Here is a 114,534-nt window from a genome sequence, read left to right as displayed (position 1 = left end):
CAGTTGCTTGATCCACGGAACAACCTCGTCCTTGTATACAAGGACATTATTGAACACCGGAGGGCTATCCTTGGACACGGCCGCAGAGCCTGCCGTCATTGCCAGTGCAACGCCAGCCTTGGCGCGTTCTTCGTGGTAGGCGCGATATCTCTCTTTTGGCATCCCATCTTCGGGATAAGCTGGTTCATGGCTTGTGGTCATGATCCGGTTTTTCAATGTCAGATGCTTAAGTTGATAGGGCTGCAGCAGCGGATCTTGAGACATTGCGCCATCCTTTGCACATTAGCGACCCCGAAAGGGGGTTGCGCATTTGCGAAGGCTGGTCGGAATTGAATCCGCTGTCAATTCCTCAAACTGACAGCGGATTCTGTGCGCTTACTCTGCTGCTTCAGTGTAGCTTTCCATTGGCGGGCAGGTGCAGGTCAGGTTACGGTCGCCCCAAACATTGTCGACGCGATTTACTGGAGGCCAGTATTTGTCGACCCGGAACGCGCCCGGAGGGAAGCAACCAGTCTCACGGGAATAGGGGCGATCCCAATCCTTAACGAGATCTTCCATTGTGTGCGGAGCGTTTTTGAGGGCGTTGTTCTCTGCGTCCATCTCGCCCTTCTCAATCGCGTCAATTTCTGCGCGAATAGCCAGCATGGCGTCGCAGAAACGATCAAGCTCGGCCTTCGTCTCGGATTCCGTCGGCTCGATCATCAGCGTGCCTGCTACAGGCCAGCTCATGGTCGGCGCGTGGAAGCCGCAATCGATCAGGCGCTTTGCGATATCATCGACGGTGACATGGGCGCTTTCGGCAAACGGACGCGTGTCGATGATGCACTCATGCGCGACGCGGCCTGTCGGGCCTTTATAAAGCACATCGAACGCCCCTTCGAGCCGCTTGGCGATATAGTTGGCATTCAGAATGGCAACACGGGTGGCTTGCGTCAGCCCCTCCCCGCCCATCATCAGGCAATAGGCCCAAGAGATCGGCAGAAGCGATGGCGACCCGAATGCAGCAGCTGACACTGCGCCTTCCTCGCCGCTTGATGGGTCGGATGGCAGGTGCTTGACGAGATGTTGTTTGACGCCGATCGGCCCCATGCCCGGGCCACCACCGCCGTGCGGGATGCAGAACGTCTTGTGCAGGTTCAAGTGACTGACATCCCCGCCCAAATCTCCCGGGCGTGACAACCCGACCATGGCATTCATGTTGGCGCCGTCGATGTAGACCTGCCCCCCATGGTCATGCGTGACTTTACAAATCTCGGTGACAGTTTCTTCAAACACGCCATGGGTCGACGGGTAGGTAATCATGCAACCCGCCAGATTGTCAGAATGCTGCTCCGCTTTGGCGCGGAAATCTTCCAGGTCGATATCGCCGTTTTGCGCCGACTTAATAGGCACAACTTTCCAACCAACCATCTGGGCCGAGGCCGGGTTCGTCCCGTGAGCGGACATCGGGATCAGGCAGATGTTGCGATGGCCCTGCCCGTTTTCGCGGTGGTAGGCGGCGATCGTCAAAAGCCCCGCCAACTCCCCCTGTGCGCCGGAATTCGGCTGCATGGACAGGCCGTCATAACCGGTGATCTCGCAAAGCTTTGCAGAAAGATCTGTGATCATTTCGCTGTATCCCGCGGCTTGATCGGCTGGCACGTAGGGGTGCAATAGCGAAAATTCATCCCACGTGACTGGCATCATCTCGGCGGCAGAGTTAAGTTTCATTGTGCACGACCCCAGCGGGATCATCGCGCGATCCAGCGCAAGGTCGCGGTCCGCCAAGCGGCGCATATAGCGCATCATTTCCGTCTCGGCGCGGTTCATGTGGAAGACGGGGTGGGTCAGGTAGTCGGAACTGCGCAGCAGTTCCTCAGGGATGCGATACTCTGCATCCAAGCCGGTATCACGATCTGTGATACCGAAAGCCCGCCAGACCGCGCGAATGGTGGCTGGACGCGTCCGTTCGTCCAAGGTGATACCCACGCGAGTTTCACCAACACGGCGCAGATTTATCCCTTCGTCCACGGCGGACTTCATCACCGCCTCCTGCAGCGGTCCGACCTCTACCGTGATCGTGTCGAAGAAGGCTTCAGGTTCGATTTTGAACCCCTGCTCCTCCAGCCCACGGGCCAGTCGCACAGTTTTGCGGTGGATGCGTTGAGCGATGGCTTTTAGCCCTTCCGGCCCGTGAAACACCGCATAAAACCCTGCCATAACCGCTAGCAAAGCTTGCGCGGTGCAGACATTGGATGTCGCCTTCTCGCGCCTGATGTGCTGCTCTCGGGTCTGCAGGGACAGCCTGTAGGCGCGGTTTCCGTGGCTGTCGATGGACACACCGATGATGCGCCCCGGCATGGCGCGGACGTGCTTTTGCAGCGTCGCCATATAGGCCGCATGTGGCCCGCCGTATCCAACAGGCACGCCAAACCTCTGGGTGCTGCCAACGGCGATGTCCGCCCCCATGGCACCGGGTTCTTTCAGCAATGTCAGAGCCAACGGATCGGCAGAGATAATAGCGATGGAATTCTGCTCGTGCAGCTTCGCGATCTCGGCGGTGAAGTCACGCAAATGACCGTGCGTGCCTGGGTACTGGAAAATCGCACCGAAGACAGCGGTCGGGTCCAGATCGTCTGGATTGCCCACGACAATCTCGATGCCCAGCGGCGCAGCGCGTGTTTTCATGACGGCGATGTTCTGCGGATGGCAGTTCTCGTCGACGAAGAACCCCGTCGCTTTGGACTTGGCGACGCGCTGCGCCATGGTCATGGCCTCGGCACACGCAGTTGCCTCGTCCAGCAATGACGCATTGGAAATCTCGAGCCCGGTGAGGTCTGTCACCATGGTTTGGAAATTGATCAAGGCCTCAAGCCGCCCTTGACTGATCTCAGGCTGATAGGGCGTGTAAGCTGTGTACCAAGCGGGATTTTCGAGAATGTTGCGCTGGATGGCTGGCGGGGTCACGGTGCCGTGGTAGCCTTGCCCGATGAGCGAGGTGAGCACCTTGTTCTTGGACGCCACCACTTTCATATGGTGCAGCAACTCGCGTTCGGACTTGGGTTTGCCGAAATCCAGCGGCGTTTTCTGCCGGATTTCCGCAGGAAGCGTGTCGTCGATTAGCGCTTCAAGATCTTTCGCACCCACAACCTGCAACATCTGCTCCATCTCAGCCGGTGAAGGGCCAATGTGGCGGCGGTTCGCAAAGTCGTAAGGCAGGTAGTCGGTGGGGGTGAAAGTCATGATAGCGCTCCGCTCAATCAATCATTGCTTTGTAGGCAGCTTCGTCCATGAAATCGTCCATCTGGGACGGATCCGATGGTTTGATCTTAAAGAACCAGCCGTCGCCGATGGCATCTTCGTTGGCCAAACTGGGATTGTCGGCCAAGGCATCGTTGACCTCTACGATTTCGCCGTCGATGGGCGCCAGAATATCCGAGGCGGCCTTGACCGACTCGATCACGACGACTTCGTCATCTTTGGTGACTGTAGTGCCGACGTCGGGCAGTTCGACGAATACAATGTCGCCGAGTTGTGTCGTGGCATGCTCGGTGATGCCGACGACCATCACATCGCCTTCGGCGCGAAGCCATTCGTGTTCTTCAGTGTATTTCATAAAGTCTCTCCGTTGGTTAGCGTTTGAAGTTGGCCGGGGTGAACGGCATTTTGGTTACTGTCAGAGGCAGGCGCTTGCCGCGCAACTCGCCATAAACTTTCGTGTCTGGTGCTGCGAAGTCGGCAGTCACATAGCCCATTGCCACTGGTGCCTCGACCGATGGACCAAACCCGCCAGAGGTGATCGTGCCGATCTGCGACCCGCCTTCGGCCCCAGCATAAAGCGGCACGCCTTCGCGCATTGGCGCGCGCCCTTCGGGCAGAAGCCCCACGCGCTTGCGCGGCGCACCTGCTTCCAGTTCTGCAAGGATGACATCCGCCCCCGGAAACCCGCCAGCGCGTGCGCCACCGGTTCGCCGCACTTTTTGTATTGCCCATGTCAGCGCAGCTTGCGCAGGGGTTGTTCCGGTGTCGATGTCATGGCCGTAAAGGCACAAGCCGCCTTCTAGCCGCAACGAGTCACGCGCCCCAAGCCCGATCGGCTCCACATCAACATGATCCAGCAGCGCATGCGCCAAGGCTTCTGCCGCATCATTGGGGACGGAGATTTCATAACCGTCTTCGCCGGTATAGCCGGAACGAGAAACCCAGCACTCCGCCCCGTTCAGGGTCAGCGTGGCTACATCCATGAAACTCATTTCAGCAGCCGCTGGGTTCAATGAAGACAGTACAGTTTCCGCAGCGGGACCCTGCAACGCAAGCAGCGCGCGGTCGGTGATCTGGGTTACCTTCACGTGTGGTTCAAGATGGGCCTTCATATGGGCAATGTCTGCATCTTTGCAGGCGGCATTGACCACTAGAAAGATATGATCGCTTCGGTTTGCGAGCATGAGATCGTCAGTGATGCCGCCCGCCTCATTGGTAAAGAAGCCATATCGCTGGCGGTTCTCGGCCAAGCCAGCGATGTCCACAGGGATCAGGCTTTCCAACGCTATTGCAGCACCCTCCCCTGCAACGATGACTTGCCCCATATGGCTGACGTCAAACAAACCAGCCTTCGCCCGTGTGTGGAGGTGTTCTTTCATGACGCCGAGGCCGTATTGAACTGGCATGGCGTATCCAGCGAAGGGGACCATTTTCGCGCCAAGGCGCACATGCAAGTCGTGAAGGGGGGTTTGCAGCAAATCTGACATCTTCCGGCCTTTCGTCTTTCACAGGCCGTTTTATCTGAGCGAACAGAATGCGGCACCAAAACACGCGCGGTTGCCCACACGCAAGATGCCCACTCTGTCCTTTTGCCTGAGATCGCTATCCCTTCGGCGGGTGATTTAACACCTCTCTCCAGATCCGTGTCAGCTTCGTCGGTCCATTGGCCTGAGAGTTTCCGGGGCGGTTGCTCCTTCGGCACCAGTTGAACTGGTTCTCCCGACGTGGCTGAACCTGTCATAGATCGAATGAACAGGTGGTGGCAAAAGATATTTGAATCGTCGCGCTGTCAAGAGATCGGTTGCTCAATTTCGAAAACTCGCCCCGCAGAGCTGGGGACAATTTCGCCCGCATCGCCCCGTTCAAGAAACAGAACATCGAGACCGTGGCGCTCGGCCAGCGCTTTTCCTGCGTCTACCCCCACCACCATGAGGGCCGTCGCCCAGGCGTCTGCTAGCAGACAGGTTCTGGCCACCACAGTGACCGATGCGGGCGGCGCAGCGAGCGGGCGACCGCCCTTCGGGTGCATCGTGTGGGAGAAACGCCGTCCTTGAATTTCAACCCAGTGGCGATAGTCGCCCGAGGTTGCAATCGCAGCGTCTTGTAAAGAAACCACCGAATGAGCCGCCCGAAGGTTTCTTGCAGGCGCCTCGACAGCGATCGCCCATGCTGTGCCATCGGGTTGCAGGCCAGTCGCGCGAAGCTCCCCATCAATCGCGACGAGCGAGGACGTGATGCCGATCGCGCTTAGCACGTCGCACATACAATCTACGCCGTAGCCCTTGGCGATTCCGTTCAAGTCCAGCGACACGGGGGCAAGTTTCCTTAGAGAGCGTCTAGAGACATCAATCTCCAGACAATCGAATGCAGCTGCACGCGGTCGTCTTGCCGCAGCCTTAATGCCCTGTGCATTTGCTTCGCTTGGACCGAACCCCCAAGCGCCAACTGCATCCCCCTGTCCAATGTCAAAGGCGCCCTCAGTTGAACGACCTATCTCAAGCCCCGATCTGATTACATCTAAGAGCCGCCGTGGAACTGGGATCCAATCGCCGACGGGTGCTGCGTTTACGCTCATCAGATCGCTGTCAGGCTTCCAAGTTGACATTTGATTGTCCACTTCATCGACAGCCGATTGCAAAGCCGCCTGTACCGGCGCGGTGTCAAACCCAGTTGCGGCGAAAAATGTGGCCGACCATCGCGTTCCCATTGTCGGCCCATTCAGGGCAATATGCTCTGGCTTAATAGACATCTTCAACATAGCGCCCCTCGGCCTTCAGCGTTTGAAGAGATAAACCAACGGGCGACAATATATCCGTCATCGCCGACGCTACTCCGCCGGCCATTTCGCGGCCGCCACACACCATGACTTTCGCGCCTTGCTGGATAAGACCTAGCATTTCGACCGCTTCTGCACGCAGCACGTCCTGGACATATCGGGGCCGCGCCCCTCTGGATTCTGCCTCAAGCAGGTGATGCAGTTTGCCATCTGCCTGCCAACCGCTGATTTCCTCCTGATAGAGAAAATCGCTGTGGAGATGGCGCATCCCGAACAGCAGATGGATCGGCCTAAGCCTCGTGTTGGCCCGCACAATACCAGCCAAAGGCGCAACGCCAGTGCCAGCCCCAACGAGGATGAGCGGCGTCTTCGCAGTTTGTGCATGGAAGTTGGGATTGCGCCGCAGGAAGGCCTGGATGGTATCGCCGGGTTCCAAGGTCACAAGTTGCCCAGAACACAGGCCGCCGCTTTGCTTTTTCACCACGATTTCCACGAACCCGTCGCCGCGTCCCGAGGCCAGCGAATACAACCGCGGCACGATGGACCCGCTTGGAAAGATGCCAATCAGATCACCCGCCTCGAACCGCGCAAACCCAGTGCGTGTCACCCGCTGCCAGATCGAAAGTTTCGGCAAGGCGAACCGAAGGATCGAAGTTGGCGCTTGAACGTCCGCGCCGTAGTCACGACGAGACGTCAATGTGAGCTTTACCACTTCAGGTACAACGGGTTGGTGGTCGAGCTCAAAGCTACTGCCCATGCTTGCGGCGAGATCGCGCCCCCAGCGTGCGAAGTCTTGCACAGACTGCCGGTCGATCGTGTCGAAGGGCAAAAGCATCTCATACCCCGCATTTTGCAAATCTTGGGCGACAGCCTGCCCGTATGCGCAGAATTTGGGGAAACTGCGATCGCCAAACCCCAGCACCGCGACGGGAGTCTTTCTTACGTATTCCCCCCGCCGAAGTCGTTTTAGGAAACCCGTGGCTGAGGCGGGCCCGACACCATCACCGTAAGTCGCTGTCAAAATAATCAGCCTTTCGGCATTGCTGTATTCGTGAGGATTAAAGGCCGACATCGGCGCGGTGTGAATGAGGTGGCCAGCCTGCACCAAGGCTTGGTGAAGGGTTGCAGCGAAGCCCCATGTACTGCCACCTTCGCTGCCGACAAGCACAATTGTGTCAGCGCTGCCAGCCCGTGCGTTATCGCGAATGCGTGGTTGTCCACGCCGCGCCGCGCACCAAACGAGCGCTCCTGTCACTGCAAGAATGGGCGTGGCAAGTGCGAGCAGACCCATTACCAAACCAAGGAGCGGCGCGCCCTGCCCCGTGTGCAGCGTGTAAATGGTCTCAGAGATGGACGCCAATGTGCCCGGCGTGTCCCACGCCAAAACTGCGCCCGTGCCTTGGTCGATGTAGCCCTTACCGCTGTCGGTTTTCAAAGTGAATACATCGCTAACGTCACCGGCATAGGGAAAGGTCAGTTCCCTCAGCTCTGAAACCTTGGTTTCAATTAGAAGCGGGATAGCAGTAAGCTCCACGCCCATCTGCGCACTAACAGCGGACGGAAACACGGGATTTGAACCTGTGTCCGGCAGTAGCTCGAAGGTTAAAGCACTCATCCACAAGGCTGTCAGGGACGACAGTCCTAACCCGACGACAGCAACGCGCGCGACCTTTACGTGCAAGCGACCTGCGAGTGGTCCGCGCACTGGCGAAGACCATGATCGCCAGCCTCCCGAGCGTCGAGCAACGAGCGCTGCGCCGCTGACTGTTAGCAGCAGCATTCCCAATGCCGCGCCCGCGATGACCATCCGACCGCTGTCATCGAGAAAAAGCGAACGATGCAGTTCCGTTAGCCAACGCTGTGTCTTGTTCGGGTCGGCAGATGCCGTAGCAGTGCCTGTCGCCGGATCGATAACCGCGCTGCCTGGAACACCATCGTGAAACCAATAGGCGGTAACGCGTCCCGACGGGGCACGGCGGATTTGCTCCACTCCTGGATAGTTGCCGTGAATCCTGTCGGCTAGCGTTGCAACGTCAAGAGAGGTCTGAGCCTGCGGTGCAGAAATCCGGTCAAGCGCTGGAAACACCGACAAGACCGCGCCACTTAGGCTCAAAACAACGAGGAAAACCGCCGCAACCAGCCCGGGCCAGCGGTGAAGAGCGCGGATCATGGTGAACTCCGATTATTTGTAGGTGAACGTGGAGACGTACCGTCGGCCCTGGACCGGCTTGCCCGCGGCATCCGAGGTCAACTCGACCGATATGTCCTTAGAACTGTCGCGATAGTCCTCCACCGCGGCGTCAATGTGCAGGCTATAACCCGCGTCAAAAAGCGCATCCTTGAGGTCAAGCGTGATCTCCAAGGTGCGGCCAGCGCCGACGCTTGCGCCCGTAACCCCGGCAATTTGCGAAGCGCCACCCGACCGATACCACTCGGACATATGTTGGTAGTATTTCGACTTGCCGCCTGCGACCCAAAGCGTGCCTGCAAAAGCCCCTTGGCTGTCGGTGACATAAAGCGCCAGATAAGCGCCAGGCCCTCCATACGCATTCAGAGTTGTGGTAAGCGTAATTGGCCGGGCGGACACCATAGCAGGTGCAGTTAGGGCGGTGCTTAACGTCAAAGCTGCGAGAAAGGTTTTCATTTTAGCATGACCTGTCTTTGAGGAGTTTTGAACGGGATCATTTGATGACGACTTGAGGGGTTTCACCTGTCCCGAGAAGGCCGTTCGTCGGAGCAGAGGGAGTTGGAGGAACAGGGGAAGCGCGACGGTCGTCGTCATCGTCGTCATCCTCGTCGTCATCTTCGTCATCTTCGTATTCAAATTCGATGACGCTCAGTGTGTCGGGATGCAATTTCACCTCAATCTCCCGACCATCAGCGTCGCGGCCTTTGATCTCGTAGCAGCCGTCATCGATCTTGATACGACGCACAGACCAGCCTTGCGCCGCAGCAAAACTCGCCGCCGCTTCGCGCGGCTGCCATTTCGCCATCGGGACAAAGCAGTCATCGTCAGCCAAAGCCGGACCTGCGGCTATGGCGGTTACAGTCAGCATCGTTGCCAGTGTCTTTTTCATGTGTCCTGCTCCGGTTTGGGCTTTTGATGTTCACAACGTCGCGTATCAAACTGACATCAACCTGAAGGGTGAAACTTTAGGTGTTCAGGTTGGCGTCAGGTTCACAATGCATCTAAGATCGCAAATGAAGAGTGGGGCCCCAGAGACATGCGTATTCTGCTGATTGAAGATGATGCAGTTCTGGGCGGTGCCGTTCAGGATCAGATCGTGGCTGGCGGGCACTCTGTTGATTGGGTCAAACGCCTTGATGACGCAGAGGTCGCCCTAGCCGGCACCGAGTACCAACTCATTTTGCTGGATCTCATGCTGCCGGACGGGCGCGGCTTGCCGTTCCTTACGGCATTGCGCGCTGCAGGTGGAACGCAACCGGTGATCATTATGACGGCGCTTGATCAGGTTTCCGACCGAATTGCTGGGTTGAATGCAGGCGCCGACGATTATCTTGTGAAGCCATTTGATTTAGCAGAGCTATCCGCACGCATTGGCTCCGTTGCGCGTCGCTACAATGGCAATCCAAGTCCAATTGTCTCCTATGGTCCGTTTCAGATTGACGTTGCAGAGCGAAACATCGCCAAAGACGGCAAAGCAATAGCACTGACCGCGCGTGAATGGGCCTTGCTTGAGGCACTGTTGGCGCGACCGGGCCGGTTGATGTCGAAAGCACAGCTGGAAGATCATCTGTATGCTTTCGGCGCGGAAATCGAAAGCAACACGATCGAGGTTCACATCAGCCGCCTCCGCAAAAAACTGGGCGCTGAGATGATCGTCACCGAACGTGGGCTTGGTTACCGGATGGTTGGGGCATGAAATGGCGCAACAGCCTTCAAGGCCGCTTAGGAATGTCTTTGGGGCTACTGCTCACCCTTGTTTGGATCGCGACGGCTACGATTACTGCCATTACTGCGCGACACGAGATGGACGAGGTGTTCGACTCGGCACTTCAAGAAACGGCGCAGCGCATTCTCCCGTTGGCGGTTGTCGACATTTTGGGGCGCGACGATGATGTTCCTGTTCAGCGTCTCGCCCGAATCCGCGAGCATGATGAGTATTTCACCTACATTGTCAGAAACAACGAAGGTCAGATATTGCTGCAATCCCATGCAGCGGATGCTGAAGTTTTCCCGCCGTATCAAGGGTCCGGCTTCGCTCAGAACTCATCCTATCGTTTCTATAACGAAGACGCGGTACGCGGGACTATTCGGATAACAATTGCCGAGCCGCTAGCGCATCGCCAGTCAGTCGCAAGCGGTATTCAGATGGCACTGGCCTTGCCACTGCTGCTGCTAATACCCGTCGCGTTATTGCTCGTTGGGATAGTCGTGCGGGCAAACCTCTTGCCGCTTCGCGCGTTCAGCGCAAGACTTGCAGGTCGGGCAGCCCGCGACTTGTCACCTGTCGAAATCGAGGACCTACCCACTGAAATCGAACCTCTGGTTGAAACCCTTAATGGCTTCCTTGAACGCCTTCACGCGGCATTCGAGGCCGAGCGCAGCTTTGCGGCCAACGCCGCCCACGAGTTGCGCACACCTTTGGCTGGAGCAATTGCACAGGCCCAACGCATTCGATCCGAAACAAAAGATGCAACGATCGCAAAGCGTGCAACTGAGATCGAAGAATCGCTCAGACGGCTTACGCGATTGTCGGAACGTCTGATGCAACTTGCTCGCGCCGAGGGTGGCCGCCTGAGGTTGGACGCACAGGCCGACATGCGCCCTATTGTCGAACTCATCGTTAGCGACCTGCGCAAAGCAGAGCGAGGAGACTTGATCACACTCAATTTGCCTAACGAAGCGGTCCTGTCCGACTTGGACCCCGACGCATTCGCCATCGTGTGCCGCAACCTTATTGAGAACGCATTGCTTCATGGAGACAATGGATCACCTGTGACCGTTCACCTTGCATCCGATGGTGAGTTGCGGGTCTTAAACACGAGCCCGATCATACCTGCGAGCGTCCTGAACGGATTGACCGCACGGTTCGAACGCGGTGCAGGAAGGGCCGATGGCAGTGGCCTAGGTCTTGCTGTGGTCAAAGCCATCGCTGACCGCAGCGGCGGGGCATTCTCGATATACTCACCTGCGCGAGACGGTCGCGCTGGCTTTGAGGCTTACTTTCAACCGGCTGCCCGCGATCAAACGAAACTACGAGACGCCGCAGACCTACATGAAGGTGGCACGGTGGCATCGACATAACAGCGCGTCGGCGTGTAGCCTTTCTGCTTCGCCCACGCATCACCCTGAGACGGATCCATGCGCATTGGAGCAAACCCTTGGACCGGATGGCAATCTTGCGCCAGATTGGCACGGGTGGTCATCGCCCAGAGCATGTCTTCCTCTGATGAAAGATCTACATCCTGATCGACGAACACGACCGTTTTGACGAATGGGCAAATATCTATCATCTGGCGCGCCAAAGGCTCCAGCGGTGTTGTGTGCCCGTCTTTCAGCGCAACAAAGAGCAACAACATGCCGCCGCCTGCGTAGGAGAACCGCAGGTCAAAAGCATTCTCCGCCAGTAGGCCTTCATCAAGGCCGAGCGCCAGAGACAATGCGCCACCCAACCCAAGTATAGCAGATTGCTCGCGTCCGGGACCGACCACGGCTTGCATCATGGCATTTGGCCGCTGCGAGATCGAGTTTAGCTTGATAAGCTGAAGCGGCGCGCCCGCGTGACCGTCATAGCCCAGGAACTCCGGCATGGTCACCCCAGGTGGTGCAGGTGCGATAGCTTCTGTTGTGGTGTCTGCCAGAAGTTCGCCGTGCAAAACAATGGCACTGCGGCTTAGGTAAAATGCGCCATCGTCGGGGCCTTGGGAAATTGCGATCGGGGCTTTCGCCAAGGCCCCTGCCAAAGACAGTTTATCCAACCGTGACGGTAAATGAGCCGTACCCGTGGCGGAGGCAATTGCCACTGCGGGTGGGACCCCGATATTGATTGAAATCGGTAGGGATTCTCCCTGTTCCCCTGCGCGTTGCGCCATGTGTCTAAGATGCCTGCTTGTGAGCATGGAAATGCCAAGAAGGTCCGGCCCAAGCACGAGCATTCGGTGCGCCGATAAGGCAAGGTTTTGGCCAGCCTCGCCCGCCATGACAAATCCCATGGTAATGTACGGACCCGCGTCACGCGTAGTGATCTGCGGGAACGGCAGCCCGCCCAAATCGATCTGATCCCATCTTTGGTGATCGCTTTTCACATGGATCGGGGACACCGGGGCAAGCGACGGTGCTGTTTTTGTCATACGGCAGCCGGCCAGAGCTGGAAGCCACCCCCGTATGCGCCGCTCACAGCCATACAACCCAAACAATAGGTCCGGTTGATTGCGTTGCTGATAGAGGACGGCAGGTTCTGTGCCGCCACGCGGTGTCGCGGGGACACCTGCGTAAGACTCAACAAAGTCGGCAGCGGCCTGATCAGGCGAAAATCCAGATTTTATGAGGAAATGCCCCGCATCTGCAGGGCATCCCTTCAAGGTCTCCAGCGCCGCGACCATATCGGTTGCGGCGCTGGCGTTTTGATCATTCAGCCGGGACATTTGCCACTGCCGAGACGCGAGGTTGATGCTTGGCCTCTTTGAACTGAGCGTAGAGCATCAGAACCGCAGGACCGATAAACACCTCAGACAGAAGCGCCAACACTGCGCCCGAAGCCATCAGCATACCAAAGCTTTGAATGTTCGACATTGATGACATTGTGAACACGGTGAAGCCCAGCATCACCACCACCGTCGTCGTAAACAGTGCGCGCCCGATGTCACTCATGGCGTCACCAATCGCGGTTTCCATAGCTTCGCCAGCGTTCAGGCGCTGCCGCACATTGTAGAAGAAGTGCAATGTGTCATCCACGATCAGGCCTGTGATGATGCCACCGATCAGAACGGTGAACGTATCCAGAGGGATGTTGAGATATCCCATCAGACCCAACAGCACCACGAAGGGGGCGACGTTGGGGATCATGCTGACCACACCCAAGCTGGCGGAACGCAAGGCGACAGCCATGAGAACGGTCACCAAGCCCAAGGCGAGGCCATAGCTGATGGTCATACTGTCCAGGACTTTTTTGGAGGTCTTGGCAAGCAAAGCAATCAGGCCGGTGCTTTCGACAGTTGCAATATCTCCAAGCGCTGTTTCAAAGTTGGTCTCGATGGTCGCGATCACGTCCGAATACAGTTTGGCTTCCAACCAAGGCGTCTGGAACGAAACCCGACCCGAACTGTAGTCCATGCTGACATAGCGCTTCATGTCGTCGATGCCTTGACCTTCCAGTAGGAGGATTTGATCCCAAATTTGCTCCTGACCGGGGATGGTCAGTGCGGCAGGGTCGCCATCATTGATGGCTTGGTTGGTCTCTTCAACAAACGAGATGATGCTGGTGTGACGCCCAATTGGGATATCAACAGCCGCATATGCCTCGCGCGCCGTTTTCTCGACGGCCTTCAACAGGGTTTCGTCACGGAAATCGGAGCCTTCAGTCGGGGTGATGACCATTTCCAAGTTCACAGTGCCGCGGAAGTTGGCATCGATATACTCGGTCGACAAACGCGCCCCGTTTTCCTCAGGCAGCCACAACAAAGAGTTGTGCGAGTAGCTGAGCTGGAATATGCCCAAAGCCGCTGCCAGAACAACACCGCCGCAGACAGCCAAGGTGGTCCGTGGCGCGTTTGCGCTGATCATTGCACCCTTACGCATGACTGTCGCAATGACGCCGGCTTTCTCGGTCTGACGGTCAAGATAGCGTTCCGGCAAGGTCCGGAATACGAGCGTCGCCCAAAGCATCGCAAGAATGTAGGACAACCCGACGGACACGGTACCAAACAGCCCCAAGGCGGTGATCGGAGCCAGTGGCGCAGCCGCAAGACCCACCAGTCCGCCTGCGGTCGTCAATGCGGTGAACAGAATCGGCGTGTTGGCCTTCTTGACGGCATTCTTCAAGGCGACCAGGCCGTCCTTCTCTGCTGCTCTCGTCTTCAGTAGCGTGGCGATAAAGTGAATGTACGTGCATAGCCCAACCACCAACGTCATCGGGATCAATAGCTGCGTCGGCGGTGTCATTGCGACACCCGTCAAAGACACGGTCGCCAAGGTCGAGAAGATGGCCATTACGAAGGACAGGAACGCGCCAATTGCGATCAGGAAGCTGCGATGCAGCACCAACATAGCCAACACAGTTAGGATCACGCACGCCAACGTAAAGCGCGGCATATCCTGCTCCATCATCTTCACGATTTCGGTGCTGAGCACAGGAGCGCCTGCGATGTAAACATCGTAGCCTTCACCCTGATAGTTTGCGACGATCTCTTGCGCAGCTGCTGTCATTTCCGCGTAGTGCGGCCCGCCCAGAAGGTCTCGTTCGTCGAGCGGTGTGAAAGCAACAGCACAAGTCACGCCATTTGCAGGATCCGGAACACAGTCATTGGTGGAAGGGGCATAGCGGTATGGCTCGATCACGACCGCAGCGGTTTTGCCATCTTCGGAGATGATGAAGTTCTTATACAGAGGGGTCGACATGATGCGCTCGCGCAGGTCTTCCGGATTGCGACCACGCGCAAGCATATTGCGGACCAATTCTTCAAGATAGAGCCCCCCGTTTTCATGCTCGATGAAGGGGATGTTGTAGGGGCTGAAAATCTCCGACACATAAGGGACATTGTCGGCCAGCTCGCGGTGCATCCGCGAGAACTTCGTCAAGAACTCGGTCGAGAAAACATTGTCGGCAGCAACGGCGACAACCAGCCGGTTATCTTGGCCGAACTCGCGCCTCATGTCGTAGTAGGTGCTCAGCGCCGGGTCCGATTCATGCATAAATGCTTCGACGCGGCCGTCTTTTTGAAGGTTGGGGATATTGGCGGCAACGTAGCCAACAAAAACAAGCAAAAGAATGATGAAGGCTTTGATCCGGTGCGAATAAACGGTCTGGAGAAAGCGGGTCATCATGCTTTCGACAAAGGAAAGGGCATGCATGGTTCAGGCTCCTGAACAAAATGGGAATATATGAGGCGCGGAAAGGGAGGATTTCCGCGCCTGCACTCTTCGTCGGCCGAACTTAGTGGCCGGCGTCAGGTTCACTACGGAAATTGCGGAATTCGGATGCAGAGGATCCGAGATCACCCAGTTCGAACCAAGAGCTTGGCAGACCGATGTTGAAGTGCTCGCCTTCGGTCTCGAAGTCAGAGAAGGACACGACGCGACCTTCTTTGATTGTCGACACACGGTAGCGCGCAGGCGCGAAGACACCGTCAACCCAGCGCAAGTCCAGCGTTTCCAGGACGCGCTGCTCGTTTGGTGCATCGGCGTTAAAGCTGGAGTAGATTGGCATGAAAGTTTCGGTATCGGCCCACAGTTCGCCGTCACGCAAACCAAGACGGATGACTTCGTCTTCGGTTTTCGGATTCACATAAAGTTTGTAGACTGGGTAGCCGTTGAAAACGCCGGTTCCCAATAGCTTGCAATCATAGTCGGCTGCTTGGCGGATCAGCATTTCACCGACAGCAAGGTCGGAGCCGTACAAGCGCTGGCTCAGGTCTTCCGACTTCACGTCGATCACTTTTTCTGCGGATGGCAGGTAAACCCAGACCTTATCCGGCACTGTGGGCTCGAAGCTGTCGCGCACAAAGGATTCGACGTCCTGCAGTTCTGCAGGATCAAATACCAAGGAACGCAGGCGGCGGTTGATGCCATCGTTCTTATGGGCCGCGGCGATACGGCGGGTTTTGACAGCGCCGGTTTCGTCGGTGATTTTCATGTGAACGATACGCCAGCTGTCATAGCCGTTGTAGCGGTTCTGAACCGCCTTCATCACTTCGCCGCAGTCAGTCATCAAAGGCGAAGTCGGGGTCGCCTGATCGAGAATTGGTGTTTTGCTGGAATCAGCGGCAGCGAAGCTGGCGGCGCTAACCATCGCAGTGGTCGCCAATGCGAGCAGAGAGGTCTTGGAGAAAGAAATCATTAGTTGTGTCCTTCAGTTCAAACAACAATGGAATTGAGTATTTTATCCCACTGCCAACTTGATCTAACCGTCGCCAAAAATAAAAAGGCGTTTGATGGCTTTGACTGAAGATTTTTCACGAAATGATTTTCTCAACCGGTTTTTTGATTATTTATGACGAATAATTTGGATGCGAAATTTAGAGAATCTAGGGATTTCTGATATTTTCACACTACTAACCGTCACTTGAGCGTCAGATTCGTCAATTTGCTGTTATTTTGTGTTCACAGTCATAATCATCTGTGAAGTTCCAAAATAACTCGATCCAATATTCGACACTATGTAACGCCGCAATCTCGTAGCTTCTAAGGAGTTAAATATGACTCGGATTGGACGGCTAGATGGATTTGAAAATTTGCGGGGTCACGAATTGTGAAGAACTCGACATCCTTACACAAGAAGGCGCCCAATATGCCGGACTATGGACCGGCATAGACGGTCATCCGCGGAATTTGACGGACGCGAAGTTCTTGGAACTGGCGGAACGCTGCACTTCAATTACACCGATTGCAGTTTGCATAAAGCGCCCTGTCAGCGATCTTTGGGCATTGCTGAAGAACACGAGCGTTCGCCACGTCCAGCTTCACGGTTTCAACTCGCCACGCGACATAGCGTTCTTAAAAGATAAGGGCATGACGGTCATAAAGACTGTTCATGTCGACGATACAGGTGCCAGCCCGATAGATCGCTTAATTGACGCATATCGTTCGAATGGTTGTGACATTTTTCTCATCGACCGGTTCGGTGGCCGCCAGGAGATCGGCAGCAGCGGCGTCAGTCTTGGCAGCCAGATGGTGCAGCGTTGGATGGATCGTTTGGACGGTGCGCGCATCTGGCTCGCTGGCGGGCTGACCGCTGATAGAATCTGTGACCTCTCCGAAAGCAACGGCATCGAAGCCGTCGACGTCGATTCAGCCGCCCGATTGAACGGCGGCGAAATTACTCGCAAAGCGGCTCGCATGCTCGTGATCGCTTCCTCTCCCACCAACTTGTTTCAGCAGGTCACATTATGAACACGATGCTAGATTTCGCCTCACGGCAACTCATTGAAACTGGCCAAATGGTCCACGCGCGCAGCCTGTGCCCGTTGATCATGGCTGGCGACCCTACTTTGGATGTCACACGCAAGATCTTGCAAAGTTGCGTTGATCTCGGCGTCGGTATGGTCGAGCTTTGCGTGCCTTTCAAAAATGCGTTCACCGACGGTGAGACGCTGATCAAAGCGCACAATCGTGCACTTGAGCATGGCGCGACTTTAGAGCCTGTGATCGACATGGCCTCTGAATTCACAGACCGGATCAAGATCGTGCTTCTGGCTGACTCCAGTCACACCCTTCGCCCCTACGGTTTTGAGGCAGTGTGCAAAATGGCGTGTGATGCGGGCATGGCGGGAATACTGCCACACGGGCTTCCACCCAAAATGACAAGCAGCTTCCAAAACGCTGCCTTCGGATACATTCCAACGGTTGGAACCATCTATTCAAACGCGACACCTGACACGCGCCGTCGGGTTCTCGAGCAGGCTTCGGCGTTCATCTATTTGGTTTCGGCTTACGGCCGTTCCGGCGGGGCTTCGAAAGCCGGGGACCTGTCAAACCAGATCGACGCATTGCGGAGCAAAACGGATCTTCCGATTGCTATCGGATTTGGACTGAAAACCAAAGCGGACGTGCGGCGGGCATTCCAAAGCGGTTGCGATATTGCCATCGTTGGAAGTGCCATCTCTGGCGTAGTTGAACAGGCCATTGAAGAAGATCAGGACCCTGCCGACGCCGCCGCACGCTTCATCGCAAGCCTCAATCGGGAGGCGACACGATGAGTGCCCTCGACCGACGGATGCACCCGAAGAACGCCGTATTGCGCCACTGTAGACGCGATGGGAACGGCGTCGCCAGATTGATCGTAGACAAGACACACCCGTTCTTCTTCGATCATCCGCTCGACCACGTGCCGGGCCTTCTCTTGCTGGAAGGTGCCGTCCAAGCTGCGCAAGCTCGCGTCACGGCCCCCAGTTTTGTGAGCGCCATTCTTGCCGACTTCAAGCAGTACACCTTCATTGACAAAGACATCCTGCTGCACACAACTGTCGCGAAAGACTCAGGCTCTGTCATTTGCACCACCGAATTTGAGCAGGACAGCGTCGTGCGCGCCAGTATCCGCGTGACCCTAACTCCTACGCTTCAGGAAATTGACCAGACGTCGTCGATTCCCCTGTGTGCCATGAGTTCATTAGACGACATGCTTCCTTGCACGAGTCGCTCTCTGAACAAGCAGAGGCCCGAGAATGTCCTGATCACCACACCGGTGCTGACAGATCAACGCGTTACGGCACAGCTTTTGCCGTTGTCAGACAAGTGCCTGTTTTCCGACTCTGCGGAAACCGTGCATCCGCTGTATCTGCTGGAAGCCTTCATGCAGGTGCAGCGGTTTCTCAACGCGCATCACGATGGAGACAAGCGGATCCGCGATATCCTTACAGGTGTCTCATTTGACCAAAGCGCGCCGATTACCAACTTTGATGACGGCGTCGCCCTTGATGGTGCGCGCGAGTTTGTCGGCACCGGAAAAAACCGGCTCGCCCGCAGTGCTTGGCTAACATCTGGCGGACGGAGATTTGCCAAATGCAGCATACGCACCGCGCAGGTGGCAACCAAAACCAAAAGCAAAACCGAAGAACCACAACCCGTTTAAGGAACATCTGACATGGATCCTGTCCACATTATTGGCGCCGGCATTTCCGGCCTCGGCACCGCTCATTACCTCGCCAAACAAGGCATCCCCAGCATTATTCACGAAGTCGGCTCTTATGCCGGCGGGCGCGCTGCATGTATCAAGTCGGGCGATCATTCGTTCGAGATTGGCGGCAAGAATTTTTCAAGCGCATGGCCACGTTTCAATGCGCTGTTGGAAGAGTTCAACCTGACCGAATTCGAAGATCAGCACCCCGGGTTCCATATCGTGATGAACGACACGCTTGTTGCGCTGCAAAAGAGCAAAACCCTCGCGGGTGATCTGCGACTCGCGTCTGCAATCGGCACACGCGGTGCGTTTCAGTTCCGCAACTTCCTTGCCTTCGCGCGCCAGAACGCGGACAAATTGAACTATACGTCCGGTCTGATCGAGCAAGTCGAAAAGACTTGGGACCACACCACAATCGACAATCACTTCACCAAGAAGCTCGCGACTGGTCCGCTTCGACTGTTCTCGATCATCATGGGTGCGGCAGAACCGTCCGAACTTTACCCTTCCCTGATGATGCTCTTCGCCTCTGGCTTCGGCAAAGGATCGCACCATGCAATCGCGGGCGGAATCGGTCAGTTTCATGACAACCTCGCCGCCGAAAAGGACATTCGCTTCGGCTCTCGCGTGACGCGCATTCTTACCCACAACGGACATGTCGCAGGCTTAGAGCTAAAGGACGAGAATGGTGCGCATGTTGTTCCAGCCAGCCGTGTAATCTCCACCGTTCCCGCCAATGTCTTTAAGCATCTTGTAGAGTTGCCCGCGTATGGCCGCGTTGCTGTCGAGGCTTTGCGTTACTTCCCGTTGGCGATGATCAATGTCGTCTACGACGCGCCTGTTTTCAAAGAGGGCGTGCATTCGATCATGTTCGAACCCGGTGCGCCTTTGGGTCATTGCTCTGCCAACCGGCTGCATACACCACATCATGTCCGTTACACGCTTTCAGGAAAGGCGGCACGGGAAATTCTTGACAAGCCCGATCATGAGTTGGTCCGCATCGCAGAGGAGACATTCTCGAAGCGTATGCCAATAAATGCCAACCGCACACATGTTCACGTCGCGCGTCACTCAGGTGGTATTTGTGGCTACGCGCCACACTTCACCGGCCTGAAGAAAGATTTACTGCGCAGCGTCGAGAGTATTTCGGGCCTGGAAATCGCCGGTGACTACCTTGAAGGCCACACAATGGAAGGCTGCCTGACCTCGGCGGATCTTGCAGTGTCACGGCTGCTAGCCAACACCACCGAGAGGTCGCAAGCCGCATGACACTGTTCGACGATATCCGGGCAAGACCGGTCCCGGCTCCATCCCATCGAGCCGTCATATGGGCTGCGAGTGCCTGCGCGGTGATGAGCGGGGCGGCAATCGCCCCGACCATTCCCGCTATCGAAGCGGCGCTATCTGGTGCACCAGATGGCACCGTATGGGGTCGGATCGCTTTGGTGGTTCCCGCCGTCTTGATTATGCTCGCCGGCCCTTGGATTGGCAGACAATCAGGTCGGGTCGATCAACGTGCGGGCTTTGTCGCATCGTTAATCGCTATGGCACTATTCGGGGTTCTTGGTGGCTTCGCGAATGGCTTTGGCTGGCTCATCGCAACTCGGATCGGGCTTGGGATCGCTACGGCAGCCACGTTATGTTTCGCTACCGCAGCCATCACGTCGTTGTTTCAGGGTCCGGCACGAGGGCTCGTCATATCGCGACAAGCTGCCATAAATACCTTCGGCGGCGTGGTGTTTGTTTTACTTGGCGGACTGCTGTCACAGCTAGGTTGGCGCTTTCCGTTCTCGCTCTATCTCCTCACCTTGCCTGTTGCCTATTTCGCATCGACACTCGAGTGGCATCCGGCGGCCCCGATCACAGGTAATACCCCCCCTCCGAACACACAGCTTTGGCGCCAGATGCAAATCCCGCTTTTGGTTGTCGGTCTGGCCATGACTGCGTTTTACCTCATCCCTACACAGGTTCCATTTTTGAACCTGCTCATGGAGAACGCCGCATTGTCGGGCCTGGCGATAGCTTGCGCCACTTTGTTGAGCGGTCTGGTTTCGCTCAATATCAGACGGCTGGTCGAAGCCGCAGGCGCAGGCGCAGTTTTAGCCGCCGCCGTTTTCACAGGTGTATTGGGACTGATCGAACTTGGCCTCTCCTCGTCGGTGTTTGCCGTTTTGCTCGCGGCAGTTCTTGTCGGGATGTCATTTGGCGCTCTGTTGCCCTTGATGATCCAGCGGATCATGGCCCACGGATCCCCACAGACCGCGAACATCATTGCAGGCTACATCGCTTCGGCGCTCTACGCAGGTCAAGTTGCAGCGTCATTGTTCGCATTGGGTTTGGGACATGCCGGCACAGAAAGGCTACCGTTTTTTGCGATGGCCTTGATTATAATCCTCACAGCTCTGACGATTTTGAACAAAGAGAAGCTGGTGCCTACGTCCAAATGGATCTGGGATCACTTGGCGTAGGTGGTTGGAAAAAAGCTAAAGCCCGTGCGTCGAGTACGACGGGTGAGAGCATGCAGCTTGTGCAGAAGTTCATCTATCTGCGCGGGCTGGATCACGTAGTGATCGGCCCCGCTGTCAAGCAAACCAATTCCGGCGCCGCAATTGTCGGGGGATAGCATGACCACGATCGGCGTCCTGCGATTGGTTGTTCGCAGCGACAGGCACAACTGCTGTGCGCACTCGATAGACACAGTGTCCAACACGATCAGGGCCGAGATGATTGCGTGATCGAAGAGATTCTTCACCTCCTGTTTCCGTGTGACGCGCAGCGGCTGATACCCACGCCAGATCAAGGACCGCATCAGTGTAGTCCCTTGCTGAGATTCAGGGCCGTACACTGCGAGGGTCTCACCTCCAAGCGGAGGGGCGAAAGAGTTGGTCATCATTCTGCTGCTTCAATCTTGGTATTGGCCGCCTCAATAAAGCGGCAGGCTGTTTCGAATGGGCTATGAGGGCCAGACAACAATGCTGTCCCGACCAGATACCCATCGAATCCGATAACTTTGGCGATCTTGACATCTTCCGGAACGAGAAGCCCGCTCGCGGATATCAACAAACCGTCATGAACCGAGCGCGCCGCCGCATAAAGAGCGCGACCGGTCTCGATGCCCCCATCATCCGTTTCTTTGCTCCGGATATCGCGGTTGTTTATCGCCAGAATTGCACCGTCAGGCAATTTCAGACCGTCCAATTCAGCGGCAGACGCCACCTCGACAAATGGAGTGAGCTGCATCGCAAGCGCGTCCTGAGCAAGGCGGATCACGTCAGCCTTGCGCAAAAGCGTACAGGTTAACAGCGCTGCGGAGGCACCGGCATCGCGCGTATCTTCCAAGTGGCGCTTGGAGGTGATGAAATCCTTTCGCAACACGGGCAGGCCTGTGCGAGCCATCTCGGAGATCATCGCAAGATTGCCGCCGTGCCAGGCACCAGTCGTGACCGAAAGGCACGGCGCGCCAGCCATTTGATATTCGCGCGCGACTGCGGCGACTGATGTTGTTGCCAGGAGCGGGCCTACTTTTGGTGAGCTCGGCTTGATCTCTGCAATGAGCGCCGAACCTGCGCGTGCAAGAGCGTCGTAGAACTTTGTGCTCATGCAACGCGTTCCAACGTTCGGGTGCCCTGCTTCACGTATGCCTGCGCCTGCTCTAGTTTTCGGTACGGCGCGCCATCCGCAAGGCATTCCAGCGCCATGTCAGTGCCGTTTTGCAAGTTATTGGCAAAGCCACCCGCGTAAAGCGCGGCACCGGCGTTCAATGCAACGGTTTGGGTGCAAGTTTTGTGCCCCTTGCCGCGCAGAATATCTTTCATAATGGCCAGATTGATGTGTAAGTCGCCCCCGGTCAGGGCATCGATATCGCCGTCCTGCAACCCCAAGTCCGTGGGATAGAGCATTTGCGGCTCGGAGCTGTCGGAGCTGACAAACCGGTTTGTTCCGACGCTCAACAACTCATCCACGCCCTCTTCGGAATGAACGATCAAAGACCCGATCCCAAGGCTGCTGGAGATTTTGTGCATATGATCGAACAACCCCAGAGTTGAGGTCCCTACAACGCTACCGCGCACTTCGTAGGGGCAAATCATCGGCCCAAGAGCATTCACAAATCGCCCGATTATTTTGAAGTTCAAAGGCATCGCCGCGATCGCGAGCCTTTTGCAGATTGGCGCGTAACGTGTGGCGGATGCAAAAGCCATGCCAGTGTGGCCAAGCATGTCTTCGGTAAAGGCATCGCATGAAGACCCGGCAAGGCCCAATGCGCTGAGAATATCACCAGAACCAACGGAACTGGAATAGGCGGACGAGCCCGATTTTAGCACCCGTCCACCGGCGGCTGCCACAACGAAGGCGGCAGTGGTAGAGATGTTGAAGGTAGACCTACCGCCACCGGTGCCAACGATATTCACGGCACGGGGAGAGCCGTCGAGAGCAATCGGTGGGTAAGTTTTTCGAATATAGCTTACAAAGCTACGCATCATCTCGACGTTGCTTGTATTCGCTGAAAGTGCAGCCAGAACGGCCACAGTTTCAGCTTTGGGGCGAAGGCCGGAATCCGTGACCTCCCAATACGCAATCATGTCTGCTTCAGCGGGACGGTTGCCCGCGATCACCGCGGCAGCGGTTTGGTCAGGTTTCATGGCCTTCGCTCCTTTATGTTGGCATGTGGTCTGCTTAGACGGCCACTTTCATCTGCTTGCTGGTGATCATGGCCTCGATCAGACCGATCGTACGATACAGGTCCGCGTCCAATTCATCCGGCGTAATATTCAGGTCGAACTCGCCTTCCAGAAAGGCGATCAGCTTGAGCACGCCGAGGCTGTCGACGATCCCAGTTTCGATCAGATCAAGATCGTCAGACAGATTTTCCGGGCTAATATCCGGTGCAAATTCCTCGGAAATGAACGAGCGTAGAGTTGTGTAAGACATAGGTAATCTCCTGTAAGTAAAGCTATGTTTGGGTTTCGACGAGTTGTTGTTCCAGCATGCGTCTGCATGCCTTCCCGTTAGAGTTTTTCGGAACCTCCTGAATGGAGATCGTGAACTTTCGTGGGATGGCGGCCGTCGGAAGCCGCTTCATCAGATAGAGCCGCAGATCGATACTGTTGAGCTCATCAGATTTGCTTGAGACAAAAGCGTTCAGTACCGCCGTGTCCCCGGATTTATCGACATAGGCAGCTGCCTCATCAACTAAGGGGTGGGCCTGCAAGCAGGCCTCGATTTCGTTCAGATCCACACGCACGCCGCTTAGTTTTACAATCGTGTCGTTACGACCGATGAAGTGGACCATGCCATTCGCATCGCGGCGGACCATATCGCCAGTGCGGTAGTATCCTACGCCATCGCGCCACCCTGTCGCCTTCGCGGTCAGTTGTTGATCGCTATAGCCGCGCATCATGGTCGGGCAACGCACCCATAGCTCGCCCTGCCCTTCGCCGGAAACGGGCATGTCAGCATTGTCCACGAGAATATAGTCGACATAGGGAAGCTTGCGGCCGAGCGGCAGCGGGTCAGGCGTGTCGATACGCGGCACGTCGTAAAAGAAGGTGTCGTTGGTCTCGGTGCATCCGTAGATGTTGATAAACCGAGCATTCGGAAAGATGCGGAACAGCTGCCTGAGGAGGCGGCTCTGCATCGGTTCGCCAGCAAACAAAACGCAACGCACTTGAGGCAATGTGAGTTCGCATGCGGCCTCGGCCACCAGTTTTAAGGCAGAAGGGGCAGAGTGCCAGATGGTGACATTGTGCTGCTGCATCATCTCGACCAGTTTCGGGCCGTTGCGGGCAGTTTTTGTGTCTGCCAGAGCTAGGCAGGCTCCTCCTGCAAGGGATGCGAAAATGTCGAGGAAAGACAGATCGAACGCAAAGGGTGCATGGCTGAGAACACAGTCGTCGATGTCGATGCTGATCTCACCAACAACCCAGCTTTGAAACGCGTCGAGCGCAGGGGCCTCGATCAAAACGCGCTTGGGTTTTCCAGTCGAGCCAGACGTGTGCAAAACAGCAGCCAATGACCGTTGAGCACCCGAAGCCACTGGTACGGGCGGCACAGTTTTGGGCAGCTCGGAAAAAGTCAGCAACTGCGTTCCACTCCGTCGGGCCCAAACTTCGAACCGGCTGCGGGTTGCGTCATCCACGATCAGTACAGGTGGAGCCAGATCGTCCAGAATGCTGGTCAACCGTGTATCGGGATGGCTTGGGTCCAGCGGCGCGTAGGCCAGTCCGCTCGACAGCACGCCCAGAATTGCTGCAACACTATGCGGGCTTTTCTCGGCACAGATGGCGACGACTGCATCGCGGTCGCTTCCGATATCGTGGAGTTGAGCGCGGATAATATCGGCGATATCCAGAATCTTGGTAAAGCTCGCTGTTTCGGTGAGGGTTCCGACCTCGGCTTCCGGCGTTTTTTGCATTTCCTCACGTAGCATTTCAAAAAATGCGCGCGTCTCGGAAACCTGAAAATTCGTTTGCAGTAACATTTCAATTTCCTCGTTCTAAAGGCCAAGCATCGCAGAGATGCGGTTTTTTTGGATGTCCGAGCTGCCGGAGTAGATCAGCCCCCCGATTGCATTGCGCAGATGGCTTTCGATGCCAGTTTCCAGCATGTATCCAGCACCGCCGTGAAGCGTGACAGCGTCCATCGAATTGGCGACATGCGCTTCCGAAATTGCCAACTTGGCGGACGCGATCTCAAGCGACGCTTGCCCACCGCCTTCCATCGCATTGACAGCGCGACCGAGCCAATTGCGAGCGTTTTCAAGCCGGATATGCATATCGCTCACACGGTGGGAAATGGCCTGGTAACTACCGATCGCGGCACCGAACTGTTGGCGGGATTTCGCGAAGGAAATGCAGCGTTCCAGCTGTCGGCGCATTTCGCCAACTTGCAGCGCGAAAACGCAGAGGATTTCCCATTTCATCACATAGTCGAGGATAGAAAAGCCCTGCCCTTCGCGCCCGATCAGGCGGCTTTCGGGGACACGCACATCATCGAAATACAGGTCAGCCATTGGAGCAGTGCGCAAGCCCATCTTTTTGCGCGACTTGCCGATGGTAAAACCGTCGGCATTGCAGTCCACCGCGAAAGCCGAGAAGCCGCCAAGCGCGCCCTTCTCTGGGTGGGTGCGCGCATACACGACGCAGATGTCGGCAATTGGAGCATTTGAAATGTAGCACTTTTCGCCCGAAAGGATGTAGTCATTCCCGTCTTTGATAGCGTGGGTTTTCATCGCAAAGGCGTCTGAACCGCTGTCTGGTTCGGTGATCGCATGCGCGCCGACCACCTCGGCCGCCGCCAGTTGGGGAAGCAGGTCTGATTTGAGCTCGTCGCCGCCGAAATGCTGGATTGGAATGCACGTGCTGCAAAGATGGGTTGCCAGCGAAAACCCTAGGCCTGAGTCTTCGCAGACATAGCCCAAATGCACCAGAACGTCCGTAAGTTCTGCGACGCTGAGTGCCATGCCGCCATGCTCTTCGCTGGTGGAAAGACCTGTCAGGCCCGCATCGACCATGGCGCGCCAGCGGCTGTCCCCAAAAGTGGAGGCCTGATCATCGGCCTGCCACCCCTCGTTCAGCAGTGGTGCCCATTGGTCAAGAGCCTCTGCGAGCGTTTCAACGAGATCAGTGCGATAGGTGCCTGCGTCGGTGGTGCGGGAAAGGTTGCGGATCGTGCGCATTAGATGTCTCCAGTTTCGGGCAGCGCAAAGATCACGCTCCCGTTCAGGCCGCCAAATCCAAGGGAATTGCTCATGGCGACATTTGTACGAATGGTCCGGTCTTGGCCCTTTACGGGCATCGTGAACGGGATGTCTTCGGGGTTAATCGTCGATGTCATCTGCGGCGCCTCACCGGCGCGCAGCGCTAAAATGGTAGCAACTGCTTCGATTGCACCAGCACTGCCCAACAAGTGACCTGTTGTTCCTTTGGTCGAGCTGACAATCGGGCGTTTTACTGACCCGCCGAATACAGCCTCCAGCGCTATCGCTTCGGCTTCATCGTTGATCTGTGTCCCCGTGCCATGGCAATTCACGTAGCCGACCGCATCCGCGCTTAGGTTCGCTCGCTCCAAGGCTTGTCCCATGGCACGCGTCAAACCGTCTGGTTTAGGGCAGGTGATGTGGTGGGAGTCTGTGGAAAGGGCAATGCTCGACACTTTCGCCAGAGGCTGCGCCCCCCGGGCGCGAGCGTGCTCTTCGTCCTCAACCACAAGGATCGCTGCGCCGTCACCAATTATCATCCCGCGGCGGTCGACATCAAAGGGTCGGCACCGCTCTCGGTCCATTGCTCGTAGCGCATTGAAGCCTGCAAAATCTGCTTCACGGATACGGTCATTTCCGCCGACCAGCATTACTGGGGCATCTCCGTTGCGAATCCGCATAAATGCGTAAGACAACGCGCCAATGCTGCTGGCACATGCGCAAGAAAAACTGCTGAGCGGCCCATGTAGACCCAGCACTCGTTGAAGCACCACGGCTGCGCTTCCTGGGCTAACAAGCTCTTGAAATTCCACACTATGATCGCCCTCTTCAAGGGCGTCAGTAAAGCGATCCATCATGCCGCCGCTTGTTGTCGCAATCGAGCAACCCGCCGTACTTAGAATATCGGAGGTAAGTCCAGCCTGCTCAACCGCTTCAATCGCTGCGAGCATACTATAGCCCGCACAATTCATCTCGGGCTCTGTCATTTCCGTTAGACCTAGCCGCTTGCTGCTGCGCGAAAGCGCGCGACGTAGGGCAGCTAACGTGACATCAGGATCAGTGGCATAGGCGTTTTTGGCGCGGAAGCGGTCTGAATCGAACTGAGTGGGCCGTCCGGGAACCGGGCTGCCATCTGAGAGCAGACGACAAAATGCGGGAATTCCGATGACGTCGCGCGAGACGACGCCCATACCGGTTACAACAACTGAGCGGCTCATAAGGCGTATTCCATTTGTGTTACCTTGATGCCAGCCGTCACGCCGTTGCCGCCTTGCGACATTGCGCTGATCTGCCAGTGTTGCTGCCCTCGCTGGCCCGCATTCGGGCTTTTCAGCAGGTGTGCGATTTCCAGCAATCCGCCGGCACCAAGGTAATCCGTGTCGTTACCCTCTTCGCCGCAGAGCCCTAAGCGATGCGTGGTGAGGAAAGAAATCTGTTCATGTGTGGCCGTCGGGCACGCCAGCTTGGCGCGAACTCGGGCGGCGTCTGTAGCGGCAGCGTTTACATGAGTCGTTGCCATGCCTGTGATCTGCGGCATCTCGGAGGAAACGCCGCGCGCTTTGGCGCATGATTGACGCTCCAACAAAACCATGACCATGGCCTCGCTAACCGACTGACCGGATGGCGCGTCTTTTGCTTGCGCGCAAACGTGCTCTCCGGTTGGCGAGGAGAAATCCTCGAAGCCAACCACGATGGCTCTGTCGCAGCGGTCGTCGGTAATCCAGTCATGTGCGCAAAGCAGCGCATCCATGCCAGCGGTCTCGGTGCTGACAATCGCCAGACATGGCCCCATCAATCCGTACTCAATAGCGCATGTGGAAACTGGAAAGTTATGCGTCGCCTGGGCAAACCTGACCGCGTCGATCCCGCGGGGTCCATGTTTGCGCAAGCGGCGGTGAATTTCAAACACCTGCGAGCACCCGTATTTTGACCCTGAAATGAGCGCAGTTCGAGGGCCGGACACCTCTTCTTTTGTGAGACCCGCTTCCTTTAGGAGCTTTTCGATCATTTGGCCCATCCGGAAGGATACTCGAGTGTGCCGTCCGCGTTCCGCCGTCCTGTGCGCCTCAAAATCGGAATGATCCAAGAAATTGACGTTAAAAGAACCAAAGGTTGCATCCGCACTAGGCCGGGTGGCAGGGAGGGGACCACCGGGCGCGAGATCCGCGCATGCTGCTGAGACAATGACGCTGTCTTTCATGACAGATACAACCTTTGGTTAGCTGGGGAGACAGAGGGAGGAAAAGGGAGGGCTTAGTAAGCCGAGCTGCCGCCACCCAACGAGTGAACTTCATCGCCCTTCAGCGGAGGATTGAAGACACAAACAAGACGCAGGGTCTCTTTGGCGGTCAGCCAATGTTTGTCGTTCTTGTCCAAGGCATACATGGTGCCGGGGGTGATGCGATGAACTTCACCAGTTTGCTCGTCCACAACCTCGCCGTCGCCTTCAATGCAATAGCAGGCTTCAAGGTGGTTTTTGTATTCCAGCAAAGAGGACGTACCGGCATCGATAATGGTATCGGTAAGCGAATAGCCCATGTTGTCTTTTTCAATCAGAAGACGGCGGCTCTTCCCGTTTCCCCACGCGATATCACGCTCGGTGTCGGTGATTTTGTCGATGGAATTGATAATCATTTTCTTGGCTCTCTAAATGTTAATTTGGACCAAGCTCCCCCAACTCTAAGTCGTTGTGTTCGCCTGATGTAAATTCAGTATAGGACAGCCAATTTGTGGATAGTTTGGTGTTTTGTGCGAAAAGAATTATGAATCGCACAAATTGTTCAAAATCACCTCGATTATAACGTCAGAATCACGGGTAATTGCTCCAAGATTTACGTTAGGTCACAAAAAATTTATCACATATATTCAATAATATAGAGATGAGCGCTTAAACATCTCATCGCATGCAAAAAAGGCCGCCTTCTGATTCGAAAGCGGCCTTCCAAAAGAAGCGGTTTGGGTTGATCTAGACGAGGTCTCCGACCAAGGAACCTGACCGAAATTTTGTTTCTGTTTCAAACATTGAAGCGTGTTTTTGGCGCAACCCATTCAGCACCATTTCATAAGGCAGATCGCTATACTCGCCATGCTCATGTGTGATTTCCATGTAGTTGTTGCCATCTGTGTCATACGCGTGATTCACGCAGTCCTCGACCCCGTCAAACTCAAGGGGCGTCATACGGTAGAGCTGGCACAAGCGGGCATTGAAAACGGGCGTTGCCTTGATCCATTTCCCGTCTAGCTGCAAAGAAACCAGAACATGGTAGTGGAAGACATTACTGCCCATCAATTTGGCCAGCTGAGGTGAACACAAATGGTTCTTCACATCGGTAATCCATAGCTTTGCCGGGATGCCGATCTTACGCAAAAGCGCGGTGTAGACGATCGACTTATGAATACAGAGCCCAGACCCCTTGCGCAAAATTGCGCTCGCTGACATTTTTTCTCGGGCAAAATCTGCATTGTAGATCTCGTAAAACAATCCGTCGCGAACTGCGTAAAAGAGCTCGATAGCTTGCACTCTTTTGTCGGCGCTTCCGGATTTCAAGGCGCGTTTTGCAAACCGTTCCACAGCAGGATCGGAAAAATCAAAGAACTCGGTTTCCGCTAAAGTAGTTGGTATCATTCTGAAATATCCTCCAGGCTCGTACACAGCGCCTCTGGCAAAATCACGCTAATCTCGGTGCCAACGTCGAGCGTGCTTTCGACGTCAATCCGGCCATTCAGACCAGTGGCGATTGTCTTGCAAAGATACAGGCCAAGCCCGTAACCGCCGGAGGCCCGGCCGCGCGACTCATCTGCGCGCCAAAACGGCTCCATCAAGTACTTCAATTGGTCTGGCGCAATGCCGAGACCGCGGTCTTTGACCGAAATCCGCATGTCGCCATCAGATCCTTCGACTGCGGAAAATTTGACCGAGATCGGATTTCCACGCCCGTAGCGCACAGCGTTGCTAACAAAATTCTTCAGCAGAACGCTTGTCAAGAACGGGTCGAAGTAAGCCGTTTTACTATTGGTTTCATTGCTAATGGAAATGTCGATGCCTTTATCGACAAGCTGTGCAATCTGCTCGGCTGCATAGGGCTCGATATCAACAAATTCTGCCTGTGCTTGACCGGAATTGCGCTTCTCTGCAGCCAAAATTGAGGAAAGAATTTCCTCAACCACAGATATATCTCGGCTAATTTGGTCGCGCAGATTGGCGTCTTGAACCAGGTCTTTTCGCACCTTAAGGCGCGAGAGCGGTGTTAGAATTTCGTGGGGCAACGCCAAAAGCATATGCCGGCGGCTTTCGTGGATATGTTGAAGCTCTGCCACCATAGTGTTGAAGCCCTCAGCGAATTTTCGATATTCGCCAAAGGTCTTGTCGAGAGGGATCTGGTAGTTCAGATCCCCGTCCTCAACCCTTGTAATGCCGGTCGTCAATTCGTCGAACGGCAGAGTGAGCCGCCAGATTAGAAAGTAGATCGCTGTGATTGTCAGCAAGATCGCGACAACAACCAGCCCGACCAGCATCAGTGCGAAAGCCGAGATCGGCTGCCCAAACTGCGGAAGAATCGCGACTTTCTGGCCCCTAACAGAAACAGCGGCATAGCGGCCACCCAGACGGTCAATTGCGATCCCGTCTTTGTCATTTGCCGCGGCTTGATACAGTTTTGCGTATTCTGACGCGTCAGCTTCTTCCGGCGTCATAAAAACCATCGGAGCGCCACCGATTATTGTGATGTCGCTTTCCGGATTCAACGCGCTTTGTGCAAACGCATCAAACAATGCTCGCGCAAGATAGCGACGCGGGTGCTCGTCAGCCACTCTTTGCAAAGACAGAATTAAAACTAAGCTTAACAAAGCAGTCGACAGCAATGTGGCCCATAGCAAATGACTGAAAACCGAGCGCGTTCGTATCCAAAGCGCAATCTTTTCGATTAACCGCGACATGTCTAATTCCTTGTCTCAATGCGGTAGCCTTGGCTGCGCAGAGTCTTAATAAAATCGGGTTGCAGCCCTTGATCACGAAACTTTTGACGGACCCGGTAAATAATTGTGTCGATCATAGCGGGATCGTTTTGTTGCGCATAGCCGATTTGCTCAAGTATTTCCGCGCGACTAACAGTTTTCCCGTGAGCGTCCGCAAGCACTTTAACAATTTGCATCTCAAGTTCGGTCAGATTGACAACATATCCGGCAAACCGTGCGGTCATTTGGGCGGCAGACAATTCCAACTCCGCAGTCGCTGAGACCGCTACATCTGGCACTGCTACATCCTGAACGGCCTCTGCCCGGCGTCTACGCACAACGGCACCCAATCGCGCCACCAGCTCTCGCATTTCAACCGGTTTGGCCACAAAGTCATCAATGCCGCTTTCTAGCGCCACGATCCTTTCGGTCAACTCCGCACGCGCAGTAAGCGCCACGATCGGAATTTGTGCATAGGGTTTGTCACTCGCTCGAATGGTACGGCAAACCGTCATGCCATCCAGCTCGGGCAGCATCATATCAAGCAAAAGCACGTCGAACCTGTCTTTTTCAAGCTGCTCAAAAGCGCTGGTTGGCGTGAAGGCCAGCTTTAGGTCCATGCCATATTTGGCAAGGACCGGCTGCATTATCTCACCAAGTTCTTCGTCATCATCTAGTATCAAAACGTGCAATTTAGTTGTCCTGTATTGAAAGCCTCAAGTCTAAGAAATGAACTCTTTAAAATACGTATGTCATTCCCAGCTGAAGCGATCTCCGCGTCGGGTTTGCACCATAGATTGAAGTGCTACTCCCAAAGGTAGAAATGCCGCGCAAATTTAGTGTCGCATTCTGGCCAATCGGAACATCGACAGAGATTTGCGCCAAGCCGCTGCCGTCCGCAGGGACATAAAATCCTAGAGCCGAAAGATCGCTGTCGCCCCAAAAATCGTTCCATGCAATCCGAGTGAAAATCTGGTTCCGCGCCAACGGTTCCTGGCGCCGCGATGCGGTACCGTACACCGCGCCCGCAGCAAGTCCGTCTGCGCCGGTAGCGCTGGCCAGTGTGTCGATCTGTGAGCCCGTCAGCCCCGCAGTGTTGAGATGGTACTCCAGCACTACCGAAATATCGCGTGCGCCGACAAAGGACTGCGGCAGGGCCCAGTTCAGTCCCAAAGCTGCAGTCAATTCCCAATCCTTCTGGTTGCTCACGCCAAGCCCTTGTTGAAACGCCGCGGAGCCAAGACCCCCCGCGAGGGCTTCAGATGCAATCGAGAGTCGTTTTTCGGCGAAAGCCTCGCCGTATAGAACGAGGTTATCCCCGATTGTGCCGCTAACCTCAAAGCCTAAGCCCGGATCGCCGTCATTCAGCAAGAAGTTGCCCGTGACCGACAAATTGGACCCGAATTGCGGGGTCGCCTTGATGAAAAACGCGTCGCTCGGGTTGGTTCTATCAAGCCCCAGTCCAATGCTGTCCATGTCGGAGAAAACCGAGCCAGTGCTGGCGCTGATTTTCGGTCGGTACCCCATCTGCAATAGCGTGTTGCCAACTGTCGCGGTGCCCGTCACCGCGAATACACCTAGGCGCTCGCGGCGGCGATCCGCTGGTGCGGCGCTTTCGGCTGTAACAAGGCTGTTGTCTTTGAACCAGTCAGTTGGATTGAAGCCAACGGCAACGCCGTTTCGAATGTTGATCCGGCCGAACTGCAATGAAACCTGCGGTGATACCGTGTAGCTTATCGCCAATTCTTGCACGTCCAAGTTGACGCTTTGGTCCAAGCTAAAAGTTTGTCCTTCGGCACGTTCGATCCGACCGCGCAAGTTGAACAAGAGGCTTGCCCGGTCGCTTAGTTCGAAAGTCCCAAAATAATGTGCAGAGACGCGCAATGCCGCACTGTTGCCGCCCGAAAGTTCGTCGAAGTGAAAGGCACGAAACTCGGTTGCCAATGTGGCACTGCGCGCTTTTTCTTCTGACACACCAGTCGTCTCGACCGTGTCCTCTTGGGTTAGAACACTTTCCTGCCCCGAAATTACGAGGTCGGGCGGAAGGTCGAAGTCTTGCGCATGAGCTGGCAAGTTGACCAAGCCAAGGGTCGCTGCGACGGTGTATGTCAGAAGATTTTTCATCTCAAAGGCTCCTTATTATACCTTGAAGTTTGGCAGCCATTCTTTGTTGAACCATGATTCCGGCAGCTTCTTTGCCCGGAAGTTGCCCATGGTCATCACGGTCACCTTGTTTGGGTCGAAGCCATCAGCGATCACAACTTCAGTTGGACGGCTTGCGCCCATCTGGTTCTTCCACTTCCGATACCAAGCAACTTTGATCAGTTGACCGCTCTTGGTGAAATACTTGCCTTTGATGGGGCTGTTGTTGCGTTCATCCACCCAGAAATCCACTGCACTGTAGGGTGCTGATTTCGCAGCGGCGGTTAGATGCAGTTTGTGACAGCTGCGGTTCTTCTTATCGCCATCCGCGATGGTTTCCTGACCTTGCAGGCTCGCGGAATAGTCACCGACCAGATTTGAGCTGACGACATCGCCGTTGGAAGCGTTGCCCAGCAGACGTTGGCGCGGCGAAATACGGACCGACGCCTTTGAAGCAGGGTCATAGAGCCACAAGATGTTGCCGTTTCTGAGCAAAATCTTACCGCGGTCTGCACTTGGCGCGTTGATATGGACCAGCGTTTGGAATTGGCGGCCGCTGGCACGCGAGTAGGTTGTTACCTTGGTCTGGTCTTTCAGCTTGCCCCGTTCGTATGCAGACAGGGTCACGTCTACTGCAAAGGAGGTCTGAGGGTTCCGGATCGCATCCGCTTTGGTCAGGATGCTATTGGCGCTTCCGGCGGCGAACGCTGGCAGTCCCAGAGAGGTTAGACCGGCGGCAGCTGCGCCACCAAACAAGAGCTGTGTAAATTCACGACGTTGGAGTTCCATTGTATCGTTCCTTTCGGTTCAGTGTTTTGTTGTGCGCGATCAAGCGCGTTGCAGGCTCTCTACGATGTTCAGGCGGGCTGCCTTGAACGTGGGGATCACAGAGGCGACGACGGAGATAATGATCAGCAAGGCAACCACGCTTATCGCGAAGATCGGGTTGTCGAGGACCATCAGCTGGACCGTCAGCGGGGTGGCATTCGATGGTGGCGTCCATTGGACACCGGCGGAGTTGATGAGGTTGGCAATGATCACTGCCGCGCCCAGTGCTATCAGCGCACCGAACAGGCCGATCAGGGCGCTCTCGGTCAGGAACAAGGCCCGCACAAACCCTTTACGGAAGCCTAGTGCGCGAATTGTGCCAATCTCTTTGACGCGTTCCATTACGTTCATCGAGACCGTGTTCACGATGGTGAAGACGATGACGATCGACAGCACCACAGACACTACGATGAACATAAAGGTGAACATGCCGAAGATTCGATCGAAGGTCGGGTCCACTTCGGTGAAGTGATAGACCTTCAGATCCAGGCCAGCGCGGTTCAGAACTTCTTCGATGCGCGTTTTAACCGTATCCACTTGATCAGGATTGTTAACCTGCAGCATCAACGTCGTTGCTTCCTGGCTGTCACCGTAAAGAAGGCTGCGTGCCTGCTCGAAGTGCATCATGACGAAGGCGTTGTCGATGGCGCGGATTGCTTGTGGTTGAGCGGACTCAATTCCCACACGAGCGATATTCGGCACTCCGGACGATGTTGCGGCCATCAAGTTTAGCTGTGGGCGCTCGGCACCTGCTTCTCGCAGATCAGTCAGTTCAGCTTCATCATTCACCAATGCGGTAAAATCGGTTTCTGCTGAATTCAGCGCTTCGTCTTCAACCGGGCGGTCTTGGCAATCTGCTACATTCAGCGGACCACACATCCCCATCATCCTCGCCATACCAAGGCCAATGACGACGCCATCAAGCACCTGATCTCCGAGGCCGGAAGCCGGCGATACCTGCCCGATGGACCAACCATCCCACTGGCGCATCCGGTCAACATTCGAAGGCACGACACCAGACCCGATAAAGGTCTTTGAGTTGCCGGTCTGCGCATTACCGGCCACACCGGCCAGATCAATACGCGGGGTGATGACAGCCAGTTGCTTGTTCAGCACCGGGTCGCTCGAGAGAAGCTTTGCAACTTCATCCCAATTTTTGATGGTATAGTCATCAGGGTTGGCTGCGCCGAACTCCAGATATCCGTCACGGTAAATCTGAAGGTTGCCCTGTTCTTGGATCATGGAAGTCTGAACTCCGAACCAAATCGAAGTCACAAACCCCCCGAACAAGAGCGCCGCGAAGCCGCCTATGCCGATGGCCAGCGCTGTTGTCACAGACCGCCGTGCGTTTTTTGTCAGATTTCTAAATGCGATTTTCCAAATCATTGTTCTGCTCCTAGGCCGTCCGGCCGTCGATGATGTTGATCGTGGCACTGCCCTGAGTAATCAGGCTGGTGTCGTGCGTGCAGATCACCACAGAGGTGTCGAACTCGGACTTCATATGGTCCAGCAGTGCGATGATCTCACGAGAGGTTTGCGAGTCGAGGTTTGCGGTAGGTTCATCAGCGATGATCAGCGTCGGCTCAGTTACCAGAGCGCGGGCAATCGCCACACGTTGACGTTGGCCGCCGGAAATCTCTCCAGGACGTCGATCAAACAAGTCGGCAAGGCCCACTGCATCCAGGTATTGCTTCGCCTTCTCGCGCCGCTTGGACGCAGATTTGATCCGGCGCAGCAACGGAAATTCAACATTCTCGCCAACTGTCAAAACCGGGATTAAGTTGAACGATTGGAAGATGAACCCGATGTGCTCGGACCGAAAGTCGGCCGCCGCCTTGTCGCTGAGGTTTGTCACGTCCTGATCAAGGATAATCAGCTCGCCGGAAGTCGGTTGATCGATCAGCCCCATGATGTTGAGCAAGGTCGACTTACCGCTGCCGGAAGGGCCAGTAATGAAAGTCGTCTCCCGGCGTGCGATTTCGCCTGATACATCGAGCAGGGCGTTCACCTCGACTCGATCCATCGTGTAGGATTTGCAGATATTGTTGAACCGGACCACAGAAGCGCCGGTTTGCGAATGGTCCACAGGCTGAAGGTGGTTCTCAGGCTGAAAAGACCGATGGGTGTTAATACTGTTCACGCGTCCATTCCTTATGGCTCAGTTTATTTTTTCTGATCCAAACTTACGAGTTTCGACCCCTTCAAAACAAACAACAAAGGATGGTTTTTAGACGCTTTAAAATGGCGGGGTGTCACAAATGAACGACGTATTATGACGAATATTTTTCCGCGTATGATTTGCGTTCGACGGTCACAAATACGAAAAATACCGAATGCGTCTGATCTAAACGCATTCGGCACAGGGCGAATCGAGGGCTGGGCTAATTCGCCCTCAGGCGCCTACTGCAACGGGTGCGGGTTGACGTTTGAGGGCGTAGACTGCGCTACCTGCCAGAGCCAGTCCAATCAACGCCATCACGGCACGGATCGTATTCCAATAGGTCCAGGTCGCGCTATATTCGGCCCAGACACTCGCGGCTTCTGATGAGCTCAACATCGTTGCGTTCAACGCTTCGATTTCATGGTTCAAAGGCACGTTGATATTCACTGTTGGCAGGAAGGATCCCAAAAAATAGACCGCTGAAGCTGCCAATAATAATACCCCGGTCGCACGATCGCCTTTCCAGTACAGAACTGCGGCGCACAGCACGGACACGATAGGAGTGAAAAGGAAGGTAACCAAGAAAACAGCGTTTCGCGTCCCTCGGTTCAACTCTTGCATTGCCTGAATTGCGGCGCTGTCGGACAGGTTGTTCAGCCCCTGCATGACCGAGACCGAATACGCGTAGAAGAACCCGCCTATGGCCCCAAAAAGGACGAGAGGCACGAGGCACAGGAATAATGAAGTACGGGGCATGATAAACTCTCGAGTTGTTGGCGACCGCGAGCGCAGGCCCGCTCCTCAAGCTTAAGCGGCGGTGTTTTCAAAAGAAATGGGTGCCCATATCATTCGATAAAAATCGATAATTGGTGCATTTATGAGAAACTATGACTTTGTGTCACGGTATTTCACTGCTTTGAATTACTTGGTAACCAAACGCACACTCTGCAACAGCATCATGGCTGGTTCCCAGCACACCAAGCGTGATCCACGTACCTTGCTTTATCAAGAATCGCTTATGAAGCCAGAAGCGCCCGTCGCCAAGATCATGTAGGCAATCCGGTGTGAGGTGCGCTAACTCGTATTTGTTTGGGCGGTCCTGAAATCCCGTTCCTTCAGCCTTGAGAAACGCTTCCTTGAGGCTCCACACCACAAGAAGCGATTCAGGGGTCCAAACCTTGCGAAGCGCCTGCTCGGCGGGTGACAGAATTGCCCCAACCAAACTCTCCGTCATCGTTTCGAACCGGCTCACCTGCTCTACATCTACCCCGACGGAAAAGCCTGGCGTCGCAGCAGCCGCAACAACGATGCCTGCAACATGCGAAATCGAGCAAGGCAATACCCCATCGGGCATCCGGATAAATGGCTGCTTGAGCTGCGTCCGATGGAGCGAATGAGTGGACATAGGAAAACCACTCATCCGCGCGGCTGCGTAGATAGCGAGCCGCCGGCCCTGCCCTCCAGTGTTATCAGGCAAAGCGTCAGCCATAACACACAGCGCTTGGCCGGACATCTTAGGTGCTGGTAAGGCTATTAACCTGCCCGACAAGGGAGTAGCCGCGGCCACGCACTGTACGAATGAAATCTGATGAGGCACCAGCCTCTCTGATTTTGGTCCGAAGCCTGTAAATCAATGCGTCAATGCTGCGTGTGTAGATACCACTAGTGCCATGCACCTCGTCCAAAAGGTCATCCCGATTCAAAATCTCGCCAGGTCGCTGAGCAAGAGCCGCAATCAGTTCAAATTCCATCGATGTAATCACCAGCTTTTCGCCATTCACGCGGACTTGGGCGCGCTGTGTCTCGATCTGTAGAATATTTCCTTCGAGTGCAACTTCAACGCACAGCCCGCTTCGAGTGCTAACGGAGCCGGCGTCCAAAACGGGAAGCTGAGCCGCTGTGGCTTCCTCGGGAGCGTTTGCCCGTCGAAGAATTGCGTTGATTCGTGCGACAAGCTCACGGGGCTCGAATGGTTTTTTAACGTAGTCATCAGCGCCGGTCTCAAGACCCACGACCATATCGGTCAGCTCCGTTCGCGCCGTCAGAATAATGATCGAAATATCTTTGTATGCGGCGTTGCTGTAGCGGATCTTGCTGCACATCTGCAGACCGTTTAATTGCGGCAGCATCACATCCAGCAGAACGAGATCAAATTTTTTGTTTTCAAGCGCTTCGAAGCCCTCGTTGGGGGTGTGAACCGCGGTTAACTCGATACTGTATTTTGTAAGAACGTCGCGCATGAGCTCGGCAAGCTCAACGTCATCGTCGATCAAAAGAACTTGAATCATTATTGTCGCCTCTAATGTAAAAAAATAGCATAAAAAATTACATGTAATTCTTAACCGGCACCGATAGGTTTGCGGCGTCACCATAATCGCAAAAATATTTTTTAGAAAGACATGCAGATGTATAAAAATTCCGACAGGCCAGTGACAACACAACCAAGCCTGCAGACTACGTCAGGCGGGCAGGAAGTCAGGTGTCGCATCATTGTAGGTCTTTCAGGAGCGTCTGGAATGCCTTACGCGGTTCGGTTGCTCGAGGTTCTGCAAGGGCTGTCTGTTGAAACACACCTGATAATGACGAAACCCGCCATTCAAACATTGGCGGTTGAGACGGATTATTCGCCGGAATTGGTGCGCTCGCTGGCCGATCATGTTCATTCTAATGGTGACATCGGTGCAGGTATTGCGTCCGGGTCGTTTCGTGCACATGGTATGATTATTGCGCCTTGCAGCGTCAAAACCTTAGCTGAAATTGCAAACGGAATTGGCAGCAGTTTGATGACTCGTGCCGCCGATGTCACATTGAAGGAACGGCGGCCACTGATTTTGGGGGTCCGCGAGACACCGTTGCATCTGGGTCATCTGCGAAACATGACCGCGGCGACCGAAATGGGTGCGATAATCGCCCCGCCGATGCCCGCTTTTTATATGAAAACCAATTCGATAGATGATCTGGTGAATCATCAGGTTGGCCGCTGGCTCGATGCCATGAACATTCACACTGACCTTGCCCCGCGCTGGAAGGATTGAACCGGCCAGTCGGCAGAGCGCTTGACATCTAGCCGAGTATGTCCGGCCAATTCGGCGCGGCTAGAGCTTTCACCGCCAGTAAGTCCGTCGCGACGCCAGTCCTGCGGAATTGCGCAAGCCTCAGCGCCGGTTTCTGTGGAACCGATTGCCGAAGCGCTAAGGACTTGTGTTGAACCCTTTCTCGGTGCCTATTCGATGCGCACAAAGCCGGACTAATTCAGTGATCTTTCGGCCAATCTGCGCGACAATCGATCGACCTATGTAGGCTTGAAAGGGTCCTTTGCCGAATGACCGATACGCCGAACGTGTTGTGGATCATGGCCGACCAACTACGGTTCGACTACCTAAGTTGCTACGGACACCCGCATCTTAACACGCCTCATATCGATGCTCTTGCAGCGCGGGGTGTCCGATTTACCAACACCTATGTCCAATCGCCTGTGTGCGGCCCCTCCAGAATGTCTGCCTATACAGGGCGCTATGTACGAAGCCACGGCTCTACGTGGAATGGGATCCCCTTGCGCGTGGGCGAGCCAACCTTAGGCGACCACCTTCGTGATGTCGGTGCTCGGGCCGTTCTTGTGGGCAAGACGCACATGATTGCCGACCTTGATGGAATGGCATGGCTCGGGATTGATCCGAAAAGCGAGATCGGCGTGCGTGTGTCAGAATGCGGGTTTGAGGCCTTTGAGCGTGATGATGGCCTGCACCCTGACAGTGTAGCGCAGAAATGGTCGGCCTATGACGACTACCTCGTCAGCTTGGGATATGTCTCCGACAATCCTTGGGAAGACTTTGCAAACTCGGGCGTCGACCCCGACGGCAAGCTGATGTCGGCATGGCTGCTGAAAAATTCGCGCCTGCCCGCCAATGTACCAGAGGAGCATTCCGAAACGGCTTATCTGACCAATCGAGCGATGGCGTTCATGGAAGAAGCGATATCAGACGACAAACCATGGCTTTGCCACCTGAGTTACATCAAGCCCCATTGGCCCTATATCGTTCCAGCACCTTACCACGACATGTATGGCCCGGAGCATATCGTGGACCCGATCCGGTCACTGGCAGAAAAGGAAACCGATCACCCGTTGCTGCGCGCCTACCAGCAGGCCCGCGTCTGTCGCACCTTCTCGCAAGATCATGTCCGTGAGCATGTCATCCCTGCGTATATGGGATTGATCAAACAACTGGACGACAATTTGGGACGGCTTTTCGCATGGATGGACGCCAAAGGGCTGACCGAGAATACAATCATCGCCTTCACCTCCGACCACGGGGACTACATGGGGGACCACTGGATGGGCGATAAGGATTTCTATCACGATTCCGCGGTGAAGGTGCCGTTGGTTATCGCCGACCCTCGTCCGGTTGCTAACGTCACTCGCGGGACCACCTCTGACGCATTGATTGAAATGATAGACCTAGCGCCGACCTTTATGGGCGTGATGGGCTGCGCCCCAAAGCCTCATATTGTAGAGGGCCGCGATCTGATGAGCATCTTACATGGCAAAGACGGCTTTTCCCGCCGCTTTGTAATAAGTGAGCATGACTACTCCAGCTTTGAGATGGCTCGCGCTTTGAATGTCTCGCAAGAGAATGCGCGCACTGTCATGATTTTTGATGGCCGCTGGAAGTACATACGCTGCGAGGGTTTTCGCCCTATTCTTTTTGATTTGGAAAGTGACCCGCATGAGTTCATCGATCTGGGAGCGAGCGATATTGCAGTGCACGTTCAGGTTCGCAAAGATATGGAACAAGCGCTCCTGTCATGGGCCACGCAACACCACTCCCGAATTACGGCGACGCCGGAGATATTGGCCTGTCAGGACAACGCCACAGAAGTTGGCATCCTGATCGGCTTTTGGGATGAAGACGACTATGAGACGGTTGCTGGCAAGCCCTTTAGCAGCTTGCTGCCCGTCGGTGCGCCCGCCTCCAGAAAAAATTCTAGCTAGTCCTTTGCAGCACTGTCGAAATTGTTGCCCCTTGTAGAGATGCACAATATCATCGGTTCGGAATTGAGCTCGGCTCCACCAACTCAAGCGCGAGTCGGTTTAAACCGTTGAGGCAGAGTCCTGATCACGAGGATCGGCTTCCAAGCTCTGATGATGCAGTCACGCAAATCCAAGGGAGCTGTGACGTGAGCCTGATCACCGCCATCGACATACGCCTTTTTCACATCCCGCTGGCAGAGGTACTGGTCGACGCTAAACATGGCGATCACCATTTCTTTGAGCTGATCACCGCAACAGTTAGACTGGAGGACGGCTCTGAAGGCACGGGGTATACCTATACGGGCGGCAAGGGGGGTCATGCTATCGCGGCTATGATCGAGCATGACCTTGCCCCATTCTTGATCGGGAAATCGGCCCAAGATGTCGAGGCATTGTACGACGCTATGCAATGGCATGTGCATTACGTCGCGCGGGGTGGCGTGGCGTCGTTCGCAATTTCTGCCGTAGACATTGCGCTCTGGGACTTGCGGGGCAAACAACTGGATAAGTCGCTTTGGACGATGGCCGGTGGCGCAGCTTCTAAGTGCAAGGCTTATTGCGGCGGCATTGATCTAGGCTTTGATCTGCCCAAACTTCTCGCGAGTATTCGAGGCTATCTTGATCGCGGCTTCAACGGCGTAAAAATCAAAATCGGCCAACCTACGCTGGAAGAGGACATTGCACGTGTGAAAGCCGTTCGCGATCTCATCGGCCCCGACATCGCATTCATGGTTGATGCCAATTACTCCATGAGCATCGATGAGGCGATCGCGGCAGCCGAGGCCTTCAAACCCTACGACCTGCTTTGGTTCGAAGAGCCGACGATTCCAGATGATTATGCCGGTTATGCCAAGATTGCCGCAGCCACCGGAATGCCGCTCGCAATGGGGGAAAACCTGCACACCATTCACGAATTCGGCTATGCTCTCGATCAATCCAAGCTGAGCTTCATACAACCCGATGCGTCGAACTGCGGCGGGATCACTGGCTTTTTGCAGGTTGCTAAACTCGCATCGAAATATGGCGTGCCAGTGTGTAGCCACGGCATGCAGGAATTGCATGTCAGCCTCGTCTCAGCGCAAGAGAACGCAGGCTGGATCGAGGTGCACTCCTTCCCAATTGATCAATACACGACGCGTCCATTGGTGGTGGAAGGCCATCTAGCCGTCGCACCTGACAATGCTGGAACGGGCGTTACATTCGACTGGGACAAACTTGAGAGCGCAAATTTACTTACCCAATGAGGGATTACTCGTATGCTTCGCCGCCTTGCCGCATCTGCTTTGATTTTGACCTGCGCCGCTGCCAATGCGCAGGACTTGCCGATATTTGACGCGCATATCCACTACAGTCACGACGCGGTCACTCAGGTTCCACCTGCTCAAGTGGCCAAAATTCTACGCGAGGCAGGCATTAAGAAGGCACTGGTCTCTAGCTCTGACGATGATGGCACACAAAAGCTCAAGGCGGCAGCACCTGAAATCGTCGTACCAGCGCTTCGGCCTTACCGGAGACGCGGCGAGACTAGCACGTGGATGCACGATCCCGCTGTCATCACCTATATCGAAACTCGCCTATCACAGTTCGACTATGAAGCAATTGGAGAGTTTCACGCGTTTGGTGACGACATCAGAACTGACGTTGTCCAACGGATGATAGAACTCGCACAAGAGCGCAACCTGCTGCTGCACCACCACGGCGACCGTGAGGCGCTTGATCTGATTTTCGAAAGCTGGCCAGAGGCCCGTGTGCTGTGGGCGCATTCGGGCTTCGAACGCCCCGACGAAATTGCAGACGCTCTGGCAACTCATCCTCGTCTTTGGTCCGATCTGGCATACCGCTCCGATATGTCGGGTTCGCAAGGGCTTAACCCCGAGTGGCGTACAGTCTTCACGGCGCATCCCGATCGCTTCATGGTTGGGACGGACACATTCGCGCCAGAACGGTGGTACTACGTCGGGCCACATGCGGAGTATTCGCGCAGTTGGCTATCCGCCTTGCCGAAGGATATTGCGCGCAAGATTGCATTCGAGAATGCCGAGGTAATGTTGGCCACAAAATGAAGCTCTTTGCAGCGATTGCCGCAGTCCTTTTTTCAGCTCCTGCACTTGCGTGTGCCCCTGTGGAGGGCGACCGCGAGTTAGTCGCAGAAGTTCCAGAACCGCTTCGTGCTTTTGCCAGACTTAGCCCGATGACCGTGTCACAGACTTTCGTGATGCAATTGGCTTTTTGTGGCGAAGAGGCCGAAGCGGTTAAGCGTGTCAGCATCGACGCCATCATGCCAGCGCATCAGCATGGGATGAATTATACACCGGTTGTGAACCCGTCGACGGACGGGCAATTTTCCGTCTCTGGCATGGTATTTCATATGCCCGGATCTTGGCAGGTGCAGGTCACAGTGTTCGGGGAGGGTGAGCCAAGATTTTTCACCTTGGATGTTGAGATCAAATGATCAGGCCTTCCGCCCTCCTGCTCGTCATTTCACTTGTTGGCACGGCAACGTCTTCTGCACTTGCGCAAGTCCTGTTGTCAGGCGAGGAAATCGCCATGACGCTGTCGCACGGACCATGGCCGCCCGCATTCGAGCCTGATCCCAGCAACCGCGTTTCCGGTCTTGCTGCTGCAATTGCCCTAGGTGAAACCCTGTTTTTCGACCCGGTCCTGTCGCGTGACAGGAAGATGTCTTGCGCCAGTTGTCACGATCTCGAACACGGTTTTGCCGAACCCCGCGCTCGTGCAATCGGGAATTCTCTCTTGGACCGCAACACGCCTTCCGTCGTGAATGTACGCGTGCATCGGTGGTTTGGGTGGGCAGGAGATACAGACAATCTTTGGGCGCAAAGCCTCACGCCAATTCTAAGCAGTGACGAAATGGGGTTCGATCCCGCGGACCTCAAAGCCGCGCTAGAGAACAGCGCCATCTCAGACCGATATGTCGGTGTGTTTGGTTCGATCTCGGAGCAAAGCGCAGACGACGTCGTGGTGAATATCTCCAAAGCTCTGGCGGCCTATCAGGAGACGTTGATAACGGGCCCCACATCCTTCGACAGGTTCCGCGACGCTTTGGAAGCCGGTGACCTTGCAAGTGCGTCTCAGTATCCGCTGTCTGCGCAACGCGGATTGCAGCTTTTCCTTGGGCGTGGGAATTGCGCGTTCTGCCATTCAGGGCCTGCTTTCACTAATGGTGAGTTTCACGACGCAGGCGTGCCCTATTTCGTGACTGAAACCCGCGTCGACACAGGACGATATGGGGGCCTGCAAGCGTTGAGCACTAGCCCATTCACCCTTGCAGGAACATTTTCCGATGACCCGTTGAAACGTGGCGCTTGGGCAATTCGGCAAGTGCGGCCCCAGCATTCAGACTTCGGGACTTTTCGCGTTCCAAGTTTGCGGGGAGCAGCCAACACCGCGCCGTATATGCACAACGGAAGCCTCGCCGACCTTCAAGCAGTCGTACAGCACTACAACACGATAGATCTGGAGCGCCTTCATGCCGATGGAGAGGCGATTTTGGCCCCGCTCGGGTTGTCAGAGCGTGAATCAAGTGACTTAATTCAGTTTCTCAACAGTCTCGGCGACGATCCGCGCTGAACTGGCGCGTCGCACCTAACGCGCGCGTCCAGTAAAGACCTTAAGGCCAGAGATGGCCTTGATTGTTGCCGCGATCACCAGTGCGCAGAGTACCGTTTTCGAGACAGTCTCCATCGTGCCTTCAATCAAAATTCCATGCACTACACTGCCCGACACGATCACGACCGCCAAAGTAGCATGGCACAGTTGCCATACCTGCCAGCGAAGGCGCAGCGGCCGGCGCAACACTGCCAGAAGAGCAGTCCCAAATATCGCCCACATGGCAAGCACACCCCACGCCGAAAACGGTGTTGGTGAGACGAACATCAGTGCATCCACTACGTCAGGCGGACTCGTGATCCAAAGGCCAGCAACGTGGGCGATGACCGCCACAACCAACAACCCACCAAATAAACGGTGAAGCCGTCGCCAACGGAGCGCAGACACCCCGGGCAAGACCCCCGAGGCAAGCACAGGTTGGATCAACAATAGTGCTATCGCGATGACCCCAGCGAAACCCGCCCCGACATAGATCGGATCACGCCACGCCAGCAGAGGGCTTGCAAATGCAAAGGCCACAGGCACGACAAGTGCAACACCGAAGGCTACCCAAATCAATGTCGCTCGTGTGACTTCCATCAATGTCTATCAGGCCGACTTAAGGACGAAGTGTGCTTCAAGTCTGGTGTCTTTGGAACTCGGCATGATCGGACGCAGGAAAACCGTTTCAAAATCACCGCTGTCATAGGCAAGGTGAGCATGTGGTTGGCCAAATGCGGGAACGATCTGGGGCATCTCTAAGCGGAACTCACCATTCTTGTCTGTCAGCGTCGCCCCATGGCTTTGCGGATCGCGCTCATGCCCTTCGGTCGTATGGGCCCAGATTTGGATTCGTTGACCCGCAAGCGGTGCACCATCGCCAGCGCGGCGAACGGTACCTGTCATCCAGAACCCACCCCCGCCAATGCGTTCCACGATGGGTGCTCCGGGAATGTAGTTATTGGCCCCGCCGCGCATAGATTTTGTTGGAGCGATCGCTTGAGCTTCGACCGGTGTCACGAGGGACGACGCGCCTGTCGTCACTACGGCAGCACCAGCGACCAGAAGCGATCGGCGTGTAATCAAGTCTTTTCTCATTGGATTGCCTCCTATCGGATGGTTGGCATCAACAACTCTGGTGAGAAGTATAATTCAAGCGGGACACACGAAAAGGCCTCCCACAGCTTCGTGATCCCTGCCCAGTCCACTCATGCGCACCGCGACCCGGTTAGCTTTGACGACGCTGGCTTTTCAATCGCAGTGCGATTTCTTCCGCCATTTTAGCCAGCATGCAGGCTCTGCAATTCGGGGCGCTGACCTGCACTCGCACCAACCATCTCGCGAAAACTCCGGTCGAAAGGGTTTCCGAAAAGCTCGCGTGGCAGAGAACAGAAGCTGCGGCATGTAATGCCTAAAGGTTTAGTCTCAACGACCGCTCAGCTAATGATGTCGTGCGCTCACCATAGCAACCCCGGGGCTGCTTTACTTCTCTGATCGTATCGCCTCCTCAAAACCGATGGCGGCAAAGAAGCGCACCTGTTCTATACAGTATTGGACTGCTTTGAGTAGACGTTGAACGCAGAGTTGGATATGGCAAGCGCAACAGATCAAAGCTGAGGATGCGAAACCCCATGGAAAATCCTGATATCGTTTACACGAAAGTCGATGAAGCGCCGGAATTGGCCTCTGCTTCGTTTTTGCCGATCATTCGGCGGTTCGCCGCGGCGGCTGACGTCACAATCGGCACCCGCGATATTTCGTTGGCCGGACGTATCATCGCGACCTTCCCCGAAAATCTGACAGAAGCGCAGCGCCAGACGGATGATCTCGCGCATTTGGGTGAATTGGTTAAGACACCAGAAGCCAACGTAATCAAATTGCCAAACATTTCCGCCTCAGTTCCGCAATTGGCGGCGGCCATCTCGGAGTTGCAGTCGCAAGGCTACGATCTGCCTGACTACCCAGAAAACCCAGAGACCGACGCAGAAAACGCCATTCGCGCACGCTACGATGCCATCAAAGGGTCCGCCGTGAACCCCGTGCTGCGCGAAGGGAACTCCGATCGCCGCGCCGCAGTCGCCGTAAAGAATTATGCACAGGCCAACCCACACCGGATGGGCGTCTGGTCCGCCGACAGCAAGACATCGGTCGCAACCATGTCGGCAAACGATTTCCGGTCGAACGAGAAATCCGCGACATTGGCTAAGGCTGCAACTGCGCGGATCGAGCTTGTCGCCAAAGACGGCAGCGTCACTGTTCTGAAAGATGCGGTTTCCTATCCTGCTGGAACAGTAGTCGACGCGACGTTCATGTCGGCAAAGGCGCTTGGCGCGTTTCTGCTGGAACAAGTTGCTGCGACCAAGGCTTCGGGCGTTCTATTCTCAATCCACCTCAAAGCCACGATGATGAAGGTCTCGGACCCGATCATTTTCGGCCATGCAGTCAAAGCCTTCTTGAAGCCAGTATTTGACCAATACGGCGATGATCTGGCCGCCGCTGGTGCCAACCCGAACTCGGGACTCGGTGCTATGCTGGATGTCGTTGCGACGTCGCCGAAGGCAGCAGAGATCCAGAAGGCAATTGCCGCGGTGATTGCCGACAACCCACCGCTTTATATGGTGAACTCCGACAAGGGCATCAGCAACCTGCATGTTCCGTCTGATGTCATCATCGACGCTTCCATTCCCGCACTGATCCGCGCTGGTGGTAAAGGCTGGGGCCCCGACGGGGCGGAGGCAGACACCAATTGCGTTATTCCGGATAGCTCTTACGCTGCCGTATATGATGAAGCCATCAAGAACTGCAAAGCCAATGGCGCGCTCGACCCGTCAACCGCGGGCACAGTGCAGAACGTCGGGCTTATGGCGCAAAAGGCCGAGGAATACGGCTCCCACCCAACCACATTCGAAATTCCCGCCGACGGCACCGTTCGCATGGTTCTGGACTCCGGCGAAGTGCTGCACGCTCACGAGGTCGAGGCCGGTGACATCTGGCGCTCCGCGTCCACCCGTCAGGCTCCTATCGAGGATTGGGTGCAATTGGCGATCGACCGTCAGGCGTTGGAAAACTGCCAAGCCATTTTCTGGCTAGACGAAACGCGCGCACATGACGCGGAACTCCTGAAATATGTTCGTCCGTTGCTTGATAAAGCTGGCGTTGCGAACAAATTCCAGATCCTCGCTCCGCGTGAAGCGACTGCCCTGTCCTTCAACACAATCCGCAAAGGCGACACGTCGATTGCAGTCACCGGCAACGTGCTGCGCGATTATCTAACCGACCTTTTCCCGATCCTTGAGTTGGGAACTTCGGCCAAGATGCTATCGATCGTCAAACTGATGCAGGGCGGCGGTCTGTTTGAAACGGGCGCAGGTGGCTCCGCGCCGAAGCACGTCCAACAGTTGGTCGAAGAGAACCACCTCCGCTGGGATTCACTCGGCGAGTTCTGCGCGTTGGGAGAAAGCCTTAAGTACCTTGCTCAGGTCAAAGGCAATACCAAGGCAATGGTTTTGGGCAAGGCTGTCGACGTCGCCACCCAAGGCATTCTAGATCACGACAAATCCCCGGGCCGCAAGGTTGGCCAACCGGACAACCGTGACAGCCACTTCTATTTTGCACTGTATTGGGCTCAGGCCTTGGCCGCACAAACTGATGACGCCGAAATGGCGACCGAGTTTGAGCCGCTGGCAAAAGAGCTGGCAGATAACGAGGCAAAAATCGTTGCCGATCTAGCTGCCGCGCAAGGCAAAGCGGCTGATATCGGGGGCTATTATCATTCTGACCCCGCGAAAACCGCTGCTGTCATGCGCCCCTCTGAGACGCTGAACAGCATCATTGGCTAAAACGACAAAAGCCCCACCAGAACGATCTGGTGGGGCTCTTCAATCGGCACGTCCCGCAGCCACCGCCCCCCTCAATCGACAGCAAGACCACTTGGAACGCGTTCCGGCACTCCAAAAACTGGCGTATCAAGCGACGTCCCAGTTAGGGCATTCATAAAGGCCACCAGCTGCGCAATCTCGCTATCGGTCAGGCGCGGGCCAGTTGGCGCAAAAACACGCGCTTGTCGCGCCATTTCGGACCGGTCCTGCCATATCAGAAGATCAGTATTTTGAAGCCAAGCAACCTCGGGTAGCTTCGCCTTCGCAGGTGTCCAAGCCGCGAACATTGCAGCCGGTTCCAAGTGCTGACGGATCATATCCTCTAGGGTATTGTAGGCCCCGTTATGACCGTAGGGCGCTGTTAGAGCCACGTTGCGCAACATCGGCGTGCGGAACTTATAGGCGTCCTCGAGCCGGTCGCTTTCTCCCAGCCGCCCAACATCGCGCGCGATCAGGTCGAAACGGCGCGTTCGACCGGGGCCGAAGGGCGGGACTCCAATGGCATGGAATTTCTGGTCCGACAGCAGCGAGCCGCTGTGGCAAGCGTTGCAGTTACCTTTGCCATAGAAAAGATCAAGTCCACGTTTCTGGTCACCGCTAAGCGCAGTTTCATTTCCCGCCAGATACTGATCGAAAGGACTATCTATGCTCTGGAACTCAAGAGCCTGAAAGGCCGCAAGCGCATTGGCGATCTCAACGACCGTGACCTCCTCGGGGGCGTTGATGTGGTCAAACGCGTCGACGAACTTCTGGCCGTATTCCGGGATCGTCCGGACACGTTTCGCGATAATTGGCCAGCCATTGTCGATGCGGTCGGTCACCGCGCCCGAGACCTCGTTCTCGCCCGTGCCGCCTGCCATTTCAGTCTCGGAGGTCAGCGGGAAGAACGCCTGCGCAGCCAACACGCTATCTATTCCATCTGGTAGCCATTCCTCAGCGGGCGTGTTGAAGCTGTTACCATAGGTGTTCGCAGAACTTATGCGGCCGTCATGCATTAGTGTATGCACTTCCCGCGCGCCAAGATTCCACAAGCCGGTGGCATTGCGCGGAACGCGGCGCTCTATGCGCGAATGGCCAGTGCCAGCGTTACGTTCGGTGCCAAGACCAACGCCACCCTCTCCGACCCCTAAGGACCATCCATCAGACGTGCCGAACTTTGGATGATGACAAGTGCCACAGCTGATATTCTTGTTTCCGGACAGGATTTTGTCGTAGAACAATAGCTGACCAAGCGCCGCTTGTTCGCGGTCCACTGGATGAAAATCAGCCCCTGTCAATGCGGCTGGAAGGGCCTCGGCAAAGACCATTGCTGGCGCCACCCCAAACATCACAAGAAGGGCGTGACCCCAATGAGAAACCTGATTGCCTTGCTTCTGAGCGTCTCTCCGGCGTTCGCGGATATTGAAACCGCCCGCGACCTCATGGAGAGCAATCAATTTGAGCAGGCCTACGCAGAACTTGTGCCAGCGGCGAAGGCTGGAAATGCAGATGCGGAGGAGCTTATCGGCATCATGTATGCGATGGGTTTGGGGGTGGAACGCGACGACGAACGGGCGTTTGAATGGTATCTTCGCAGTTCCATGAAGGGGCACCCCGGCTCGCAATCTGCAATTGGTTGGTATTACGAAGTCGGACGGGGATTGCCTGCGCCCGATCTGACCCGCGCTTACATGTGGTACACACTCTCGGCCATTGGAGGCGATCCCGATGCAGCGATCAGCCTTGAGGAAGTAGTCAAGAAGATGACCCCTGAGATGATCAAGAAAGCGCATATACTCGTCGCCGACTATAAGGTCTGGATGTACCCGTTCAGGTAAATCGTAGCAGCGCATTTGGACTGCGCTGCTACGATAGATTTTAGTTCAGGTCGCGCTCGTAGCCTGCGGACAGATCGGCCTCAGCCTCGCCGACCGCAGCAACCAAGGCGTCGAGAATTTCGCCACCACCGTCAACATTGTTGCGGAACCAGTCCTGCACAGGAGCAGCGGCTTCGGCGAACGCTGCTTTCTCGTCCGGAGACGGCACGTAGAGATCGCCGCCTCCAGCAACGAAGGCTTCATAGGCCGCAATGGACTTACGCTTTGGCGACGCGAACGTCGCTTGCTGCAGTTGGCTAAAGCCGTCCACGACAACGCGGCGCAAGTCTTCTGGCATTGCCATAAAGCTTGCATTCGACATCCACCACAACGCGCCCATATAGGCGTGACCGTCTAGTGTCACATATTGCAAACCAGCATCTGGGAACTTCATGCCCATGATGTCGGTGATTCCATTTTTGGAACCTTCAACGACGCCGGTTTGGAATGACGTGAACAGCTCCGGCCATGGGATTGGTGTAGGCGACGCGCCGAGTGCTTTGACCAACTCTTGCGGAAGGTCCGCCACAACGGTGCGGATCTTCAGGCCTTCCATATCGGACGGCTTGGCCACGCGGCGTTTGGTGTTGGCAAAGTTGCGCCAGCCGCCGGTATTGCCAATGGTCATCAGACGGATCGAGCCGTCCGAGGTTTCCAGTGCCATGTCACGCATCTTGCGGGTGAAGTCGCCTGTCAGCACCGCTTCGGCAACGCGATCATTGGCCATCAGGTAAGGCAGATCCAGCACCTGCACGTAGGGGAAGATGCCCGCAGCCCCACCAGAGGTGGAGATATAAACATCAATCGAGCCTTCAGCTACGCCTTCGAGGCATTCCGCCCCGGTTGCGCAAAGTTGAGTGCCGATGAACAATTCCACCGCGATACGACCGTTGGACGCCGCCTCAACGTAGTTTTTGAAAACGACGAGACCGTCATAGTCCTCATCGTTCTCGTTGGAATTAGCGGTCGCACGGATCGTAAAATCCTGCGCCCACGCGGCCAGCGGTGTCGCCAGAAGCGCGGCAACTGCTGCCGCTTTGGTTAAGGTCTTCAGCATTGTATCCTCCCTATGGATGCTGTCCGGGCGCGGATATGCGCACCGTAGTGGTCAGGTATACCGTGTTCACGGTGTTGGGCTTATGCAAGCCAAGAAGCCGACCTCAGGGCCACAGCCCAGAAAACCGGCAAGATATGGCACCGTCATTGAAATGGCGGGGACATAGGTAATTAAGAATATCACGATCACTTCTACTGCCAAAAACGGCAAAATGGCTCTGGAAATGGTTTCGACCTTCTCGCCCGAAACTGACGAGGCCACGAATAGAACCAACCCCATGGGCGGCGTCGCAAGTCCAACGGTCAGGTTGACCGACATGATGATCGCGAAATGAACAGGGTGTACGCCAAGGTCAACGAAGATCGGCCCAAGGATCGGCCCGAGAATGATGATTGCCGGGCCAGCATCGAGAAACATCCCCACGATGAACAGCAAGACGTTGATCAGGAACAGCAGGACCAGCGGGTTTTCAGACAGTGACAAGATGTAATCCGACAGGATTTGCGGCGCATATGACAACGACACCACTGTCTTGAACGATACCGCCGCGCCAACAAGCAGCAACACCGCAGAGGTGGATAGGGCGGAGCGCGTCAGCACATCGATCAGGTCGCGCCCGTTCATCGACCGCAGAACAAAGAAGCTAATGATCAGCGCATAGGCAACGGCGACGGCAGATGCCTCAGTTGGGGTGAAAACCCCGATCAAGATTCCCCCCAGAATAATGATTGGGGTTTGCAAAGGCGCGACCGCCTTTTTGCAGACCAAACGGAAGTCCTTCGACACGCGCGCCTTGGTCGCTTGGGCGATGGCGTGCGCAATTGGCAGCGCCAATCCGAAGATCAGCCAACCGTTCACCGCCATCGGAACAATCCAAGTCACCAAGCCCGAAACAGCATACAGAACCGCTGCGATATTGATGCGGATCAGCACGAAACTGACGGCGGATTCCAGCGGGGTGATGGTCTGGTCCTTGCGCACGATGCGCTCTGCCTTGGGCAGGTCGTAACGGTCCGCCATCAGGCGCACCATAACCATTAGGCCTACGCCGACAAGAACACCTGGCACGATGCCCGCAAGGAACAACGCAGCCACGCTTTCTCCCATGACGTAGGCGTAAATAATCATAATGCCCGACGGAGGAATGATCGGGCCAATGACAGAGCTTGCCGCAGTGATAGCCGCCGCGAATTTGCGGGTGTAGCCGTTCTTTTCCATCGCGGGGATAAGCGTCGAACCGAGAGCAGAGGTGTCCGCCACTGCCGACCCCGACAAACCTGCGAACAAGATCGAAGCCAAGATATTCACGTGCGCCAACCCTCCGCGTAGGTGCCCCATGAAGGCTTGGGAGAACTCGACCAATCGCAGCGTGATGCCACCGCGGTTCATAATTTCACCCGCCAGCATAAAGAACGGCAGTGCCATCAGCGGGAAGCTATCCATGCCGTTATAGAGGTTGCGATACAAACCGGCGACGACATTGCGTTGGTCCCCTTCCAGCATGATCAGGGCAATTGGCGAGGCCAAAAGCGCAAAGATCACCGGCAAACCGATCATGATCAGAAGCAAGAAGATCGGAAGGAACCAAAGCAGCATCAGTCAGCCCCTGCCAAGGCGTTATGCCTGATCACTGGCAGTCGGTCACCCTGCCCCAGCAATGTCACGACCTGACGGATGATTAGCTCGATGTTCACCAGGATCAGTAGGTTCACGCCGACCCAAAGCGCGGAGTACTGGTAATTGTTCTGAAACTTCGCGCCGCATTTCCCGATCTCGATGCCAAAAGGCCACCGCAATGATGACGAGCATCCGCGCCCGGACAGTGTGTCCACGTGGTTGTTAAGGCCGCGATCCCAAGCGATGAACAGAACCCACAACGAAATGCCCAGCAACACTACGCCCAGCAGACCGGCCAACAGCTTAGGCAATGCAGCCTCCAGCATATCGATGGCAACGAACCCACCCATCCGGTAGGCGAGCGGGGCCACCAACCCCGTCATCCACAGCATGCCAAAGCGCGCGCCTTCCTCGGTCCAGTTTGGCGCGTCGTTCAGGGCGTAACGGAAAAAGACCTGTCCGAGGATCAGACAGACCATAATCGCCAAGGCGATGATTCCAATCCAGCGACCAATCGCCAAGATGCGGCTATTGACCCAATGCAGCAGGCCAGCGGCCGCCAACAAAATCTGCATCTTTCCCTCCCAAAAGAACTTCGCGACCTCCTCGTCGCTCAGACCTCAGCGCGTCGTAAATCGCCCCATCTGCCCTTTAAAGAAGGCGAGCGGATCACCCTCTTCGCGCATCTGCGCGCGGTTCACCTGTCCTAGCATTATCACGTGGTCGCCACCTTCATAGACGGCCGTCTTCGTGCATTCAAAGCGCGCCAGACAATTCTCAAGCACCGGCACACCTTCTGCGTTCAAATGTAAGCCCCTGTCATTCAAAGCATACACATCTTTCGCAACGGCCCAGCAAAGATCATCCTGATCAGCTGACAAGACATGGACCGAATAATGCGTCGCAGCTTCGAAATACGAGAACCTCCGAGATTTCTTGTCCGGTGACCACAACACCAAAGGCGGCGAGAGTGACACTGACGAAAAGCTGTTCGCGGTGATCGCGGCCACGCCGTTCTCCGCCGCAGCGGTTACAATGGTCACTCCCGTCGCAAATCGCCCGAAGGCATCGCGCAGCAGTCGGGTGTTGCTTTCGTCCGGAACGAACACATCTGAAGAGGCTCTCGGATGCAGCGACATTACGCGACCTCCCGCCCCAGAGCGGCCTCGTACAATGCAAACCAAGTCTCGCGATCAAGCTGGACTTTCAGCGCGTCAGAGATCTTGGCGATCCGGTCCAGATTGTTGGTGCCGAGCACTGGCAGGATCTTCGAAGGATGGCGCAACAAAAACGCCACAGCCACAGCCGCCCGGTCTACGCCTTGCTCTGACGCGATGGCGTCCAAACGATCTGCAATATCGCCTTTGCCAGTCATGAGCTCCCCGCCACCCAATGGGGACCACGCCATCATTGGATGCCCCAAACGCTGATGGAAAGCCATGTCGCCATTTGTGAAAGGCGCCACTTCAGCCAGAGAAATCTCGATCTGATTGGTCGCTAGCCGTGTCTTCATACCGGACTGTAGAAGCTCCCAGTCATAAGGCCGGAAATTTGACACTCCAACTGCGCGCACCTTGCCGCTTTTGACCAGATCATCCAGAGCGGCCCCTGTCTCTTGATGATCCATCAAAGGATCAGGGCGGTGGATCAATAGCATGTCGATATGGTCCAGCCCCATGTCACGCAGCGAGCAGTCCACGGAGTATTCGATATGCGCGCGCGATGTGTCGTAATACTTCACCCGCTTGTCCGCATAGCGACCAGCCGGCGCTACGATATCGCATTTCGTGACGATCTCCATCTTCGGACGTAGTGCGGGGTTTGCCTTCAAAGCTGCCCCGAGAACGCCCTCAGCGACATAACCACCGTAGATGTCCGCTTGATCGAAGGTGCTAATCCCTTGATCCAGGCAGGACTGAATTTTGGCCTCTACATGCGAAGGAGTCGTATTCTCGTCCTCTGCGACCCGCCACATGCCATAGACAAGGCGGCTAAACGACAAATCTGGGGTGAGTGATACGCGATCCATCAGCGGCGCACTCCTGCGGCAAGGGGGGTTGCTGGGGGCTGCGATGGCACGCGACCATAGGCTTCGGGGAGCGAACAGGTTTTCATCTGCGGCAACACGCGAGAGCCAACGTGCTTTGCCTCGTCGATATGCGGGTAACCAGACAGGATGAATGCGCGGATACCCATCTTTTGATAGGCCTCTAACTTGCTGAGAACCTGATCGGTCGACCCAACAATCGCCGCGCCACAGCCAGAACGTGCGCGACCAACGCCGGTCCACATATGCGGTTCAATGTAGCCGTGGTCATCTGCGACGTCGCGGTTCTTGGCTTGGTGACTGACACCTAAGGACTTTGCATCCAAGGCCCGGTTACGAATGTTAGCACCCTGATCGTCATCCAGCTTGGAGACGATATACTCGGCGTATTCCTTTGCCTCGGCCTCGGTGTCGCGCACGATGACGTGCGTGCGCAGGCCGTAATCCAGCGTGCGGTTGTGGCGCGCGGCGGCTTCATTCGCGGCCTTCATCCGACCCGCAAGCTCATCGACCTTTTCCGGCCACATCAGGTAGACGTCGCAATACTCGCCACACAGCTCCAACGCGTCGGGGGAGTAACCGCCGAAATACAGCATCGGCCCGCCGGTCTGATATGGGCGCACAGGGTCTGTCGTCAGTCCTTTGAAGTCATAGATTTCGCCGGCGTGATTAATCTCATCCTGCGTCCACGCCTGCTTGAGGATCTGAACAACCTCGCGGGAACGCTGATAGCGATAGGGGCTCGGCTCTGTCTGTCCGGGGAAGTCGGACGAGATGATGTTGACCGTCAGACGCCCTTCCAACATGTGATCCAGCGTCGCCAGCGTGCGTGCCAGCATGATTGGCTGCATCTCCCCGCACCGCACGGCGGCCAGCAAATTGATCTTGGAGGTAATCGGCGCACAGCCAGCAACGAAGCTTAAGGTGTCTTGGCCAACCTGATAGGAGGACGGGCACAGGATATTGCGGAACCCCTCCGCCTCTGCAACCTTCACGATGTCAGAGCAATGCGCCCAGGAAGATCTAAGGTTGCCGTCAGGCACACCCAAAAACTGGTAGTCGTCGGAACAAAGCGCCGAAAACCAAGAGACCTCAGCCGCGTCCAAATCTGGTGATGTCACCGGAACAACTGTCATGTGATTCCTCCCAAAACCCCGTCGCAATTTCTACTTGCGTAGCCGTGTCTTTGATGTAGATCAATGGGGTATCAATTTTTCGAGGCGGAAAGGCCAGCGCATGTATGAGCGACATGACACTCCTGCTGCCCTTCCCATCTATGCCCAAGTCAGTGAAGTTTTGATCCGTGAAATCGCCGCCGGAAGACTGGCCGACGGGCAACGCTTGCCCCCTGAACGCCAACTAGCAGCGTCGCATCAAGTGACCGTTCGCACCCTTCGAAAATCTCTCAAAATTCTTGAGGATAAGGGGCTTCTTGAACGCATCCAAGGTTCCGGGAATTACGTCAGATCCAATCCGACCGCGCAGAGCATTTACTCGATGTTTCGCATTGAATTGCTGGCCGGCGGGGGGCTCCCGACGGCAAAGTTTCTCGACATTCGCGACTGCGAAAAGCCGACGGACCTGCCAGACTTTGGGACATCCAATCGGGGCACGCGTATGCGGCGATTGCGATTCCTGAACAAGGTGCCGGTCGCGGTAGAAGAGATATGGCTCGATGCAAATTGCGGAACAGTGTGCGCCGATGAGGTATCTGATTCCCTGTATCGCTATTATCAGGTGAAGCTTGGGTTCTGGATCGCGCGCGCCGAGGACTATGTCAGCATCGGTAAAACACCGGACTGGGCCCCGCCCGATTTCCGTCAGCCCGCAGGCTCGCCCACAGGGTTCATCGAACGCTTGAGCTGGGAGCAAAAACCGCACCCGGTCGAATACTCCCGAACATGGTTTGACACTGAAACCGCACGTTATGTGCAACGGTTAAAATAGGAATACGGCATGCCTCAACAGGTCAATTACGGCGTCATCGGATGTGGGATGATGGGTCAGGAGCACCTTCGCAATATCGCCCTTCTGCCCGACACGCGCGTGTCTGCAATCTTCGAACCGGACACCGACATGGCCGCACAGGCTTTGGCATATGCGCCAGAGGCGACATTGGTCGACAGCGTCGACGCCTTGCTGGAAATCGCGGACCTAGATTGCATCCTGATCGTCAGCCCCAATTTCCGCCATGTCGAGCAGCTGGAAGCCTTGGCACAAAAACGCGCCCTTCCTGTGTTGGTCGAAAAGCCGCTGTTCACTGATCCTCAGGATGTCGAACGCGTAGAGGCATTTCGCCTGAACTACCCCGCGCCTGTCTGGGTTGCGATGGAATACCGCTACATGCCGCCGATCGCGACTTTCCTGAGCGAAGCAGCAGAGGCGACAGGCGGGGTTAAAATGCTGACGATCCGCGAACATCGCTTTCCGTTCCTGCCAAAGGTCGGCGACTGGAACCGCTTTAACCGCAACACCGGCGGCACGTTCGTAGAGAAATGCTGCCACTTCTTCGACCTGATGCGGCTGGTTATCCAGTCAGAACCCGTGCGCATCATGGCATCGGGTGGCCAAGACGTGAACCACCTTGAAGAATCCTACAATGGAGAGACGCCGGACATCTTCGACAATGGATATGTCATCGTTGATTTCGCGTCGGGCGCCCGCTCTGTTCTGGAACTCTGCATGTTTGCCGAGGGTGCGCGCTACCAAGAGGAAATCTCCGCCGTCGGTCCAAGGGGTAAGATCGAGGCCCTTGTGCCCGGGCCTGGACGTTTCTGGCCTGATCATCTTGGTGCACCACCTGTCCCGCAAGTCATTGTAAGCCCACGCAACCCGAAGGGGCCTCGTGCCCGCGACATCCCAGTCGACCCGACCATACTAGTTGCAGGCGATCACAACGGATCGACATTCTACCAGCATCAAGGTTTCGTCGAACTGGTGCGCGGGAAACGGGAAGCAGCCGATGTAAGCCTAGATGACGGAATGATATCCGTCATCATGGGCATGGCTGCGCAACTTTCCATGAAGGAGCATCGCGCGGTGGAGATTGCCGAGATCGCCGGTCGCAATGCCAAGCGAACACTGCCTTAGGAACCTTCGGCACAAGCAAGCGGTCGTTTCCTGTCGTAGCTTTGCCGAAGCATTTTTTCAGTCCGGGCAAGTCCCGCGTCCGTAAAGATCCGACGCTCTAAGCCAAGCGAACGCTATTCATATGATCCAAATGCTTGCAAAAATCGTCTTCGCGCATGCTTTCGGACAACGCGCGATGTAGGAACGCTGCTTGCGTCTCTGGCGCCAGCCCGTTGATGGGAGGGTCGCGATCAAGATTTGTCGGGAACGGATAACCTTCAGCGGTTGCAGCAATTGCCGCAGATAGTTCTGCGACACTCAGTGTCTTTTCATCATGCGCCCGAATAGCATGGGGAAACAGCAGCCTACACATCTTGTCTCGATCAATCGCTTCCAAAGCGCGACCGAATGCAGAAGAAACCTGCAGCAGGTTGGCAAAACGGTGAATGCCTTGGCTCGTGTTCGCTCCAGCGGCATGAAACAGAGCCGGGTTGAAAAAGATCGTATCTCCCTTGGAAAGCGGCAACTGCACGTAACGCTCTTCAAACAGCGCCCGAAAATCCTCGCGACGCCATGCCGCGTATCCTGGGCGATACGCTTGGGAGAACGGCAGCAACTTTGTCGGGCCACTTTCCAAGGGCATGTCGCAATGCGCGATGGCGCCCTGAAGCGTTAGTATGGGCGAAATATCATGGACATGTGCTGGGTACGATGCACAAACCTCTGCGGGCTGAAAACCCAGATGGTAGTCGCGATGAGGCTGTTGAGGGGAGGCACCCGGATGTACAAGGTTCACCTGCGCGGTCATCTGATAGTTGGGTCCCAACCAAGCTTCGCTGACGGCGGCAATGGCGACATTGGCAAAATAGCGCAAAAACACATCCGGAGAGGCTTCGCACAGCTTCTGAAGCGAGTTCCATACCCGGTCATTTGCACCAGCGGCCGCAAAGTGATCCGCTCCTCCACCAGAGGCTAGTTTTTCCGCAGCGATGATACGTTCGTAGATGCGGGTCGCTTCATCTAGTACTGCAGTATCAGTGTATGATTGCTTTAGAACCACTACTCCAGCTCCGCTGCGCAGAACGCGCGCCCACTCCGCCATGATCTCCCTGCGGGGTCGACCTTCCATTAGAGCTGGTCGCAGGTCCTCCATATGATAGATCGGAATGTTTTTTTCGATCGCAACTGCATGAGGCACATGCTCTGCACTGGTGGTTTGATCAATGAGTGCCGTGAACTCCCTTAAGTCGCAAGCGTCTGGATCGTAGTACGGGGCGGAATTCTCAACGGTATCTTGCACAACAGGTCCTCTCATCTTCATCGCCACCATAAGGGGGTTCAAGATTGCAATGGCTGAGGAAACACATCAAAAATACATCAAATGACCCATCGCTTTCCGATAAAAGAGATTGCCCGTCAGGCAGGGTTGAGTACAGCAACCGTGGACAGGGCTCTGAACGATCGAGCACATGTCAGTCCGCAGACTAAGCTACGTGTGACTGCGGCGATAAAAGAGTTGGTGGCACAGGAGTCTCAGCTCGCCGCCCGTGGCAGGCGCCTTTTCTTTGATTTTGTTATAGAGGCACCAAGCCGGTTCAGTCGGGAAGTAAAAGCCGCCGTAGATGCAATCCTACCGCAGATCGGGACGGCGGTTTGCCGACCAAGATTTCTGTTGCAAGAGATCATGGAGGAACAAGAGGTCGTCGGCGCCCTCAAACGCATCTTGAAGCGCGGTAGTCATGGTGTTTGCCTCAAGGCGCGCGACACGCCCAAAATCAGGGATGCGGTGAATGCGTTAGCGTCTGCCAAGATTCCCGTTATCACCCTTGTGACAGATATTGCTGGCACCAATCGGCTTGCCTATGTGGGGTTGGACAACGCAGGCGCAGGCCGCACTGCCGCCTACCTTGTTGCCCAGACAGTTGGAAATGCCTCCGGCACGGTCTTGGCGACACGTAGCCATGAACGCTTTTTAGGAGAAGAGGAACGGAAATCGGCTTTTGCCGAAGCTTTGGCAAACCGCTGTCCTAAGCTGCGGATCGTTTCAGTCGAAGGTGGTGGCGGAGTTAGTTTCGAGACGTCTAAAATTCTATTGAAAGCGATGGATAGTATTCTCGACCTGCGGGCCGTGTATTCTATGGGAGGTGGCAACAGGTCAATCTTGGATACTCTTGAGGGGCATGGCTTGAAGCCGAAAGTGTTTGTGGCGCACGACCTCGACCAAGAAAACAAGAGGCTGTTGCTGGAACGGCGGCTGGATTTCGTCCTGCATCACGATCTGAAGATCGACATTGGCAATGCCTTCAACGCCTTTTTGGCATTCCATCAGCTCTTAGCCGAACCCGCATCAGTATCGGTTTCGACGGTTCAGGTGCTGACGCCTGAAAACGTTCCTGAATCATAAATTTGATTCTTTGCAGCCGACCCCCGCTCGTTATCTCTGGGGCAGACAACTCGCATTAGGCAACAAGAATCGGCGGGTGAACTAACCCTGCCCCACCGCTGCCACATTCCAATCCGGGGCCTGCCACAAAGCGGTCTAGAACCCGTACGACCTTGGTATGAAACAGCTCAAACCTCGGGTTGTAGATGGTACTTTGCGACCATGGGCGGATACCGGATTTCCAACACCTCATTCAGTTTTGTTTTTATCCGGGTCACTTCCGACCCCTCTTACACGAAAGCGAGACCACACCATGAACCTGACACGCAAAGCACTCAAAACTGTCCTTCGCACCTTCTGCAAAGACGAAGACGGCGCGACCGCAATTGAATACGGCCTGTTCGCAGCCCTCGTGGGCGCTGTGATCGTCGGCACAGTCGCTTCCCTCGGGACCGAAACCAAAGCAGGTTTTGCAACGATGGAGAAGGCCTTGCAGGACAACAAGCCCGTCGAAGAGACAAGCTAAACGAAGCGACCCGGAAGTTGGTGCGCACGGCCTGCCCGTGCGCACCACTTGAGGCCACCCCAAAACCAAGGACACTCCCAATGCCATTCGATTCCGCATCCGCGACCACCACCGCTCGGTTCGCCGCTTACGTTTGCACCGATCAAGGCGCAGCACTGGCACGATCCGTGATCGAGCAAAGCGGCGGCGACATCTCGTCACTGCATGGCGGCGGGCTTAGCGGCGCAGCGCGACTTTGTGCTGAGACACCAGAAGCCCAGACGCTTCTGACGGAATTCGGAAACATCCCGATCGACTTGGCCTGCGAGTGTGTCACTGAAATCTGCCGCACGGGGGCAAACGTCATCGTACTGGGTCAACAAACCGACATCGAAACCTACCGTGCCCTGCGCAAAGCCGGTGCGCTGGAGTTCTTTACTTTCCCTGTGCGTGCCGAAGACATTTTGTCGGTCCAACCTACAGCACCAGCCGTAACAATTCCTGCAACCCCTGCGCCCGTTAAGAGCCCGTCCATCGCGGTGATGGGTAGCAATGGCGGCGTCGGGGCCAGCCTTTTTGCGCAAAACCTGGCCTTCCATGCAGCCGCGCCAAAAGGTGCCAATTTGCGGACTGCTCTTTTGGACGCAGACCTCCTGTTTGGCTCGCAGGCGATTGATCTTGATCGTGACGAAACGCCGGGTCTGTTCGAAGCGCTCAAAGCACCCAACCGTCTTGACGCGACTTATATCGGGGCGACCATGGACAACTTGCATGAGCAATTGTCCCTCTATTCCCATCAAGTCAGAATTGGCCAAGACGGGCAGTCCTTCGAGGCGGGACTACCGCAGATTTTCGAACCCCTTCGCGCCGAGTTTAGCGCTGTTGTGACCGACCTGCCGCGGCGCGTCGTCATGCAACAGCCAGATGTGATCTCGCATTTGGATACTTTGGTTGTCGTTATTCCAGCCGGATTTGCTGGGGTGAATGCCGCAAACCGCCTAATCGAGCGCATCAAAGCTCAGTCCCCTGATGTCCGTATTTTGCCTGTCCTGTCTGAGTTGCGTCGCGATGCTGGTCTGTCTCAGAAAGATGTCGCCTCAACGCTAGGCCACAAGATCATCGCCGTCCTGCCCCGCTCGGACGCCGCGATCTTGCGCGCCCACCGCGCGGCGCGGCCTTTGATCGAGGCACAACCACGCGGTTCTTACGCAAAGGCCACTCAAAAAATCTGGAACGCGGCAGTCGCGGGCGCACCTGCGCCTCGCACACCAGCGCGACAGTCGCTGGCCAGAAGGATTTTCGGATGACCGTTCATATCCCTCAGCTATCCATGGCCCACGCGCTGGCTCAAGTTCTGGAGATCGCCAAGCAGATTGACGGCACACGTCTATCCGCAGCGGAGCGGGCAAACGTTGCCGTGACCTACGCATTGGAGAGGTCTGCCTCCCCCTGGCCGTTGGCGTTGCAACGCGAAATCCTCGCGAAAGCAACACACGCTTTAAGCGGCGAGACACCCGCGCAGTCGGTCGTGCCGGCGGCGCAACCGAAGCTGCCACCACGCGAGCCCGCAAAACCAGTGGCGGCCGAAGCCTCCGCCGATCTGATGAACCTTGCCAATGAGGTCATCCGCGATCTGACCGAAATTCTTGACTTTTCCGACTTGGCGGGACAACCGCGTGACGAGCAGGAAAGTGTAATCTGCGACAGTATCCGCACGCTATCTGAGAAGCGCAAATTGCATCTGAACGGAAGCGAGGTCGCGAACCTTGTGAACGCGGTGCTTGCCGATATGCTCGGGCTTGGTCCATTGGAGGCGTTGTTGGCCGATGACCGTGTGACCGACATCATGGTCAATGGCCACAAGCAAGTCTATGTGGAACGGTCCGGCAAACTTGAGCTAACGCGCATTCAGTTTCGCGATAACGCACACGTCTTTGCAATCGCCAGCCGTATTGTCGCCGCCGTTGGCCGCCGCATCGATGAAGCACAGCCGATGGTGGACGCCCGTCTCAAAGACGGCAGCCGAGTGAACGTCACTGTGCCGCCGTTGGCCATTGACGGCCCCACCATCACAATCCGCAAGTTTCCGTCCAACCCCGTCAAGCTCGATGCACTCGTGCAAGGTGGAAGCATGACGTCGCAGATGGCGGCTTTCCTCGGACTGGCAGCCCTGTTGCGGCTCAACATCTTGGTCTCGGGGGGAACAGGCTCTGGCAAGACGACCCTGATGAACGCTATGTCGCAATTCATCCCTGCGGGCGAGCGCCTTGTCACCATCGAAGACGCCGCCGAACTGCGCTTTCAGCAGCCGCATGTCGTGAGGTTCGAAACCCGCCCCCCGAATGTAGAAGGCACCGGCGAGGTCACTATGCGGACCCTTGTCCGTAATGCGCTTCGGATGCGCCCCGACCGCATCATCATCGGGGAAATTCGCGGCGACGAAGTTCTAGATCTGTTGCAGGCCATGAACACAGGCCATGACGGCTCGATGAGCACCCTTCACGCCAATTCTCCGCGCGAGGCTCTAACGCGGGTCGAGAGCATGGCCGCCCTAGCAGGGTTCGCGCCTGGCAACGGCGTAGTACGCCGGCAATTGACCGACGCCGTACACCTAATTGTTCAAGTCTCGCGCATGCGCGATGGCAAACGCCGGATCACCTCAATCTCTGAAATCGCTGGGCTTGAAGGCGATACCGTAACTTTGCAGGATCTGTTCACATTCGAGACAGACCCAAGCAGTACACGCACTGAAGTCAAAGGCGAATTTCGCTATTCTGGTTACCGCCCGAAATTTGCCAAGCGCGCAGCAGAATATGGCGTAGGCGACGAGCTTGACGCATTGTTGGGGAGCTAATCGATGTCAGATATTCTTCTCTTATTTGCCGCAAGTTTCGCAGTTTTCGCAGGTCTGGCCCTGTTTCTATTGATCCGCGCTGACCGCACGCGACGCGCACACCGCGCTCGGTTGCTTCGTGTGCGTTCAGACGTTCTTGAAACACCACTTAAGCCCACCAAACGCATCAAGACTGGTGACGAGAGCCAAAGCCTGACCGCACGTATTGAGCGACAGCTCGTGCAGACTAGCCTGCGGGTCAGCATTCCGGAGCTGTTGGCGCAATTGTCGCTTGCTATGCTGGGCCTCTACGCTGTGGCCGTTCTGGTTTTGGACCTTCACCCGCTTATCGCTTTGCCCGCCTCTATTGTCCTCCCCGTTCTGGCAGCACTTTTGATCCTTCGCATCGCAAAGAACCGCTATCGGACTGCATTTACGTCGGAACTGCCAGAAGCGCTGGATGTCTTTGCACGCGGATTGCGGGCGGGACGCCCGGTTTCGGATTCGCTGGCAATCGTTGTCGAAAACGCAAAGGGGCCGATCCAAACAGAGTTCACTCGCTGCCGCGATGAGATGCGCATGGGCACCACCCTGCCCGATACTCTTGGTCGCCTAGAGGCCCGCATTCCGACACCAGAAGTCAGCTTCTTCGCTGTGGCGACGTCCTTGCAAGCCGAAACCGGCGGCAACCTGATCGAGACTATGGAAGGTCTCGCCAACCAGCTGCGCGAGCGCCGCAAGCTGCGTAAAAAAGCGCGCGCCTTGTCGTCAGAGGCCCGAGCGAGCGCGGTTATCCTCGCGTCGCTGCCTTTCGCAGTCGCTTTCCTGCTGGCCGCCCTGAACGGCGCTTATCTGGAGCCACTCTATACCGACCCACGTGGTCAAGTCATGTCCGTCGTGGCTGTAACCAGCATCGCCGCAGGGGTGTTCTTGATGGCGCAAATGGGGAAGCTCGATGTCTGATACTTTCGCTCAAACCGTCTTCTGGCTCACCTTCTCTAGCCTCGTTCTTTCTATGGTTGGCTTCGCCGCATTGCTTCAGAACGAGCGCCAGCGTTCCAAACTGTCGGCCCGTCTAAGCCGTGCGATTGGCACTGGTCCATCACGCAATTCGCAGACCGCTGCATCGGCGCGTGGCAGTCTGTTGCATGCTCGCATGCGCCTGCGCCGGGTCATTGCCCAGATGGGCGAGCGGCTTTCTGTCGTCTTGGGCGGCGAGGCTCATAGCACCGCAGCCCACCTTGCTTCCGCGGGGTATAGAAGCCGTGATGCATTGTTGATCTATGCGTTCCTCAAAACCGTGCTGCCCCTTGCCGCTGTAATAGCTGGCGTGGCTTGGGTGCTGGCGACAACACCGATCGGTCTGGAAATGATGGTGCCCGGCGCAACTGTAATCGCCGCAGCGCTCGCGCTGTCCAAAGGCGTCGACATGGTTGTAGACGCTACCCGCTCCAAACGCCTAGCTCGTATCCGCAGGGGCTTTCCGGACATGTTGGAGCTTCTCGTAATTTCGTCCGAAGCAGGTCTTGGCCCGCAGCCCGCCTTGCACCGCGTCGCAAAAGAGCTGGCCGCAACCAGCTCCGAGCTTGCGCAAGAAATACTGCAAATGGTGTCTGAAATGCGCATGACAAATGACCGTCGCGGTGCCTACCAAAAGCTCGGCATCCGCGTGCCATTGCCTGAGATAAGCGTCTTCACCCAGACACTTGATCAATCTGACACCTACGGCACACCGTTTTCTCGCGCGATGCGCACGCTGATCAACGAGCAACGCGCCAACCGCTTGATGGCGGTCGAGGAAAAGGCCGCACGCTTGCCGGTGATCATGACCATTCCGCTTATCTTTTGCATCATGCCTGCCGTCTTCGTCGTGCTGATCGGGCCGGCTGCTCTCAGTGTTTTCGACAACATCATCGCCGGAGGTTGAGTTCAATGCCCAGAACTGTAGTCAGCCAACTCCGCCGCTTCCAGCGCGACCCATCCGGGGCGGTCGCGATTGAATTTGTCCTCATCGCGCCCCTGCTCCTGACCTTGTTGTTCGGCATTATCACGCTGGGCTATTTCATCGGCGTCAGCCACTCCGTTCATCAGTTGGCTGCGGGTGCCGCTCGTGCCTCTGTAGCAGGATTGGACGAGACTGAGCGCTCGGAACTTGCGGACGCCTATTTATCTCAAGCAGGCCAACACTACCCGTTATTGGTGCAAACCGAAGTGACGCCAGACGTTATCTTTGATGGCGGTGCGCAGGCAGGGATTACCGTGAATGTAAGCTATGACATCGACGGCTCCCTCCTTGACATTGCAAACGGGTTTCTGGGCCTTGGGCTGACCACAATCGATGGGAGTGCCTACCTTGCTTACTAATCGAATCAAAGACTTCGGCTCGCAAGAAAATGGGACAGTCGCCGTCACAGTGTCCTTGATGCTGACGGTGATTTTCGGCTTTGTCGCGCTCGGCATCGACGTGGCCGCGCTGTATCGCGAGCGCGCACTATTGCAATCCGTCAGCGACGTCACCGCGCTCAGCGCGATGGCACAGCCCGACGATGCAGCGGGCCGCGCGCACAGCGTGATCGCCCGCAACTCAGTCCCCAACAGTGCGGTTAATGCACTGCAAACGGGTCGTTTCTTGCGCAACCCCGCAATTGCACCAGAGGATCGCTTCACCGCCCTTCCATCTGGCAGCCCCGGCATCAACGCTGTTAGCGTTACATTGCAAAATGACGCGCCATTGTACTTCGCAAAGGTTTTTGCAGATCACTCCCACGTGAGCCTCGCGCGTACTGCTCTTGCCACTCGCACAGGCGCGGCGAGTTTCGAGTTGGACAGCCATATTGCGTCCCTCGACACCGCGGGCCTGAACCAAGCCTTAACCACAAGTTACGGCGCATCCGCAGAGCTGAGTGCAGGCGACATGCAAGCGCTCGCCGACGCAAAAATTGATCTTGGTTCGCTTCTAGAGGCCTTGGATACGCAAATCGGCTCAGACAGCCGTAATCCTGCAGTGATATTGAACGCGAGCACCACCGCTGGTGAAATTCTTGCAGCGCTTCAATCGGTACTGCCCGCCGGTGCCGCTAACCGCCTTGGGGCTCTGTCTGGTGCCGCAGGTAGTGCGCCCGTTGCAATCGCTGATCTGATCGGCGGCATCGACACCGACCTTGGCCTGACCGCAACCGAGTTTTTGGGCGAGATCGAGATATCGGCCTTGGATGTGATCCGCGCACTTGTAGCGGTTGAGGTACCCGGCCAGGCCCTGACCCTCGACACCAATGTCGCCGTTACCGGCGTCATCGACCTGGAGGCCTCGCTGACCGCTGGAGAGCCACCTGCGCAATCTGGCTGGATCGCACTTGGCGAGGAAGGCGTTCAACTGCACCGTGCTGCCGTACGCCTAAGCACGGATTTAACGTTAGAGCCCAACCTTCTGAGCGGTCTTGGCGCAACAGTTAAGGTCGCGAAGCTCAACTTGCCGATCTACACCGAGATGGCTGGATCATCGGCGACGCTGGAGGAACTGAGCTGCAACATTGCCATGCCGAACGACATCGCAGCTTCTTTCTCGACTGCACACTCTGCCTTGAATCCTGCCAACGGAACCTCCGTCGCAGCTCTGTATCTTGGCACGCTCCCCGACGGCCAAGTTGGAGCAATCGACCCGCAGGAGCTAGAGTTTGCGGACGTGTTGGACGTCTCCGTCGTTATCGATCTGCCGCTTCTGCCAGACATCACGATCTCTGGCATCACCATTCAGGCCCGTTCGCATGTCGCCGTCGGTCAATCGCGGACAGACGTGATTACTTTCACGCAAGATGAAATCTCCCGTGGCGCGACGACAAAGACTTTCGGATCAGGCAACCTGTTGTCGAGCGCTGTGGGCGACTTGCTGTCCCCCGAGAATACTGTGTTTCGCGTAAAACCTGGGCAAGATGACCTAATAGGCGACCTCGCTGGCCCTGTCGTATCTAGTCTTTTGCAGACGCTTCCGGCGCAACTGCTCTTAGCAGCAACGACACCCGTAGACGGGGTGTTGGATGCAGTATTGTCGGATCTAGGCGTGTCGCTTGGCGCAGGGGAATTGAGTCTGACAGGACATCACTGTGAACCCATTCGTTTAGCGCTTTGACGAAATTCGGCGCGTCCCGCGCAGGGATAACGAAAGCAAAAGGACCGGCCTGATGAGGCCGACCCTTTTTCGGATCACGTAAGGTTTAACAATGCTCTTACGATGCGCGAGGCATACGGCCCGCCAGCGGCAAGGAGGCCTGTGTCGACCGCTGCACATTGTCGTCCTCGGGCTCTTTTACCATCGCGCAGACTTCATCCGTTACGAACGCGATTAGCTGATACCGCGATTCCAACCCGGATTTCTGATAGATTTTTCCAAGCTGTGATTTGACTGTCGCAACTGCACAACCGCGCATTTCGGCGATCTCGCTGTTGGAGAACCCTTTCACAACGAAAATGGCAACGTCCGCTTCGGCCTGCGACAGTCCCCAATCGCGAGCATTTCGCAAAATGACGGTTTCTTTAGCAACTGGCTCACTCACACCTGGCGCCAGTTTTTCTTTGCGCTGGCGGTCCAGATAGGCGCGCAACTGGGTGAAGCTGAAGTAGGCGACCGCCGCCGTTAGTCCGAAGAAGAGCGCGAAAAGGCCGGACACTAAAGCCTGATCGATTTGCTCGGGCCGCAAGACGAATCTCACAACGACGAAGGTCTTAATCGCAGCAATTGCAAGCACCGCAGCAAGCCCCAAAACCCAAATACGCGACATAATAAATCTCCTATCAACTGCATCTTACATTGTTGAAGAATTGGCAACAATAATGGCTAAAATATGTCACGGATCCGGCTGACTGATGTAGTTTAAAAGCGCCACGCTCGACATGCCATTCTAACGAAGGAATTCGTACTGCGGAGCGCACTGACCCTTCATATAATCGCACAAGAGTCTCTTAGAGAATCCGCAACTTATTATTTTTATTAAACAATTACACTTTCGACGTTCATACAGCGTCATGTTACTGATTCAGCGAACTCCTGTAGGATTTGACCCCAAAGGCTGAAATCTCTGGCGCAAGTGGGCGCTGGCAATGTTCAGAACGAGCGCATTTTCTGTGTGGTTACGCAACGTCGCCTCTTAGGTCCTGAGACGTCTAGCTGAGTTGCGGGTTTGTTTACGCTACGGCAGATGCAAGTTGTCTTTCGAACACCACCATATTCACCACTTTGCCCAAGGCGAAAAAGGGCAGCCCGGCTTGCGGGCCGCCCCTCACATTTCCTTACGCGTTTGTGCGTTACTCCTGTGCGGTGATAACGGTCATCACCAGCTTGCCATCGGGCTTGATCGGGCCGTCTTCCTTGGCACCCAGCGTGTATTCGAAGACACCGGTAGCCATCCCGCCCGCTTCGGAGTGAACCATCAGCATCAGCATTTCGCCTGGTTTGACCTCTTCGGTCAGGATCGCTGCGACGTCAGATGTCTCGCCTGCACGAATTGGAGCGTAGCCAACAACAGGGCCAGGCTTCATTGCAGCGTCAGTGCGGTGAACGACCAGCCAGCCGTTTTCGCCAGCCATGATCTTGTCGGCGCTGACGATACCATTTGCGACAGATTGGTCGGCGGCCATGACCATCGGTGCAGCGTGGCCATCTGCGAATGTGGCGGTCGCTGTAAGTGACAGGGCGGCTGCAAGGATCAACTGTTTCATATCATATTTCTCCGTTGTGTTCAGGCTGCGTTTTGCAGCCATCCTTTCAGTCACGAAGGCCAAAACGGGAAAGTTTCAAACTTTCGTGCGAGTGGCGAAGATTTTTTCTATACGACAGCGCCCACAAGGTGCGCGAGACTATGCCAGCCGCCCAAGCTCGCGTGCAAATAGCGTCTCGATCTCACTACGGGATAGCGACAGTTTGCTGTCAGCACGCGCAACAGACTCCGGAAAGTCAGACCTGTTCAAGGGCTTTGAAAGGCGGATCAAAAGCTGTTTCATCATCAAACTCCATGTTTGTTTTCCAGCCCCGATAGAACTCACGTCCCATGCCTCGCAAAAGTTTCAGCGATATCGAAATAACGTGCAGAGTGCGGATAAGCCTTTGACTTACTGAGTATGCAGGTCAGTATTCCTTAGCAGTGCATAGGCACCGAATTGGAATGATATGACGACACCATCTGACATTGATCGCATGATATCGCGGGTCGCCCTCGGGGACCGAACTGCGTTTTCTCAACTCTATGATGCAACTTCCGCGAAACTTTTCGGGGTGGCGCTGCGTGTGTTGAACAATACCGCCAATGCCGAGGATGTTCTGCAAGAGACATACATGAAGGTTTGGCGCTACGCAGATAGATACGCAAGCAATGGAATGAGCCCGATGACCTGGCTAATTACAATTGCCCGAAACACAGCCATTGATAGGCTGCGGGCCACCAAGCAGACCTCCGACATCGCCGATGTCGAGGATCGCATGGCGGCACCCGGACCTACGCCCGAGCAATCCGCCGTGGCAGGGTCCGAGGCGAGACGTATCGTCGGGTGCTTGGAAGAGTTGCCGGGCGACCGCCGTGCAGCCGTTCGCGGTGCCTATCTGGAGGGGGAAAGCTACGCCGATCTTGCGGCGAAATTTGACGTTCCGCTGAACACGATGCGCACATGGCTGCGCCGCTCACTTTTGGCTTTGCGGGAATGCATGACCCAATGACAGATGATCTGACCCCAGAAGAAGAGAGCCGCGCCCTCGCCGCAGAGTACGTTCTGCGCTTGATGAGTCCCGAAGACGAACGCGCCTTTGAGTCACGCCTTGCCGAAGACCGTGACCTAGAGAATGATGTCGCTGAATGGGTGGCGCATTTCGAACCTCTCGCTGACGAGTTTGCCTCTGTCGCGCCTCCCAAGGCGTTGAAGGCGCGGCTGACGGCTGACCTGTTCGGGGCGCCCGAGAAACCCGCCTCGATCTGGGCGCGGCTTGGTTTGTGGCAAGGAATTTCACTCACCGCTACTGCAGCTGCAGCCGTTATGGCTGTGATGCTCGTTATACAGCCAGTCCCTGAAGTCCCTACCGCAGGTCAGATGTTCGTGAGCGAGATTGCCGCAGAAGACGACAGCCTGCGCGTTTTGGCTGTGTATGACAGCGCAACCGGCGATTTGCGTTTGACCCGGACAGCCGGCCAAGCCGCTGGAGGCCGCGACTTTGAGCTTTGGGCAATCGTTGGCGACAACGCGCCGGTATCTCTTGGGGTTCTGACTGACGATGAAAGCAGCGAAATCGAGCTTCCAGAAGCACTTCGGGCTTCTTTGGGGGAAGCGGTTCTCGCAATCTCTGACGAACCTGATGGGGGCTCAACCACAGGTGCACCCACGGGCGCTGTGTTGGCGGTCGGACAGGTCAGCGAAGTCTGAAATCGCTTTTGAACGAGCTTAGAGGCAAGACTGCTCATCCGAAGACGACAGTCGCCCCGACTGAACTGATCAGCGAAAGGCGACTGTGCGCGTTGTAGCGTCAAACGGACGCTGTGCCGCCGCGCGGACCAGCGATCAGCCACGCAATAACGCCTACGACTGGCAATACCAGCACCAGCAACGTCCAAAGCACTTTGGTTCCCGTTGAGGCTCCGCTCGAGATGATCTGGATGATTGCATAAACGTTTGCGATCAGGACCACGAGGCCCAGAAGTCCATATTCCATTGTCTTAACTCCTTATGAAATTGCCATCGCGAGGTCGTCGCGCGGCGGTGGCGCTGCCTAGTCGACCGCACCTATGGTCCGGTCTTGTCACTGAGCTGCCGAGGATTTGGAAAAAGGGGCGGAACTCGTCCCGCCCCTCTTTGCGTTTTAGCCGTCGTACGCAGGCTGCTGTTCGAGCGCCTCTTGGGTCGCATCAATATAGACGCGCACAGTGTCCTCCTCGGCAGAGCGGACGATTTGTAGCTCGTCCAGTGTTACGGCTACAGAGCGTTCACCCAAGCCAAGGAACCCGCCCACGTCGATGACTGCACGATCCAGCTTGCCGTCGTCGGTCAGCAGCAACATGCTCACCTCACCGATGTCTTCGTCATTCGGACCATACACTCGCGCGCCTGTCAGATCTTCGGTTGTCAGGTCGTCACGCTCGACGTTCGCGTAACCTTCACGCGTCATGGTCGGAGCCGTGAACATCGGGCGATCCATGGAAGCATCAGTGGAGTGGCCCGCCATTGCTCCCTCGTAGGTTGGAGCTTCTTTCACGCCCGCAGCGCTTGCACTAACCACCAGGAAGTAGTCATCTGCATCTTCGCCGTCGCTCACGAATTTCAGCTGCGACATGTCAATGGCAACATCTTTTTCACCGATGCCGACGAATCCACCGACACCTACGATGATGGCCTGAACGTCACCCCCACGGGTAAGAACGATCTCGTTGATCTCGCCGATGTCGTCCCATTCCTTCTCGCCATCTGCGGCGACTGGGGTATCGTTGTTGATATCGGCCTCGGTCGCGTAGACGCGCATTCCGATTAGCTCAGATGCATTCAGGTTGACGCTTTCGTCAAATTTCAGCGCATTGAATGCGGCCATATGACCGTCTGCAAAGGCTGCGGTGCTCAAGACCAAAGCGGCGGCGGTTGAAGTAAGAAAATGTTTCATATTCTGTTCCTTTCTGATTACGCGTCCATGCTGAGACGCTCTGGGAACACAACTATTCTACTGGACAAAAGTTCCTGAAATTTCGAACAAAAATATTATAAAACAAATGCTTAAGGTCGGAACGACTAAAGCCCCACGCGATTAAACCGTGTGAGGTAAACGAAGCATTTCGGAGCTTTCATCGGCATTCTCGTTGCAGCTAAAGTTGCAACTCACCTGCTATATGCTCTCAGCTTCCTCGGGATGTCAGGCGTCACTGGGCAATATTTTGCATATCGCTAACTGTTATTTGCCACCCCTGTCGATTGATCGGTAGGTGACAAGAACGTGCCGAATGTTTTCAAACTCTCTACGTGGTCACACACGACCTTGAAGACGAGCAGGAATGGAACCGCGACAATTGCGCCTGCGATACCCCACAACCACCCCCACAGCACAACTGTCAGGAAAACCGCCACGATGTTCAGCTCCATCCGTCGACCGACAATGTAAGGCGTGACGAACTGCGCTTCTGAGGACGTCAAAACCTGATAGGTCAAGGGCGCCAGCAGGGCATAACTGAGGCTATCGAAAGTCACGATTGCATATGCTGCGACAAGTAGCGTTCCGATGATCCCGCCCAGCACGGGGAGATAATTCAGGAGAAACGCAACAATTCCCCAAACATATGCGTATTCCAGCCCTAGCGCCCACAAAGCAAGCGTAACACTAAGGCCAAGGGCGGCGTTGATAAGCGTGATTGTCAAAAGATAGACCGAAACCTGCCGCTCGATGTCATACACCGTGCTCAGCGCGCGCTTTTTGTCGCCTAGTGACGTGAAGGCGGCGATGAGCTTACGGTAAAACAGATCACCCGAAGCAAGTAAAAAGAGCGCCAAAATCAGTGCGACGCCGATTGTCGTAAGGGTACTTGCCGCAATCGTCACGGCAGAGTTTAGCAAGGTGGGCGGCTGGACGACGACGGGCTGACTTATGTCAGACGTATCTCCGGCCATCTCTTCGATGTCCTTGGACGCCTTTTTAACGACCTCCAGCGCCTCGTTCACTCCGCTTAGTTTCTGACGAAGTTGCTTGGCAATGGCTGGGGCGTCACTGGTCCACTCGCTGATTGTCCCGCTGGCAAAGAAAACCGCCAGTGCAATGGCCAACGTCGCGCCGGTCATGAGCAACGCCGCCCCGATCCCAGCGGACATTCCGATGCGCTGGAGCGCACGGTTTGCGGGACTGAGGGTCAGCGCGATCAGGGCGCCCAACATGACTGGCAGAACCAGCTCGCGCGCGAAGTAAGCAACGACGAAGACGGCCAGCACGCTAAGAAGCACCAAGCTTCTGCGGATCGACTTCAGGTCATCGTCCATTGAGCGCCCCCTCAAGAAAGTCGACTACCGCAAGCCTATGAAAGACAGGATGGCGAGGACGACGACAACAAGGCCTACGATGTAAATGATTCTGTTCATGGTTCTGATCCCTCTATTGGTTGAGTTAGCTTTCGGAAGTGCTGTCTCAACGTGCCATAGCGAAATTGGTTCCATCTCAACTTATGGAACCGATGCTGCCTCTTTGTCGTTGGGCTGCGAACATTGAAAGGATTCTAGTCATGAACATCATCAAGATTGCTGCCGTTTTTGCTTTCGGAGCGCTGGCCGCTTGCGAAACCATTGATGGCGCAGGGCGCGACATCAGCACAGCAGGACAGGTCGTCAGCGACACAGCGCGAGACGTGCAAGAAGATCTGTAACCTGACCCTACTTGAGCATCATTCGCTGGTCGGGACGGAATCCACAACGCGACCAGTTTGGAACCAAACCTTGGCTCGTGCGTTTGGAGCCATAAGCAATAAACGGAGAAATGACATGTTAGAAGTTTCTGGTATAGGCGGCCTCATCGTCCTCGTCCTCGACCTTTGGGCGATCGTTTCGATTATTGGATCGCGCGCCAGCACGGGAGCAAAGGTGGGCTGGACACTACTCGTTGTCCTGCTGCCGATCCTTGGCTTTATCATCTGGTTCTTTGCCGGGCCCCGCTCCTCGGCGCGCCACGCTTAAACACGATTGAATTGAAACAACCAAAGCCGCCCAAGCAATTAGGGCGGCTTTTTTTTTGCGCTTGGGCCTGTGAGGTTCGCCTCTTTCACATAATGGGTCTCTTCGGGGTTTCCTCAACCTCCATTTTGGCCAACTCTGCCAGTTTGGCTATATTGTTAATTTGCAGATCGCCCCCCATCCAGCTTGCCAGTTGACGATCCCTCAGCTTTGCGAGCGTTTTGTTTGTGTGGACCAAAGAAAGGCCCAACGCGTCAGCCATGTCTTGTTGCCGATAGGGCAACGGCATCGTGTTGCCATTCACAAGCCCAAGCGCATTGCCACGCTGGAATATCCGCACCAGCGCCCACGCTATGGCTTCAAGAGCACTGCGTTGACCCACAGATGCCATCGCCTCGCCCAAGAAGTGTTCCTCGACAGCAGCCATCCATGTCAAATCGAACGCCCGGCCTGGGTGGGCGCGAAAAAAGTTCCAGAACTCGCTGCGATCGAAAACGCATAGAGTCATCTGTGTTGTGGCCTCGACGGAGTGACCCATTTCCCCCATTACTCCCGCTTGCAATCCGATAAAGTCACCGGGGAACACGAAATTGATCACCTGGCGCTGGCCGTCAGGCAATAGTTTGTAACGCAAGCCCATGCCCCTCAAAGCAGTAAAGAGCTGCGGGCTATTGGATCCTTCCATCAAAAGCGGTGTGCCCGCGTCGATTTTCAGCTCACCTGATTTGAATTTCTCCATGAATTTTACTTCGTCAGAGGAGAGCTCGACGAACAGATCTTTCCCGCGTAGCGGACAATTTTGGCACTTGATCACCATGCGACTTCTTCCCCATTGCTATGTCATAGTTTAATGCGCGTTATTTGAAATTGATCCAGACAGTATGCTTTCGAGGATGCTGAAACATGAAGCACATTTACGTTGTGGTTGAACGCGACCCGTTGGTGGCAATCGATCTTCAGGAGATCATCGCGGACTACGATGATGGCGCATCCGTGAGGTTGGTGGAGACTTTGGATGACGCTGTAGCAATTCTGACCACCACGCTGTCGACAGCAACGGTTGTGGTCAGCAGTTCCGCCGACCTCGTGATTTCGTCAGGCCTTGGAGACGCTGTCTCAAGCACGCAGTCCCGCATGATCATCATTGATCAGGAAGTTAGCGCCGAGCCCGGTTCAGTGTTGCACTGTCGCTATCTTAAAGCGCCGTTCACGACAGAGTCGCTGACGCAGGCTCTCTCGACGTTTAGCGACGTTGCGCAGTAGCACCGGCCTGCATGCCCTGCAAAAAGGCCTGCATCAAGGGCGGCGACGACTGCTGCTGATGCGCATGAACTGTTCCATGGCTTTCATCCGCCTGCTTGCGGGACCCAGCCAGTGCCATAACAACAAATCCGATCCCCACGTAGGTCAGTCCGATCGCGGTGGCCGCGGTCAACGTATCCGCCAGCGCGGTCAAGTAGATCCACGCCGCAACAGTCAGGAAAGCAACACCAACTGCTAGCATGAGTCCGCCGAAAGCCGACAGCGCGAACCCTCGCGCAGCCGACTTTGCTTTGTATTCAAGAGTTTTGAACATCTTAACGACGGTTGCTCAGAAAACCGATCAGGAACCCGGCGCCCGCAGCGATTGCGAGTGACGTTGCAGGTTGCTTGATTACAAAATCATTCGCTTGGTTTTGAAGATCCGCGGCGCGTTCTTTGGCTTTCTCGTATTGCTCAGCTCCGCTTGCGCGGGCAGCTTCGGCCTTGGCCTTTGCGACCTCGGATATCTCGCCCGCCTTTCCTTTGCTCATTTCGGCTATGATTTCGGTAAGCCCGATCAAGTCGGATTTCAGTGTCGCCAGTTGGGCGGCGACATCCTCGGAGTTCGGGGTTGAAATTTCTTCGAGTTTTGCTGTTGCGCGTGCCATTTCAGACGTCCTTTCATTCTAGATACGTTCGACAACAAACGCACGGCCGCGCAGAGCGTTCCGCGATAATCAAAATATTTCTTTCGGAACCCGCCCCATGATGGGGGGTTGATAGGGTATCAAATGCGACCTCATCGCAATTCACATCTCGAAAGGAAAATACAATGCTACACTGGGCCCTCGTCTTCTTTATCGTTGCGATCATCGCTGGTGTTTTCGGCTTTGGCGGAATCGCCAGCGCATCCGCTGGCATCGCACAAATCTTGTTCTTCGTCTTCCTCGTTCTGTTCGTGCTGACCTTGATCGTACGGCTTGTCCGCAAGGTATGAGCACGCAAAAAGTCGCCTGAACTTGACCCTACCAGAAAGGACTACCCGTGACTGAGCCCCTTAAAGTTGTCCCCGAAAACTCCGAAGTCCACAGCGGCGTCACAAGCGCAGTTTCCGTCGCCAAGGGCTTGCGTGATGTGCTGGCGGACACCTACCGCCTGACCTTCAAGACCCACACCTATCATTGGAATGTGGAGGGTCCGCTGTTCTTTGCGCTGCACAATCTGACAGAAGAGCAGTACGAGAACATGTTTTCAGCCGCAGACGAGCTGGCAGAGCGCATACGCGCGCTTGGTCAGTTGGCCCCCATGTCTATGAGTGAAATCACGGAAAACTCCGTGATCAATGACTTGGAAAAGACGCCGAGCGCGGGCGAAATGTGCGAGGACCTGAGCGCAGATCACGAGCGCGTCGCGCACCGCCTTCACGCATTGATTGAGATCGCTGGAAAAAACAACGATCCGGTCACCGAAGATCTAGCGACCGAGCGGTCCGCTTTTCATGAGAAGGCAGCTTGGATGCTTAAGGCGCTTTCGGCCAGTTAGGATGAGAAGGCCCCGCCAAAGATTGGCGGGGCTTTCGGTAGTGATCAGGCCTTAAGGGTCTGTGTTGAAGAAAAGAACATCGCTTGGCTCACAGCAGATCGGACTTGCTCGTCGCTAAACGGCTTAGTGATCAGGAAAGCTGGTTCGTGCTTTTCGCCCGTCAAAAGCCGCTCTGGGAACGCCGTGATAAAGATGACCGGCATTTCTCCAAGCTCGGCAATCAGATCGTTCACTGCGTCGATCCCTGAGGAGTTATCCGCAAGCTGGATGTCAGCGAGTATTAGATCTGGCTGTTCTTCTTTTCCTAACTTAACGGCTTCGCCACGTGTGCGGGCGATGCCCACCACTTCATGGCCCAACTGCTCGACGATCGCCTCGATATCGTCGGCAATGATCGGCTCGTCTTCGATGATCATCACTCGACCTGTGACACTCGCCAACATTTCGCGGTTGGCAATGATTACCAGCTCTTCCGCTTCGGCCTGAGCGACGCCCATGACCTCGGCCACTTGCTCAAAGCTCAGTCCCTCAATGGTGTTGAGCAGCAACGCCTCGCGGGTGTTCGCAGTCAGTTTCGCCAGATGACCCTGCGCGGCGGCATGCAGCCCGATCTCCTCAACCTCTACAGGCGCGCCGGAGCTCGACCAGATCCCGTGGAAGACTTTGAACAAGCCAACACGCGGGTCGCTCGTTTCGTCATAACCACTTGGATCATGCAAGATGGCCTCAAGGGTCGCCATCGCATACGCGTCGCCGCTGCTCTGGCTGCCGGTCAAAGCGCGGCTGTAGCGCCGCAAGAACGGGAGGTGCTCTCCGATACTGATTGATCTATCCATGCTGTCAGACATTTGATTACCTTATTCAAAGTTTTTTCGGAACCTAACGCATGGTTTGCGCGTTTGGTTCCGAAAAATGTGTAAATTTTATTCAAGGACGTGGTGACTCATGGCGAGCGACGAGAAAAAGATACCAGGCGCGCAGCAGATCGACGAGAATCTGAAGCGCGTGTATGAGGAGGTGGTCAACGAAGAGTTACCCGATCGGTTTAAAGAGCTTCTGGCGCAGCTGAAGTCTGGCGATACGCCAGACAGCTCGGACGCCAACCGATGAGCAGTTCTGACCCACGCGACGAGCTGGTAGAGCATTTGCCAGCACTGAGGGCGTTCGCCATGAGCCTTACGCGCAACTCGTCTACCGCTGACGACATGGTGCAAGACACCATCGTTAAAGCATGGACCAACATCGAGAAATTTCAGGCCGGGACGAATATGCGTGCTTGGCTGTTCACGATTTTGCGCAACACCTTTTATTCCAGCAGACGCAAACTCAACCGCGAGGTCTCTGACGGGGAGGGCATCTTCACCGAGACACTTGCGGTCAAACCCTCCCATGACGGCGCCTTGCAGATGACCGACTTTAAAGCGGCCTTCGCAAAGCTGAACGACGAGCAACGGGAGGCGCTCATTCTCGTCGGCGCCTCTGGTTTCTCATACGAGGAAGCGGCGGAGACATGTGGCGTGGCTGTCGGCACCATCAAAAGCCGGGTCAACAGAGGCAGGGCTCAACTGGCCATTTTGCTGAAATTGGATGATAACGACGCGCTGGAGCTAACAGACAATGCAACAATGGCTGTTCTGACGGCCAATGGCTCCTCGCCGGTATAGCAAAGGCACCTCGCGTGACTCTTCGAAAATTCCGAGACAAGGTCGACACACTCGCGTTTCGAGTGGTGTTCTTTCTAAGCCTCGCTTTGCTTCCAATTGGGCTGATCGCCGTCAATCAAAGCCGCGTGGTCACCCAAGAAGCGCAGAACAGGCTGGAGTTGTCGTTGATTGCGTGGACTGACCTTGCAGCCACGCAGGAACGCGAGTTGATCCAAGGTGCGGTGGGTGCCGCGGAGGCGCTTTCAGCCGTGTTGCCGGCGGTAAGGGATGATCCAGAGGCCTGCTTCGATCTCTTGTCAGACTATCTGCGGAAAACCCCACGTTTTTCGTTGATCGGCTTTCCGGACGCGAAGGGCCAAATGACATGCAGCTCAGCAGGTCGAGCATTCGACTTCTCGAGCAACCCTGTGTTCAAACGGATGCTCGAAGAGCAAGAACCCTTCCTGATCGTGCGTTCGAACGGACGCGTCTCCGGAGAATCCGTGATCGTCGTGCTTCACCCATACTTCAAGGACGACGTATTTGACGGGTACGTCGTCATCTCCATCCCTCACACAGGCGTAGAGAGCGATAACGTCACCGACACGAATTTGGCCCCGTTAGAGATCGTAACCTTCAACACCGAAGGTGAGGTCCTAACCTCAAGTCTTGACCTAGAAACCGTGGAAGACCGCCTGCCACATGACCGCAGCCTGAAAGCACTGACTGGATCAGGCTCGATCGCCTTTCGAGAGTTCGAAGACAACGACCACAAGCGGATTTATACCGTTACACCGATTTTGGAGAACCGCGTTTACGCGCTTAGCATTTGGGATGGAACGTCCGAGATCATCGAGGCGGCCACATTCTATGGTCCTGCCAGTTTGTTCCCTTTGCTGATGTGGCTTGCCAGTTTGGTGGTCGCTTACATGTCGCTCAACGGGCTGGTGCTGAGCCATATCAAACGTTTGCGCAAACAGATGGGCCTGTTCGCCAAGGAACGAAGAGTCCCAGACGACGCCCAATCCTCCCGTCCGGCGATGGCTCGGGAACTGCGCGAAATGGAGGATGACTTCATTTATATGGCCCAATCTCTATTGCAGGACGAAGCCAGCATGGAAGAAGCCGTGCGCGAGAAGAACATCTTGCTCAAGGAGGTTCACCACCGCGTCAAAAACAACCTGCAACTCATCTCTTCAATCATGAACATGCACATGAGGAAGGCCAAATCGTCAGAGACAAAGTCGGTGTTGAGACGCTTGCAGGACCGCATCCTTGGACTGTCGGCCGTTCACCGCAATCTATACCAGACTGACAACCTTAATCATATCAATGCCGGCAACATGCTTTCGGATGTCGTTGGGCAAATGATCTCGGTCGGGGTCGCGCCGGGGACTGACATCAAGATCACTCGGGACATAGCGGATATCACTCTTTATCCCGATCAAGCCGTGCCGCTTGCGTTGTTGACGTCGGAAGCTGTGACCAATGCGTTGAAGTACGTCGGCACCCCGACCAAAGGTCGCCCCACGATTGACATAACATTCGCCAAGATCGGCGAAGCAGAGGCATTACTTCGCGTCGTAAACTCGAAGGGCGCGATCCTGCTTGATACGGACGAAGATGGTCAGACTGGCTTGGGATCGAAGCTCATTCGCTCTTTCTCGATTCAGCTTGGTGCCCAAATTACTATTGAAGACGCCGAAACCGAATACGCAGTGAATGCCACGTTCAAGATTGCCGACTTTTCACATGAAGCGTTGGACTATTGATGGCCGAAGCTCCGGGCGCCACCTACTTTCTGACGGCGAGCGAGGCCTATCCAGCGTTTGAGCGGGCGTTTCTCAATGCTCGAAAGGAAGTCATTGCTTCCTTTCGTGTTTTCGACCCCACAACTCGGTTGCGCTCGGACGAGGCGCGGGCTGTAGGGGACACATGGGCGGACCTGATCCGACACGTGGTCGAAAAAGGTGTCAAAATCACTCTGCGCATCTCGGATTTCGACCCTATCGTTGGCTCCGATCTGCATCACGCCACGCATCTTTCGGTGAAACGCCTGCGCACTGCGGTCCGTGACAGCCCGTTACTTGACGTTCAGCCCAACTTGCACCCAGCCAAAGCCGGATTGCTGCCCCGATTCCTCCTGTGGCCGCGGACATATATCGAATTGCGCAAACACATCAGGGAATTGCGCGGTATGACTGCGGAAAAGCGTGAACGAACCTTGTCCAACATGCCTGCCTTGCGGTCTCTCATACGCGAAGATGGTGACACATTGCGCGTTCGGATTTTTCCGCCGCCGAGTCTAAGCCCAGCTACCCACCACCAAAAGGTTGCTGTGTTTGACGCAGAAAAACTCTATATCGGGGGGCTTGATTTGAACGAGCGCCGTTACGACACGCTGTCCCACGATCAGGCCGGCGAAGAAACGTGGCACGACGTTCAGGTTTTGTTGGAAGGCCCGGTGGCGCGAGAAGCTCACGCGTACCTGACAGCATTCGCTTCAGGCGATGATAAAGCACTGCAACAGCCATCCAAAAATTTGCTGCGCACCTATTCAACCAAGCGGAGTGCCCTTGCCCCGTTTTTTATGTCACCCAAAACAATACTACACGAAATCGAGGACGCGCATCTTGAGGCGTTTAAAACCGCACGAAAGCTGATCTATTTCGAAACGCAGTTCTTTCGGTATCGACGCCTGGCGACAGCATTATGCGACGCGGCCCGCACAAACCCAGAACTAAAAGTCATACTCGTTTTACCCGCAGCTCCGGATGACGTCGCATTCGAAAATTCAAAACGCAGCGACGCCCGTTACGGCGAGTATCTGCAATCGAAGTGTATCGACCAGATGAACGTTGCTTTCGGCCAGCGGTTGTTTGTTGCCGCGGCTGCTCAAGCGCGGTCCACAAGCGCCACAGACCGTGCCGCGCTGGAGGGTGCCGACCTTGTTTACGTTCACTCAAAGGTTTCCATTTTCGATAATGATCTCGCAATTGTCTCTTCGGCCAATTTGAACGGACGCAGCATGAGGTGGGATACCGAGGCCGGCGTCGCAATCACGCACGAAGCGGATGTGGCGAAACTCCGATCGCGATGCTTTGACCATTGGCTATGCGGACCCGCAGAAAATGGCGCAGCTGACCTTGAAGGAGCGTTTGACAGACTCCGGGACATCGCAATCGCAAACCTTGCTGCGGCACCCGCAGATCGCAGGGGCTTTCTACTTCCTTACCCCATGAGTCCACCTAGACGATTTGGTAGAAATCTGCCCGGCGTGCCCGAGGAACTTGTCTAAGCAACGGAATAATCAAGAGTTACTCTTGTCTCAGGCGAGCTTGGCACGCGCGCCAGCTTTAGCCGAGTTCATCGATGGGGCCCCGCTCAGCTGATACAAGCAGATCCGATACAAGATTCTTGGTACGACATTAGCGGTGCGCTGCGTCCGTTTAGAGCAACCACAAAATGACACCTGTCGCGATCGCGGCAATGGTGAGGATTGAAGCCAGAACGAGCATCTGATTGTTGGATTGCGCAGCAACGTCATGCTCGGACATGCGCGCCCGTGTTTTTCGGGATTTAGTGACGGCTGCCCAGAATATGATGATCCCTACGAGAATGAATATCTCTGACACGGCCTTGGCAATCATCGGGTATTGGGTATCCTGAAACACGGCCTTCAATCCAAGCGCCAGCGCGATACATGCCATCCCTGTTCGCATCCATCCGGCGAAAGTTCTCTCATTGGCTAGCATTGTTCTGTCCTCTGCCCATGCCGTCCGAGTGTCGGCTAGGTCAATGGAATCCGGGGACTCGGGGAGGTCGGTGCTGGGCATGGAAATCCTTCAGTTTGACACTGGCTTTAGTGCAAGAGCGCGACATGTTTAGTTGCATCACCTCGAAGAAGACATGAAGCCGCGTATTGGCGCCGTCCTCGATCCTACCCAGCTCCGCAGCATAGGTCCATGCGCACGACGAAGATCACTGTTGGCGGCCGCAAATATGAGCGCAGGGATTGGCAGTCTGGACTCAATCGGCCCGACGTGAGCGTCCAAGCTCGTCGGATCAGGGGAAAGCGGCTCTTTGCGATCCGAAGTCTCTGAACTCGCGATAGAGACCTTTCTGAGGGCCTCCAACGGACACAGTTTTCGGTTCTTTCGGAAGCTCTAAAGGCCATCGCAATATGGGTTTCGCTTTGAGCGAACAGAAACCAAGCCAATCTGTTCGCAAGCCCTTTCCGTCACAACATTGACTGATAGAGTGTCTGCAAAGAAGGAGTAGACCCATGAACGAATGGTGGCGCAGTGCGGTAATTTATCAGGTCTATCCTCGATCCTATCAGGACAGTACTGGCGACGGGGTCGGAGACCTGATGGGCATCACCAACCGTCTGGATTATATCGCGGAACTTGGCGTCGATTGCATCTGGCTGTCGCCCATCTTTAAATCTCCGCAAGCGGATATGGGCTATGACGTGTCCGATTATCTGTCTGTTGACCCGTTATTTGGCGATCTTGCGGCCTTCGAGACTCTCATAAACGAAGCACATGCGCGCGGGTTGAAAGTCATCGTCGATCAGGTGCTGTCTCACACCTCTGAAAAACACGACTGGTTCAGGCAATCCCGGCTGAGTCGGGACAATGACAAAGCCGATTGGTATGTCTGGGCCGACCCGCTACCGGATGGATCGCCACCGACGAATTGGCACAGCCATTTTGGCGGCCCTGCTTGGGAGTTCGACCCACAACGCGGCCAATACTACCTGCACAACTTTCTCGCCTCACAGCCCGATTTGAACTTTCACAACCCTGATGTCGTTGATGCGATCCTTGAGACCTGCAAATTCTGGCTCGACCTAGGGCTCGACGGCTTCCGGTTGGACACGGTGAACTACTATTTCCACGACCAGAAACTGCGTTCAAACCCGCCTGCCCAAGCCAAGTCGCAAGTTATGGCCACCGACCTGTATGGGATGCAGAACAACATCTATAACAAGACACGCCCTGAAAATATTGCCTTTCTCGAACGGCTCCGGGCGCTCACAGATCAGTATGACGACATCATGATGGTTGGCGAAGTTGGCGAGATGGGCCACAAGTCCATCGAAATCATGGGCAAATATACCGAAGGAACCAGCCGACTTCATATGGCCTACAGCTTCGCGATGTTGGGCCCTGATTTTAATGCCGAACACTTCCAGAACTGTATCGAAGGATTTCAGCGGGGTGCACCGGACGGCCACCCTTACTGGTCCTTCAGCAACCACGACGTGCCGCGCCAAGTGACCCGCTGGGCCGAATACTCAGTGTCGGAAGATGCCATGGCGCGGCTTGCTTGCGCGATGCTCATGTCTTTTGAGGGCACGATCGGCATCTATCAAGGTGAGGAACTCGGTCAGACTGAAACTGAGCTGGTATTTGAGGAACTCACTGACCCGCCTGCGATCCGGTTCTGGCCCGCTGTTAAAGGCCGCGACGGTTGTCGAACGCCGATGGTTTGGGAAAAAGAGGCGCTGAACGCCGGCTTCTCCACAGGCACGCCATGGTTGCCCGTCAAGGCCCCACAAGCTGCAAAAGCCGTTGACACCCAAGGCGATGGCAGCATTCTGGCCTGTTACAAGGATGCTATTGCGCGCCGCAAGAAAAGTCCTGCACTGAGCCGCGGATCGACGACGTTTCTGCGGATGCCAGAGCCGGTTTTGGCGTTCACTCGCACGGCAAATGATGAAACTCTAACCTGCGTATTCAATTTGTCCGTAACGCCGCAAAACTTTGACCTCAAAGGAAAAGCAGACCTGGTGCATGGAAATGCTGCGAAACTTGATGCGGCGAAATTGACCTTAGACGGAAACGGCTTCGCCTATCTTTCCCATGGAAAGGATTTCACCGTGATAGCCGTCTAAAGCAGGCTCCTTGTGTCCCAAATATCGGCCATGTAACCTTTGATCGTGCGGTCCGACGAGAAATAACCGGACCCTGCGATGTTGCGCAGCGCCAGCCTGTTCCAATGGTCCTCGTCAGCGAAGGCAAGGTCCACTTCAGCCTGTACTGCAAGGTAGCTGTCAAAATCCGAAGCAACCAGAAACGGATCATGGTTCCAAGTCGCGTCGACAAGACCATTGTATCTATCGGTATCTTCTGGGCTGAACCGTCCCTCGACAATCATCTGCAAAACATCTTGCAAAGTTGGGCTGTCCAATATCGCTGTGCGGGCATGGCCCTCGATCAAGTAGCGGTCGCGGACTTCGGCGGCGGTCATTCCGAATAGGAAGAAATTCTCGGCACCTACCTGCTCGCGAATTTCCACATTGGCCCCGTCCAGCGTGCCAATCGTCAGCGCACCGTTCATCGTGAATTTCATATTGCCGGTGCCGGACGCTTCTTTTCCTGCGGTCGAAATTTGCTCCGATAGATCCGTCGCTGGGATCAGCCGTTCTGCCATCGAAACGTTATAGTTGGCCGGGTAGACAACCTTCAGCAGATCTCCCACGACCGGATCGTTGTTAACAACATTGGCCACGTCATTTATCAAACGAATGATCTCTTTGGCCGCAAAATATCCCGGAGCGGCTTTGCCACCGAAAATCTTGACGCGGGGCGTCCAGCCTGCTTCCGGGTTGGAGCGAATGGCGGACCAACGGTGGATGGTTTCGAACACATTCAGAAGCTGGCGCTTGTATTCATGCATACGCTTGATCTGCACGTCGAACACGGCGTCCGGGTTCAGAGTGATACCCAAACGGTCCGACGCCCAATTCGACAGCGCGAGTTTATTGTGCCGTTTGGCCGCTCCAATCGCGTCCCGCACGGCGCGGTCATCCTCAAAAGTGTTCAGCTCGGACAAGCGCGCCAAATCGCTTTCCCATCCGGCACCAATTGTGTCGGTCAAGACTTTGGACAAAGCAGGGTTCGATAGTCGCAACCATCGTCTCGGTGTGACGCCATTGGTTTGGTTCAAAACCCGTGCAGGATAAAGTCCGTGCAAACCGGAAAAGACCGTCTCCTTCATCAGGTCAGTGTGCAGCGCCGAGACTCCGTTTACATGGGATGCCATGACGAAAGCCAGCGTGCCCATATGCACTTGATCGTGCTTCACAATCGCAAGATCAGCTGCACATTTTGTCGCCGCTCGGTGCTCTTGGTCGATCTGTTCGATGATCTGCATATGACGCGGCAAAACGCGCCCCATGAGCCATGTCGACCACGTTTCCAGCGCCTCCGGCAGCAAGGTGTGGTTGGTGTAGTTCAAGCAGCCCAACGCGATACGTTTGGCAGCGTTCCAATCTAGTCCATGTTCGTCCATCAACAGGCGGATGAGCTCCGGCCCGGCCAACGCTGGATGGGTGTCGTTCATCTGGATGGCGACCTTGTCTGGCAACTGCGCGAAATCGTCATACTCGCTAAGGAACCGACGGAGGATGTCCTGCAATGCGGCGGACGTCAGGAAATACTCCTGCTTCAAGCGCAATTCCTTGCCGCTGTCCGTCGTGTCCTCTGGGTAAAGGACCCGTGATAGCGTGCGCGCCAAGGCCTCCGGAGCAGCCGCCGCGGTGTGATCGCCCGAATTGAACTGCTCCAGATCGAAGAGTTCCGTCGGATGCGCGCCCCAAAGGCGCAATGTGTTCGCCCATTTGCCTTGCCACCCAACGACCGGCATATCGTAGGCGCGGGCATATACAGTCTCGGAAGGCTGCCAGACTGATTGGCCGTCCAGATGACCTTTGAAGGAGATGGTATAGCGCGCCTCTGGGCGTTCGAATTCCCAAGGGTGCGGCTGGTTCAGCCAGTCTTCAGGATGCTCAACCTGCCGACCACTTTCGAACAACTGGCGAAACAGCCCGTGTTCGTAGCGGATGCCATAGCCATAAGCAGGGCATGCGAGTGTCGACATGCTTTCGAGGAAACATGCGGCCAACCGGCCCAGCCCACCATTGCCAAGTGCTGCATCGGGTTCATCCTCGATCACATCAGCCAGCGAAACGCCCTCTCCCTCCAGAACGTCCTGCACCGTTTCAAACAGGCCCAGATTCATCATTGCGTCGCCAAGGATGCGACCAATCAGAAATTCAAGTGAAAGGTAATAAACGCGCTTGCCCTGCGCCTCGTAGGTTTTGCGCGTCGCGGCAAACCAAGGTTCGATTATGAGATCACGCACGGAATAACTCACCGCCATGCGCCAATCGTAAAGGCTCGCATGTGGTTTATCCTTGCCCAACGTGTAGGTCAGGTGCTGAGTGATACGGATCCGCAGCGCTTCTGCAGAGAGATCATTCATAGCATTCATCCCTGATATCCTTTGACTGCTCAGCGAAGCTATCTGATGTCAGGTAATCACATCAGGTTCAACCCGACCCGTCATCGCAGTCAAATCCGATAGCGCCATTGCGGCGTCACGCACCCTTGCCAACGCCACTTCGGGTTCCATTTGCAGCTTGTCATCAGCGGTCTCTAGCTGCTCCAGATAGATGCGGATCGTTGCCCCTTCAGTCCCAGTGCCAGACAGACGGAATACAGCGCGCGCGCCATCTTTGAATACGATGCGCAGACCCTGCCCGGCGGAATGGGATCCATCCACAGGGTCGTCATATGCAAACTCGTCCGCAGTCTCGACGGTCAGGCCCGCAATTGCCGTTCCGGCAAGTGAGGGCAGCTTGGCTCGCAATGCCTCGACCATCGAATTGGCCTTGCCGCTATCGACGTCTTCATAATCGTGGCGCGAGTAATAGCATCGCCCGTGGGACTTCCAAAGATCTGCCATCAAATCTGCAACCGATTGTTTGGTCTCTGCCAGAATGTTTAGCCACAGCAAAACCGCCCAAAGCCCGTCCTTTTCGCGAACATGGTCCGACCCGGTGCCAGCGCTTTCTTCGCCGCAAAGCGTCACCTTGCCTGCATCCAGCAGGTTGCCGAAGAACTTCCAGCCGGTCGGTGTCTCGTAGCAGCCAATGCCGAGGCTTTCGGCCACCCTATCCACCGCACGCGACGTCGGCATTGAGCGCGCAACCCCTGCCAGCCCGCCTTTATAGCCCGGCGCCAGGTGTGCTTTGGCGCAAAGTACTGCGAGGCTGTCCGATGGCGTAACATATGCACCCCGCCCTACGACCATATTGCGGTCCCCATCACCATCAGAGGCCGCACCAAAATCGGGCGCATCTGCGCCGTACATCACATCCATCAATTCCTTTGCCCAAATCGGGTTCGGGTCAGGATGCCCTCCACCAAAATCAGGGCTCGGAACTCCGTTCACCACAGTTCCCTTGGCGGCTCCCAGCTTGCCCTCAAGGATCTCGTGCGCATAAGGGCCAGTCACCGCATGCATGGCGTCGAAGCGCATGGTGAAGCCACCCGCAAACAGCGCTCGGATCTTGTCAAAGTCGAAAATCGTCTCCATCAGGGCCGCGTAGTCTTCGACAGGGTCGACAATCTCGACCTCCATATCTTCATGGCTACGTGTGCCCAGTGTGTTGATATCTACACCGCCAGAGGCCGTGATCTGGTACATCTCAATAGTCGTCGTGCGCGCGAATATCTTATCTGTGACAGCTTCTGTCGCAGGGCCGCCATTTGGCCCGTTATACTTCAAGCCGAAATCCGCATCCGGCCCGCCCGGGTTGTGACTTGCCGACAGGATCAAGCCCCCGTCCGCGCTACGTAGTCGAATAAGGTGGGACACCGCCGGCGTCGACAGGATACCCCCCTTCCCTACAATGCACTTCGCCGCGCCATTGGCTGCCGCCATGCGCAAAATGATCTGTATCGCATCGTCGTTGAAAAAGCGCCCATCGCCCCCCACCACGAGCACTTTGCCCTGAACGCCGCCAATACCGTCGAATATGGCCTGCACATAGTTTTCAAGGTAGCGGGGCCTCTTGAAGACGGCCGTTTTCTTGCGCAACCCGCTTGTGCCGGGTTTTTGGCCATCAATCGGATCCGTGCGAACTGTTTGCATCGGCATAGTCTCTCCTCCCCTTTTTTGTAGTCCTTCAGGCGTGCGTTTCATGCGAGAATACGACGACAGCGTCTGCCGCCACGTGCATCCCGGCTGTCACCTTGATAGCGTCGTCTTGGCTGGTGTCGAAACGGCGCACCCACGCGCTCCCATCTGGCAAGGCGGGCGGGGTGATCTCCACCGCGTCACCTCGGTTCAGCACAACCAGCAGCGCGCCTTCGCGCTGCACATACTCGGGGGAGCCTGACGCCATGCGCATCTCGGCCACCAGAACATTCAAACCCGGGTCATCCCAATCGTCTTGCCGCATCGGCTTGCCATTTGTGCGCCGCCAGAACAAATCTGGTTCTCCGTCTACCAAACGTTGGCGCGAATGTAGGAAACGTCTTTGCCTAAGCAGGGGATGCATTCGGCGAAACGATATCGCTTGTTGGCAGAAGGTAAAAAACGGATCTTCTTCGTCAGGCCAGTTGACCCACCCAATTTCGTTGTCTTGGCAATAGGTGTTGTTGTTGCCACCTTGCGAATTGCTCAGCTCATCGCCTGCTAGCATCATCGGAGTGCCTTGCGACAGCATTAGCGTGGCGATTAGGTTTCGCTTGCGCCTGATACGCGCGGCTATGATTTCTGCATTATCCGTCGCGCCCTCAACACCCATATTGTCCGAGTGGTTATTGGAATGCCCATCGCGGTTGTCTTCGCCGTTCGCTAGATTGTTCTTTTCGGAGTAGCTGACAGTATCCTCCAGCGTGAAGCCGTCATGGGCGGTCAAGAAATTCAATGACGACGTGGCCGAGCGCCCATCATGATCAAAAAACTGCGCCGAACCGGTCAGTCGTCCAGCGATGTCGGACACTTTGCCAGGATCGCCGCGCCAAAACCCCCGAACATCGTCACGAAACTTATCGTTCCATTCGGCAAATGGCGCTGGATAAGCACCGAGCTGATAGCCCCCAGGGCCAATGTCCCAAGGCTCGGCGATGAGCTTCACCTTGTTCAAAACTGGATCCTGCCCGATGGCACGGAAGAACGGCCCGTCGCGTTCGAACCCGTGACGCGTGCGCCCCAAGGCGGAGCACAGATCAAACCGGAACCCGTCGACATGCATGACCTCAACCCAATAGCGTAACGAGTCCATCACCAGCCGGATTACGAAAGGGTTCTCGAAATCAAGTGTATTCCCGCAACCTGCGTCGTCGATATAATATCGCTTATCCTCGGCAAGTCGGTAGTAGCTTGCGTTGTCGAGCCCCCGAAACATCAGCGTCGGCCCCATCTCGGACCCCTCGGCAGTGTGGTTGTAAACCACATCTAGAATGACCTCGATCCCGGCCGAGTGGAACCGCTCCACCATCTGCTGGAACTCGGAAATATCGGTGCCTTGCATATACCGCGGGTCCGGCGCGAAGAACCCGTAGGTCATATAGCCCCAGTAGTTCGTCAGCCCCCGGTCCAGCAGAAATTTCTCGTTCAGAAACGCCTGCACTGGCAACAACTCGACTGCCGTGACACCCAAATTGTTGAGGTGCTCCAGAATAGGATCAGACGCCATGGCGAGGTAGCTGCCCGCATTCTTGATATCCTTCCGACCCGCTGTCAGCCCCTTAACATGGGCCTCGTAGATCATCGAGTTTTCCAGCAAATGGTTCGGACGCGGCGTATCGCTCCAGTCGAAATGCGGGTCCACCACCACGCAACGGGGCATGTAGGGCGCGCTGTCGGCTTTGTCGAAACTCAGGTCCTTGTCCTTGTGACCCGACTTGTACCCAAACAACGCATCGTTCCATATTGGATGCCCGGTTAGACGCTTTGCATACGGGTCGATCAAAAGTTTGAACGGATTGAACCTATGTCCTTCGCTCGGCTCATAAGGCCCGTCCATGCGGTACCCATATTGTTGACCGGCCTTCAGCCCCGGTAGGTAGCCGTGCCACACATGGCCTTCGCGTTCGGGTAATTTCACAACTTGGTGCTCAACCCCGTTCTCGTCGAACAAACACAACATCACCTTGGTCGCGTGCTGCGAAAAGACAGCGAAGTTCACCCCACCGGCATCGACAGTTGCCCCCAAGGGGAACGGCAACCCAGGTCGAATTTGGAAGGGCTTTGAGTTCATGTTAGACCAGCATAGATGGCGTGGTACTCAGCCGCCGAGGTTTCCCACCCGACCGATTGGGCCATCGCATTGCGCTGCATCGCCTTCCAGACCTTCGGTTGCTCATAAAGCGAGCCGAGCCGAGCAAAGGCGTTCGCCAACGCTTGAGATGTGATAGGGAAGAACTGCAGCCCCGTGGCAACGCTGCTGGCCAATGCCGCAGGCGATGCGTTGATCACAGTGTCCGCCAACCCTCCGGTCAAAGCGACCAAGGGCAAGGTGCCGTAGCGCAACCCATAAAGTTGGGTCAAACCGCATGGCTCAAATCGCGATGGCACCAAAATTACGTCGCCGCCCGCCATCATCTGGTGGGACAGAGCTTCGTCATAGCCGATCTTGACCGAGACGTTTTCATGCCCTGCGGCTGCCTCAAGCATCGCGACTTCCAGTCTTGGGTCGCCTGAACCCAGCAGCGCCAACTGCCCACCCCGACTGAGCAACTCCGGCAGTGCCTCGAGCAGCAAATCAATGCCTTTTTGCTCTGTCAGCCGCGATACCAACACACACAAAGGGCCGCTTGATGTGCCAAGCCCAAAAATCTTTTGCAGGGCTTTCTTGTTCGCAGCCTTTCCCGCGGCAGTCTTGTAGGGTTTGATGTTGGGGTCGGTTGAGGGGTTCCAGATATCCTTGTCGATGCCATTAACGATTCCGAAAAGGTCCGATTTTCGGTGCCGCAACACACCGTCCATGCCAATGCCAAATTCGGGCGTTAGCAGTTCTTCTGCGTAGGTGCGCGAAACAGTTGTAATCTTGTCCGCGCCCATGAGTGCGGCCTTCAAAGCCGACACCTGTCCCCAAAACTCAAAATGCTCTGCATTGAACCTTGCTGCGTCCAGTCTCAAGGACGCTATTCTTTCTGCCGAAGTATTCCCATGAAACGCGATGTTGTGGACGGTAAAAACGAACGGCACGTTTACGCCTGCCGAGTGCAAATATTCTGGCGTCAGCCCGGCTTGCCAGTCATGCCCATGCACAATGTCCGGCTTCCACACGCCTGCTCCATTTTCCGCTATCTCTGCGGCCACGAAGCACAACGCCGCGAACCGTTCTGGGTTGTCGCCCCAATCCTTACCGACCGCATCACCATAAATGCCGCCATCGCGGTCATACAAATGCGGCGCATCGATCACCAACAGATCCAGCCCAGCAATTGTGCACCCAAGCAGTTTTGCGGGTCCGCCGAACAGGTCTTTGATGGTTTGGATCACCTTGGTTTTGCCAAGCTTGCCTATGACTGCCCTGTAGCCCGGCAATAGCACCCGCACTTCATCGCCATAGGCCGCCAACGCCGCTGGTAGTGCCCCGGCAACATCTGCCAAGCCTCCCGTCTTGATCAACGGAGCACATTCAGACACGACGAAGAGAACCTTTGTCATAAGGCGGCAGCCCTCTTGTTGAGCATATCTTGGGTGATCAATGTCGTGCCACGTTCCGTGACACGGAACCATTTGGCGTCTTCGTTGGCGTCTTCGCCTACGACAAGGCCCTCAGGAATAACCACGCCGCCATCGACGACAACCTGCCGAAGACGCGCCGAGCGATGAACAGTCACATTTGGCAGTACAACGGCATGATCCAGAACAGCATAGGAGTTGGTCTTTACATTGGTGAACAGGCACGAATTTCGCACTTCTGTCCCAGAGATGATGCACCCGCCTGAAACCATCGACGAAATCGCCATGCCGCGCCGGTCTCGCTCGTCGTGGATAAACTTCGCCGGCGGCACGCTTTCGTTGTAGGTCCAGATCGGCCAATCGCGATCCCACAAATCTAATTCGGGCGTGAAGTTGGTCAGATCGATATGCGCCTGCCAAAATGCATCAACCGTGCCCACGTCCTTCCAATAGGCGGGCGCACCTTCAGCGCGAACACAGCTCTCATCAAAACGGTGGGCCATAGCCTTCCCGCCTTTAACGATCTCTGGGATAAGGTCGTTGCCAAAATCATTGGTTGAATCGGGATCCTCGGCATCTTTAAGCAAAAGATCGCGCAGGAACTTCCAGTCGAACACGTAGATGCCCATCGAGGCCAACGCGTTTTCTGGATCCCCAGGCATACCGGGCGGATCAGCTGGTTTTTCCAGAAAGCTGGTGATGCGCCCGTCCTTGTCGGTGTCCATGACACCAAACGCTGCGGCTTCCATGCGTGGCACAGTCAGGCAACCGACGGTCACGTCGGCCTTGGTTTCGACATGCTGGCGCAGCATAATCTCATAGTCCATCTTGTAGATGTGGTCGCCTGCCAGAATGATCACGTAATCCACGCCGTAGCTGTCGACGATGTCGATATTCTGGGTCACCGCATCCGCCGTCCCTTTGTACCAGCTTTCATTCCCGCCGCGTTGCGACGCTGGCAGCACGTCTAAGAATTCGTTGCGCTCTGCGCGAAAGAAATTCCAGCCGCGTTGGGTATGGCGGATCAGGCTGTGGGCTTTGTATTGCGTTGCAACCGCCATTTTGCGGATACCAGAATTGACCGCGTTAGACAGGGCAAAGTCGATAATGCGTGCTTTGCCGCCAAACGGCACAGCGGGTTTCACACGACGATCGGTTAATTCCTTAAGACGACTCCCGCGCCCTCCGGCCAACACGAAAACCATGGATCTTTGTGTTAAGCGCTTAGTAGCCATTGTCTGTCCTCCCCTATAATTTCTATTGATTGCGCCGAAGGCGCAGCACCACCACCGAGAGCGGCGGCAAGGTTAGCACCATTGAATGGGCTTGCCCGTCGGCCGCTATGTCTTCCGTGTGACCGCCTCCTAGATTGCCTCGGTTCCCACCTCCGTAGATCGCGGCGTCGGTGTTTAGCGCCTCCTCCCAGAAGCCTTGCTTTGGCACGCCAACGCGAAAACCCGGGCGCTCAACCGGTGTAAAGTTGCACATAACAACAACTGGGGCGTCCCCCTTAGCGCCATGGCGCACAAACCCGATCGTCGATTGCGAGGGGTCGTTGCTGAGCCATGCAAATCCGTCAGAAACGCAGTCCTTCACATAGAGCGCCGGCGTCTCGCGATAGAGCGCGTTCAGGTCGCGCACCAATTGCTGAATTCCCTTATTGGCAGGTTGTTCAGCCGCGCCCCAATTCAGTTCAGCGTTGTGGTCCCATTCTTCGGGCTGCGCAAACTCGCACCCCATGAACAGCAATTTCTTGCCCGGCTGGGTCCACATGAACGCATAGTAGGCCCGCAAATTGGCATATTTCTCCCATTCGGTGCCCGGCATTTTCTCGATCATAGAACCTTTGCCATGCACGACTTCATCGTGACTGATCGGCAGGATAAAATTCTCGGTGAAGGCCCAATCCATCGGGAAAGTCATCAGGTGGTGATCATGCTGGCGATAAATGGGGTCTTTTTCCATGTAGCGCAGGGTGTCGTTCATCCAGCCCATGTTCCACTTGTAACCAAAGCCAAGTCCGCCTGAATGTACTGGCTGCGACACGGCAGGGAATGACGTGCTTTCCTCGGCCACGGTCATCACGCTTGGGTCCGCGCCGTACACTGCGATGTTCATCTCTTGCAGGAACTCGATCGCTTCATAGTTTTCGCGTCCGCCGTCTTTGTTGGGCACCCATTCGCCATCTTTGCGCGAATAGTCCCGGTACAGCATCGACGCCACAGCATCCACGCGCAGACCATCGAGATGGTATTCCTCGATCCAGTAAAGGGCGTTGGACACGAAGTAGTTCTTCACCTCACGCCGCCCGTAATTGGGGATCAATGTGTTCCAATCCTGATGGAATCCCTCGTGCGGGTCGGCATGCTCATAGAGCGCTGTGCCGTCAAACTTGGCGAGGCCGTGATCATCGGTTGGAAAATGTCCTGGCACCCAATCCAGCAAGACACCAACCTCAGCCGCATGGGCGGCTTCAACGAAATCGCGGAATTCATGCGGAGGGCCGAACCGAATGGTCGGAGCGAACAGTCCCACGGGCTGGTAGCCCCACGACCCGTCAAATGGAAACTCGGATACTGGCAACAGCTCGATATGAGTGAAGCCCATGAACTTGACATAGTTCACAAGATCGCGCGCCAATTCTTGGTAGCTCAGAGGTCTTCCGCCATCGTCGTAGCGACGTCGCCAAGACCCAAGATGCACCTCATAGATGGAAATTGGACTGGCACGATCCGCACGCGCAGCCCTTGCCTTCATCCAAGCCTTGTCTTTCCACCCATATCCAGCAATGTCTCGCACGACAGAGGCTTTCTCGGGCGGGTGCTGCGACCCAAACCCGACTGGATCGGCTTTCAGTGCCATTGATCCATCAGCACCAATGATCTCGTATTTGTATAAGGCTCCATCCGTCACTTGCGGCAGGAACACTTCCCAAACGCCAGTCTGCCCTGCAGGCCGCATCGGGTGGCGACGGCCGTCCCACTGATTGAAATCCCCGACGACACTGACACGCCGCGCGTTGGGCGCCCAAACCGCGAAATGAACGCCATCGACCTTTTGATGTTTGGTCACATGCGCCCCGAGAACTCGCCAAAGTTCTTTATGGGTCCCTTCGCCAATCAGATATCGATCAAAGTCAGACAGGACCGGATCAAAGGCAAAAGGATCATGCGTGGTCTGCTCAGTTCCATTCGCGTAGCGCATTGTCAGGGTATAGGTTTTCCCGGCTACAGGACCTGAGAACACATCCCCCTCAAGGCGCGGCAGTATCGTCTGCTTCTTGCCAACAGTTGCGATGACCTCCACTGCAGCGGGCTGAAATGTCGTGATCCATCGCTTGTTCCCGATTTTATGTGGGCCCAAAACGTCAAAGGGTGAGGGATGGGTGCCGCTGTTGAGAGCAGCCAATGTATCCGGTGTCACGATATCCAGGCTCCGATCAAGTTTAGGCCTTGGCATCCTAAACCACAAAATGATCCCTTGGGGTCCGTCTGCGCCTTTGCATCCAAATTTAAGTGAAGCACGTGCACGCCGTGCACGTCAACCAATGGACGCGCCAGCACGGGGGCGCTTTTGTTCTCGCTAGATCAGAACTGGGTGAAGTTGGGCAAGCGCTTTGGAACAAAAAGGTGATCCTCGATTAGAGCAACGTTCTCGCCGCAATAGCCGATCAAAGACAACGAAAATCCGTTTCTTGCGAGCTCATGAGTTCGAAAGCACGTCAAAGCTCCGAATTCAGATTAACGGATCGCGCACCAAGCAGGAATATCCGCATTTCGGAGCTTCGTAAGAAAGACGAATGACAGGTGTGCCGCCTAAACCAAGTAAGGTGTTTGTTCAGACAAAGCCCCCATGGGCAAGGTCAAACCCTGCCGATGGGTGCGTCAGCATTCACCCCTTACCTTTGGTTCTCGTGGCGCCCGGCTTGGCATTCTTTTCAATGTATTCGATGATCTTGCCTGCAATGTCCAAACCGGTTGCTTTCTCGACTCCTTCAAGGCCTGGCGACGAATTCACCTCCATCACCACTGGGCCGTGGTTGGCGCGCAGCATGTCCACGCCGCAGACGTTTAGCCCCATGGCTTTGGCCGAACGGACCGCAGTTGAGCGTTCTTCGGGTGAGAGTTTGATCACATTGGCCGATCCGCCACGGTGCAGGTTGGAGCGGAATTCGCCCTCAGCACCGGTTCGTTTCATTGCCGCGATGACTCTACCCCCGACGACGATTGCACGGATGTCGGTTCCGCCTGCCTCTTTGATAAATTCCTGCACGAGGATGTTGGTATTTGTCGCTCGGAACGCCTCGATCACCGATTGAGCCGAACGGTCCGTATCAGCAAGCACAACGCCTAGGCCTTGCGTGCCTTCAAGAAGTTTGATCACCAACGGTGCACCACCGGCCAATTTCAGGACTTCGTCGGTTTGTTTGGGATCGTGGGCGAAAGTCGTGACCGGCAACCCAATACCGTCGCGTGCCAGCAACTGCATGGACCGCAGCTTGTCGCGAGACCGCCCGATGGCGACGCTCTCGTTCAGTGGATAAACGCCTTGCATCTCAAACTGGCGCAAAACAGCCATGCCGTAGAAGGTAACCGAAGCCCCGATGCGAGGAATAACAGCATCGTAGCCCTCAAGCTTTTCACCGTCATTGTAATAGACCTCGGGCCTGCGCGACGCGATATTCATGTAGCAGCGCAGTGTGTTGATGATATCGAGCTGGTGCCCCCGTTCCTCAGCGGCTTCTTTCAAGCGCTTGTGGGAGTAGAGATTTGCGTTACGTGCCAACATTGCGATTTTCATGGAAAACCCTTTCCGCCTTTCGGCTTTAGCTTGGTCGTTTCTGCGTGAGCAGGGCGCGGCGTGTGTGTACCGCGATGGAATGGTTTTTGAGCGCCGTGCGTCCGACAATCAGGCCAAAAGTCATGTTGCCTCGGTCGGTCAGCGAGAGGTCGATCGTCCAAGACCGTTGAGCCAGTCGGAACCTAGTGCGGATGACAATCCGTTCCTGAGGCACGCCGCTGGTATTCTTGATGCTTCGGATGGAATGGACCGGACTCTCTATCCCGATACCGTCGCCACCCTGCGTCGCATGAGCTGTAAAGCGCACCCAGTCTTCGCAATCTTTCTTGAAGGTCTCGATATTGCTCGCATGAATGGCAGAGGTGCGCGCGCCAGTATCGATCTTGGCCTTTATGTTCACGAGACCAATATCTGGCAGATCGACATACTCCATCCATCCAATGATCAGTAGTGGGCGTTCCGTTTTTGGCAGGTTCGGGCGCTCGGCCATCTGGGTCATACCAGCCACGGCATCATCAGCGCCGCAAGGCTGAGCACGAAGAAAAATCCTGCCATATCAGTGATTGTTGTCAAAAGCGGACCGCTGGCAACAGCCGGATCCTGACCAACGCGCTTCAGCAAAAGAGGCACGACGCCGCCGATTGAAACAGCAAGAATTGTGTTCAGGGCAAGGGCAAGGCCAATCACTAATCCCAAGGCTGGGCTGCCCTTCCAGATCCAGGCGACGATACCAATCAAGATACCCAAAGCGATCCCGTTGATGATGCCCACACTCACTTCTTTCAGCCAAACACGAAACGCATCCGACGGGCGAACAAGGCCCAAACTCAATTCACGCATTGTCACGCCAACGGCTTGGTTACCGGAGCACCCGCTCATGTCGGACACCATTGGCAAAAACACAGCGATGGCGATGACTGCGAGAAGAGTTTCTTCGTAAGCAGAGATCACGCTAGCCGCGAGGATGTTAAGAACGATGTTTGCAGAAAGCCAAGCTAGTCTGCGTCGTGATCGCAGCCATGTCGGCATTGAGCGCAACTCGTCGCCCACCACACCCTGGCGTTTGAGGCTTTCGCTCTCGGACCGTTCTAAGGCAGCGGCGCTAACGGCCGCTCGGGAAACGACGCCAACAAGCTTTCCATCCGCTTCCACGACAGGAATGCCCAAAAATGCATGCTCATCAAACAAGTCTTCTAGGTTGAACAGCGGCATATCAACCGGGACAGTCAACGGCGGCGTCATAATGGAGGTCAGCAAATCGCTGCGTTTCGAAGTCAGAAGGCCGCGCAGCGAAACAACGCCAACTGGCTTGCCATCCTCATCCACAATGTAGGGGTGTTGGCCACGATATCTCTCGAAATCGTCGTCGTCACTCGCCAAGTCCCGTAGCACCTTCCCTACGGTTTGTGTGTCGGAGAACGAGAACGCCTCAGCAACCATGAGACCACCGGCAGTGTCGTCGTCATATGTTACTAATCGGCGTACGTCGGCAGCGTCTTCGACATCCATCTCCGACAAAATCGCCTCGGCATTATCCTCGTCCAAATCGCCGATCAGGTCGGCCTGCACATCTGAATCGAGTTCATCCATGATCTCGGCCGCACGAATGGCGGTTAGGCCTTCAACTAAATCGGCGGCAGTCTCGCTGGGTGCCTCCTCAACCAGCTGGGCAGCAAGTTCTGCAGGCACCAGTGACAGAACCAGAACCCGATCTTCCACAGACAAGTGCAACAGTTCCCGCAAGGCTTCACTTCGCGGCAGAGGATCGATCAGGTCGACTAACGCAACTACGTCACGCGCATCAGCCGCTGCCTTGATTGGAATCGACAGATCATTGTCGTTTTGATTGGTATTTAGGTTATCGGACATCAATGGCCCCTCTCTGCAACAGCCTCTAATTTGATATACTTTATTTGTCTATAGACAATTTTTTATCATTGATTATGATCTGAGCATGAAAAAAACAGATATCGCCGCCAAAAGACTTGCAGCAATGTATGCAGAGGAGTTCGGCGGCAAACCCTCAGGCCGCTACCGCATCTCGCGCAAGCTACTCGCCGAACTCGTCGGACAGCGCAGGCTCTATGCCGACGACGTGACGGACATTACACGCGCACTTCTCGAGAACGGATTCGTCTTGATCGATATGGAAAGCTTCTTCGTCGTAATGAGCGCCAATGCGTTCGTGAACTATCGACGTGTGGGAAAAGCTTCGAGCAACGAAACCTAGGGGTTTCAAACCCCTATTCAGATTACGAACACGCCCCTTCGCACCTTATAGAACGTGTCTATTCCTGATCTCCTAGTCTCAGCATCAGCCCAAATGAACGACCCTGTCGACTTGTTTTTCCCGCGCCACGGCTTGCGCCCATGTCAGGAACAAGATCGCTGGGTTGGATATCGCGTTGGCTTTGATCGTCTGCACAAGTGTTGACGCACAGCACTTCGCGATCACCTCGTCGTTCTGCTGCGCGTGCGACACAATATCGATCGAGATCTGATCCTGCAGGCCCGCATCCACTAACCCTTTCGCAATTGCGGCGGCTGACCCGACGCCCATGTAGACAGCGACGCGGGTTCCGGGCTGCAGGGTTCTAATCCACGTATGGCTCTTACCGACCGTCTCCGACTGCCCCGTCGCCAGAACAAGCGTGTCACAGGTTCCGCGTTCGGTCAGGAACCCGCCAAGCGACGCAGAGGCGGCGCTGGCCGCCGTCACACCGGGAACAATCTCCAACGGGATACCCGCCGCTTTAAGCGCGTCGGCTTCTTCGGCCCCGCGCGCGAAGACACCGGGATCGCCGCATTTGAGGCGCACGACGCGTTTGCCTTGGAGCGCCGCGGCGACCAGAACGCCAGAAATCTTCTCTTGGGGCCAATGGTGACAGCCCGGCGCTTTGCCCACATAGACCCGTTCAGCATCACGCCGTGCCAAGTCTAGGATGTCAGGATCGATCAGACGATCGTAGAAAATGACATCCGCCTCCTGCAACCGCTGAACGCCACGCAACGTGATCAAGTCCTTGGCCCCCGGACCGGCACCGACCAACGCGACGGAGCCAACAGTTTCCGCACCGAAGGTGGCCGTATCAATTGCCTGCTTGATCATCTGCGCCGCAGCACGTTCGCCGCCGCGCGCATGGGTGTCCCTGACGGGGCCTGCAAAAACCCAACGCCAAAGGTCACGCCGCATGCGAGGCGCAAGGCGCGCATGCGCGCGGTCACGCAACCGACCCGCGACTGCAGCAAGATCGCCCAATCGCGGCTCCAGCATGTCCTCTAGTCGTGTTTTTATCTGGCGTGCAAGAACCGGGGCGGTTCCTTCGGTTCCGATTGCCACAACGACGGGCGACCGGTCCACGATCGACGGGGTCAAGGCATCGCACAAGTGCGGCTGATCCACGACGTTGACAGTCGCGCCTGCGGACTTCGCGAGCATGTGCAGACAGGCATCCGTCGCGCAACAGCCCGTGGCGACAAACACCAACGCAGCACCTTCGAACGCGGTCGGGCAGATTGGGCCGCTCTGCCAGACAATACGGCCCTGTGCGTGCAAATCCGCCAACTCGGGATCAAGCGATGGAGCAAGGACCGTGATGGCTGCGTCGGTTTTGAGGATCAGCCGGCATTTTTGTGCTGCTTGCTCGCCCCCGCCCGCAATGATGACACGGCGACCCTGCATTTGCAGAAACATGGGAAAGGTTTTCATCCTGCTCTCCTCGATTGGGAAAATCGGTCGCACCAAAGCTCGGTCGCGAATGCACTCGCCTGAGCAAGTGTCGGGGCCGCCTTTAGGGTCCAAAGTGCCAGAGCCGCTGTGCCGGTGACCGTCGCCGTCGCAAAAGCATCGTTCTGCGAGCCGTCCCAGAGAGCGGCGATATTTACGGGACGGTTAAGATCGTGCAAACGGCGGGTGTCGTTCAAGTTGGCAGGGGTCAACTCGTTCAATTCAATTCCGTCACGCAACCCGAAAATAGCGGTCTCTTTGCCCGGATGACGCTCGAATTCGCCTCCTCCGCCCTTGATAACTGTCAGGTTCTGATCGCCAAGCAAGGCTGCAGCACGTGATTGCAAACCCCGATAGGACGGGTGGAAAACGCCCTGCACTGACGCCTGCGCAACAGTCGGATTCCACATGCGTAGCACCGTATTGATGCAGCTGCGCAGCCCAAATGTATCACGCAGCTTAAGCAGTTCGAACGCCGCTGGGCTGAGAGTTTCCAGCGGCAGGTAGGACAGTCCATCGCCCTCAAGGGACACATCGCGTAGTACAGATCGCACATCCGCGGCAGTGCTTTGGTGGGAGTTCCAGCCATGAAGAGCGACTGAATACCCCGCCTGCGCCACCAGTTTAGCTGCCAGCAAAAACAACGGCGCACCGCGCGTGCGGCCGGCGGCGTAGCACGGCCAATCCAGATCAGCGGCTGGCTGCTGCGACGTCGCGGCGCGCAAGGCAGCGGTAAAGCCTGCGATTTCGGCATCGGTCTCTCCACGTAGACGCAAGACCATCAGAAGCGCGCCTATCGCTTCGGGCGCGGCATCGCCAGACAGGATAGTCGACATCGCCTGCCGCGCTTCGTCCTGCGTCAACGCACGTGCGCGCCCTTTCCCTTGGGCGACAAGGCGGACAAAGGGTGCGAGTGTCATTCTGCGGCCATCGCAGGTCGCATGTCTTCAAGAAGGCGCTCCAGTTCCGGCTTGCAGGATCCGCAGTTCGTGCCCGCGCATGTGATAGCCCCCAGAGCCTCGACGCTGGTGGCCCCTGCCCCGATCGCATCTCGCAAGGTGTTCACGCCAACATTCAGACAGGCGCAGATTGTAGTGCCCGGATCAAGCTGGCCCGCGCCACTTCGTCCGGCAAGCGCGTGAAGCGGCGGCGTCGATGTTCCGATCAACGACACGGCGTGGGTGCGCGACAAGGACACCGGCGTCGGGCTGGCAAAGAACAACCCGGTCAACTGATCCTTGTCGTGAAATGCGATGCGGGTTTGTTGTCCATGCTCGTCGTGCACTTCCGACGCGCTGCAAGACCCTAGCTCCATCAAGCCGCGTGCCAGTTCCCCCCAGTGATCGGGCATCTCAAGGCCAGCGAACTCGCCTTGCCATCCCGTCAGGGTTCGAGCGACAGCGCTATAAGTGCAATCGGGGCGCATCGGACGCAAGGACACAGCATAGCCGAACCACACAGCACCAAATTTGCGCGCCGAGACCTGATTGGCCTTTGACGCGGGCTGGCCTGAAACGGGATCGGTGACAGATATTGCAAGGTTGTTTACCAACCCTGCGCTGCTTTGCTGGCGTGTCCAGTGCATCGGTGCGAAAAGTTGGCGCCTGGCGCAACGATCAGTGATCAGGGCGCGCAGAATGGATGTTCCTTTAGGACTGCTCAACTCGATAAGGTCACCCGCACTTATTGCCAGTGCGGCGGCATCCTCGGGGTGAATCTCGGCATAGGGTTCGGCCAAATGCGCCCCAAGGCGCGGGGCTTTTCCGCTGCGGGTCATCGTATGCCACTGATCGCGGTTGCGGCCTGTATTTAGAGTAAACGCGTCTCGCGCTGAAGCCTTTGGAGTGCTGACAGGCAACATGCGAGCCTTACCATCGGGATGGTAAAATCCACCATTCGCAAAGAAGCGCTTGTCGTTTTGAGGCCACTGGGTCGGAATCATGTTTACGTAATCAGCGTCGGCAAAGATGCTCAGATCAAGGTCACGCCCGAAGTCCATCGTCGCAGTGGACAATGCCACGTATTCGGCGAACACTTCGGCAGGAGAGGAAAAGCCAAAGGCGTCACTCCACCCCATACGCGCCGCAACATCGCAGATGATTTGCCAATCGGGTCGCGCCTGTCCAGGTGCGGGGAGAAACGCCCGCTGGCGCGAGATACGGCGCTCAGAATTTGTGACCGTGCCATCTTTCTCGCCCCACCCTGTCGCGGGCAACAGCACATCTGCCAGATCGCCAGTATCTGTGCGCGCCATTATATCCGAGACAGCGACAAACGGGACATTCGCAATCGCCGCCGCGACCCCTTCTGCGTCCGGCAAGCTGACGGCGGGATTTGTAGAGATTACCCAGAGCGCTTTGATCTTCCCGCTTGCACAGGCCTCAAACAAGTCGACCGCCTTAAGGCCCTGCTCCGCCGAAATGGTTGGGCTCTTCCAGAATTCCTGCACTTTTGCGCGATGGTCAGGGTTTTCGATGTCCAGATGGTTGGCGAGCATATTAGCCATGCCGCCCACTTCGCGCCCGCCCATCGCATTGGGCTGCCCAGTTACAGAAAACGGCCCGCATCCGGGCTTCCCGATCCGACCCGTGGCGAGGTGGCAATTCAGGATAGCGTTCACCTTGTCGGAGCCACATTCAGACTGGTTCACACCCTGCGAGTATACGGTGACAACCTTCTTGGTGCCGGCCCAGAGCTGATAGAATTGTTCTAGCTCGTCGTGAGACAACCCGCTTTCCAGCGGATCGCCCAAGCGGGCTTGAGTGATCGCGGGAAGGCCACCGGAAACATGGTGCTTGAGGTAATGTTGATCCAACGCATCCGTGTCCGCCAGATATGTCAGCAGCCCGTTGAACAAGGAGATGTCGCCATCTGGAACAATCCGCAGATGGGTGTCGGCGAGTGCCGAGGTTGCCGTTTTGCGCGGGTCGATGTTGACGACGCGCATGGACGGTCGGGCGGATTTTGCCTCGGCAATCCTTTGATGCAAGACCGGATGGCACCACGCAAGGTTTGAGCCGACCAGAACTATCAAGTCCGCCTGTTCCAGATCCGCGTAGGTGCCGGGCACGGTATCAGTCCCGAACGCACGTCTGTGTCCCGCAACCGACGAGGCCATGCACAGTCGCGAGTTCGTATCCACATTTGCCGATCCGATGAATCCTTTCATCAGCTTGTTGGCAACGTAGTAGTCCTCCGTCAGCAGTTGGCCGGAAAGGTAGAACGCTACGCTGTCGGGGCCGTGGTCACGGATAGCCGTGCTAAACTTGTTCGCGATCAAGTCGAGCGTTTCGTCCCAACCCGCATCGCGCCCACCGATCTGGGGCGCAAGCAACCGCCCCTCAAGATCGATTGTCTGGCCAAGTGCGGACCCCTTCGAGCAGAGCCGCCCGAAGTTTGCCGGATGCTCCGGGTCACCCTTGATGGTGCCGTCCGCCCCCGCCATTATCCCGCAACCCACGCCGCAATATGGGCAAACTGTCCGTGTCAGGTTCATGCAACGGCCCGACGCTTCAAGAACGCCACATCAAGCGTGATGCGCCCTTCGACCACCTTCGCGGGATAGGTCATGACCTGCCCCGTATCCGTGCCCTGAACCTCCCCGGTTTCCAGCGAGATGACCCAATTATGCAGTGGGCACGTGACGGCCTTGCCATGCACAATACCTTCTGCAAGGGGGCCGTTTTTATGAGGGCATGCGTTATCAAGAGCAAAAACCTCGTCCTCGCCGGTGCGGAACACTGCCACACAACCATGCGCCGTTTTGATCAGGCGCGCGCCCCGTTGCGGCACTGCGTCCAGCGCTGCGATCTCAATCCAGTCGTTTGAACCAGCAGTCATTCTGCGGCCTCCAATGTCAGGTCTGCAAGCGGTCGGTAGGTTTCGGCCTTGGCAACGTGCTGCGCCCAAGGATCCTTGCGGTAAATACTCTGGGACAGCTCAAAGCGGGCCACGAGCGCCGCGCGGTTTTCAAGATCGGCGACTTGTTCTTTGATCCAGTCCAGACCTACCTTGGCCATCCACTTATAGATGCGATCCAGATACTTGGCGTTCTCGCGATAGCTTTGCGTGACGGCTTTAATGATGTCGATGGCCTCGTCCTCGGTCGCGACCTGACACAGCAGTTCAGTCTCGCGCACGTCCATCCCTGCGGCGCCGCCGATGCTGATCTGATAGCCGCTATCGACGCAAACGATACCGATGTCCTTGCAGGTTGCTTCGGCGCAATTGCGAGGGCAACCGGACACGCCCAGCTTTAATTTGTGCGGGGTCCATGACCCCCAGAGCGTCTTTTCCAGTTTGATCCCCAAACCGGTGCTGTCCTGCGTCCCAAAGCGGCAATGGTCGGTGCCAACGCAGGTTTTTACCGTGCGCAGCCCTTTGGAATAGGCGTGGCCGGAGACCATACCAGCCTTGTTCAGATCATCCCAGATTGCGGGCAGGTCCTCGCCCTTCACACCCAGCAGATCAATCCGCTGCCCGCCAGTGACCTTTACGGTCGGCACAGCGAATTTGTCGGCAGCATCAGCAATCGCGCGTAGCTCATTAGGTGTGGTGATCCCGCCCCACATGCGCGGCACGACGCTGAATGTGCCGTCTTTTTGGATGTTGGCGTGCTTGCGCTCGTTGATGAACCGCGACTGTGGGTCATCGGTGTATTCAAGCGGCCAATCGGCCAGCAGATAAAAATTCAATGCAGGACGGCACACGTGGCAGCCACAAGACGTCTTCCACCCGCATTCCTGCCAGACCGCTGGCATGGATGTCAGCTTTTGCGACTTGATCATCCGGCGTACGTCTTCGTGGGTCATATTCGTACAACCGCAGATCGACGCTGCTGCCGGGACGACAAAATCATCGCCCAACGTGACCGCCAGAACCTGCTCCACCAATCCGGTGCATGTCCCGCAAGACCCACTCGCTTTGGTTACCGCACGCACGGTGCCAAGATCTGTGGCGCCTGACCTGATCGCATCCTCGATCTGCCCTTTGCAAATGCCGTTACAGCCACAGATTTCCGCTTCACGCGGTAAGGCTGCAACGGCTGAGAGCGGGTCCGAGGGGGCACCCCCCTGATAGGCAGGGCCAAAAATCAACGTCTCGCGCATGTCCGCAATATCGGTTTTATCGCGGATCAGGCCGAAGAACCAATTGCTATCAGTTGTGTCGCCATACATGACGGCCCCGACAACGACGTTATCCTCAAGAACCAAGCGGCGATACACCCCGCGCGCGGGATCGCGAAATACAATGTCCTCGCGCCCTTCTGCTTCCGCAAAATCACCGGCACTGAACAGATCGCAGCCTGTAACCTTCAGCTTGGTCGACAGCTCTTTCGGAGTGAACACATCAGGCGTTCCCATCAACGTCTTGGCGACCACTTTGGCTTGGTCGTAAAGCGGCGCAACCAAGCCGAACAACTGACCGTCCAGCTCTACACATTCGCCAACCGCCAGAATGTCCGGATCAGAGGTTTGCATCTGCGTGTTCACCTCAACACCGCGTGCAACACTAAGGCCAGCATCCGTGGCAAGGCGCGTTTCAGGTCGAATGCCGACGGCCATGACAACCAGATCCGCCTCAAGCGTTTCGTCACCGTCGAGCAGAACCGCTTCGACGTGGTCCGTGCCAAGAATCGCCGTTGTGGAAGCGCGGCATTTCACTTTGATCCCGCGCTTCTCTAGGTCACGGCGCAGCAAGAAGCCCGCCGCTTCGTCAAGCTGACGTTCCATCAGGTGCCCCATCAAGTGCAAGACGGTGACGTCCATGCCGCGTTCGGCCAAACCAGCGGCGGCCTCAAGACCAAGCAAGCCGCCACCGATAACGACCGCCTTACCGCCCTTCTGCGAGGCCTCGATCATTGCATTGGTGTCATCGAGATCACGGTAGGCAACGACACCAGGCAAGTCTTTTCCTGGCACTGGAATGATGAACGGAGCGGAGCCGGTCGCGATCAACAGCTTATCGTAAGGAACTATCCCGTTTTCGCTAGTGACGGTTTTCGCGACGCGATCAATCGCAGTGACGTGGGAGCCGAAATGGCAGGTCACGCCGTTGGCGACGTACCAATCCGCGTTATGGGTCACGATGTCATCGTAGCTTTTCTCGCCCGACAAGACGGGCGACAGCATGATCCGATTGTAGTTCCCACGCGCCTCGCCATTGAACAGCGTGACCTCGTAGTCTGCATTTGCTTCAAAAAGGTGTTCCAACACGCGCCCAGAGGCCATCCCAGCACCGATAACAACTAGTTTCTGTGTCATGTCTTACTCCGCCGCGATCTTCGAGGGTTTCGATTTGGGCTTCGCGCCGTGCTCGTACTCTTCAAGAAAATCGAGAACTTCAGCGCGATAGGTGTAGTAATCGGGGTGTTCCAGCAGGGCCTTGCGTGTGCGTGGGCGCGGAAGTTTCACATCGGTGATCTTGCCAATTGTCGCGTGCGGCCCGTTGGTCATCATCACCACACGGTCCGCCAGCAGGATCGCTTCGTCGACATCATGGGTGACGCAAATCGCGGTGACCTTGGTGCGCGACCAGACTTCCATCAGGACCTCTTGCAGCTCCCAGCGTGTCAGGCTGTCGAGCATTCCGAACGGCTCATCCAAAAGCAACAGCTTGGGAGACAGAGCAAAGGCCCGCGCAATCCCCACCCGCTGTTTCATGCCGTTGGACATAGACGACGCCTGCTTGTCCATGCTGTCGGCCAGCCCGACCCGCTCAAGATAATATTCGATTACATCCTGACGCTCGGCTTGCGAGGCGCGGGGATAAACTTTGTGAACGCCAATCGCGACATTTTCCTTGGCGGTCAGCCAAGGAAACAGGTTGGGCGATTGGAACACCACGGCGCGTTCGGGATCAGCACCTTCGACATTCCAGCCATCAAGACGGATTGCCCCTTTGGAGATCGGATTAAGTCCCGCCGCCATTGTGAGCACCGTGGATTTGCCGCAGCCAGAGTGCCCGATCAGGCTGATGAACTCACCCTTGTTAATCTTTAGGTCAAAGTCCTCGACCACGGTCAGCGGGCCTTTGGGCGTCGGATAAATTTTATGTAGCTGCGAGAAGTTCAGGAACCGCTCTTCGATACCGCCCTCCTGCGCTTTGGCGACAACCGCGGGAACAGAGTGGATCGGCGTCACGTCCGGAAGATGGCGGGTTTCCTCGACTTTGGCCGCGATCCCCACATCCATAAGGTACTTGGTCACCCTTGCCCGAAGCGCCTTGAAGGTCGCATCGTCGTTCATCGTCGCCCGATCGCGTGGACGCGGGATGTCCACGGCCACAGGATCGGCAAGCGTTCCATCTGGGTTGAGCGGAATGATGCGGTCCGCCAGAAGGATCGCCTCGTCCACATCATTGGTGATCAGGATACAGGTCTTTTTGTCTTGCTCCCAGATGTCGAGGATTTCATCCGCCAAGTTGGCACGTGTGAGTGCATCAAGCGCACTTAGCGGTTCGTCCAGCAGCAGCATTTCAGGGTTCATCGCCAACGCCCGCGCAACGGAAACCCGTTGGCGCATTCCCCCCGATAACTCGGACGGGCGACGATCAGTGGCGTGTGAAAGCCCGACCATGCCAACGTAGTGATCAATCTTTGCCTGCCGCTCCGTGCGCGACAGTTTTGGGAACACGGCGTCAACCGCTAGGCCAACATTTCCCCCAACTGTCAGCCACGGCATCAGCGAATAGCTTTGAAACACCAAGCCGCGTTCAGGCCCAGGACCGGTGATGGCGTTGCCCTTGAAAGCAACAGACCCCGTGTCAGGCATCTCAAGCCCCGCAATCAGGTTCATCAGTGTCGATTTTCCCGTTCCCGAAAACCCGAGGATCGCGACGAACTCGCCTTCCTTCACATCGAGGTTGATGTTTCTGAGGACCTCGGCGCGCGCGCTACCTTCGCCGAAGCCTTTGTTGACGTTCGTAAATGTCAGGATGCTCATGCCAATCACCGGTTCTCTGTGAAGGTGAACATGGATTGCAGGGCGAACATTGCACGATCCAGCAGGAAGCCGATAATTCCGATCGTGAACACCGCGACCATGATCTTGGCCAGCGACTGAGATGATCCGTTCTGGAACTCGTCCCAGACGAACTTCCCAAGGCCAGGGTTCTGCGCCAGCATTTCAGCAGCGATCAGAACCATCCAGCCAACACCGAGGCTCAGACGCAAACCTGTGAAAATCAGTGGCAGGGCTGATGGCAGCACCAGCTTCGTGATCTTGGAGTAGGTGCTCATCTTCAGGACTTTGGAAACGCTAACCAAATCCTTATCGATGGATGACACGCCCAGCGCGGTGTTGATCAATGTCGGCCAGAGCGAACACAGTGTTACGGTGATTGCCGACACGAGGAAGGATTTGGAAAACATGCCGTCGTTGGTTGCATACACGGCAGAGACCACCATCGTCACGATCGGCAACCATGCCAGCGGGCTAACCGGCTTGAAAATTTGGATGATCGGATTGATTGCGGCGTTGGCCGTCGCGGACAGGCCAGCCAGTATCCCCAACGGTATGGCAATCGCAGACCCAATGAGAAACCCGAAGAACACTGTCGTGATCGAAGTCCAGATTTGCTGATAATATGTGGGCTTACCCGTATACGCCCGATCACGCACGTCATCGGCCCGACCGTTCGCGATTAACTCGGCATTTCGCGCGTCCTGGCGGGCGTAGAACGCCGCTTCCTTTTCGCGTTCGCGCACAGCGTCGGCGTTCAAATTGATCGCCTGTTCCCAAACTTGCACCGGGCCGGGGATGGCGCCAAGCGAGGTTTGGACCGTGGGTGCCAATGCCGCCCAGGCCCCGATAAATAGCAAGACCGCCAAAAGCGGTATCCCCAGCAACCGCCAGATTTCTGACACTTGCGCGCGAGGGTTGTCGCCGGCTGCCGCTTTCAGCATCGGCGTCAGCCATGCCAAACCAAGCACCTGAAACCATGCGTCGGCCTTGTTGATCCGAGTAAATCGCCGCGCGCGGCGCGCCTCTGCGTCAAGGGTATCTGGGTCAATAGCGGTCATATCGGAACCTGTGATCTGGAGGAATTTGCGAGAACGAGCGCCCGCCCCGCTGTTGGGGCGGGCCGTTGGCTTAATTCTGGATTTCGGAACCGGCGATCATTTGATCACCCTTCAAACCGATCGGAAGACTATCGAGGTAAGCGTTGGGCGCTCGCCCATCATAGCCAATGCCATCGATGACATCGGTCGCAGGTGTCGGTGCTTTGAAACCGTCGCTGTCCCAAGGGAAGTCCACTTCGTTCGCCATGCCACCGTCAACCAGAAGGCGCGCGGCCTCCAGGTAGATGTCAGGGCGATACACGGATTGGGCGGTCTCAATGAACCACTCATCGGTCTGCGGTTTAGCGATTTGCCCCCATCGACGCATCTGGGTGAGATACCAGATCGCGTCCGAGTAGAATGGGTAGGTCGCGTTGTAGCGGAAGAACACGTTGAAGTCGGGAACCTCTCGTATGTCGCCCTTCTCATACTCAAAGGTGCCCGTCATCGAGTTCGCAATGACATCTGCATCCGCGCCGACATATTCAGAACGCGCCAGAATCTCGACCGCTTCTTCACGGTTGGCATTCTCGTTCTCGTCGAGCCAGATCGCGGCGCGAATGAGCGCTTTAGTCAGGGCTATCGTCGTATTGGGGTTCTCTTCGGCAAATTGAGCTGAGATCCCGAAAACCTTCTCTGGATTGTTACGCCAAATCTCGTAATCGGTGATCACCGGAACGCCAATCCCCTTGAAGACCGCTTGCTGGTTCCAAGGCTCGCCTACGCAGTATCCAAAGATCGTTCCTGCTTCCATGGTCGATGGCATCTGTGGTGGTGGCGTCACGCTAAGGTAGACATCTGCGCCGATCTGGCCGCTAACGTCCTCTGGAGAATAATAGCCCGGCTCCAACCCGCCAGCAGCTAGCCAGTAGCGCAGTTCGTAGTTGTGGGTCGAAACGGGGAACACCATCCCCATATTGAAGGGAATGCCTTGATCCTTGTAGTCCTCGACCACGGGTGCAAGGGCTGCCGCACTGATCGGGTGCTGAGGACGGCCGTCATCCATCAGCGGAACATGGGGGCGCATTTGCTCCCAAATCTCGTTCGACACCGTGATGCCGTTGCCGTTCAAATCCATCGAAAACGGCGTGATGATATGGGCTTGAGTGCCATAGCCAATGGTCGCAGCCAGAGGCTGGCCCGCCAGCATGTGCGCGCCGTCCAGTTGACCGTCGATGACGCCATCCAGCAGGACTTTCCAGTTTGCCTGCGCTTCAAGCGTGACGAACAACCCTTCGTCCTCGAAATATCCGTTCTCATAGGCGACGGCCAAAGGGGCCATATCCGTGAGTTTGATAAACCCCAGTGTCAGTTCTTCTTTTTCGAGATCCAGCATCTCAGCCATCGCGGGGCTGGCGCAGAAAGCTGTCGAGGCGAGTAGCCATTTGAGTGTTTTCATCGTCTTGGTCCCTGTAGAAACGCAAAAAGCCGCACGACTGACACATGCGGGAGGAGGTGCATGCGCAATCGAGCGGCTTTGCTCTTAATTCGGTAGCTGGCAACTTTGACAGCCGGTACAGGCATCGTTGCCTTAAGACTGACTTTGGCGCATCTGGAACGGCGTTGCCATTGGCTTCTTCGCAAACGCAGCACTTCTTTGCCGCGTTGCAGCAATTGCCCATTATTTAACCGGCTCTGCCCCGTCAAAGTCGAAAACCGCGCCATTGAAGAACCGATCCGGGCCCAGAATCATCTCACCCATTGTCGAGGCGACTGCCGTTGGCACCTCCATCGTGCCCTCCACCTTTTGTGACGCTCCGGGCAAATCCGCCCCGATTGGGGTAAGCGCATCGCGATAGATATCGCTGCGAAAACAGGCCTGCGCGATCTGGCGCGATCGATCCCGATCAAGCCCGTGCCAGCGCGACAAGACATCGGCAATCCAGCTGGCCTGACTGCGCCACGGAAAGTTTGCCGCACCCTTGCTAAAGCTAAGGAAGCGATCTATTTGCTGCGGCGTCTGCCCCAGCCTAGTGATGAATTGCCCACTCAAGGCCGGATCAATTGCGTGGTCGGGCAAATCCAGATGCTGGCTTCGCGCAAGTATCTCAACGGCAAGCGGTGCGTTCTCGGGTTGGTCCAGCCAACTGGCAGCTTTGTATATGGCGCGGATCATCGCGTGGCATCGTTTGGGGTTTTGCGCCGCCCACTTATTTCGCACGCCCAGCACTTTTTCGGGCGAGAACTCCCAGATTTTTGATCCTGGCAGGATAAGCGTGGCATTACTTTGCTGCACCGCGACCGACCCCCAAGGTTCGCCTACGCAAAACATATCCAGCTCACCACTCTGAACCGCATCTGCCATTTTAGGCGGTGGGACGGTCACAATTTCAATGCGATCCGCTACAAACTCGGGTGAATGAGACAGCCATGTTTCAAGCAACATCCGATGCATCGAGAACGGAAACGGTACACCAATTCGCAGTGGCTTCTTGTCCGTTGCGAGGATCGCCTGCGACGTCGCCGATGGATCGTCCAGCGTGTTCGCCCACCCTGTCGCTTCCATCCTACGGTTCAAGTCATCGGACACGCCAATAATGGTGCCATTGATCGAAAGAACCATCAAAACGTCAATGTCAGATGCCATCCCGCCCAAGCCCAACGACATCGCCACCGGCATGGGCGAAAGCATATGAGCAAACTCGATCTGCCCGAACGCCAGCATGTCGCGCAGGGCCGACCAAGACGGTTGTTTCACCAACGTCAGATCAAGCCCTTCCTGAGCCGCGAATTTCAACTCTTTGGCGATGATCAACGGGGCGCAATCTACAAGCGGAAGATAGCCACAATGTACATGGGTCGTCTTCATCTCAGAAGCTCCGCAGCCGTCACCAATGCTGTTGCGACGTCGATTACTTTGCGCCCTTGATCCATCGCAGTTTTGCGCAAAAGGCCGTAGGCCTCATCCTCTGAAATATCACGTGCTCGGATCAGCAGTCCCTTTGCGCGATCAATCATTTTGCGATCCGAAAGCGCCTGCTTTGCGGCGTCCAGTTCTGACTGCATCTTTGCAATCATCCGAAAACGGGCAATTGCGGTTTCGATGACGGGTTTGATGCGGTGCTTTTGCAGACCATTCACCACATATGCACTCAGCCCCGCCGAAATTGCCGCCTGTGTCATCAACTCGTCCGAATGGTCAACAAACATCGCAACAGGTCGGTTGCGCGCGTTTGAGACAAGGCCAAGATGCTCCAGCGTATCACGGTCGGGGTTCGCAAGGTCGATTAGGATGATGTCGGGATCTTGGTGCTTTATCTCGCGCTCAAGCGCTGCAGGGGACGATATGACGGTCACGTCATGCCAGCCGCCATCCATGAGCGCATCAATAATTTCATGCGCCTTGGTCTTGTCGCGCTCAACCACGAGTATGGTCAGATCTGTTTGCACTCCGGCGGGGTAACGTCATTCACCGCACAGAGGCTAGCGGCGTTGTGCTGTGCCCCGTGAAATTAGGCGCAATGCCTTGCAAGTTTGCGTTACGGTGGTGTCTTGAGCAAGGAACAGGCACTTTAAGAACTACGCCCTGACATCGGACCCAGAATACACAATGGAGCCATGGTTTAAGGCTGGCTCACCGAGGCCGGACATGAAAGCCTGAATTCTCGCACATCCTACGTTGCGGGCGCTGAATCTTGTCGACAGCGAACAGATTGACTGCAATAGCTCGCCCTTCTTTTCCCTTTCCCTGATCTGGAGTGTTCCCGTGTTGCTCACCGTGACAGCAAGCCTCGTTTATTCTGCAACGCAGGCCTGCGAAGCCTTGCTTCAGATCGAACCGACCACCGATGCCGGACAACGCTGTGATAATCCCTGCTTGTCACTGATGTCCGGTGGGACCGTTCGTGAACTGGAAGGTGAAGACGCCATCGGGATAC

At 56.0% G+C, this 114,534-nt stretch carries 109 protein-coding genes, 1 pseudogene and 1 riboswitch (2 of these 111 only partly in view); of the genes and pseudogenes, 40 read left to right on the top strand and 70 right to left on the bottom strand.

The window, feature by feature from the left end:
- The 8 genes from BM352_RS06355 to BM352_RS06320 all read right to left on the bottom strand — a co-directional run.
- Window positions 1-264, bottom strand: the start of a protein-coding gene (locus BM352_RS06355; RefSeq protein WP_090213955.1) for an NADH:flavin oxidoreductase. The gene continues 1,782 nt to the left of window position 1, outside the view; only the first 264 of its 2,046 coding nucleotides appear in the window; the start codon lies at window positions 262-264; its stop codon lies beyond the left edge, outside the window.
- A gap of 111 nt (window positions 265-375) precedes the next feature.
- Window positions 376-3,222: an aminomethyl-transferring glycine dehydrogenase gene (gene gcvP, locus BM352_RS06350; RefSeq protein WP_090213952.1), complete on the bottom strand. Its 2,847-nt coding sequence runs from the start codon at window positions 3,220-3,222 to the stop codon at window positions 376-378.
- 13 nt (window positions 3,223-3,235) lie between these two features.
- A complete protein-coding gene (gene gcvH, locus BM352_RS06345) occupies window positions 3,236-3,595 on the bottom strand; it encodes a glycine cleavage system protein GcvH (RefSeq protein ID WP_090213949.1) in 360 nt (119 codons plus the stop codon).
- Window positions 3,596-3,611: 16 nt separating this feature from the next.
- Window positions 3,612-4,727, bottom strand: coding sequence for a glycine cleavage system aminomethyltransferase GcvT (gcvT, locus tag BM352_RS06340; protein ID WP_090213946.1), 1,116 nt, complete (start codon window positions 4,725-4,727; stop codon window positions 3,612-3,614).
- A gap of 159 nt (window positions 4,728-4,886) precedes the next feature.
- A riboswitch (glycine riboswitch) is annotated at window positions 4,887-4,972 on the bottom strand.
- A 57-nt stretch (window positions 4,973-5,029) separates the two neighbouring features.
- Complete coding sequence (locus tag BM352_RS06335) at window positions 5,030-5,998, bottom strand: FAD:protein FMN transferase (protein ID WP_090219896.1); 969 nt, start codon at window positions 5,996-5,998, stop codon at window positions 5,030-5,032.
- Window positions 5,979-8,186 carry a PepSY domain-containing protein gene (locus tag BM352_RS06330; protein WP_090213944.1) on the bottom strand — a complete coding sequence of 736 codons (2,208 nt, stop codon included), beginning with the start codon at window positions 8,184-8,186 and terminating at the stop codon, window positions 5,979-5,981. Before BM352_RS06330 ends, BM352_RS06335 begins: the two co-directional genes overlap by 20 nt.
- Before the next feature lie 12 nt (window positions 8,187-8,198).
- Window positions 8,199-8,660, bottom strand: coding sequence for a DUF2271 domain-containing protein (locus BM352_RS06325; protein WP_090213942.1), 462 nt, complete (start codon window positions 8,658-8,660; stop codon window positions 8,199-8,201).
- A 37-nt stretch (window positions 8,661-8,697) separates the two neighbouring features.
- On the bottom strand, window positions 8,698-9,093 hold the full coding sequence (locus BM352_RS06320) for a PepSY domain-containing protein (protein ID WP_090213940.1): 396 nt from the start codon (window positions 9,091-9,093) through the stop codon (window positions 8,698-8,700).
- A gap of 147 nt (window positions 9,094-9,240) precedes the next feature.
- Here BM352_RS06320 and BM352_RS06315 point away from each other — a divergent pair, with 147 nt between their 5' ends.
- Together BM352_RS06315 and BM352_RS06310 are read left to right on the top strand one after the other, a co-directional pair.
- Entirely contained in the window at window positions 9,241-9,900 is a 660-nt protein-coding gene (locus BM352_RS06315; protein ID WP_090213937.1) for a response regulator transcription factor, read from the top strand.
- Entirely contained in the window at window positions 9,897-11,285 is a 1,389-nt protein-coding gene (locus BM352_RS06310; RefSeq protein WP_090213935.1) for a sensor histidine kinase, read from the top strand. The genes BM352_RS06315 and BM352_RS06310 overlap by 4 nt, the downstream gene beginning before the upstream one ends.
- Here BM352_RS06310 and BM352_RS06305 read toward each other — a convergent pair.
- The 3 genes from BM352_RS06305 to BM352_RS06295 form a co-directional block, all read right to left on the bottom strand.
- Window positions 11,225-12,625, bottom strand: coding sequence for a UbiD family decarboxylase (locus tag BM352_RS06305; RefSeq protein WP_090213933.1), 1,401 nt, complete (start codon window positions 12,623-12,625; stop codon window positions 11,225-11,227). The genes BM352_RS06310 and BM352_RS06305 overlap by 61 nt on opposite strands.
- Window positions 12,609-15,050, bottom strand: coding sequence for an efflux RND transporter permease subunit (locus BM352_RS06300; protein WP_090213929.1), 2,442 nt, complete (start codon window positions 15,048-15,050; stop codon window positions 12,609-12,611). Before BM352_RS06300 ends, BM352_RS06305 begins: the two co-directional genes overlap by 17 nt.
- Before the next feature lie 82 nt (window positions 15,051-15,132).
- On the bottom strand, window positions 15,133-16,035 hold the full coding sequence (locus BM352_RS06295) for an outer membrane lipoprotein-sorting protein (RefSeq protein WP_090213928.1): 903 nt from the start codon (window positions 16,033-16,035) through the stop codon (window positions 15,133-15,135).
- 380 nt (window positions 16,036-16,415) lie between these two features.
- Here BM352_RS06295 and trpF point away from each other — a divergent pair, with 380 nt between their 5' ends.
- The 5 genes from trpF to BM352_RS06270 are packed head-to-tail and all read left to right on the top strand — an operon-like array spanning window position 16,416 to window position 21,281.
- A complete protein-coding gene (gene trpF, locus BM352_RS06290; protein WP_090213925.1) occupies window positions 16,416-17,087 on the top strand; it encodes a phosphoribosylanthranilate isomerase in 672 nt (223 codons plus the stop codon).
- The gene (gene trpA / locus BM352_RS06285; RefSeq protein WP_090213923.1) at window positions 17,084-17,893 is read left to right on the top strand and encodes a tryptophan synthase subunit alpha; all 810 of its coding nucleotides are present in this window, start codon (window positions 17,084-17,086) and stop codon (window positions 17,891-17,893) included. The genes trpF and trpA overlap by 4 nt, the downstream gene beginning before the upstream one ends.
- Window positions 17,890-18,765 carry an AfsA-related hotdog domain-containing protein gene (locus BM352_RS19215; protein WP_090213921.1) on the top strand — a complete coding sequence of 292 codons (876 nt, stop codon included), beginning with the start codon at window positions 17,890-17,892 and terminating at the stop codon, window positions 18,763-18,765. Before trpA ends, BM352_RS19215 begins: the two co-directional genes overlap by 4 nt.
- A 12-nt stretch (window positions 18,766-18,777) precedes the next feature.
- Complete coding sequence (locus BM352_RS06275; protein ID WP_090213918.1) at window positions 18,778-20,082, top strand: protoporphyrinogen/coproporphyrinogen oxidase; 1,305 nt, start codon at window positions 18,778-18,780, stop codon at window positions 20,080-20,082.
- On the top strand, window positions 20,079-21,281 hold the full coding sequence (locus BM352_RS06270; RefSeq protein ID WP_090213916.1) for an MFS transporter: 1,203 nt from the start codon (window positions 20,079-20,081) through the stop codon (window positions 21,279-21,281). Before BM352_RS06275 ends, BM352_RS06270 begins: the two co-directional genes overlap by 4 nt.
- Here the strand turns inward: BM352_RS06270 and BM352_RS06265 are convergent.
- The 19 genes from BM352_RS06265 to BM352_RS06175 all read right to left on the bottom strand — a co-directional run bounded on the left by BM352_RS06265 (window position 21,269) and on the right by BM352_RS06175 (window position 38,881).
- A complete protein-coding gene (locus tag BM352_RS06265) occupies window positions 21,269-21,622 on the bottom strand; it encodes a response regulator transcription factor (RefSeq protein WP_090213913.1) in 354 nt (117 codons plus the stop codon). The genes BM352_RS06270 and BM352_RS06265 overlap by 13 nt on opposite strands.
- Window positions 21,623-21,702: 80 nt before the next feature.
- Window positions 21,703-22,413, bottom strand: a complete 711-nt coding sequence (locus BM352_RS06260) for a beta/alpha barrel domain-containing protein (RefSeq protein ID WP_175500640.1) — start codon at window positions 22,411-22,413, stop codon at window positions 21,703-21,705.
- Window positions 22,410-23,453 (bottom strand): anthranilate phosphoribosyltransferase, encoded by a 1,044-nt coding sequence (gene trpD / locus BM352_RS06255; protein ID WP_090213910.1) that lies wholly within the window; start codon window positions 23,451-23,453, stop codon window positions 22,410-22,412. Before trpD ends, BM352_RS06260 begins: the two co-directional genes overlap by 4 nt.
- Before the next feature lie 34 nt (window positions 23,454-23,487).
- The gene (locus BM352_RS06250; protein ID WP_090213905.1) at window positions 23,488-23,742 is read right to left on the bottom strand and encodes an acyl carrier protein; all 255 of its coding nucleotides are present in this window, start codon (window positions 23,740-23,742) and stop codon (window positions 23,488-23,490) included.
- Between the two features lie 22 nt (window positions 23,743-23,764).
- On the bottom strand, window positions 23,765-25,291 hold the full coding sequence (locus BM352_RS06245) for an AMP-binding protein (protein ID WP_090213902.1): 1,527 nt from the start codon (window positions 25,289-25,291) through the stop codon (window positions 23,765-23,767).
- 15 nt (window positions 25,292-25,306) lie between these two features.
- Window positions 25,307-26,488 (bottom strand): acyl-CoA dehydrogenase family protein, encoded by a 1,182-nt coding sequence (locus BM352_RS06240; protein ID WP_090213900.1) that lies wholly within the window; start codon window positions 26,486-26,488, stop codon window positions 25,307-25,309.
- A complete protein-coding gene (locus tag BM352_RS06235) occupies window positions 26,488-27,726 on the bottom strand; it encodes a beta-ketoacyl-[acyl-carrier-protein] synthase family protein (RefSeq protein ID WP_090213897.1) in 1,239 nt (412 codons plus the stop codon). Before BM352_RS06235 ends, BM352_RS06240 begins: the two co-directional genes overlap by 1 nt.
- Complete coding sequence (locus tag BM352_RS06230; protein WP_175500638.1) at window positions 27,723-28,517, bottom strand: beta-ketoacyl synthase N-terminal-like domain-containing protein; 795 nt, start codon at window positions 28,515-28,517, stop codon at window positions 27,723-27,725. Before BM352_RS06230 ends, BM352_RS06235 begins: the two co-directional genes overlap by 4 nt.
- Window positions 28,518-28,762: 245 nt before the next feature.
- The gene (locus BM352_RS06225) at window positions 28,763-29,143 is read right to left on the bottom strand and encodes an ectoine synthase (protein ID WP_090213893.1); all 381 of its coding nucleotides are present in this window, start codon (window positions 29,141-29,143) and stop codon (window positions 28,763-28,765) included.
- A gap of 331 nt (window positions 29,144-29,474) precedes the next feature.
- Window positions 29,475-30,161: a transglutaminase-like domain-containing protein gene (locus tag BM352_RS06220; RefSeq protein ID WP_139229797.1), complete on the bottom strand. Its 687-nt coding sequence runs from the start codon at window positions 30,159-30,161 to the stop codon at window positions 29,475-29,477.
- Complete coding sequence (locus tag BM352_RS06215; RefSeq protein WP_175500637.1) at window positions 30,131-31,318, bottom strand: sensor histidine kinase; 1,188 nt, start codon at window positions 31,316-31,318, stop codon at window positions 30,131-30,133. Before BM352_RS06215 ends, BM352_RS06220 begins: the two co-directional genes overlap by 31 nt.
- A 128-nt stretch (window positions 31,319-31,446) precedes the next feature.
- Window positions 31,447-32,145: a response regulator transcription factor gene (locus BM352_RS06210; RefSeq protein WP_281245106.1), complete on the bottom strand. Its 699-nt coding sequence runs from the start codon at window positions 32,143-32,145 to the stop codon at window positions 31,447-31,449.
- Between the two features lie 55 nt (window positions 32,146-32,200).
- Entirely contained in the window at window positions 32,201-33,586 is a 1,386-nt protein-coding gene (locus tag BM352_RS06205) for a hypothetical protein (RefSeq protein WP_090213884.1), read from the bottom strand.
- A 15-nt stretch (window positions 33,587-33,601) separates the two neighbouring features.
- Window positions 33,602-34,393, bottom strand: a complete 792-nt coding sequence (locus BM352_RS06200) for an outer membrane lipoprotein-sorting protein (RefSeq protein WP_090213882.1) — start codon at window positions 34,391-34,393, stop codon at window positions 33,602-33,604.
- Window positions 34,394-34,432: 39 nt separating this feature from the next.
- Window positions 34,433-35,818 carry an ABC transporter permease gene (locus BM352_RS06195; protein ID WP_090213880.1) on the bottom strand — a complete coding sequence of 462 codons (1,386 nt, stop codon included), beginning with the start codon at window positions 35,816-35,818 and terminating at the stop codon, window positions 34,433-34,435.
- Window positions 35,819-35,828: 10 nt separating this feature from the next.
- On the bottom strand, window positions 35,829-36,572 hold the full coding sequence (locus tag BM352_RS06190) for an ABC transporter ATP-binding protein (RefSeq protein WP_217642986.1): 744 nt from the start codon (window positions 36,570-36,572) through the stop codon (window positions 35,829-35,831).
- Window positions 36,573-36,824: 252 nt separating this feature from the next.
- Window positions 36,825-37,349, bottom strand: a complete 525-nt coding sequence (locus BM352_RS06185) for an anthrone oxygenase family protein (protein ID WP_090213877.1) — start codon at window positions 37,347-37,349, stop codon at window positions 36,825-36,827.
- A 142-nt stretch (window positions 37,350-37,491) separates the two neighbouring features.
- Window positions 37,492-38,106 carry a 4'-phosphopantetheinyl transferase family protein gene (locus tag BM352_RS06180; protein WP_090213875.1) on the bottom strand — a complete coding sequence of 205 codons (615 nt, stop codon included), beginning with the start codon at window positions 38,104-38,106 and terminating at the stop codon, window positions 37,492-37,494.
- 1 nt (window position 38,107) lies between these two features.
- Window positions 38,108-38,881, bottom strand: coding sequence for a response regulator transcription factor (locus BM352_RS06175; protein WP_175500635.1), 774 nt, complete (start codon window positions 38,879-38,881; stop codon window positions 38,108-38,110).
- Window positions 38,882-39,022: 141 nt separating this feature from the next.
- On the opposite strand from BM352_RS06175, the gene BM352_RS06170 reads away from it, so the two are divergent.
- The 6 genes from BM352_RS06170 to BM352_RS06145 all read left to right on the top strand — a co-directional run bounded on the left by BM352_RS06170 (window position 39,023) and on the right by BM352_RS06145 (window position 45,213).
- Window positions 39,023-39,628: a UbiX family flavin prenyltransferase gene (locus tag BM352_RS06170; RefSeq protein ID WP_281245134.1), complete on the top strand. Its 606-nt coding sequence runs from the start codon at window positions 39,023-39,025 to the stop codon at window positions 39,626-39,628.
- A gap of 287 nt (window positions 39,629-39,915) precedes the next feature.
- The gene (locus tag BM352_RS06165; RefSeq protein WP_090213869.1) at window positions 39,916-41,583 is read left to right on the top strand and encodes a sulfatase-like hydrolase/transferase; all 1,668 of its coding nucleotides are present in this window, start codon (window positions 39,916-39,918) and stop codon (window positions 41,581-41,583) included.
- Between the two features lie 185 nt (window positions 41,584-41,768).
- Complete coding sequence (locus BM352_RS06160; protein WP_090213866.1) at window positions 41,769-42,866, top strand: mandelate racemase/muconate lactonizing enzyme family protein; 1,098 nt, start codon at window positions 41,769-41,771, stop codon at window positions 42,864-42,866.
- 12 nt (window positions 42,867-42,878) lie between these two features.
- Entirely contained in the window at window positions 42,879-43,685 is an 807-nt protein-coding gene (locus BM352_RS06155) for an amidohydrolase family protein (protein WP_090213864.1), read from the top strand.
- Between the two features lie 128 nt (window positions 43,686-43,813).
- Window positions 43,814-44,074, top strand: a complete 261-nt coding sequence (locus tag BM352_RS06150; protein ID WP_175500634.1) for a FixH family protein — start codon at window positions 43,814-43,816, stop codon at window positions 44,072-44,074.
- Complete coding sequence (locus BM352_RS06145) at window positions 44,071-45,213, top strand: cytochrome-c peroxidase (RefSeq protein ID WP_090213860.1); 1,143 nt, start codon at window positions 44,071-44,073, stop codon at window positions 45,211-45,213. Before BM352_RS06150 ends, BM352_RS06145 begins: the two co-directional genes overlap by 4 nt.
- A 15-nt stretch (window positions 45,214-45,228) precedes the next feature.
- On the opposite strand, the gene BM352_RS06140 is transcribed toward BM352_RS06145, so the two are convergent.
- Together BM352_RS06140 and BM352_RS06135 are read right to left on the bottom strand one after the other, a co-directional pair.
- Window positions 45,229-45,831, bottom strand: coding sequence for a ferric reductase-like transmembrane domain-containing protein (locus tag BM352_RS06140; RefSeq protein ID WP_090213857.1), 603 nt, complete (start codon window positions 45,829-45,831; stop codon window positions 45,229-45,231).
- Window positions 45,832-45,840: 9 nt separating this feature from the next.
- Entirely contained in the window at window positions 45,841-46,329 is a 489-nt protein-coding gene (locus tag BM352_RS06135) for a peptidase associated/transthyretin-like domain-containing protein (protein WP_090213854.1), read from the bottom strand.
- Between the two features lie 533 nt (window positions 46,330-46,862).
- Between BM352_RS06135 and BM352_RS06130 the strand changes: the two genes are divergently transcribed.
- The gene (locus BM352_RS06130) at window positions 46,863-49,070 is read left to right on the top strand and encodes an NADP-dependent isocitrate dehydrogenase (RefSeq protein ID WP_090213852.1); all 2,208 of its coding nucleotides are present in this window, start codon (window positions 46,863-46,865) and stop codon (window positions 49,068-49,070) included.
- A gap of 71 nt (window positions 49,071-49,141) precedes the next feature.
- Here BM352_RS06130 and BM352_RS06125 read toward each other — a convergent pair whose 3' ends face one another.
- Complete coding sequence (locus tag BM352_RS06125; protein ID WP_245780927.1) at window positions 49,142-50,416, bottom strand: cytochrome-c peroxidase; 1,275 nt, start codon at window positions 50,414-50,416, stop codon at window positions 49,142-49,144.
- Between the two features lie 42 nt (window positions 50,417-50,458).
- Here BM352_RS06125 and BM352_RS06120 point away from each other — a divergent pair, with 42 nt between their 5' ends.
- Complete coding sequence (locus BM352_RS06120; protein WP_090213847.1) at window positions 50,459-50,926, top strand: tetratricopeptide repeat protein; 468 nt, start codon at window positions 50,459-50,461, stop codon at window positions 50,924-50,926.
- A 40-nt stretch (window positions 50,927-50,966) separates the two neighbouring features.
- Here the strand turns inward: BM352_RS06120 and BM352_RS06115 are convergent, their stop codons facing one another.
- The 6 genes from BM352_RS06115 to BM352_RS06090 all read right to left on the bottom strand — a co-directional run bounded on the left by BM352_RS06115 (window position 50,967) and on the right by BM352_RS06090 (window position 56,822).
- Complete coding sequence (locus tag BM352_RS06115) at window positions 50,967-52,022, bottom strand: TRAP transporter substrate-binding protein (protein ID WP_090213846.1); 1,056 nt, start codon at window positions 52,020-52,022, stop codon at window positions 50,967-50,969.
- Window positions 52,023-52,088: 66 nt separating this feature from the next.
- Window positions 52,089-53,618, bottom strand: a complete 1,530-nt coding sequence (locus tag BM352_RS06110) for a TRAP transporter large permease (protein ID WP_090213844.1) — start codon at window positions 53,616-53,618, stop codon at window positions 52,089-52,091.
- Window positions 53,618-54,214, bottom strand: a complete 597-nt coding sequence (locus BM352_RS06105) for a TRAP transporter small permease (protein ID WP_090213839.1) — start codon at window positions 54,212-54,214, stop codon at window positions 53,618-53,620. Before BM352_RS06105 ends, BM352_RS06110 begins: the two co-directional genes overlap by 1 nt.
- Before the next feature lie 45 nt (window positions 54,215-54,259).
- Window positions 54,260-54,778, bottom strand: coding sequence for a flavin reductase family protein (locus BM352_RS06100; RefSeq protein ID WP_090213836.1), 519 nt, complete (start codon window positions 54,776-54,778; stop codon window positions 54,260-54,262).
- Entirely contained in the window at window positions 54,778-55,668 is an 891-nt protein-coding gene (locus BM352_RS06095) for an aldo/keto reductase (RefSeq protein WP_090213833.1), read from the bottom strand. Before BM352_RS06095 ends, BM352_RS06100 begins: the two co-directional genes overlap by 1 nt.
- Window positions 55,668-56,822, bottom strand: coding sequence for an LLM class flavin-dependent oxidoreductase (locus tag BM352_RS06090; protein WP_090213830.1), 1,155 nt, complete (start codon window positions 56,820-56,822; stop codon window positions 55,668-55,670). Before BM352_RS06090 ends, BM352_RS06095 begins: the two co-directional genes overlap by 1 nt.
- A 100-nt stretch (window positions 56,823-56,922) precedes the next feature.
- On the opposite strand from BM352_RS06090, the gene BM352_RS06085 reads away from it, so the two are divergent.
- A complete protein-coding gene (locus tag BM352_RS06085) occupies window positions 56,923-57,633 on the top strand; it encodes a GntR family transcriptional regulator (RefSeq protein ID WP_090213828.1) in 711 nt (236 codons plus the stop codon).
- A gap of 9 nt (window positions 57,634-57,642) precedes the next feature.
- Window positions 57,643-58,776 carry a Gfo/Idh/MocA family protein gene (locus BM352_RS06080; RefSeq protein ID WP_090213826.1) on the top strand — a complete coding sequence of 378 codons (1,134 nt, stop codon included), beginning with the start codon at window positions 57,643-57,645 and terminating at the stop codon, window positions 58,774-58,776.
- Window positions 58,777-58,873: 97 nt separating this feature from the next.
- On the opposite strand, the gene BM352_RS06075 is transcribed toward BM352_RS06080, so the two are convergent.
- Window positions 58,874-60,070, bottom strand: coding sequence for a phytanoyl-CoA dioxygenase family protein (locus BM352_RS06075; protein WP_090219889.1), 1,197 nt, complete (start codon window positions 60,068-60,070; stop codon window positions 58,874-58,876).
- A gap of 66 nt (window positions 60,071-60,136) precedes the next feature.
- On the opposite strand from BM352_RS06075, the pseudogene BM352_RS19265 reads away from it, so the two are divergent.
- The 9 genes and pseudogenes from BM352_RS19265 to BM352_RS06035 form a co-directional block, all read left to right on the top strand.
- Window positions 60,137-60,217: pseudogene (locus BM352_RS19265) on the top strand (helix-turn-helix domain-containing protein); the annotation flags it as partial.
- Between the two features lie 222 nt (window positions 60,218-60,439).
- Window positions 60,440-61,159 carry a substrate-binding domain-containing protein gene (locus tag BM352_RS06070; protein ID WP_342713620.1) on the top strand — a complete coding sequence of 240 codons (720 nt, stop codon included), beginning with the start codon at window positions 60,440-60,442 and terminating at the stop codon, window positions 61,157-61,159.
- 292 nt (window positions 61,160-61,451) lie between these two features.
- Window positions 61,452-61,664, top strand: coding sequence for a Flp family type IVb pilin (locus BM352_RS06065; protein ID WP_090213821.1), 213 nt, complete (start codon window positions 61,452-61,454; stop codon window positions 61,662-61,664).
- Window positions 61,665-61,744: 80 nt separating this feature from the next.
- The gene (locus tag BM352_RS06060; protein ID WP_090213818.1) at window positions 61,745-62,950 is read left to right on the top strand and encodes a CpaE/TadZ family protein; all 1,206 of its coding nucleotides are present in this window, start codon (window positions 61,745-61,747) and stop codon (window positions 62,948-62,950) included.
- Window positions 62,947-64,497, top strand: a complete 1,551-nt coding sequence (locus BM352_RS06055; RefSeq protein WP_245780926.1) for a TadA family conjugal transfer-associated ATPase — start codon at window positions 62,947-62,949, stop codon at window positions 64,495-64,497. Before BM352_RS06060 ends, BM352_RS06055 begins: the two co-directional genes overlap by 4 nt.
- A 3-nt stretch (window positions 64,498-64,500) precedes the next feature.
- Window positions 64,501-65,439 carry a type II secretion system F family protein gene (locus BM352_RS06050; protein WP_090213815.1) on the top strand — a complete coding sequence of 313 codons (939 nt, stop codon included), beginning with the start codon at window positions 64,501-64,503 and terminating at the stop codon, window positions 65,437-65,439.
- Complete coding sequence (locus BM352_RS06045) at window positions 65,432-66,403, top strand: type II secretion system F family protein (protein WP_090213812.1); 972 nt, start codon at window positions 65,432-65,434, stop codon at window positions 66,401-66,403. The genes BM352_RS06050 and BM352_RS06045 overlap by 8 nt, the downstream gene beginning before the upstream one ends.
- A 5-nt stretch (window positions 66,404-66,408) precedes the next feature.
- Window positions 66,409-66,840 carry a TadE/TadG family type IV pilus assembly protein gene (locus BM352_RS06040; protein ID WP_090213810.1) on the top strand — a complete coding sequence of 144 codons (432 nt, stop codon included), beginning with the start codon at window positions 66,409-66,411 and terminating at the stop codon, window positions 66,838-66,840.
- The gene (locus BM352_RS06035) at window positions 66,830-68,602 is read left to right on the top strand and encodes a TadG family pilus assembly protein (RefSeq protein WP_175500633.1); all 1,773 of its coding nucleotides are present in this window, start codon (window positions 66,830-66,832) and stop codon (window positions 68,600-68,602) included. Before BM352_RS06040 ends, BM352_RS06035 begins: the two co-directional genes overlap by 11 nt.
- A 97-nt stretch (window positions 68,603-68,699) precedes the next feature.
- On the opposite strand, the gene BM352_RS06030 is transcribed toward BM352_RS06035, so the two are convergent.
- The 3 genes from BM352_RS06030 to BM352_RS18930 form a co-directional block, all read right to left on the bottom strand.
- On the bottom strand, window positions 68,700-69,251 hold the full coding sequence (locus BM352_RS06030) for a helix-turn-helix transcriptional regulator (protein ID WP_090213805.1): 552 nt from the start codon (window positions 69,249-69,251) through the stop codon (window positions 68,700-68,702).
- A 523-nt stretch (window positions 69,252-69,774) separates the two neighbouring features.
- On the bottom strand, window positions 69,775-70,188 hold the full coding sequence (locus BM352_RS06025; RefSeq protein ID WP_090213801.1) for a DUF7282 domain-containing protein: 414 nt from the start codon (window positions 70,186-70,188) through the stop codon (window positions 69,775-69,777).
- A 138-nt stretch (window positions 70,189-70,326) separates the two neighbouring features.
- Window positions 70,327-70,470: a hypothetical protein gene (locus BM352_RS18930; protein ID WP_175500632.1), complete on the bottom strand. Its 144-nt coding sequence runs from the start codon at window positions 70,468-70,470 to the stop codon at window positions 70,327-70,329.
- A gap of 166 nt (window positions 70,471-70,636) precedes the next feature.
- On the opposite strand from BM352_RS18930, the gene BM352_RS06020 reads away from it, so the two are divergent.
- Together BM352_RS06020 and BM352_RS06015 are read left to right on the top strand one after the other, a co-directional pair.
- On the top strand, window positions 70,637-71,179 hold the full coding sequence (locus tag BM352_RS06020) for a sigma-70 family RNA polymerase sigma factor (protein WP_090213799.1): 543 nt from the start codon (window positions 70,637-70,639) through the stop codon (window positions 71,177-71,179).
- Window positions 71,176-71,877: an anti-sigma factor gene (locus BM352_RS06015; RefSeq protein ID WP_175500631.1), complete on the top strand. Its 702-nt coding sequence runs from the start codon at window positions 71,176-71,178 to the stop codon at window positions 71,875-71,877. The genes BM352_RS06020 and BM352_RS06015 overlap by 4 nt, the downstream gene beginning before the upstream one ends.
- A gap of 100 nt (window positions 71,878-71,977) precedes the next feature.
- Here the strand turns inward: BM352_RS06015 and BM352_RS06010 are convergent, their stop codons facing one another.
- From BM352_RS06010 to BM352_RS06000, 3 genes are all read right to left on the bottom strand, one after another.
- Window positions 71,978-72,163, bottom strand: coding sequence for a PLDc N-terminal domain-containing protein (locus tag BM352_RS06010; RefSeq protein WP_090213794.1), 186 nt, complete (start codon window positions 72,161-72,163; stop codon window positions 71,978-71,980).
- A 147-nt stretch (window positions 72,164-72,310) separates the two neighbouring features.
- Entirely contained in the window at window positions 72,311-73,102 is a 792-nt protein-coding gene (locus BM352_RS06005; RefSeq protein ID WP_090213792.1) for a PRC-barrel domain-containing protein, read from the bottom strand.
- Window positions 73,103-73,380: 278 nt separating this feature from the next.
- The gene (locus tag BM352_RS06000; RefSeq protein WP_090213790.1) at window positions 73,381-74,460 is read right to left on the bottom strand and encodes an AI-2E family transporter; all 1,080 of its coding nucleotides are present in this window, start codon (window positions 74,458-74,460) and stop codon (window positions 73,381-73,383) included.
- Between the two features lie 239 nt (window positions 74,461-74,699).
- On the opposite strand from BM352_RS06000, the gene BM352_RS05995 reads away from it, so the two are divergent.
- The gene (locus BM352_RS05995) at window positions 74,700-74,840 is read left to right on the top strand and encodes an entericidin A/B family lipoprotein (protein WP_090213787.1); all 141 of its coding nucleotides are present in this window, start codon (window positions 74,700-74,702) and stop codon (window positions 74,838-74,840) included.
- A 115-nt stretch (window positions 74,841-74,955) separates the two neighbouring features.
- On the top strand, window positions 74,956-75,147 hold the full coding sequence (locus tag BM352_RS05990; RefSeq protein WP_090213784.1) for a PLD nuclease N-terminal domain-containing protein: 192 nt from the start codon (window positions 74,956-74,958) through the stop codon (window positions 75,145-75,147).
- Between the two features lie 85 nt (window positions 75,148-75,232).
- Here BM352_RS05990 and BM352_RS05985 read toward each other — a convergent pair whose 3' ends face one another.
- Window positions 75,233-75,961 carry a Crp/Fnr family transcriptional regulator gene (locus BM352_RS05985; protein ID WP_090213782.1) on the bottom strand — a complete coding sequence of 243 codons (729 nt, stop codon included), beginning with the start codon at window positions 75,959-75,961 and terminating at the stop codon, window positions 75,233-75,235.
- Window positions 75,962-76,047: 86 nt separating this feature from the next.
- Here BM352_RS05985 and BM352_RS05980 point away from each other — a divergent pair, with 86 nt between their 5' ends.
- Window positions 76,048-76,407, top strand: coding sequence for a hypothetical protein (locus BM352_RS05980; RefSeq protein ID WP_090213780.1), 360 nt, complete (start codon window positions 76,048-76,050; stop codon window positions 76,405-76,407).
- On the opposite strand, the gene BM352_RS05975 is transcribed toward BM352_RS05980, so the two are convergent.
- Window positions 76,388-76,720 (bottom strand): phage holin family protein, encoded by a 333-nt coding sequence (locus BM352_RS05975; protein WP_090213777.1) that lies wholly within the window; start codon window positions 76,718-76,720, stop codon window positions 76,388-76,390. The genes BM352_RS05980 and BM352_RS05975 overlap by 20 nt on opposite strands.
- Window position 76,721: 1 nt before the next feature.
- Window positions 76,722-77,054, bottom strand: a complete 333-nt coding sequence (locus BM352_RS05970; protein ID WP_090213775.1) for an ElaB/YgaM/YqjD family protein — start codon at window positions 77,052-77,054, stop codon at window positions 76,722-76,724.
- 164 nt (window positions 77,055-77,218) lie between these two features.
- Between BM352_RS05970 and BM352_RS05965 the strand changes: the two genes are divergently transcribed.
- Window positions 77,219-77,383, top strand: coding sequence for a DUF1328 domain-containing protein (locus BM352_RS05965; RefSeq protein ID WP_090213773.1), 165 nt, complete (start codon window positions 77,219-77,221; stop codon window positions 77,381-77,383).
- A 47-nt stretch (window positions 77,384-77,430) separates the two neighbouring features.
- Complete coding sequence (locus tag BM352_RS05960) at window positions 77,431-77,928, top strand: Dps family protein (protein ID WP_090213771.1); 498 nt, start codon at window positions 77,431-77,433, stop codon at window positions 77,926-77,928.
- A 44-nt stretch (window positions 77,929-77,972) separates the two neighbouring features.
- On the opposite strand, the gene BM352_RS05955 is transcribed toward BM352_RS05960, so the two are convergent.
- Entirely contained in the window at window positions 77,973-78,776 is an 804-nt protein-coding gene (locus BM352_RS05955) for a response regulator (RefSeq protein ID WP_090213769.1), read from the bottom strand.
- A 97-nt stretch (window positions 78,777-78,873) separates the two neighbouring features.
- Here BM352_RS05955 and BM352_RS18925 point away from each other — a divergent pair, with 97 nt between their 5' ends.
- Genes BM352_RS18925 through BM352_RS05940 form a run of 4 tightly spaced genes read left to right on the top strand, consistent with a single transcriptional unit; the run spans window position 78,874 to window position 82,869 of the window.
- Complete coding sequence (locus BM352_RS18925; protein ID WP_175500630.1) at window positions 78,874-79,038, top strand: NepR family anti-sigma factor; 165 nt, start codon at window positions 78,874-78,876, stop codon at window positions 79,036-79,038.
- Complete coding sequence (locus BM352_RS05950) at window positions 79,035-79,592, top strand: RNA polymerase sigma factor (RefSeq protein ID WP_090213766.1); 558 nt, start codon at window positions 79,035-79,037, stop codon at window positions 79,590-79,592. The genes BM352_RS18925 and BM352_RS05950 overlap by 4 nt, the downstream gene beginning before the upstream one ends.
- Before the next feature lie 14 nt (window positions 79,593-79,606).
- A complete protein-coding gene (locus BM352_RS05945) occupies window positions 79,607-81,343 on the top strand; it encodes a sensor histidine kinase (RefSeq protein ID WP_090213763.1) in 1,737 nt (578 codons plus the stop codon).
- Entirely contained in the window at window positions 81,343-82,869 is a 1,527-nt protein-coding gene (locus tag BM352_RS05940) for a phospholipase D-like domain-containing protein (protein WP_090213760.1), read from the top strand. The genes BM352_RS05945 and BM352_RS05940 overlap by 1 nt, the downstream gene beginning before the upstream one ends.
- Window positions 82,870-83,020: 151 nt before the next feature.
- Here the strand turns inward: BM352_RS05940 and BM352_RS05935 are convergent, their stop codons facing one another.
- Complete coding sequence (locus tag BM352_RS05935; RefSeq protein WP_090213758.1) at window positions 83,021-83,407, bottom strand: YidH family protein; 387 nt, start codon at window positions 83,405-83,407, stop codon at window positions 83,021-83,023.
- Window positions 83,408-83,856: 449 nt separating this feature from the next.
- On the opposite strand from BM352_RS05935, the gene BM352_RS05930 reads away from it, so the two are divergent.
- Entirely contained in the window at window positions 83,857-85,473 is a 1,617-nt protein-coding gene (locus tag BM352_RS05930) for an alpha-glucosidase family protein (protein ID WP_090213755.1), read from the top strand.
- Here the strand turns inward: BM352_RS05930 and BM352_RS05925 are convergent.
- The 9 genes from BM352_RS05925 to mgtE form a co-directional block, all read right to left on the bottom strand.
- Window positions 85,470-87,845 (bottom strand): glycogen/starch/alpha-glucan phosphorylase, encoded by a 2,376-nt coding sequence (locus BM352_RS05925; RefSeq protein ID WP_175500629.1) that lies wholly within the window; start codon window positions 87,843-87,845, stop codon window positions 85,470-85,472. The two genes, BM352_RS05930 and BM352_RS05925, sit on opposite strands and share 4 nt — an antisense overlap.
- A gap of 48 nt (window positions 87,846-87,893) precedes the next feature.
- Window positions 87,894-89,525 carry an alpha-D-glucose phosphate-specific phosphoglucomutase gene (locus BM352_RS05920; protein ID WP_090213750.1) on the bottom strand — a complete coding sequence of 544 codons (1,632 nt, stop codon included), beginning with the start codon at window positions 89,523-89,525 and terminating at the stop codon, window positions 87,894-87,896.
- Between the two features lie 28 nt (window positions 89,526-89,553).
- Window positions 89,554-91,635 (bottom strand): glycogen debranching protein GlgX, encoded by a 2,082-nt coding sequence (glgX, locus tag BM352_RS05915; RefSeq protein WP_090213747.1) that lies wholly within the window; start codon window positions 91,633-91,635, stop codon window positions 89,554-89,556.
- Window positions 91,632-93,050, bottom strand: a complete 1,419-nt coding sequence (gene glgA / locus BM352_RS05910) for a glycogen synthase GlgA (RefSeq protein WP_090213745.1) — start codon at window positions 93,048-93,050, stop codon at window positions 91,632-91,634. Before glgA ends, glgX begins: the two co-directional genes overlap by 4 nt.
- A complete protein-coding gene (glgC, locus tag BM352_RS05905) occupies window positions 93,047-94,303 on the bottom strand; it encodes a glucose-1-phosphate adenylyltransferase (protein ID WP_090213742.1) in 1,257 nt (418 codons plus the stop codon). The genes glgA and glgC overlap by 4 nt, the downstream gene beginning before the upstream one ends.
- Window positions 94,304-94,325: 22 nt before the next feature.
- On the bottom strand, window positions 94,326-96,527 hold the full coding sequence (gene glgB / locus BM352_RS05900; RefSeq protein ID WP_090213740.1) for a 1,4-alpha-glucan branching protein GlgB: 2,202 nt from the start codon (window positions 96,525-96,527) through the stop codon (window positions 94,326-94,328).
- Window positions 96,528-96,959: 432 nt separating this feature from the next.
- Window positions 96,960-97,868, bottom strand: coding sequence for a 30S ribosomal protein S6--L-glutamate ligase (rimK, locus tag BM352_RS05895; protein WP_090213737.1), 909 nt, complete (start codon window positions 97,866-97,868; stop codon window positions 96,960-96,962).
- Between the two features lie 25 nt (window positions 97,869-97,893).
- Complete coding sequence (locus tag BM352_RS05890) at window positions 97,894-98,367, bottom strand: ATP-dependent zinc protease family protein (protein ID WP_090213734.1); 474 nt, start codon at window positions 98,365-98,367, stop codon at window positions 97,894-97,896.
- A complete protein-coding gene (mgtE, locus tag BM352_RS05885; RefSeq protein ID WP_090213731.1) occupies window positions 98,364-99,737 on the bottom strand; it encodes a magnesium transporter in 1,374 nt (457 codons plus the stop codon). Before mgtE ends, BM352_RS05890 begins: the two co-directional genes overlap by 4 nt.
- A gap of 85 nt (window positions 99,738-99,822) precedes the next feature.
- On the opposite strand from mgtE, the gene BM352_RS05880 reads away from it, so the two are divergent.
- Window positions 99,823-100,098: a hypothetical protein gene (locus tag BM352_RS05880; RefSeq protein WP_090213728.1), complete on the top strand. Its 276-nt coding sequence runs from the start codon at window positions 99,823-99,825 to the stop codon at window positions 100,096-100,098.
- An 84-nt stretch (window positions 100,099-100,182) separates the two neighbouring features.
- Here BM352_RS05880 and cysG read toward each other — a convergent pair whose 3' ends face one another.
- From cysG to BM352_RS05830, 10 genes are all read right to left on the bottom strand, one after another.
- A complete protein-coding gene (gene cysG / locus BM352_RS05875; protein ID WP_090213725.1) occupies window positions 100,183-101,577 on the bottom strand; it encodes a siroheme synthase CysG in 1,395 nt (464 codons plus the stop codon).
- Window positions 101,574-102,515 carry a glycosyl transferase family protein gene (locus BM352_RS05870; RefSeq protein WP_090213722.1) on the bottom strand — a complete coding sequence of 314 codons (942 nt, stop codon included), beginning with the start codon at window positions 102,513-102,515 and terminating at the stop codon, window positions 101,574-101,576. The genes cysG and BM352_RS05870 overlap by 4 nt, the downstream gene beginning before the upstream one ends.
- On the bottom strand, window positions 102,512-105,091 hold the full coding sequence (locus tag BM352_RS05865; protein WP_090213720.1) for a nitrate reductase: 2,580 nt from the start codon (window positions 105,089-105,091) through the stop codon (window positions 102,512-102,514). The genes BM352_RS05870 and BM352_RS05865 overlap by 4 nt, the downstream gene beginning before the upstream one ends.
- Window positions 105,088-105,435 carry a nitrite reductase small subunit NirD gene (nirD, locus tag BM352_RS05860; RefSeq protein WP_090213717.1) on the bottom strand — a complete coding sequence of 116 codons (348 nt, stop codon included), beginning with the start codon at window positions 105,433-105,435 and terminating at the stop codon, window positions 105,088-105,090. The genes BM352_RS05865 and nirD overlap by 4 nt, the downstream gene beginning before the upstream one ends.
- Entirely contained in the window at window positions 105,432-107,858 is a 2,427-nt protein-coding gene (gene nirB, locus BM352_RS05855) for a nitrite reductase large subunit NirB (protein ID WP_090213714.1), read from the bottom strand. The genes nirD and nirB overlap by 4 nt, the downstream gene beginning before the upstream one ends.
- A 3-nt stretch (window positions 107,859-107,861) precedes the next feature.
- A complete protein-coding gene (locus tag BM352_RS05850) occupies window positions 107,862-109,538 on the bottom strand; it encodes an ABC transporter ATP-binding protein (RefSeq protein ID WP_175500628.1) in 1,677 nt (558 codons plus the stop codon).
- A 5-nt stretch (window positions 109,539-109,543) separates the two neighbouring features.
- Window positions 109,544-110,617 (bottom strand): ABC transporter permease, encoded by a 1,074-nt coding sequence (locus BM352_RS05845; protein ID WP_090213707.1) that lies wholly within the window; start codon window positions 110,615-110,617, stop codon window positions 109,544-109,546.
- A 70-nt stretch (window positions 110,618-110,687) separates the two neighbouring features.
- On the bottom strand, window positions 110,688-112,055 hold the full coding sequence (locus BM352_RS05840; protein ID WP_090213704.1) for a CmpA/NrtA family ABC transporter substrate-binding protein: 1,368 nt from the start codon (window positions 112,053-112,055) through the stop codon (window positions 110,688-110,690).
- A 222-nt stretch (window positions 112,056-112,277) separates the two neighbouring features.
- Window positions 112,278-113,465, bottom strand: coding sequence for a CmpA/NrtA family ABC transporter substrate-binding protein (locus tag BM352_RS05835; protein ID WP_090213700.1), 1,188 nt, complete (start codon window positions 113,463-113,465; stop codon window positions 112,278-112,280).
- Window positions 113,462-114,046 (bottom strand): ANTAR domain-containing response regulator, encoded by a 585-nt coding sequence (locus BM352_RS05830; RefSeq protein WP_090213697.1) that lies wholly within the window; start codon window positions 114,044-114,046, stop codon window positions 113,462-113,464. Before BM352_RS05830 ends, BM352_RS05835 begins: the two co-directional genes overlap by 4 nt.
- 316 nt (window positions 114,047-114,362) lie before the next feature.
- On the opposite strand from BM352_RS05830, the gene BM352_RS05825 reads away from it, so the two are divergent.
- Window positions 114,363-114,534, top strand: the beginning of a protein-coding gene (locus BM352_RS05825; RefSeq protein WP_090213695.1) for a transglutaminase-like domain-containing protein. It continues 611 nt past the right edge of the window; 172 of the gene's 783 nt are visible here — the first part of the coding sequence; its start codon is at window positions 114,363-114,365; its stop codon lies off the right edge, out of view.

It is taken from the genome of Litoreibacter janthinus, from assembly GCF_900111945.1.
Taxonomy (GTDB): Bacteria; Pseudomonadota; Alphaproteobacteria; order Rhodobacterales; family Rhodobacteraceae; genus Litoreibacter; species Litoreibacter janthinus.
The sequence above is the reverse complement of the archived record's forward strand: the minus strand, read 5'-3'. Positions and strand labels throughout refer to the sequence as shown.

What these genes read in the sequence shown, in the direction of transcription:
- BM352_RS06225 (WP_090213893.1), bottom strand. Translation starts at nt 29,143, where the DNA reads ATGATTATCAATTCCATCGACAAAATCACCGACACCGAGCGTGATATC.
- BM352_RS05925 (WP_175500629.1), bottom strand. Translation starts at nt 87,845, where the DNA reads ATGAATGATCTCTCTGCAGAAGCGCTGCGGATCCGTATCACTCAGCAC.
- BM352_RS06175 (WP_175500635.1), bottom strand. Translation starts at nt 38,881, where the DNA reads ATGATTCAAGTTCTTTTGATCGACGATGACGTTGAGCTTGCCGAGCTC.
- BM352_RS06260 (WP_175500640.1), bottom strand. Translation starts at nt 22,413, where the DNA reads ATGAGCACAAAGTTCTACGACGCTCTTGCACGCGCAGGTTCGGCGCTC.
- BM352_RS05990 (WP_090213784.1), top strand. Translation starts at nt 74,956, where the DNA reads ATGTTAGAAGTTTCTGGTATAGGCGGCCTCATCGTCCTCGTCCTCGAC.
- BM352_RS06085 (WP_090213828.1), top strand. Translation starts at nt 56,923, where the DNA reads ATGTATGAGCGACATGACACTCCTGCTGCCCTTCCCATCTATGCCCAA.
- BM352_RS06050 (WP_090213815.1), top strand. Translation starts at nt 64,501, where the DNA reads ATGTCAGATATTCTTCTCTTATTTGCCGCAAGTTTCGCAGTTTTCGCA.
- BM352_RS06235 (WP_090213897.1), bottom strand. Translation starts at nt 27,726, where the DNA reads ATGAGCCGCTCAGTTGTTGTAACCGGTATGGGCGTCGTCTCGCGCGAC.
- BM352_RS06265 (WP_090213913.1), bottom strand. Translation starts at nt 21,622, where the DNA reads ATGCGGTCCTTGATCTGGCGTGGGTATCAGCCGCTGCGCGTCACACGG.
- BM352_RS06335 (WP_090219896.1), bottom strand. Translation starts at nt 5,998, where the DNA reads ATGTTGAAGATGTCTATTAAGCCAGAGCATATTGCCCTGAATGGGCCG.
- glgA (WP_090213745.1), bottom strand. Translation starts at nt 93,050, where the DNA reads ATGACAAAGGTTCTCTTCGTCGTGTCTGAATGTGCTCCGTTGATCAAG.
- BM352_RS05850 (WP_175500628.1), bottom strand. Translation starts at nt 109,538, where the DNA reads ATGAGCATCCTGACATTTACGAACGTCAACAAAGGCTTCGGCGAAGGT.
- BM352_RS06125 (WP_245780927.1), bottom strand. Translation starts at nt 50,416, where the DNA reads ATGGTCTTTGCCGAGGCCCTTCCAGCCGCATTGACAGGGGCTGATTTT.
- trpD (WP_090213910.1), bottom strand. Translation starts at nt 23,453, where the DNA reads ATGAAACCTGACCAAACCGCTGCCGCGGTGATCGCGGGCAACCGTCCC.
- BM352_RS06295 (WP_090213928.1), bottom strand. Translation starts at nt 16,035, where the DNA reads ATGATTTCTTTCTCCAAGACCTCTCTGCTCGCATTGGCGACCACTGCG.
- BM352_RS06040 (WP_090213810.1), top strand. Translation starts at nt 66,409, where the DNA reads ATGCCCAGAACTGTAGTCAGCCAACTCCGCCGCTTCCAGCGCGACCCA.
- BM352_RS06080 (WP_090213826.1), top strand. Translation starts at nt 57,643, where the DNA reads ATGCCTCAACAGGTCAATTACGGCGTCATCGGATGTGGGATGATGGGT.
- BM352_RS06010 (WP_090213794.1), bottom strand. Translation starts at nt 72,163, where the DNA reads ATGGAATATGGACTTCTGGGCCTCGTGGTCCTGATCGCAAACGTTTAT.
- BM352_RS06305 (WP_090213933.1), bottom strand. Translation starts at nt 12,625, where the DNA reads ATGTCCCGGCTGAATGATCAAAACGCCAGCGCCGCAACCGATATGGTC.
- BM352_RS06075 (WP_090219889.1), bottom strand. Translation starts at nt 60,070, where the DNA reads ATGAGAGGACCTGTTGTGCAAGATACCGTTGAGAATTCCGCCCCGTAC.
- glgC (WP_090213742.1), bottom strand. Translation starts at nt 94,303, where the DNA reads ATGGCTACTAAGCGCTTAACACAAAGATCCATGGTTTTCGTGTTGGCC.
- BM352_RS06180 (WP_090213875.1), bottom strand. Translation starts at nt 38,106, where the DNA reads ATGTCCGGCCAAGCGCTGTGTGTTATGGCTGACGCTTTGCCTGATAAC.
- BM352_RS06270 (WP_090213916.1), top strand. Translation starts at nt 20,079, where the DNA reads ATGACACTGTTCGACGATATCCGGGCAAGACCGGTCCCGGCTCCATCC.
- rimK (WP_090213737.1), bottom strand. Translation starts at nt 97,868, where the DNA reads ATGAAAATCGCAATGTTGGCACGTAACGCAAATCTCTACTCCCACAAG.
- BM352_RS06145 (WP_090213860.1), top strand. Translation starts at nt 44,071, where the DNA reads ATGATCAGGCCTTCCGCCCTCCTGCTCGTCATTTCACTTGTTGGCACG.
- BM352_RS05920 (WP_090213750.1), bottom strand. Translation starts at nt 89,525, where the DNA reads ATGCCGATGCAAACAGTTCGCACGGATCCGATTGATGGCCAAAAACCC.
- BM352_RS06135 (WP_090213854.1), bottom strand. Translation starts at nt 46,329, where the DNA reads ATGAGAAAAGACTTGATTACACGCCGATCGCTTCTGGTCGCTGGTGCT.
- BM352_RS06140 (WP_090213857.1), bottom strand. Translation starts at nt 45,831, where the DNA reads ATGGAAGTCACACGAGCGACATTGATTTGGGTAGCCTTCGGTGTTGCA.
- BM352_RS06300 (WP_090213929.1), bottom strand. Translation starts at nt 15,050, where the DNA reads ATGCATGCCCTTTCCTTTGTCGAAAGCATGATGACCCGCTTTCTCCAG.
- BM352_RS06155 (WP_090213864.1), top strand. Translation starts at nt 42,879, where the DNA reads ATGCTTCGCCGCCTTGCCGCATCTGCTTTGATTTTGACCTGCGCCGCT.
- cysG (WP_090213725.1), bottom strand. Translation starts at nt 101,577, where the DNA reads ATGAAAACCTTTCCCATGTTTCTGCAAATGCAGGGTCGCCGTGTCATC.
- BM352_RS05985 (WP_090213782.1), bottom strand. Translation starts at nt 75,961, where the DNA reads ATGGTGATCAAGTGCCAAAATTGTCCGCTACGCGGGAAAGATCTGTTC.
- BM352_RS18925 (WP_175500630.1), top strand. Translation starts at nt 78,874, where the DNA reads ATGGCGAGCGACGAGAAAAAGATACCAGGCGCGCAGCAGATCGACGAG.
- BM352_RS06250 (WP_090213905.1), bottom strand. Translation starts at nt 23,742, where the DNA reads ATGTCTTACACAACTCTACGCTCGTTCATTTCCGAGGAATTTGCACCG.
- BM352_RS05940 (WP_090213760.1), top strand. Translation starts at nt 81,343, where the DNA reads ATGGCCGAAGCTCCGGGCGCCACCTACTTTCTGACGGCGAGCGAGGCC.
- BM352_RS05870 (WP_090213722.1), bottom strand. Translation starts at nt 102,515, where the DNA reads ATGACACTCGCACCCTTTGTCCGCCTTGTCGCCCAAGGGAAAGGGCGC.
- glgX (WP_090213747.1), bottom strand. Translation starts at nt 91,635, where the DNA reads ATGAACTCAAAGCCCTTCCAAATTCGACCTGGGTTGCCGTTCCCCTTG.
- BM352_RS06090 (WP_090213830.1), bottom strand. Translation starts at nt 56,822, where the DNA reads ATGACAGTTGTTCCGGTGACATCACCAGATTTGGACGCGGCTGAGGTC.
- gcvH (WP_090213949.1), bottom strand. Translation starts at nt 3,595, where the DNA reads ATGAAATACACTGAAGAACACGAATGGCTTCGCGCCGAAGGCGATGTG.
- BM352_RS05840 (WP_090213704.1), bottom strand. Translation starts at nt 112,055, where the DNA reads ATGAAAACACTCAAATGGCTACTCGCCTCGACAGCTTTCTGCGCCAGC.
- BM352_RS05955 (WP_090213769.1), bottom strand. Translation starts at nt 78,776, where the DNA reads ATGTCTGACAGCATGGATAGATCAATCAGTATCGGAGAGCACCTCCCG.
- BM352_RS05930 (WP_090213755.1), top strand. Translation starts at nt 83,857, where the DNA reads ATGAACGAATGGTGGCGCAGTGCGGTAATTTATCAGGTCTATCCTCGA.
- nirD (WP_090213717.1), bottom strand. Translation starts at nt 105,435, where the DNA reads ATGACTGCTGGTTCAAACGACTGGATTGAGATCGCAGCGCTGGACGCA.
- BM352_RS06115 (WP_090213846.1), bottom strand. Translation starts at nt 52,022, where the DNA reads ATGCTGAAGACCTTAACCAAAGCGGCAGCAGTTGCCGCGCTTCTGGCG.
- BM352_RS18930 (WP_175500632.1), bottom strand. Translation starts at nt 70,470, where the DNA reads ATGAAACAGCTTTTGATCCGCCTTTCAAAGCCCTTGAACAGGTCTGAC.
- BM352_RS06000 (WP_090213790.1), bottom strand. Translation starts at nt 74,460, where the DNA reads ATGGACGATGACCTGAAGTCGATCCGCAGAAGCTTGGTGCTTCTTAGC.
- BM352_RS06095 (WP_090213833.1), bottom strand. Translation starts at nt 55,668, where the DNA reads ATGGATCGCGTATCACTCACCCCAGATTTGTCGTTTAGCCGCCTTGTC.
- trpF (WP_090213925.1), top strand. Translation starts at nt 16,416, where the DNA reads ATGGATTTGAAAATTTGCGGGGTCACGAATTGTGAAGAACTCGACATC.
- trpA (WP_090213923.1), top strand. Translation starts at nt 17,084, where the DNA reads ATGAACACGATGCTAGATTTCGCCTCACGGCAACTCATTGAAACTGGC.
- BM352_RS05970 (WP_090213775.1), bottom strand. Translation starts at nt 77,054, where the DNA reads ATGGCACGCGCAACAGCAAAACTCGAAGAAATTTCAACCCCGAACTCC.
- gcvP (WP_090213952.1), bottom strand. Translation starts at nt 3,222, where the DNA reads ATGACTTTCACCCCCACCGACTACCTGCCTTACGACTTTGCGAACCGC.
- BM352_RS19215 (WP_090213921.1), top strand. Translation starts at nt 17,890, where the DNA reads ATGAGTGCCCTCGACCGACGGATGCACCCGAAGAACGCCGTATTGCGC.
- BM352_RS06205 (WP_090213884.1), bottom strand. Translation starts at nt 33,586, where the DNA reads ATGAAAAATCTTCTGACATACACCGTCGCAGCGACCCTTGGCTTGGTC.
- mgtE (WP_090213731.1), bottom strand. Translation starts at nt 99,737, where the DNA reads ATGTCCGATAACCTAAATACCAATCAAAACGACAATGATCTGTCGATT.
- BM352_RS06150 (WP_175500634.1), top strand. Translation starts at nt 43,814, where the DNA reads ATGACCGTGTCACAGACTTTCGTGATGCAATTGGCTTTTTGTGGCGAA.
- BM352_RS06310 (WP_090213935.1), top strand. Translation starts at nt 9,897, where the DNA reads ATGAAATGGCGCAACAGCCTTCAAGGCCGCTTAGGAATGTCTTTGGGG.
- BM352_RS05880 (WP_090213728.1), top strand. Translation starts at nt 99,823, where the DNA reads ATGAAAAAAACAGATATCGCCGCCAAAAGACTTGCAGCAATGTATGCA.
- BM352_RS06275 (WP_090213918.1), top strand. Translation starts at nt 18,778, where the DNA reads ATGGATCCTGTCCACATTATTGGCGCCGGCATTTCCGGCCTCGGCACC.
- BM352_RS05935 (WP_090213758.1), bottom strand. Translation starts at nt 83,407, where the DNA reads ATGCCCAGCACCGACCTCCCCGAGTCCCCGGATTCCATTGACCTAGCC.
- BM352_RS06105 (WP_090213839.1), bottom strand. Translation starts at nt 54,214, where the DNA reads ATGCAGATTTTGTTGGCGGCCGCTGGCCTGCTGCATTGGGTCAATAGC.
- BM352_RS05995 (WP_090213787.1), top strand. Translation starts at nt 74,700, where the DNA reads ATGAACATCATCAAGATTGCTGCCGTTTTTGCTTTCGGAGCGCTGGCC.
- BM352_RS06045 (WP_090213812.1), top strand. Translation starts at nt 65,432, where the DNA reads ATGTCTGATACTTTCGCTCAAACCGTCTTCTGGCTCACCTTCTCTAGC.
- BM352_RS06055 (WP_245780926.1), top strand. Translation starts at nt 62,947, where the DNA reads ATGACCGTTCATATCCCTCAGCTATCCATGGCCCACGCGCTGGCTCAA.
- BM352_RS06320 (WP_090213940.1), bottom strand. Translation starts at nt 9,093, where the DNA reads ATGAAAAAGACACTGGCAACGATGCTGACTGTAACCGCCATAGCCGCA.
- BM352_RS06200 (WP_090213882.1), bottom strand. Translation starts at nt 34,393, where the DNA reads ATGGAACTCCAACGTCGTGAATTTACACAGCTCTTGTTTGGTGGCGCA.
- BM352_RS06315 (WP_090213937.1), top strand. Translation starts at nt 9,241, where the DNA reads ATGCGTATTCTGCTGATTGAAGATGATGCAGTTCTGGGCGGTGCCGTT.
- BM352_RS06230 (WP_175500638.1), bottom strand. Translation starts at nt 28,517, where the DNA reads ATGATCGAAAAGCTCCTAAAGGAAGCGGGTCTCACAAAAGAAGAGGTG.
- gcvT (WP_090213946.1), bottom strand. Translation starts at nt 4,727, where the DNA reads ATGTCAGATTTGCTGCAAACCCCCCTTCACGACTTGCATGTGCGCCTT.
- BM352_RS06100 (WP_090213836.1), bottom strand. Translation starts at nt 54,778, where the DNA reads ATGTCGCTGCATCCGAGAGCCTCTTCAGATGTGTTCGTTCCGGACGAA.
- BM352_RS06185 (WP_090213877.1), bottom strand. Translation starts at nt 37,349, where the DNA reads ATGCCCCGTACTTCATTATTCCTGTGCCTCGTGCCTCTCGTCCTTTTT.
- BM352_RS05865 (WP_090213720.1), bottom strand. Translation starts at nt 105,091, where the DNA reads ATGAACCTGACACGGACAGTTTGCCCATATTGCGGCGTGGGTTGCGGG.
- BM352_RS05980 (WP_090213780.1), top strand. Translation starts at nt 76,048, where the DNA reads ATGAAGCACATTTACGTTGTGGTTGAACGCGACCCGTTGGTGGCAATC.
- BM352_RS05845 (WP_090213707.1), bottom strand. Translation starts at nt 110,617, where the DNA reads ATGACCGCTATTGACCCAGATACCCTTGACGCAGAGGCGCGCCGCGCG.
- BM352_RS05975 (WP_090213777.1), bottom strand. Translation starts at nt 76,720, where the DNA reads ATGTTCAAAACTCTTGAATACAAAGCAAAGTCGGCTGCGCGAGGGTTC.
- BM352_RS05965 (WP_090213773.1), top strand. Translation starts at nt 77,219, where the DNA reads ATGCTACACTGGGCCCTCGTCTTCTTTATCGTTGCGATCATCGCTGGT.
- BM352_RS06065 (WP_090213821.1), top strand. Translation starts at nt 61,452, where the DNA reads ATGAACCTGACACGCAAAGCACTCAAAACTGTCCTTCGCACCTTCTGC.
- BM352_RS06240 (WP_090213900.1), bottom strand. Translation starts at nt 26,488, where the DNA reads ATGCGCACGATCCGCAACCTTTCCCGCACCACCGACGCAGGCACCTAT.
- BM352_RS06030 (WP_090213805.1), bottom strand. Translation starts at nt 69,251, where the DNA reads ATGTCGCGTATTTGGGTTTTGGGGCTTGCTGCGGTGCTTGCAATTGCT.
- BM352_RS06015 (WP_175500631.1), top strand. Translation starts at nt 71,176, where the DNA reads ATGACAGATGATCTGACCCCAGAAGAAGAGAGCCGCGCCCTCGCCGCA.
- glgB (WP_090213740.1), bottom strand. Translation starts at nt 96,527, where the DNA reads ATGCCAAGGCCTAAACTTGATCGGAGCCTGGATATCGTGACACCGGAT.
- BM352_RS06005 (WP_090213792.1), bottom strand. Translation starts at nt 73,102, where the DNA reads ATGAAACATTTTCTTACTTCAACCGCCGCCGCTTTGGTCTTGAGCACC.
- BM352_RS06120 (WP_090213847.1), top strand. Translation starts at nt 50,459, where the DNA reads ATGAGAAACCTGATTGCCTTGCTTCTGAGCGTCTCTCCGGCGTTCGCG.
- BM352_RS06070 (WP_342713620.1), top strand. Translation starts at nt 60,440, where the DNA reads ATGGAGGAACAAGAGGTCGTCGGCGCCCTCAAACGCATCTTGAAGCGC.
- BM352_RS06020 (WP_090213799.1), top strand. Translation starts at nt 70,637, where the DNA reads ATGACGACACCATCTGACATTGATCGCATGATATCGCGGGTCGCCCTC.
- BM352_RS05835 (WP_090213700.1), bottom strand. Translation starts at nt 113,465, where the DNA reads ATGAAGACGACCCATGTACATTGTGGCTATCTTCCGCTTGTAGATTGC.
- BM352_RS06110 (WP_090213844.1), bottom strand. Translation starts at nt 53,618, where the DNA reads ATGCTGCTTTGGTTCCTTCCGATCTTCTTGCTTCTGATCATGATCGGT.
- nirB (WP_090213714.1), bottom strand. Translation starts at nt 107,858, where the DNA reads ATGACACAGAAACTAGTTGTTATCGGTGCTGGGATGGCCTCTGGGCGC.
- BM352_RS06025 (WP_090213801.1), bottom strand. Translation starts at nt 70,188, where the DNA reads ATGAAACAGTTGATCCTTGCAGCCGCCCTGTCACTTACAGCGACCGCC.
- BM352_RS06130 (WP_090213852.1), top strand. Translation starts at nt 46,863, where the DNA reads ATGGAAAATCCTGATATCGTTTACACGAAAGTCGATGAAGCGCCGGAA.
- BM352_RS06325 (WP_090213942.1), bottom strand. Translation starts at nt 8,660, where the DNA reads ATGAAAACCTTTCTCGCAGCTTTGACGTTAAGCACCGCCCTAACTGCA.
- BM352_RS06330 (WP_090213944.1), bottom strand. Translation starts at nt 8,186, where the DNA reads ATGATCCGCGCTCTTCACCGCTGGCCCGGGCTGGTTGCGGCGGTTTTC.
- BM352_RS06060 (WP_090213818.1), top strand. Translation starts at nt 61,745, where the DNA reads ATGCCATTCGATTCCGCATCCGCGACCACCACCGCTCGGTTCGCCGCT.
- BM352_RS06195 (WP_090213880.1), bottom strand. Translation starts at nt 35,818, where the DNA reads ATGATTTGGAAAATCGCATTTAGAAATCTGACAAAAAACGCACGGCGG.
- BM352_RS06165 (WP_090213869.1), top strand. Translation starts at nt 39,916, where the DNA reads ATGACCGATACGCCGAACGTGTTGTGGATCATGGCCGACCAACTACGG.
- BM352_RS05950 (WP_090213766.1), top strand. Translation starts at nt 79,035, where the DNA reads ATGAGCAGTTCTGACCCACGCGACGAGCTGGTAGAGCATTTGCCAGCA.
- BM352_RS06245 (WP_090213902.1), bottom strand. Translation starts at nt 25,291, where the DNA reads ATGTTACTGCAAACGAATTTTCAGGTTTCCGAGACGCGCGCATTTTTT.
- BM352_RS05890 (WP_090213734.1), bottom strand. Translation starts at nt 98,367, where the DNA reads ATGACCCAGATGGCCGAGCGCCCGAACCTGCCAAAAACGGAACGCCCA.